Origin of the sequence: Alteromonas sp. 1_MG-2023 (assembly GCF_030547075.1) — a bacterium.
Classification (GTDB): domain Bacteria; phylum Pseudomonadota; class Gammaproteobacteria; order Enterobacterales; family Alteromonadaceae; genus Alteromonas.
On record NZ_JAUOQH010000014.1, the window covers coordinates 1 to 115343 of the forward strand.

General features: G+C 43.9%; 99 protein-coding genes and 1 pseudogene (1 of these 100 running past the window's edge). 44 read left to right on the plus strand and 56 right to left on the minus strand.

The genetic code is table 11. The annotated features are described in order from the left end of the window. The first annotated feature begins 136 nt into the window (after window positions 1-136). Window positions 137-1273, plus strand: a complete 1137-nt coding sequence (locus Q4561_RS14565; RefSeq protein WP_303461511.1) for a LysR family transcriptional regulator — start codon at window positions 137-139, stop codon at window positions 1271-1273. Window positions 1274-1396: 123 nt separating this feature from the next. On the opposite strand, the gene Q4561_RS14570 is transcribed toward Q4561_RS14565, so the two are convergent. From Q4561_RS14570 to ampD, 7 genes are all read right to left on the minus strand, one after another. After that, window positions 1397-1843: a hypothetical protein gene (locus Q4561_RS14570; protein WP_303461512.1), complete on the minus strand. Its 447-nt coding sequence runs from the start codon at window positions 1841-1843 to the stop codon at window positions 1397-1399. Window positions 1844-2009: 166 nt separating this feature from the next. Next, window positions 2010-3431, minus strand: a complete 1422-nt coding sequence (lpdA, locus tag Q4561_RS14575) for a dihydrolipoyl dehydrogenase (RefSeq protein ID WP_303461514.1) — start codon at window positions 3429-3431, stop codon at window positions 2010-2012. A gap of 128 nt (window positions 3432-3559) precedes the next feature. Then, window positions 3560-5593, minus strand: coding sequence for a pyruvate dehydrogenase complex dihydrolipoyllysine-residue acetyltransferase (aceF, locus tag Q4561_RS14580; RefSeq protein ID WP_303461516.1), 2034 nt, complete (start codon window positions 5591-5593; stop codon window positions 3560-3562). A 26-nt stretch (window positions 5594-5619) separates the two neighbouring features. Further along, complete coding sequence (gene aceE, locus Q4561_RS14585; RefSeq protein ID WP_303461517.1) at window positions 5620-8295, minus strand: pyruvate dehydrogenase (acetyl-transferring), homodimeric type; 2676 nt, start codon at window positions 8293-8295, stop codon at window positions 5620-5622. Between the two features lie 207 nt (window positions 8296-8502). Next, the gene (locus tag Q4561_RS14590) at window positions 8503-9249 is read right to left on the minus strand and encodes a GntR family transcriptional regulator (protein ID WP_303461519.1); all 747 of its coding nucleotides are present in this window, start codon (window positions 9247-9249) and stop codon (window positions 8503-8505) included. A gap of 332 nt (window positions 9250-9581) precedes the next feature. Next, window positions 9582-10451, minus strand: a complete 870-nt coding sequence (gene ampE, locus Q4561_RS14595) for a beta-lactamase regulator AmpE (protein WP_303461521.1) — start codon at window positions 10449-10451, stop codon at window positions 9582-9584. 50 nt (window positions 10452-10501) lie between these two features. Then, window positions 10502-11056: a 1,6-anhydro-N-acetylmuramyl-L-alanine amidase AmpD gene (gene ampD / locus Q4561_RS14600; protein ID WP_303461522.1), complete on the minus strand. Its 555-nt coding sequence runs from the start codon at window positions 11054-11056 to the stop codon at window positions 10502-10504. Window positions 11057-11743: 687 nt separating this feature from the next. Here ampD and Q4561_RS14605 point away from each other — a divergent pair. The 9 genes from Q4561_RS14605 to Q4561_RS14645 all read left to right on the plus strand — a co-directional run bounded on the left by Q4561_RS14605 (window position 11744) and on the right by Q4561_RS14645 (window position 19003). Beyond that, window positions 11744-12274, plus strand: a complete 531-nt coding sequence (locus Q4561_RS14605) for a TIGR02281 family clan AA aspartic protease (protein WP_303461523.1) — start codon at window positions 11744-11746, stop codon at window positions 12272-12274. A gap of 19 nt (window positions 12275-12293) precedes the next feature. Continuing rightward, window positions 12294-13148 (plus strand): carboxylating nicotinate-nucleotide diphosphorylase, encoded by an 855-nt coding sequence (nadC, locus tag Q4561_RS14610; RefSeq protein WP_303461525.1) that lies wholly within the window; start codon window positions 12294-12296, stop codon window positions 13146-13148. 370 nt (window positions 13149-13518) lie between these two features. Beyond that, window positions 13519-13935, plus strand: a complete 417-nt coding sequence (locus Q4561_RS14615; protein ID WP_303461527.1) for a prepilin-type N-terminal cleavage/methylation domain-containing protein — start codon at window positions 13519-13521, stop codon at window positions 13933-13935. 66 nt (window positions 13936-14001) lie between these two features. Continuing rightward, window positions 14002-15210: a type II secretion system F family protein gene (locus Q4561_RS14620; protein WP_303461528.1), complete on the plus strand. Its 1209-nt coding sequence runs from the start codon at window positions 14002-14004 to the stop codon at window positions 15208-15210. A gap of 110 nt (window positions 15211-15320) precedes the next feature. Next, the gene (locus tag Q4561_RS14625) at window positions 15321-16265 is read left to right on the plus strand and encodes an A24 family peptidase (protein WP_303461530.1); all 945 of its coding nucleotides are present in this window, start codon (window positions 15321-15323) and stop codon (window positions 16263-16265) included. A 51-nt stretch (window positions 16266-16316) separates the two neighbouring features. Continuing rightward, window positions 16317-16955 carry a dephospho-CoA kinase gene (gene coaE, locus Q4561_RS14630; RefSeq protein ID WP_303461532.1) on the plus strand — a complete coding sequence of 213 codons (639 nt, stop codon included), beginning with the start codon at window positions 16317-16319 and terminating at the stop codon, window positions 16953-16955. Window positions 16956-17083: 128 nt separating this feature from the next. Beyond that, window positions 17084-17836 (plus strand): cell division protein ZapD, encoded by a 753-nt coding sequence (zapD, locus tag Q4561_RS14635; RefSeq protein WP_303461534.1) that lies wholly within the window; start codon window positions 17084-17086, stop codon window positions 17834-17836. Between the two features lie 41 nt (window positions 17837-17877). Further along, window positions 17878-18105, plus strand: coding sequence for a DNA gyrase inhibitor YacG (yacG, locus tag Q4561_RS14640; RefSeq protein WP_303461535.1), 228 nt, complete (start codon window positions 17878-17880; stop codon window positions 18103-18105). A 10-nt stretch (window positions 18106-18115) separates the two neighbouring features. After that, window positions 18116-19003, plus strand: coding sequence for an aspartoacylase (locus Q4561_RS14645; protein WP_303461537.1), 888 nt, complete (start codon window positions 18116-18118; stop codon window positions 19001-19003). A 256-nt stretch (window positions 19004-19259) separates the two neighbouring features. Here Q4561_RS14645 and mutT read toward each other — a convergent pair whose 3' ends face one another. The 19 genes from mutT to mraZ all read right to left on the minus strand — a co-directional run bounded on the left by mutT (window position 19260) and on the right by mraZ (window position 42054). Then, window positions 19260-19655 carry an 8-oxo-dGTP diphosphatase MutT gene (mutT, locus tag Q4561_RS14650; RefSeq protein ID WP_303461539.1) on the minus strand — a complete coding sequence of 132 codons (396 nt, stop codon included), beginning with the start codon at window positions 19653-19655 and terminating at the stop codon, window positions 19260-19262. Then, a complete protein-coding gene (gene secA / locus Q4561_RS14655) occupies window positions 19655-22372 on the minus strand; it encodes a preprotein translocase subunit SecA (protein WP_303461541.1) in 2718 nt (905 codons plus the stop codon). The genes mutT and secA overlap by 1 nt, the downstream gene beginning before the upstream one ends. A 149-nt stretch (window positions 22373-22521) precedes the next feature. Then, window positions 22522-23400: a M23 family metallopeptidase gene (locus tag Q4561_RS14660; protein ID WP_303461543.1), complete on the minus strand. Its 879-nt coding sequence runs from the start codon at window positions 23398-23400 to the stop codon at window positions 22522-22524. A gap of 204 nt (window positions 23401-23604) precedes the next feature. Next, a complete protein-coding gene (gene lpxC, locus Q4561_RS14665; RefSeq protein ID WP_126873778.1) occupies window positions 23605-24516 on the minus strand; it encodes a UDP-3-O-acyl-N-acetylglucosamine deacetylase in 912 nt (303 codons plus the stop codon). A 236-nt stretch (window positions 24517-24752) separates the two neighbouring features. Next, a complete protein-coding gene (gene ftsZ / locus Q4561_RS14670) occupies window positions 24753-25922 on the minus strand; it encodes a cell division protein FtsZ (protein ID WP_303461546.1) in 1170 nt (389 codons plus the stop codon). Between the two features lie 103 nt (window positions 25923-26025). Further along, entirely contained in the window at window positions 26026-27255 is a 1230-nt protein-coding gene (gene ftsA / locus Q4561_RS14675) for a cell division protein FtsA (protein ID WP_013782941.1), read from the minus strand. Window positions 27256-27262: 7 nt separating this feature from the next. Then, entirely contained in the window at window positions 27263-28042 is a 780-nt protein-coding gene (locus tag Q4561_RS14680; protein ID WP_303461547.1) for a cell division protein FtsQ/DivIB, read from the minus strand. An 18-nt stretch (window positions 28043-28060) separates the two neighbouring features. Next, the gene (locus Q4561_RS14685) at window positions 28061-29029 is read right to left on the minus strand and encodes a D-alanine--D-alanine ligase (RefSeq protein ID WP_303461548.1); all 969 of its coding nucleotides are present in this window, start codon (window positions 29027-29029) and stop codon (window positions 28061-28063) included. After that, entirely contained in the window at window positions 29026-30474 is a 1449-nt protein-coding gene (murC, locus tag Q4561_RS14690) for a UDP-N-acetylmuramate--L-alanine ligase (RefSeq protein WP_303461550.1), read from the minus strand. The genes Q4561_RS14685 and murC overlap by 4 nt, the downstream gene beginning before the upstream one ends. After that, entirely contained in the window at window positions 30474-31562 is a 1089-nt protein-coding gene (gene murG / locus Q4561_RS14695) for an undecaprenyldiphospho-muramoylpentapeptide beta-N-acetylglucosaminyltransferase (RefSeq protein ID WP_303461552.1), read from the minus strand. The genes murC and murG overlap by 1 nt, the downstream gene beginning before the upstream one ends. After that, window positions 31555-33084 carry a cell division protein FtsW gene (ftsW, locus tag Q4561_RS14700; RefSeq protein WP_303461554.1) on the minus strand — a complete coding sequence of 510 codons (1530 nt, stop codon included), beginning with the start codon at window positions 33082-33084 and terminating at the stop codon, window positions 31555-31557. The genes murG and ftsW overlap by 8 nt, the downstream gene beginning before the upstream one ends. Beyond that, window positions 33081-34445 carry a UDP-N-acetylmuramoyl-L-alanine--D-glutamate ligase gene (gene murD / locus Q4561_RS14705; protein ID WP_303461555.1) on the minus strand — a complete coding sequence of 455 codons (1365 nt, stop codon included), beginning with the start codon at window positions 34443-34445 and terminating at the stop codon, window positions 33081-33083. The genes ftsW and murD overlap by 4 nt, the downstream gene beginning before the upstream one ends. Beyond that, a complete protein-coding gene (gene mraY / locus Q4561_RS14710) occupies window positions 34445-35527 on the minus strand; it encodes a phospho-N-acetylmuramoyl-pentapeptide-transferase (RefSeq protein ID WP_303461557.1) in 1083 nt (360 codons plus the stop codon). Before mraY ends, murD begins: the two co-directional genes overlap by 1 nt. Further along, window positions 35521-36951 carry a UDP-N-acetylmuramoyl-tripeptide--D-alanyl-D-alanine ligase gene (murF, locus tag Q4561_RS14715; protein WP_303461558.1) on the minus strand — a complete coding sequence of 477 codons (1431 nt, stop codon included), beginning with the start codon at window positions 36949-36951 and terminating at the stop codon, window positions 35521-35523. The genes mraY and murF overlap by 7 nt, the downstream gene beginning before the upstream one ends. Then, window positions 36948-38564 (minus strand): Mur ligase family protein, encoded by a 1617-nt coding sequence (locus Q4561_RS14720; RefSeq protein ID WP_303461560.1) that lies wholly within the window; start codon window positions 38562-38564, stop codon window positions 36948-36950. The genes murF and Q4561_RS14720 overlap by 4 nt, the downstream gene beginning before the upstream one ends. Further along, a complete protein-coding gene (locus Q4561_RS14725) occupies window positions 38554-40329 on the minus strand; it encodes a penicillin-binding transpeptidase domain-containing protein (protein ID WP_303461562.1) in 1776 nt (591 codons plus the stop codon). Before Q4561_RS14725 ends, Q4561_RS14720 begins: the two co-directional genes overlap by 11 nt. Next, window positions 40326-40661, minus strand: a complete 336-nt coding sequence (gene ftsL / locus Q4561_RS14730; RefSeq protein WP_013782930.1) for a cell division protein FtsL — start codon at window positions 40659-40661, stop codon at window positions 40326-40328. The genes Q4561_RS14725 and ftsL overlap by 4 nt, the downstream gene beginning before the upstream one ends. After that, window positions 40658-41599, minus strand: a complete 942-nt coding sequence (rsmH, locus tag Q4561_RS14735; RefSeq protein ID WP_062088014.1) for a 16S rRNA (cytosine(1402)-N(4))-methyltransferase RsmH — start codon at window positions 41597-41599, stop codon at window positions 40658-40660. Before rsmH ends, ftsL begins: the two co-directional genes overlap by 4 nt. Beyond that, a complete protein-coding gene (mraZ, locus tag Q4561_RS14740) occupies window positions 41596-42054 on the minus strand; it encodes a division/cell wall cluster transcriptional repressor MraZ (RefSeq protein ID WP_057789935.1) in 459 nt (152 codons plus the stop codon). Before mraZ ends, rsmH begins: the two co-directional genes overlap by 4 nt. A 713-nt stretch (window positions 42055-42767) precedes the next feature. Here mraZ and Q4561_RS14745 point away from each other — a divergent pair. Beyond that, the gene (locus Q4561_RS14745; RefSeq protein WP_303461564.1) at window positions 42768-43538 is read left to right on the plus strand and encodes a hypothetical protein; all 771 of its coding nucleotides are present in this window, start codon (window positions 42768-42770) and stop codon (window positions 43536-43538) included. Between the two features lie 94 nt (window positions 43539-43632). Here Q4561_RS14745 and Q4561_RS14750 read toward each other — a convergent pair whose 3' ends face one another. Beyond that, complete coding sequence (locus Q4561_RS14750) at window positions 43633-44400, minus strand: SapC family protein (protein WP_303461566.1); 768 nt, start codon at window positions 44398-44400, stop codon at window positions 43633-43635. A 364-nt stretch (window positions 44401-44764) separates the two neighbouring features. Here Q4561_RS14750 and Q4561_RS14755 point away from each other — a divergent pair, with 364 nt between their 5' ends. Continuing rightward, complete coding sequence (locus Q4561_RS14755; protein WP_303461567.1) at window positions 44765-45979, plus strand: dipeptidase; 1215 nt, start codon at window positions 44765-44767, stop codon at window positions 45977-45979. A gap of 246 nt (window positions 45980-46225) precedes the next feature. Here Q4561_RS14755 and Q4561_RS14760 read toward each other — a convergent pair whose 3' ends face one another. The 6 genes from Q4561_RS14760 to Q4561_RS14785 form a co-directional block, all read right to left on the minus strand. Beyond that, window positions 46226-49363: an efflux RND transporter permease subunit gene (locus Q4561_RS14760; protein ID WP_303461569.1), complete on the minus strand. Its 3138-nt coding sequence runs from the start codon at window positions 49361-49363 to the stop codon at window positions 46226-46228. After that, window positions 49356-50894: an efflux RND transporter periplasmic adaptor subunit gene (locus tag Q4561_RS14765; protein ID WP_303461570.1), complete on the minus strand. Its 1539-nt coding sequence runs from the start codon at window positions 50892-50894 to the stop codon at window positions 49356-49358. The genes Q4561_RS14760 and Q4561_RS14765 overlap by 8 nt, the downstream gene beginning before the upstream one ends. Beyond that, entirely contained in the window at window positions 50894-52651 is a 1758-nt protein-coding gene (locus tag Q4561_RS14770; protein WP_303461572.1) for a TolC family protein, read from the minus strand. The genes Q4561_RS14765 and Q4561_RS14770 overlap by 1 nt, the downstream gene beginning before the upstream one ends. Before the next feature lie 82 nt (window positions 52652-52733). Beyond that, complete coding sequence (locus Q4561_RS14775) at window positions 52734-53216, minus strand: hypothetical protein (RefSeq protein WP_303461574.1); 483 nt, start codon at window positions 53214-53216, stop codon at window positions 52734-52736. A 39-nt stretch (window positions 53217-53255) separates the two neighbouring features. Continuing rightward, the gene (locus Q4561_RS14780; RefSeq protein WP_303461576.1) at window positions 53256-54329 is read right to left on the minus strand and encodes a carboxylesterase; all 1074 of its coding nucleotides are present in this window, start codon (window positions 54327-54329) and stop codon (window positions 53256-53258) included. A 145-nt stretch (window positions 54330-54474) separates the two neighbouring features. Further along, window positions 54475-55215 (minus strand): glutathione peroxidase, encoded by a 741-nt coding sequence (locus Q4561_RS14785; RefSeq protein WP_303461578.1) that lies wholly within the window; start codon window positions 55213-55215, stop codon window positions 54475-54477. 455 nt (window positions 55216-55670) lie between these two features. On the opposite strand from Q4561_RS14785, the gene Q4561_RS14790 reads away from it, so the two are divergent. Together Q4561_RS14790 and Q4561_RS14795 are read left to right on the plus strand one after the other, a co-directional pair. After that, on the plus strand, window positions 55671-57824 hold the full coding sequence (locus Q4561_RS14790; RefSeq protein ID WP_303461579.1) for a GGDEF domain-containing protein: 2154 nt from the start codon (window positions 55671-55673) through the stop codon (window positions 57822-57824). An 11-nt stretch (window positions 57825-57835) separates the two neighbouring features. Further along, window positions 57836-58156: an ADP-ribosylglycohydrolase gene (locus Q4561_RS14795; RefSeq protein ID WP_303461581.1), complete on the plus strand. Its 321-nt coding sequence runs from the start codon at window positions 57836-57838 to the stop codon at window positions 58154-58156. 42 nt (window positions 58157-58198) lie between these two features. Here Q4561_RS14795 and prsR read toward each other — a convergent pair whose 3' ends face one another. From prsR to Q4561_RS14815, 4 genes are all read right to left on the minus strand, one after another. Beyond that, the gene (prsR, locus tag Q4561_RS14800) at window positions 58199-59560 is read right to left on the minus strand and encodes a PEP-CTERM-box response regulator transcription factor (protein WP_303461583.1); all 1362 of its coding nucleotides are present in this window, start codon (window positions 59558-59560) and stop codon (window positions 58199-58201) included. Between the two features lie 66 nt (window positions 59561-59626). Next, window positions 59627-61654 (minus strand): XrtA/PEP-CTERM system histidine kinase PrsK, encoded by a 2028-nt coding sequence (gene prsK / locus Q4561_RS14805; protein ID WP_303461585.1) that lies wholly within the window; start codon window positions 61652-61654, stop codon window positions 59627-59629. 96 nt (window positions 61655-61750) lie between these two features. Beyond that, window positions 61751-62875, minus strand: a complete 1125-nt coding sequence (locus Q4561_RS14810) for a beta-ketoacyl-ACP synthase III (protein WP_303461587.1) — start codon at window positions 62873-62875, stop codon at window positions 61751-61753. Window positions 62876-63303: 428 nt separating this feature from the next. Then, on the minus strand, window positions 63304-65115 hold the full coding sequence (locus Q4561_RS14815; protein WP_303461588.1) for a choice-of-anchor I family protein: 1812 nt from the start codon (window positions 65113-65115) through the stop codon (window positions 63304-63306). Window positions 65116-65438: 323 nt separating this feature from the next. Here Q4561_RS14815 and Q4561_RS14820 point away from each other — a divergent pair, with 323 nt between their 5' ends. Beyond that, entirely contained in the window at window positions 65439-66233 is a 795-nt protein-coding gene (locus Q4561_RS14820) for a M48 family metallopeptidase (RefSeq protein WP_303461590.1), read from the plus strand. Between the two features lie 83 nt (window positions 66234-66316). Here the strand turns inward: Q4561_RS14820 and Q4561_RS14825 are convergent, their stop codons facing one another. Next, on the minus strand, window positions 66317-67159 hold the full coding sequence (locus Q4561_RS14825) for a mechanosensitive ion channel family protein (protein WP_303461593.1): 843 nt from the start codon (window positions 67157-67159) through the stop codon (window positions 66317-66319). Between the two features lie 819 nt (window positions 67160-67978). Here Q4561_RS14825 and Q4561_RS14830 point away from each other — a divergent pair. The 4 genes from Q4561_RS14830 to ruvX all read left to right on the plus strand — a co-directional run bounded on the left by Q4561_RS14830 (window position 67979) and on the right by ruvX (window position 70909). After that, complete coding sequence (locus tag Q4561_RS14830) at window positions 67979-68707, plus strand: 16S rRNA (uracil(1498)-N(3))-methyltransferase (protein WP_303461595.1); 729 nt, start codon at window positions 67979-67981, stop codon at window positions 68705-68707. Window positions 68708-68917: 210 nt separating this feature from the next. After that, window positions 68918-69871 carry a glutathione synthase gene (gene gshB, locus Q4561_RS14835; RefSeq protein ID WP_303461596.1) on the plus strand — a complete coding sequence of 318 codons (954 nt, stop codon included), beginning with the start codon at window positions 68918-68920 and terminating at the stop codon, window positions 69869-69871. 44 nt (window positions 69872-69915) lie between these two features. Then, complete coding sequence (locus tag Q4561_RS14840) at window positions 69916-70482, plus strand: YqgE/AlgH family protein (RefSeq protein WP_303461598.1); 567 nt, start codon at window positions 69916-69918, stop codon at window positions 70480-70482. Beyond that, complete coding sequence (ruvX, locus tag Q4561_RS14845) at window positions 70475-70909, plus strand: Holliday junction resolvase RuvX (protein WP_303461600.1); 435 nt, start codon at window positions 70475-70477, stop codon at window positions 70907-70909. Before Q4561_RS14840 ends, ruvX begins: the two co-directional genes overlap by 8 nt. Window positions 70910-71150: 241 nt before the next feature. Here the strand turns inward: ruvX and Q4561_RS14850 are convergent, their stop codons facing one another. The 3 genes from Q4561_RS14850 to Q4561_RS14860 are packed head-to-tail and all read right to left on the minus strand — an operon-like array spanning window position 71151 to window position 73636. After that, window positions 71151-71465, minus strand: coding sequence for a DUF2007 domain-containing protein (locus Q4561_RS14850; RefSeq protein ID WP_303461602.1), 315 nt, complete (start codon window positions 71463-71465; stop codon window positions 71151-71153). A 5-nt stretch (window positions 71466-71470) separates the two neighbouring features. After that, window positions 71471-72583, minus strand: a complete 1113-nt coding sequence (locus tag Q4561_RS14855; RefSeq protein WP_303461604.1) for a PilT/PilU family type 4a pilus ATPase — start codon at window positions 72581-72583, stop codon at window positions 71471-71473. A gap of 9 nt (window positions 72584-72592) precedes the next feature. After that, the gene (locus tag Q4561_RS14860) at window positions 72593-73636 is read right to left on the minus strand and encodes a type IV pilus twitching motility protein PilT (RefSeq protein WP_303461606.1); all 1044 of its coding nucleotides are present in this window, start codon (window positions 73634-73636) and stop codon (window positions 72593-72595) included. Between the two features lie 24 nt (window positions 73637-73660). On the opposite strand from Q4561_RS14860, the gene Q4561_RS14865 reads away from it, so the two are divergent. The 6 genes from Q4561_RS14865 (at window position 73661) to Q4561_RS14890 (ending at window position 79860) form a co-directional block, all read left to right on the plus strand. Beyond that, window positions 73661-74347, plus strand: coding sequence for a YggS family pyridoxal phosphate-dependent enzyme (locus Q4561_RS14865; RefSeq protein WP_303461608.1), 687 nt, complete (start codon window positions 73661-73663; stop codon window positions 74345-74347). 54 nt (window positions 74348-74401) lie between these two features. Next, window positions 74402-75223, plus strand: a complete 822-nt coding sequence (gene proC, locus Q4561_RS14870) for a pyrroline-5-carboxylate reductase (protein ID WP_303461610.1) — start codon at window positions 74402-74404, stop codon at window positions 75221-75223. A gap of 21 nt (window positions 75224-75244) precedes the next feature. Next, a complete protein-coding gene (locus Q4561_RS14875; RefSeq protein WP_303461612.1) occupies window positions 75245-75784 on the plus strand; it encodes a YggT family protein in 540 nt (179 codons plus the stop codon). Between the two features lie 25 nt (window positions 75785-75809). Further along, window positions 75810-76250, plus strand: a complete 441-nt coding sequence (locus tag Q4561_RS14880) for a DUF4426 domain-containing protein (protein WP_303461613.1) — start codon at window positions 75810-75812, stop codon at window positions 76248-76250. Window positions 76251-76533: 283 nt separating this feature from the next. Further along, window positions 76534-77472, plus strand: a complete 939-nt coding sequence (locus tag Q4561_RS14885; protein ID WP_303461614.1) for a transposase — start codon at window positions 76534-76536, stop codon at window positions 77470-77472. Between the two features lie 366 nt (window positions 77473-77838). Further along, complete coding sequence (locus Q4561_RS14890) at window positions 77839-79860, plus strand: NADPH-dependent 2,4-dienoyl-CoA reductase (protein WP_303461615.1); 2022 nt, start codon at window positions 77839-77841, stop codon at window positions 79858-79860. 102 nt (window positions 79861-79962) lie between these two features. Here Q4561_RS14890 and Q4561_RS14895 read toward each other — a convergent pair whose 3' ends face one another. The 4 genes and pseudogenes from Q4561_RS14895 to yaaA all read right to left on the minus strand — a co-directional run bounded on the left by Q4561_RS14895 (window position 79963) and on the right by yaaA (window position 84265). Continuing rightward, on the minus strand, window positions 79963-80298 hold the full coding sequence (locus Q4561_RS14895) for a VOC family protein (protein ID WP_303461617.1): 336 nt from the start codon (window positions 80296-80298) through the stop codon (window positions 79963-79965). Between the two features lie 598 nt (window positions 80299-80896). Beyond that, window positions 80897-81847: pseudogene (locus Q4561_RS14900) on the minus strand (polysaccharide lyase family 7 protein); the annotation flags it as partial. 920 nt (window positions 81848-82767) lie between these two features. After that, window positions 82768-83412: a glutathione S-transferase family protein gene (locus tag Q4561_RS14905; RefSeq protein ID WP_303461619.1), complete on the minus strand. Its 645-nt coding sequence runs from the start codon at window positions 83410-83412 to the stop codon at window positions 82768-82770. A 76-nt stretch (window positions 83413-83488) separates the two neighbouring features. Further along, entirely contained in the window at window positions 83489-84265 is a 777-nt protein-coding gene (gene yaaA, locus Q4561_RS14910) for a peroxide stress protein YaaA (protein WP_303461620.1), read from the minus strand. 288 nt (window positions 84266-84553) lie between these two features. Here yaaA and tal point away from each other — a divergent pair, with 288 nt between their 5' ends. The 3 genes from tal to Q4561_RS14925 all read left to right on the plus strand — a co-directional run bounded on the left by tal (window position 84554) and on the right by Q4561_RS14925 (window position 87653). Beyond that, window positions 84554-85513 (plus strand): transaldolase, encoded by a 960-nt coding sequence (gene tal / locus Q4561_RS14915; RefSeq protein ID WP_303461621.1) that lies wholly within the window; start codon window positions 84554-84556, stop codon window positions 85511-85513. An 18-nt stretch (window positions 85514-85531) separates the two neighbouring features. Then, on the plus strand, window positions 85532-87181 hold the full coding sequence (gene pgi / locus Q4561_RS14920; protein WP_303461623.1) for a glucose-6-phosphate isomerase: 1650 nt from the start codon (window positions 85532-85534) through the stop codon (window positions 87179-87181). A 295-nt stretch (window positions 87182-87476) separates the two neighbouring features. Further along, the gene (locus tag Q4561_RS14925; protein WP_013782890.1) at window positions 87477-87653 is read left to right on the plus strand and encodes a DUF3545 family protein; all 177 of its coding nucleotides are present in this window, start codon (window positions 87477-87479) and stop codon (window positions 87651-87653) included. A 191-nt stretch (window positions 87654-87844) separates the two neighbouring features. On the opposite strand, the gene ung is transcribed toward Q4561_RS14925, so the two are convergent. The 5 genes from ung to Q4561_RS14950 all read right to left on the minus strand — a co-directional run bounded on the left by ung (window position 87845) and on the right by Q4561_RS14950 (window position 94586). Further along, the gene (ung, locus tag Q4561_RS14930; protein ID WP_303461624.1) at window positions 87845-88504 is read right to left on the minus strand and encodes a uracil-DNA glycosylase; all 660 of its coding nucleotides are present in this window, start codon (window positions 88502-88504) and stop codon (window positions 87845-87847) included. Beyond that, the gene (gene thrC / locus Q4561_RS14935; protein ID WP_303461626.1) at window positions 88501-89787 is read right to left on the minus strand and encodes a threonine synthase; all 1287 of its coding nucleotides are present in this window, start codon (window positions 89785-89787) and stop codon (window positions 88501-88503) included. The genes ung and thrC overlap by 4 nt, the downstream gene beginning before the upstream one ends. Before the next feature lie 53 nt (window positions 89788-89840). After that, entirely contained in the window at window positions 89841-90794 is a 954-nt protein-coding gene (gene thrB, locus Q4561_RS14940) for a homoserine kinase (RefSeq protein WP_303461628.1), read from the minus strand. Between the two features lie 62 nt (window positions 90795-90856). Further along, window positions 90857-93322: a bifunctional aspartate kinase/homoserine dehydrogenase I gene (gene thrA, locus Q4561_RS14945; RefSeq protein ID WP_303461630.1), complete on the minus strand. Its 2466-nt coding sequence runs from the start codon at window positions 93320-93322 to the stop codon at window positions 90857-90859. 388 nt (window positions 93323-93710) lie between these two features. Next, a complete protein-coding gene (locus Q4561_RS14950) occupies window positions 93711-94586 on the minus strand; it encodes a LysR substrate-binding domain-containing protein (RefSeq protein WP_303461632.1) in 876 nt (291 codons plus the stop codon). A 242-nt stretch (window positions 94587-94828) separates the two neighbouring features. On the opposite strand from Q4561_RS14950, the gene Q4561_RS14955 reads away from it, so the two are divergent. Continuing rightward, window positions 94829-95977, plus strand: coding sequence for an S-(hydroxymethyl)glutathione dehydrogenase/class III alcohol dehydrogenase (locus Q4561_RS14955; protein WP_303461634.1), 1149 nt, complete (start codon window positions 94829-94831; stop codon window positions 95975-95977). A gap of 277 nt (window positions 95978-96254) precedes the next feature. Here Q4561_RS14955 and Q4561_RS14960 read toward each other — a convergent pair whose 3' ends face one another. Next, window positions 96255-96941 (minus strand): DUF642 domain-containing protein, encoded by a 687-nt coding sequence (locus tag Q4561_RS14960; protein ID WP_303461636.1) that lies wholly within the window; start codon window positions 96939-96941, stop codon window positions 96255-96257. 225 nt (window positions 96942-97166) lie between these two features. Here Q4561_RS14960 and Q4561_RS14965 point away from each other — a divergent pair, with 225 nt between their 5' ends. The 5 genes from Q4561_RS14965 (at window position 97167) to arsB (ending at window position 100825) form a co-directional block, all read left to right on the plus strand. Next, the gene (locus Q4561_RS14965) at window positions 97167-97820 is read left to right on the plus strand and encodes a protein tyrosine phosphatase family protein (RefSeq protein WP_303461638.1); all 654 of its coding nucleotides are present in this window, start codon (window positions 97167-97169) and stop codon (window positions 97818-97820) included. Between the two features lie 267 nt (window positions 97821-98087). Then, window positions 98088-98441 carry a metalloregulator ArsR/SmtB family transcription factor gene (locus Q4561_RS14970; RefSeq protein WP_303461640.1) on the plus strand — a complete coding sequence of 118 codons (354 nt, stop codon included), beginning with the start codon at window positions 98088-98090 and terminating at the stop codon, window positions 98439-98441. Window positions 98442-98494: 53 nt separating this feature from the next. Next, window positions 98495-98965 carry an arsenate reductase ArsC gene (locus Q4561_RS14975; protein ID WP_303461641.1) on the plus strand — a complete coding sequence of 157 codons (471 nt, stop codon included), beginning with the start codon at window positions 98495-98497 and terminating at the stop codon, window positions 98963-98965. Continuing rightward, window positions 98965-99684 carry an arsenical resistance protein ArsH gene (gene arsH / locus Q4561_RS14980; protein ID WP_303461642.1) on the plus strand — a complete coding sequence of 240 codons (720 nt, stop codon included), beginning with the start codon at window positions 98965-98967 and terminating at the stop codon, window positions 99682-99684. The genes Q4561_RS14975 and arsH overlap by 1 nt, the downstream gene beginning before the upstream one ends. Window positions 99685-99811: 127 nt before the next feature. Continuing rightward, window positions 99812-100825, plus strand: coding sequence for an ACR3 family arsenite efflux transporter (arsB, locus tag Q4561_RS14985; protein WP_303461644.1), 1014 nt, complete (start codon window positions 99812-99814; stop codon window positions 100823-100825). 274 nt (window positions 100826-101099) lie between these two features. On the opposite strand, the gene Q4561_RS14990 is transcribed toward arsB, so the two are convergent. Further along, window positions 101100-101486, minus strand: a complete 387-nt coding sequence (locus Q4561_RS14990) for a response regulator (protein ID WP_303461646.1) — start codon at window positions 101484-101486, stop codon at window positions 101100-101102. A gap of 253 nt (window positions 101487-101739) precedes the next feature. Between Q4561_RS14990 and aceK the strand changes: the two genes are divergently transcribed. The 3 genes from aceK (at window position 101740) to Q4561_RS15005 (ending at window position 105666) form a co-directional block, all read left to right on the plus strand. After that, complete coding sequence (gene aceK, locus Q4561_RS14995) at window positions 101740-103470, plus strand: bifunctional isocitrate dehydrogenase kinase/phosphatase (RefSeq protein ID WP_303461647.1); 1731 nt, start codon at window positions 101740-101742, stop codon at window positions 103468-103470. Between the two features lie 67 nt (window positions 103471-103537). Then, the gene (locus tag Q4561_RS15000; RefSeq protein ID WP_057789835.1) at window positions 103538-104221 is read left to right on the plus strand and encodes a response regulator transcription factor; all 684 of its coding nucleotides are present in this window, start codon (window positions 103538-103540) and stop codon (window positions 104219-104221) included. Further along, window positions 104215-105666: a HAMP domain-containing sensor histidine kinase gene (locus Q4561_RS15005; protein WP_303461649.1), complete on the plus strand. Its 1452-nt coding sequence runs from the start codon at window positions 104215-104217 to the stop codon at window positions 105664-105666. The genes Q4561_RS15000 and Q4561_RS15005 overlap by 7 nt, the downstream gene beginning before the upstream one ends. Window positions 105667-105692: 26 nt before the next feature. Here Q4561_RS15005 and Q4561_RS15010 read toward each other — a convergent pair whose 3' ends face one another. Both Q4561_RS15010 and Q4561_RS15015 read right to left on the minus strand, forming a co-directional pair. Beyond that, a complete protein-coding gene (locus Q4561_RS15010; RefSeq protein ID WP_303461650.1) occupies window positions 105693-106241 on the minus strand; it encodes a DUF3833 domain-containing protein in 549 nt (182 codons plus the stop codon). 218 nt (window positions 106242-106459) lie between these two features. Then, window positions 106460-107014 carry a chalcone isomerase family protein gene (locus Q4561_RS15015; protein WP_303461652.1) on the minus strand — a complete coding sequence of 185 codons (555 nt, stop codon included), beginning with the start codon at window positions 107012-107014 and terminating at the stop codon, window positions 106460-106462. A 156-nt stretch (window positions 107015-107170) separates the two neighbouring features. Between Q4561_RS15015 and Q4561_RS15020 the strand changes: the two genes are divergently transcribed. The 4 genes from Q4561_RS15020 (at window position 107171) to nspC (ending at window position 111303) form a co-directional block, all read left to right on the plus strand. Further along, complete coding sequence (locus tag Q4561_RS15020) at window positions 107171-108232, plus strand: 1-aminocyclopropane-1-carboxylate deaminase/D-cysteine desulfhydrase (RefSeq protein WP_303461654.1); 1062 nt, start codon at window positions 107171-107173, stop codon at window positions 108230-108232. A 147-nt stretch (window positions 108233-108379) separates the two neighbouring features. After that, a complete protein-coding gene (locus Q4561_RS15025; protein ID WP_303461656.1) occupies window positions 108380-108790 on the plus strand; it encodes a hypothetical protein in 411 nt (136 codons plus the stop codon). Window positions 108791-108940: 150 nt separating this feature from the next. Then, window positions 108941-110143, plus strand: coding sequence for a saccharopine dehydrogenase family protein (locus tag Q4561_RS15030; protein ID WP_303461658.1), 1203 nt, complete (start codon window positions 108941-108943; stop codon window positions 110141-110143). 29 nt (window positions 110144-110172) lie between these two features. Beyond that, window positions 110173-111303 carry a carboxynorspermidine decarboxylase gene (gene nspC, locus Q4561_RS15035; protein WP_303461659.1) on the plus strand — a complete coding sequence of 377 codons (1131 nt, stop codon included), beginning with the start codon at window positions 110173-110175 and terminating at the stop codon, window positions 111301-111303. A 103-nt stretch (window positions 111304-111406) separates the two neighbouring features. On the opposite strand, the gene Q4561_RS15040 is transcribed toward nspC, so the two are convergent. Continuing rightward, complete coding sequence (locus tag Q4561_RS15040; protein ID WP_303461661.1) at window positions 111407-111670, minus strand: hypothetical protein; 264 nt, start codon at window positions 111668-111670, stop codon at window positions 111407-111409. A gap of 113 nt (window positions 111671-111783) precedes the next feature. Next, entirely contained in the window at window positions 111784-112626 is an 843-nt protein-coding gene (gene rsmI, locus Q4561_RS15045; protein WP_303461663.1) for a 16S rRNA (cytidine(1402)-2'-O)-methyltransferase, read from the minus strand. A 139-nt stretch (window positions 112627-112765) separates the two neighbouring features. On the opposite strand from rsmI, the gene Q4561_RS15050 reads away from it, so the two are divergent. The 3 genes from Q4561_RS15050 to Q4561_RS15060 form a co-directional block, all read left to right on the plus strand. Further along, window positions 112766-114733 carry a penicillin-binding protein activator gene (locus Q4561_RS15050; protein WP_303461665.1) on the plus strand — a complete coding sequence of 656 codons (1968 nt, stop codon included), beginning with the start codon at window positions 112766-112768 and terminating at the stop codon, window positions 114731-114733. A gap of 6 nt (window positions 114734-114739) precedes the next feature. Beyond that, on the plus strand, window positions 114740-115081 hold the full coding sequence (locus tag Q4561_RS15055; RefSeq protein ID WP_303461667.1) for a YraN family protein: 342 nt from the start codon (window positions 114740-114742) through the stop codon (window positions 115079-115081). 229 nt (window positions 115082-115310) lie between these two features. After that, window positions 115311-115343: the 5' end (the start) of a phosphoheptose isomerase gene (locus Q4561_RS15060; protein WP_211071625.1), read on the plus strand. The gene runs 564 nt beyond the window's last position; the window shows 33 of its 597 coding nt (coding positions 1-33); it begins with the start codon at window positions 115311-115313; its stop codon lies off the right edge, out of view.

Consider the following 115343-nt stretch of genomic DNA (forward strand, 5'->3'; position numbering starts at 1 on the left):
CGCATGGATGCGATTGCACAGCGCCCATGGATGGGTTCACCGCGTGTTTACGGAGTATTTCCTTTCCTCGGCCTCACCTTGGCCTGGAACCTTGGGCACAGAAGCCGAACTAATTTACGAATAACGGGAGAGACTGATGCGTCCACATGATTTAAATTTATTGATGATATTTGATGCCATCATGACAGAGGGTGCGATTACCCGTGCTGCTGATAGATTGTCGATGACCCAACCAGCGGTATCGAACGCCCTTTCTCGCATGCGTACCGCATGGAAAGACGAGTTATTCGTAAAGGATGGCCGTGGTATTCAACCTACCTCGTTTGCCACCAACTTGTGGAGCCAAATTCAAGGCCCATTGGGACAACTTGAAGTTGCTGTCAGCCCGGCGGAATTTGACCCTGCTACGGCTAAGCGTACCTTCCGTATATCAGCCACTGATAGCATTGTTGCCATGGTGTGGGGGCCGCTTCGCAAAGTCATTGAAAATGAAGCGCCAGGCATTAACATTCACGCAATTCCCAGTTACGATTTAGGTACTGATAAGGTTTTAAAAGACGCAGAAGCTGAGCTGACCTTTTCTAAATATCATCAACCAGATGCTGTGATACGTACCGAGCACGTGTTAGATCCTAGTTGGGTAGTAGTGATGCGTCCCGACCATCCGCTAGCTAAAGCACAGCTTACTCTTGAAGACTTTATTGCCGCAGATCACCTGTTAGTGTCGGTAACAGGCGATGTTACCGGCCCTACCGATCAGGTATTGGCTAACATGGGGTTGAAACGCCGTATTGCCATGTCGGTCAATCAGTTCTACAACGCCACGCCGCTGTTAAAAGAAAGTAACTTGATATGCGTTGCACCTTCACTGGTTGTCGAGAAGGAAATCTTCTCAGGTGAGCTTGCGGTATTTGAAACGCCGATTGAAATAAAGAGCCTGCCAATGTCGGTAATGTGGCACAAACGCCAAGACTTAGATGCAGGGTTACAATGGTTACGTAAACTTGTCGTGAAGTTTATTCGCGAACGTGTTGAGCGACATGAAATGCTGCTATCTCAATGTTGCCGTAAAGCTTACTGTGCTGAAACCGTTAAGCGATTCTTGGCGCAGCGTAATATGGATAGCAGTGACTTTACGCCTTCCCATACTCAAAAGAATATCGACCAAATCGATGCGCGAGAAAATGCGAACACTACTGATGAACCTGAAGTAGCGAAAGTAATCGGTGTAAATAAGGTAGTGAATGATGAGAATAACAAAGTAACTGCGTAAACCAGCAAATGAGTAGCGTTAAAGCCGTCTTAAGCTTGTATTAACCCAAAATAGCGCACTCCATATAGGCCGAGACAGGGCCTCGTTTAGAGGCCTTAGAGCGGCTTATTCGTATTAAGAGGCTTACTTGTATTTACACCCTTTAGAGGCTAGCCAAGCCACCCCTGCTTTTTCATCTTCACAGAAGAAGTAGTCGATTTCTGCCGCTATATAAACGCGCTCAAATTGGCTACGAACCAGTGCAGGAATGTCAGCTTTAGTTGCTACTAAGGCGCACGCAGACATACCGTAAAGTTTTCTAAGTTTAATTGATTCTATTAGGGTGGCTTCTGCCGCTGGGGTTAAAATACCGGTACCTAAAACAAAGCCTAAAAAGCCCCATTTTTGTCCCTTCAAACTTAAAACGATGTCTTTAACATCATTATGATAATGCTTTAAAATTTCTTCACTTACTACACCCCGGCCATCTACACGTAACACATTGCCAATAAGCTCAATATCATATTCCGCGTGTTTCGTTTGTGCGTGAGAGGTGTTCTTACCGGTAATGTTGATGTTACTTGGAGCCATACTATCTCGTCTAAAATTAACTTCTAATACCCTGGTTGAAGAGTAGTAGCTAAATCGCGATTTAGCCAAATTAGCGGGTTAAATCAGCATTTAATTTAGTTTAATTTATTTAAACAAACAAAAAACCCGCCATGTGGCGGGTTTCAACGTTAACTAAGTCGTTAACTTACTTCTTTTTCTTTGCCTTAGCGTTAGGCAAATCGGTAATACTACCTTCGAAGATTTCAGACGCTAGGCCGATTGACTCGTTTAGCGTTGGGTGAGCGTGAATAGTTAATGCAACATCTTCAGCGTCTGCGCCCATTTCAACAGCAAGACCAATTTCGCCAAGCATTTCGCCAGCGTTTGTACCTACCATTGCGCCACCAAGTACACGACCGGTGTCTTTTTCGAAAATCATTTTAGTCATACCGTTAGTTGCATCAGAGGCAATAGCGCGACCTGAAGCAGCCCATGGGAATACGGCTGTTTCGTAGCTTAAACCTTGCTCTTTCGCTTCTTTCTCGGTAACACCAACCCAGGCAACTTCCGGCTCAGTGTACGCTACTGAAGGAATACCACGTGGGTCGAAGTAATGTTTCTGTCCGGCAATAACTTCAGCAGCAACATGACCTTCGTGAACTGCTTTATGCGCAAGCATAGGCTGGCCAACTAAGTCACCGATAGCGAAGATATGTTCAACGTTAGTACGCATTTGCTTATCAACGTTAATAAAGCCACGGTCGTCAACGTTAACACCAGCAGTGTCTGCGCCAACCATCTTACCGTTTGGACGACGTCCAACAGCAACTAATACTTTGTCGTAGCGTACTTGCTCTGAAGGTGCATTTTTACCTTCAAACGTTACATACAAGCCGTCTTCTTTTGCTTCAACCGCAGTTACTTTGGTTTCAAGCATGATGTTGAATTTTTCTTTATAGTCTTTCATGAAGACTTTCATGATGTCTTTATCAGCAGCTGGAATAAGCTGATCTAAAAATTCAACAACATCAATTTTTGAACCTAATGCTTCGTACACTGTACCCATTTCAAGGCCAATGATACCGCCACCAAGTACTAACATTTTCTCTGGAATATCTTTCATTTCCAAAGCGCCAGTAGAATCGATAATACGATCGTCTTCTGGAATAAACGGCAAGCTTACTGGCTCAGAGCCCGCTGCAATAATCGCTTTCTCAAAAGTAATAGTAGTAACCTCGTCACCATTTTTTACTTCAAGGGTATTAGCACCGGTAAATTTACCGTAACCTTTGACGTGCTTGGTTTTACGCATTTTAGACATGCCGCCAAGACCGTTTGTTAGCTGTTTAACAACGCTGTCTTTGTATTCACGAATTTTGTCTAGGTCGATTTTTGGCTCACCAAAAGTCACACCATGGCTAGCCAAGTGCTTCGCTTCTTTCATTACTTTCGCTACGTGAAGCAATGCTTTTGAAGGAATACAACCAACGTTAAGACATACGCCGCCTAGCACTTCACGTGAATCAACAATAACGGTTTCTATACCTAAGTCGGCAGCACGGAATGCTGCAGAGTAACCGCCAGGGCCGCCGCCCAGTACCACTAATTGCGTTTTAATTTCGCTCATTGTGAACCTCAATCCTATTTTTTGTTAGCTATCACCTTGTGCGTAATAGCATAACCTAAATACTGCCCCAAGGGCTTATAAAATCATCGAGAATGTTCATGATATAACAAACATTCTCGTATTTTTATTTAAAGTATAATTCTGCGCAAATCTGTTAAGTTTGCTGCCACTTCAGTAGAGAACCTTGCACCTACCGCACCATCGATAACACGATGATCGTACGACAAGCTTAATGGAACCATTAGGCGAGGTTCGAACTCGCTACCATTCCACTTCGGTTTCATATCAGACTTAGACACACCTAAGATAGCAACCTCTGGCGCGTTAACAATTGGCGTAAACGCTGTTCCACCAATTCCGCCTAAGCTAGAAATAGTGAACGTGCCGCCTTGCATGTCTGAAGACTTCAGTTTTCCATCACGGGCTTTCTTAGATGTTTCAATCAGCTCTTGAGACAACTGCTCAATACCTTTCTTGTTTACATCTTTGATAACAGGAACCACCAAACCACCAGGCGTTTCAACCGCAATACCAATGTTGATGAATTTCTTGATGATCAAGCTTTCACCATCTTCAGAAAGCGAAGAGTTGAATATTTCGTATTTCTCTAGCGCTTTAGCAACGGCTTTCATGATGAACACAAGTGGCGTAATTTTAAGGCCAGACTTGGTTTTCGCATGATAAGCGTTTTGTTCTTTACGGAACGCTTCTACGTCGGTGATATCAGCCTCATCAAACTGTGTTACATGAGGGATAGTCGCCCAGTTACGATGTAAGAACGGGCCAGAAATTTTCTGAATACGCGACAGCTTAACTTCTTCAACTTCACCAAACTTGCTGTGATCGACAGGTTTAACCGGCACAATTTGAAGCACGTTATCGCCCGCTGGCGCAGTTGCACTAGCAGCACTACCTTTAGGCTTAGCAAGCTCTGCTTTCACATAAGCCTGAACGTCTTCTTTAAGAATACGATTCTTAGGACCTGTTCCGTTAACAAGGGTAAGGTCTACACCAAACTCTCTCGCTACGCGGCGCACTGAAGGTGAAGCGTGAGCTTTACCATTGCCTTTAGGCTCTGGCGCTTCTTGTGCTGGTACAGGTGACTTATTTTGCGCTGCTGGCTTTTCAGCCGCTTTTGGCTTTTCAGGCGCCGATTCCGCTTTCTTCGGCGCAGGGGCATCGCTACTTGCTGAACCGCCACTTCCGGCAGTTTCTAGCTTGATGACTAGCGTGCCTTGCTTAACTTTATCACCGGCTTTAATGAATACTTCTTTTACTGTACCCGCATGGGTAGAAGGCACATCCATTGTCGCTTTATCGGTTTCTAAGGTAATCAGACCATCTTCTTTCTCAATGGTGTCACCTACAGAAACTAATACGTCGATAACGTCTACTTCGCCGTCTTCGCCAATATCAGGTACTTCAACTTCTACTACATCACCGGCTGCTTTCTCTGAAGATTGCTCTGAAGCTGCTTCGTCAGAAGAAGAGTCAGCCGCAGGTGCCGCTTTTTCAGAACTTGATTCAGCAGGCGCATCGCTGCTAGCTGCTTCACCACTTCCAGCGGTTTCTAGTTTAATTACTAGCGTACCTTCTTTCACTTTGTCGCCCGTACTGATGAACACTTCTTTCACCGTACCTGCGTGAGTAGAAGGCACATCCATAGTGGCTTTATCAGTTTCTAGCGTAATAAGCCCATCTTCTTTCTCGATGGTATCGCCTACAGAAACCAATACGTCAATAACGTCTACTTCTCCGTCATCACCAATATCAGGAACCGCAACTTCTATCACTTCACCGCCACCAGATGATGCTGGTGCCGCTTCTGATTTGCTTTCTTCTTTTGGTGCTTCTTTCGGCTCTTCTGGTGCAGACGCTTCTTCAGCTGGCTCTTCTTTCTCTTGTGAAGCAGCTTCTTCGCCACCTGCTTTTTTCATTTCGCCGATAACATCGCCTTCTTTAATCTTGTCGCCAACAGCAACAGACAAGCTAACGATCTCACCTTCAAACGGTGCAGGAATGTCCATAGACGCTTTGTCACTTTCTACGGTAACAACGCCTTCATCTGCATCAATGGTGTCGCCTACGGCAACACATAGCTCGATAACTTCAACCTCGTCACCGCCTACATCGGGTACGATAATCTTTTGAATATCTGACATATGTAAAATACCTTATCTGCCTGCGGCTACGCGTAAAGTGGGTTTAGTTTTTCAACGTTAATATCAAAACGTTTAATCGCTTCGGCAACATCTTTCTTATCGAACTCACCGCGTTGCGCCAATTCGTACAATGAAGCCACTACAATGTATGCAGCATTAACTTCAAAGTGAGTACGCAAGTTTTCACGGCTATCACTTCTACCAAAGCCATCAGTACCTAGGCAGCGGTAATCAGTATCGATAAATGCACGAACCTGATCAGAGTAGTTCTTCACGTAATCGGTAGCAGAAATAGCAGGACCTGCATCTTTCGTGATTACCTGACCAACGTAAGCTGTTTTCTGATCGGCTTCTGGGTTTAACATGTTCCAGCGCGCCACTTCTTGACCTTCGCGAGCCAATTCGTTGAACGAGGTTACCGAGTAAACGTCTGAAGAAACGTTGTAATCGTCACAAAGAATTTGTGCCGCTTTACGTACTTCATTCAAGATAGTTCCCGAGCCCATTAACTGTACATTGGTCTTGGTCTTCTTGTTTTCAACTCGTTCAAGCTTATAAATACCTTTAATGATTTGATCTGCTACGTCATCACCTTCAGGCATAGCTGGGTGTTGGTAGTTCTCGTTCATCAATGTTAGGTAATAGAATACGTTTTCGTTATTGCCATACATGCGGCGTAAACCGTCTTGTACAATAACAGCCACTTCGTATCCGTAAGTTGGGTCGTAAGTTACACAGTTCGGAATAAGGTTCGCTTGAACATGTGAATGACCATCTTGGTGCTGTAGGCCTTCACCATTCAATGTGGTTCTACCTGCAGTAGCACCTAACAAGAACCCTCTTGCTTGGCTATCGCCTGCAGCCCATGCCAAATCGCCAACACGTTGGAAACCAAACATTGAGTAGTAGATGTAGAACGGAATAGTCGTAGCGTTACACGTTGAGTAAGACGTACCCGATGCAACCCACGATGCCATAGCACCTAATTCGTTAATCCCTTCCTGCAATACCTGGCCTTTCTTATCTTCACGATAGTAAGCTACTTGGTCTGCATCTTGTGGAACGTACTTTTGGCCTTCGTTAGCATAAATGCCCACTTGGCGGAAAAGCCCTTCCATACCGAAGGTACGTGCTTCATCAGGAATAATTGGCACAATACGCTTACCAATTTTCTTGTCTTTCAATAACGCGTTAAGTACACGAACAAAAGTCATAGTAGACGATACTGAACGATCGCCAGAACCTTTCAAGATTGCATCGAATGCTTTTAATTCAGGTACTTCAAGTTGCTCTTCAGCTTGTTCTCTACGAGAAGGTAAGTAACCACCTAATGACTCGCGACGCTCTCGCAAGTACTTCATTTCTTCACTGTCTTCAGGGAATTTGAAGTAAGGTAGTTCTTCAATTTTTTCATCAGCGATTGGAATGTTGAAACGATCGCGGAATACTTTAAGTGAATCTGCATCCATCTTCTTCACGTTATGCGCAATGTTCAAGGCTTCACCAGAAGCACCTAAACCAAAGCCTTTAACGGTTTTAGCAAGAATGACCGTTGGACGACCTTTGGTATCTTTCGCTTTTTGATAAGCAGCAAATACTTTAACTGGATCGTGTCCACCACGGTTCAAGCGCCAGATGTCATCATCAGACATGTTCGCTACAAGTGCAGCCGTTTCTGGGTACTTGTTGAAGAAGTTTTCGCGCGTGTATTTACCACCTTTCGCTTTACAGTTCTGGTATTCGCCGTCAACGGTTTCGCCCATTAACTGAATGAGTTTGCCTGATTTATCTCGGGCAAGGAGCTCATCCCAGTAACTGCCCCAAATAACTTTAACCACTTCCCAGCCTGCACCGCGGAATGTGCCTTCAAGTTCTTGGATAATTTTGCCGTTACCACGTACCGGGCCATCTAGGCGCTGTAGGTTACAGTTGATAACGAAAGTTAGGTTATCTAGGCCTTCACGTGACGCAAGACCGATAGCACCTAATGATTCAGGCTCATCACACTCACCGTCACCCATGTAGCAGTATACGCGCTGTTCAGAACAGTCTTTGATACCACGGTTCGTTAGGTACTTAAGGAAACGTGCAGTATAGATGGCTTGAAGTGGACCTAAGCCCATCGATACTGTTGGGAACTGCCAGTAATCTTTCATCAAATGGGGGTGTGGGTATGAAGACAAGCCTTCACCAGCACACTCTTGACGGAAGTTGTTTAGCTGATCTTCAGAAAGGTTACCTTCAATAAAAGAACGAGCATAAATACCTGGAGAGATATGGCCTTGAGCAAAAATAAAGTCGCCGCCAGCGTTTTCTGTAGGCGCTTTAAAGAAGTGGTTAAAACCAACATCATAGAGCATGGCCGATGATGCAAAACTACCAATGTGACCACCAAGCTCTAAGTCTTTCTTAGAAGCTCGTAATACAATCATCAATGCATTCCAACGAATGGCAGCACGGATACGTGCTTCAATCGTAAGGTCGCCAGGCATTTTTGGCTCTTGCGCTGAAGGAATTGTATTGATGTACGCTGTGGTGGCGTCGTACGGTAAATGCGCTCCGCTACGACGAGCCTTATCAATAAGTTTCTCGAGTAGATAATGGGCGCGTTCTACACCTTCCTCTTCTAAAACAGATTCAAGAGCGTCAATCCACTCTTTAGTTTCTTGAGGATCTACATCTTGGTGCATCATATCTGTCATGGTGCCATCCTATTTTTGCTTTATATATAGAGAATTCTTCCTTCGACTTATTTATCAAAAGAAGAAAGACCAAATTACGTTGTACTCGCTGTGACCCTTACTGGCTCACCTGTGCTTTCTTGCATGTCGCATACAGTAGCTAAAATTCTCTTTAAGCCTCTGCTTATATAAACACGCCTAATAAAACTGGGTAAATAAGTAGGCGTATTAAATTTCTAATCGTCGTAACGCACGCTGAACACGTGTGTCACGCTGATTTATAGTTAATAATGTTTTTTCAATAAACGCTAGATGCGTATTACATGCTTGCCGTGCTGCTTCAGGGTCGCGCGCAGCAATAGCTTCTACAATTTCTCGTCTTTGACGCGCAATATCGGCCACCGCTTCGGGATGTGCCGCTAACATGTCAAAGTTACGCTCTATGTTTTCCACCAACATGGTTTGCATGGTGCTCATTACATGTAGAAGCACCATGTTATGGGATGCTCTTGCCATAATAATGTAAAACTTTCCAAGCGCTTCAGCCTGCTCTCGCTTACTTTCTTCAGGTGCTGGCGTAGGTAATTCGTTTAGCGCACTTTTAAGGGCTTCGTAATCTTCAGGCTGCCCACGAAGCGCTGCGTAATACGCTGCCATTCCCTCTAGGGCATGACGAAATTCTAATAAGTCGAACTGGGTTTCAGGGCGCTTGCTTACTAATGCCATGAGTGGATCTTTTAACGCTGAGTTAAGGTTTCGGTTCACAAATGTGCCGCCACCTTGTTTACGCTCAACTAATCCTCGCGCCTGTAAATTACCAATAGCTTCTCGTAACGAAGGCCGCGACACTTCAAATTGAATCGCCAGTTCACGCTCTGGAGGCAATTTCTGCCCTGCCAATAAGCTACCGTCCAATATCATGGACTCAAGCTGCTCGGTGATAACATCGGCAAGTTTTTTTCGCTGCTGACGCATGCGTGACTATATTCCCTTTCGTTACTGATATGGCTACCTAGTTTTGCGACTATTTTGTAAACAAGTAAGGTCTACAGTCACAATTGGTAATACCATTTTACCTATACAGTTTAAGATAGATTGAAACCGAGGTAAATACTCTCAAGCATAGCAAACTTGTAAGGAGTTGCTGGTTGTTAAGCTTTATTGTTGAATTTGTTGCAAAAATTTAGCGAAGACCCACTGGTCTGATGAGGTGTAGTGTCGAGGTAATAAGACGTGAAACTGCTGATCTATAAATGAAAAATTTATAGACCAGGAGTGATTGGTCACTTTCTTGTTAATAAAAATGATTAGGCAAGGGTGCCAATAACGGTAAGTACAGAGGTGATAACAAGCAGAAAAATAACATTACGTTTTGCTAACTTGACCAGCACTTTAGGCTCTACAGCGGCGTTCTCTGACTGGGCTTCACGCTCTTCTGTGGTCAACATTTCAGCTTTAGAAGAAACGCGGGTTAATAAATCGTAGGCTGAAATATTTAAAGAAAGGCCATCTTTAAGCCATTCAGGCAATGCACGAGAGAAATGCCCCATCATTAACATGCCAAATGCGGTAATACGTACGGGTATAAAATCTAGTGCGTACATTAGTTTGCCCGCTGCCATCGCCAAAGGATGTTGCGATGCACAAAAGTGTTCGGTTGCACTTCTACTGAAACAGTAAAATACAGCGCCGGGGGCACCAAATGCAATAAACCACAACATTACCGCGGCATAATGCTGATAGTTAAGCCAAGTTAGGTGCTGACCAAAGCTTTTTCCTTCTGCCATGGCGGTACCGTCACTGGCTCGCTTACTGCCACAATGCCCTAGTTGGTCTGTGTACATGCTGCAAGCTTGTAAATCCCCTCGGTCTGCCGCATTTAAAAAGCATTTATAAGTGGCCCGCAATACAGGGCAACCTATACATAAAAACAGAATGATACTTTGCTCAATAAAGGTAAGAAAAGCGCCGAGCAGCCAATGTTCAACTAGCCCTATAATTAGCGCTGGTAGTAACATATATATATAGAAGGCAACTGATGAGGTATCTTCTTCTAGCCATTTGCGCTCAGAAAGCCAGTTTTGATAGGCAACGGCATAACGTTCGATGTGCCATACCGGTGTTTTAGTAATGAGCCGTTCAAGACTTAATACCAGCAGTAAACTCATTAGTATCATGTTTGTTTCCTAACGTTAATTTGCAGAGCTGCCATTCAGCTACTATCTAGCTACTTTTCGGCTACTATACCGCTCCCCTTTAGCGACTGTCTAAAGCGAGGCCAATCAAACGCTACGCCTGGGTCGGTTTTACGGCCTGGTGCAATATCGTTATGGCCTACTATGCGCCCAAGCGTAATATTTGGGTATTCTTGCAGTATAAACTGGCTCAATTGTGTGAGTTGTTTATATTGAGCATCAGTATATGGCAGCGTATCGGTACCTTCTAATTCAATACCAATAGTAAAGTCGTTGCAACGTGAGCGACCTTGAAACGACGATAACCCTGCATGCCACGCCCGCTTATTAAAGGGCACGAATTGTTCTACCTCGCCCGTGCGATAAATAACACAATGGGCAGACACTCTTATGCCTGCTATTTCTTTATAAAACGGATGCTCATCAGGGTTTAACGTACCGGTAAACAATTCGCGAATGCCAGATGTACCAAACTGTGAGGGGGGTAACGAAATATTGTGAATGACCAACACACTCACATCGGTTTCGTCGGGCCGGTCATCATAATGTGGGCAATCAATTAGCGTCGCGGGCTCGTATAACACCATATAATTTGAAAGTTCGTTACGTTGTTTTCGTTAATAACAGTGTGACACCAGCTGCCCACAGGCACAAGCTCGCAAGCGTACGATTCAGCATCGAGGGGGATAGCAGTAAGCCAGCATCCATTTAAAACACGCCGTAAACCCATCCATGGGGGCTCTGTGCAGCTCCCTGCTGCACAAGGTTTTAAATGGATGCGGGCTGACTGCTTTGACAAATGGCTATCTGATTAGGACTCATACTAACGTTTTGCGTGAAAGGTGAGTTTAGGGGTAAAGCACGCCGTGAATCCATCCATGGAGGCTCGGCTGCAGCATCCATGCTGCAGACGACTTTATCCACAAACTCACCTTACACTTAATAGATCGCTAATAATTTTGAAAATAGAAAAAAGTGCAGCTCTATGCTGCACAAGGTTTTAAATGGATACTGGCTGACTAATTTGAGGAGTGTCTAGTCGATTGGGACACATATCAATGTTTTGAAAGAAATCGCGCAGACTGCTTTCCCACTAAACTCATCTTACACTTATATAGATTGCTAGTATTTGTAGAAAACAGAAAGAAGTACTGCTCCCTGCTGCGCTAGGTTTAACTGGGTACGAACTTCATTAATTAGACCGATACATTTATATATGGTCAAAAAGTAGGTATAAGAAAGACGGTATAAAGAGAACGATAAAAAGAAGTGGGATGTTTTATATGAGTGAAGATGATTCTGTAGGCGAGAGTTCTGCGGGTAAGTATATGGTGGTGCTGGCGTGGATTTGCGGGTTTGGCCTGCTGGTTTATGTTTTTTCTGGCTTACTCGACAAACAAGTTAACCCTAACAGCGAACCTCAGTCACAACGTATTGGTTCGCAAACTGAAGTGCGGTTAAAGCAGAATCGGGCTGGGCACTATGTTACTTCTGGTTATATAAATGGCGAAGAAGTGGTGTTTTTGGTAGATACCGGTGCTACCGATGTTTCTATACCTGCCCATCTAGCCCAGCGACTTAAACTGCAAGCGGGTCGTAAAGCTTTCGCGAATACCGCTAATGGTACGGTTACTGTGGCTGAGTCTTCTATTAATACCCTTCGCATTGGCGACATTGTATTAAACAACGTTAGAGCAAACTTAAACCCCGGTATGCAAAGTGAGCATATCTTGCTTGGAATGAGTGTTTTACGGCAATTAGAGTTTACTCAGCGCGGAGATTGGTTAATATTGCGTACCCTTTAATGCTAAAACAGCGATCATCATGATATCACCAGACATTAACGCCATTCGCGAACAAGTTTCCCTTGCGCTTATTGAAGATTTAGGTGGCGAGCTTAACCCTAATAACGACATTACTGCGAACCTAATAGACGAAAGCGAAAGTGCGACCGCTATTATTATTACCCGCGAGCCTTGTGTTATATGCGGCGTAGCATGGGTTGAGCAAGCGTTTGGGTTAATTGATGATAGCGTGAAATTAGAATGGCACGTTAAAGATGGCGATACTGTGGCTGCAGATGCCAAACTGCTTACGTTAACAGGATCGGCTCGCGCTATTCTCACTGCCGAACGTGTAGCACTTAATTTTTTGCAAACCCTTTCTGCAACTGCCACCGTTACTGCAAGTTACGCAAAACTGTTAGCAGGCAGCAATACAAAAATTCTTGATACCCGCAAAACCCTACCTGGTCTTCGCATGGCACAAAAGTATGCAGTACATTGTGGCGGCGGGCAAAATCATCGTATCGGTTTGTTTGATGCGTTCTTAATAAAAGAAAATCACATATTCTCCTGTGGCAGTATCGAAAAAGCGATAACCCGAGCCAAAGCGATGAAGCCGGGCAAACCTGTTGAAGTAGAGGTTGAAAGCCTTGAAGAGTTGCAACAGGCCCTATCGGCTGGGGCTGACATTGTTATGTTGGATAACTTTACCAACGAACAGATCCAAAAGGCAGTAGCGCTTACCCAAGGGCAATGTAAACTAGAAGTGTCAGGTAACATTACCGATGAGCGGTTATCGTCGCTAGCAACACTGGGTGTAGATTATATTTCATCTGGTGCGTTAACCAAGAATGTAAAGGCTATTGATTTGTCGCTAAGAGTTAGTTTAGCGTAGATAAGTTGACGACGACTTTAATAGGTATTAAAAACTGTATTTAATGCGTATTGAATACAGTAATTAATAGTGGTGCAGCCTTAATTTCGTATAGACGTATTTTATCTACATTTATAATACTTAGTTTATTATACATACATAATGAGTTGCGATTTTATACCAAAGTTCAACAACATAGGTCTGCACAGAAGTGGTTGGACGTGTCATACTTAATAAAGTCAGACATAGGTATTTTTCTGCATACTTGTCACTGGCCGATTAATTTATATACTTAGATTCAAGTACCAGGGCGTTTAAGGACGACTCGGGTATAAACGTCAATTTTAATTACTTTTTAACTTTACGTGATATACACGTCCCGGAGAAAACCATGATGAACATGAAAAACAAAAACCAAAAAGGTTTCACCCTAATCGAACTAATGATCGTTGTTGCCATTATCGGTATCTTGGCTGCAATCGCATTACCTGCTTATCAGACTTATACTGTAAAATCTAAGTTTACTGAAGTAGTGATGGCTACAACTGCCTTCAAAACTGCTTATGAAGTAGGCGCTCAGACCGGAGAGTTTGCAACAAAAGCTGCAGCTGAGCCTGGTGTTGGTGGCTTACCACAAAATTTGGGAGCTAAAGGTAGAGTTGCTTCAGTTGAGATTAAAGGCGGCGTTATAACTGCGACAGGTACAACTGAAGTGGATGATTACACCTACATCCTAACTCCAGACGGTGTAGACGCTCCAATTCAGTGGACTAAATCCGGTACATGTGTAGCTGCAGGAGTGTGCTAACGAGCGATCGTTTCATCTAGGGGAAGTGCAGGTGCACTTCCCTTTTTTATTTAAGGAAGGATATCTGTGAAGGCTGTAATAGTTTACGAATGGCAAGGTAAAGATGGGCATGGTACTAGTCGCAAAGGTGAAATTTCAGCGACTAACCTTAAAGAAGCGAAAATGCAGCTTCGTAAACAAGGAGTTTCAGTCCGTAAAGTCAAAAAACAACAAAAATCGTTATTCGGTCGTGGCGGTCAAAAAATCACCGCTGCAGACATTTCAGTATTTTCTCGTCAAATTGCCACCATGTTAGCCGCCGGTGTTACCCTTATTCAATCCTTGGACATGATCTCCCAAGGTCATGCTAAAGCATCGATGCGAAAACTACTCGGCGAAATCACCAATGAAGTACGCTCAGGTAATCCGTTATCGAACTCATTGCGTAAACATCCAGATTATTTCGATGACTTATACTGCGACTTGGTTTATACCGGTGAGCAATCTGGTGCCCTTGAAACCATTTACGACCGTATCGCCACTTATAAAGAAAAAGCAGAAGCGCTAAAGTCAAAAATTAAAAAGGCGATGTTTTACCCTATTGCGGTAGTCGTGGTTGCATTCATTGTTACCACTATCTTGTTAGTATTCGTTGTTCCCCAATTCGAGGAGATTTTTAGTAGCTTTGGGGCTGAGTTACCGGCATTTACATTATTGGTACTTGCCATCTCAAACTTTGTACAAGGTTACGGTATTTATATTGGTATAGCCATGGCGGCGGCAGGTTATCTTTTTATGCGGGCTCACAAGAAAAGTCAGAGTTTTCGCGACAAAGTGGATAGGGCTGTGCTTAAAATTCCCGTTATTGGTGAAATTCTTAAAAAGGCCAGTATAGCGCGCTTTACTCGTACACTTGCTACTACCTTTGCCGCAGGTGTGCCCCTAATTGGTGCGCTCGAATCTTCAGCAGGCGCATCAGGAAATGCAGTGTATAGAGAAGCCATCATGTTTATGCGAAAAGAAGTAGCAGGCGGAACACCTATGAACACAGCAATGCGTGCTACTAATGTATTCCCTGACATGGTGACCCAAATGGTCGCTATTGGTGAGGAGTCAGGCTCTGTAGACGCAATGCTAAGTAAAATAGCCACCATATATGAATCAGAAGTTGACGATATGGTTGATGGCTTAACCAGTCTTTTAGAGCCTATGATAATGGCTGTGCTAGGTGTTGTTATTGGGGGGCTTATTATTGCTATGTACCTTCCCATATTCGAAATGGGTAATGTGGTATAAGCGATAAGCGTTAAAGAAACCTATATGTTCATGTACACATTATAATTAGGCTTGCCCCGTGCAGGCCTTTTTTGCATTATTAATTCAAAGAATAAAGAGAACACTATCTTATGGAAGCGATGTTGCTTACCGCCGAACTTTACCCTTGGCTATTCTACCTGTTTGTTTTTGTTATCAGTTTAATGGTGGGCAGCTTTCTTAATGTGGTGATTCATCGCTTGCCGATTATGATGGAAAACAGTTGGAAGCAAGAATACGCTAGTTATTTTGATGATACAGGCAGTGATAGTGGCAGCGAGACTGGCAACGATTCAGCACATACAACCAACCAAAATTCAGAATCTGTAGATAACCAGCATACTCAAGAAACCTTCAACTTAGCCAAGCCAGATAGCACCTGCCCTTGTTGCGGCCATAAAATTCGTGCGTGGGAAAACATTCCTATTATTAGTTATCTGTTTCTTCGCGGAAAGTGCTCGGGATGCAAAGCCCCTATTTCTATTCGCTACCCCTTAGTAGAGTTGTTTACTGCCCTTACTTGTACTTTCGCGGCCTATTATTTTGGCCCCACACCACAAGCAATTTGGGCGATAGTTTTTACCTATATTCTTATCGCGCTCATTTTTATCGATTTGGATAAAATGCTACTTCCGGATCAGCTTACCCTCCCCTTGCTATGGTTAGGTTTAATTCTTAGCACCCAATCTATTTTTGTAGGGCCTGTAGATGCCATTATTGGTGCGGCAGCGGGATATTTAAGTTTATGGTCGGTGTATTGGCTATTCAAAATAGTCACTGGCAAGGAAGGTATGGGCTATGGTGACTTTAAGATATTAGCGGCAATGGGGGCATTTACTGGCTGGCAAGGCTTACCGGTTATTATATTACTCTCTTCCGTTGTGGGTGCGATTGCAGGTGTTGCTTTGATGGTATTCCAAAACAAAGGAAAGTCACTGGCAATACCCTTTGGGCCTTATTTGGCTGTTGCAGGTTGGATAACCTTGTTTTATAAAGACACGATTATCTCCCACTATCTAGAATGGGCGCTGCATTAATTGCATTGGCGGTATTGATTGTATTAAATGCAGTAACAACAGGTGAAGGGCATGACGATTAAAAACAATAACACCAAAATCGTGGTTGGTCTTACTGGCGGAATAGGCAGCGGTAAGTCTGCCGCTACCGCCGAGTTTGCTAAGTTAGGTATCGATATTATCGATGCCGATGAAGTGGCAAGAGAAGTAGTTGTTCCTGGCAGCGAAGGGCTCACTAAAATAACCGAGCATTTTGGGCCAGCCATTTTATTAGAAAACGGCACATTAAACCGTGCAGCCTTGCGTGAACAAGTTTTCAATAATGGTGAAGCAAAGCAGTGGCTCAACCAATTGCTGCACCCGCTTATTCGCAAAACTATGCTTCAACAAATAGCGGACGCTACAAGCGGCTATTGCATTTTGTCGGTTCCATTATTAATAGAAGGCAACCTTGCTGAGCTTTGCGATTATATTATTGTGGTAGATTGCCCCGAATCCATGCAACTTGAACGGGCCATGCAGCGTGATGGCAGTAGCCAACAAATTATTGAAAGTATTATGGCCTCGCAAGCTACCCGAGCCGAAAGACTAGCCGCCGCCGATGATGTTATCGATAATAGTAAAACCCTTGAAAGCCTTAACGAGCAAGTACGTGCTCTAAACGGCAAGTACACCAGTAAATACACTGCAAAAATTGAAAATTCTGAGTAAATTCGCTTTTACTGCAACTTTTCCCCTCAAAACACGTCAAAAGTTTAATTGATTATTAAAGTAAGCTTGGCTTAGTGCGATTCATGCATTAGGCTTTAGGGTTAAGTCTATGTGTTTTAAGGATATCCATGAGCGAAGCTGTATTCGAATTTCCCCTAAAGGAAAAAGTGCGTAACTATCTGCGCGTAGAGCAGCTTCTTGGGCAGTTAAAAAGCACAGCGAAATCTGACAGTGTCCCCCTGCAAATGGTGTTCTTTGAGCAGCTATTTGAGCTGCTTGATTTAATTGAGCGGTTAGATTTGCGCTCAGACATGAATAAAGATTTAGACGCCCACGAAAAAAACCTTGTGTACTGGTCGCAACATCCCAAAATAGATAGTGCCGCATTAGAGCAAGCGTTAAAAACCATTGTAAACCTTAAGCAAAAACTTAAAACCGATCGCCGCTTTGGCAGTGCGCTAAAAGAAGATAAGTTGTTATCAGCAATTAGGCAACGCTTTGCTATTCCAGGTGGCGCTTGTAGCTTTGACTTGCCCAATCTCCATTTTTGGCTTCAACAACCTGCTGAGGTTCGCCAACAAGAAATTGGTCAATGGCTTGAAACCTTGAGTTTATTAGACGACACCATAGCGGTAAGTTTGTCGTTTATTCGTGAACGCGGGCAATTTAAAATGGTTACCGCAGACAATGGTTTTTACCAAGGTGCCGCTGAAGATAAAAACGAACTTATCCGCATAAAATGTCGCGTTGATGAAGGTTACTACCCTACCCTAAGTGGCAATAAATACCGCTATGCCCTGCGCTTTTTGTGGTTTTCTCCTGATGAAGGTCAAAACGCGTCTGTTGAATCTAATATTCAGTTTAAACTAGCAGCCTGTTAAACTACGCCTATCAAAAACCTAATCTGCCACTGGAGTAATTCATGGTTGTAAATTGCCCGATTTGTGCAAAATCGGTTACTTGGAATAGTGAAAGCGAATTCCGCCCTTTTTGCAGTAAAAAGTGCCAACTTATTGATTTAGGCGAATGGGCGTCGGAAGAGAGAAAAATTGCTGCAAAGCCGTCTGAACAACCTTCCGCTAAAGAAGTAGACATTGAAGAAATTGAAGCAATGCTAGCCAAACAGTCTGACGACTTTTTCAAACACTAATAGGAAAGTTATGATTAACAAAATTGCGTTGGTTGGTGGAACACATGGAAACGAAACCAGTGGTATTCAACTTATTCATAACTGGCAATCTTCAGGGTTTTCTGACGAGCTAGCATCGCGATTTTCATCATTAGATGTATCACTTACTATTGCAAACCCAGACGCCCTTAGCGCCCACGTACGGTTTGTAGAAGAAGACTTAAACCGTCAGTTCACCCTTGAAGGGTTGGATAAGCCGAGTAACGAGAGTACAGCCAAAGAAGCCAAGCTGGCCAAACAGCTTAACCAGAAATTTGGCCCAAAAGGTGATTCTGGCACCGACTTGGTAATAGATATTCACAACACCACCAGTAACATGGGTGCTACACTAATTATATTAGAGGCTGATGATTTTCATGTTCAGCTTGCTCGATTTGTTAAGCATAATATGCCTGAAGCGAATATTCTCTTGGAAGACGAAAAACCGTATTTAGAGCACGGTTATTTGTGTACCATGGGTAAGCGTGGAGTGATGATTGAAGTAGGCGGTCAACCTCAAGGTGTATTGCGAGAAGACGTTTATTTGCTTACCCAAACCATGGCTGAGGTGATCCTTGATTTTTGCCAAGCTTACAATACTGATAGTCTTGAGCAATATCCTGAGTGCGAAGTGTTCAGATTAGGGGAAAACATCAAATTCCCCCTTAATGAACAAGGTAAACGTACAGCGATGATCCACCATGCATTGCAAGATAACGATTTTGCCCCGCTTATTCCTGGCGCACCTATGTTTCGCACCTTTGATGGTAAAGATATTGAGTGGCAAGAAGCACAAGAAACCTATCCTCACTTCATTAACGAAGCGGCTTATCACAAGCTTGATGTGGCCTTCGCCACGGCGACTAGGATCATGCTTTAATAGTTCATGTTTTAATAGAGCGCGCTAATAGTTCACGCTGTAAGTCATACAATGTGCTCCACCAAACGGTTGCTTATAGATATTCACGCTGAGGGAATGCCAGCAGCAGGCAATATATCAAAGGCATAAAATGTACAAAAAAAGGGCGGTCTATTTAAATAGACTGCCCTTTGTGTTTTTGTTTGAAAGCTACTTTGCTAAGGCTTGTGCTTATGGCTCTTGATTTCCGCTTAAGACTCTTGATTTCCGCTTAAGACTACTTCGAATACTTTTTTCGAAGCGCATCGATAATAGCCACATTGGCTGCTGGAAATTCACTAGCTTCTAACGCAGTTATTTCAACCCAGCGAGTTTGTTGGTTTTCCTTACCTTCAGGTTCACCGTCAAACGCACTCACAGCATGCACATCAAGCTTAACTAGCTTATCGCCATAATCATGCTCTATTACCAGCAAAGGCTCGCTAGCTTGCGCTAGAATGCCAATTTCTTCCTGTAACTCTCGGCGCAATGCATCAAGTACGGTTTCGTTAGCTTCCACTTTACCGCCGGGAAATTCCCACTTGCCGCCTTGATGGGCGTTATCAGCCCGTAGGCTGATAAACACTTGTGTGCCGCGAAGTACTACCCCCACGGCAACATGCACAAGTTTCATTAGCTTAATTTACCGTGGCACTGTTTGTACTTTTTACCTGAACCACAAGGGCAAGGGTCATTACGGCCAACTTTAGGGCCATCACGCACTTCGGTACGTACCTTATCGCTTGCCGCTTCTGGTGGAGCAGATGCTTCTGCAGCGTCTTCATGCTCAAACTGCTTAGGCACGTTATCCGCTTGGCGACGTTGCTCTTCTACTTTCTCAACATCTTCTTCCGCTTGTACTTTCACACGTGAAAGAATGGTAATAACTTCAACTTTCAGCGCTTCTAACATTTGCGAGAACAAGGTAAACGATTCACGCTTATATTCTTGCTTCGGATTCTTCTGCGCATAGCTGCGTAGTCCAATACCTTGGCGAAGGTGATCCATTGCAGCCAAATGCTCTTTCCAATGGCTGTCTAGGTTTTGTAGCATGACTGCTTTTTCAAACTGACGCAGAACCTGCTCACCCACTACCGTTTCTTTTTCTTTATAACTAGCAACTACTTCACCGTGAATACGCTCACGTAGCTTTTCTTCATAAAGCTTATCGTCAGTCTCTAGCCAGTTTTGAATAGGCAAGTCTACGGCGAAGTCAGCGCGTAAACGCTCTTCTAATCCTTTAACGTCCCACATTTCTTCCAGTGACTGTGGTGGAATATATTCATCAACCACACCGCTTACTACGTCTTCACGGATAACCGCGATAGTTTCGCTAATGTCGCCTTCATCAAGCAACTCATTGCGTTGCTCGTAAATCACTTTACGTTGATCGTTTGCTACGTCATCGTATTCAAGTAGTTGCTTACGAATATCGAAGTTACGCCCTTCCACTTTACGCTGGGCATTCTCGATAGCCCGGGTTACCCAAGGGTGTTCAATGGCTTCGCCTTTTTCCATCCCTAAGCGCTTCATCATGTTGCCCATTTTTTCAGAGGCAAATATACGCATTAGGGCATCATCAAGTGACAAGTAAAAACGGCTTGAGCCTGGATCGCCCTGACGACCTGAACGACCGCGCAGCTGGTTATCGATACGACGAGATTCATGACGTTCAGTACCGATAATATGTAAGCCGCCTGATTCTAATACTGCATCGTGACGCACTTTCCACTCGGCTTTAATCTTATCGATTTGCGCTTGAGTAGGGTTTTCGATTTTTTCGATTTCTGCTTGCCAGTTACCACCAAGCACAATATCCGTACCACGACCAGCCATGTTAGTAGCAATAGTTACCGCACTAGGTTTACCGGCTTGAGCAACAATGTCAGCTTCGTGTTCGTGGAACTTAGCGTTAAGTACTTTATGAGGAATTTTGCTTTTCTTCAAAACACGAGACAGCAACTCAGAGTTTTCAATCGATACCGTACCTACCAAGGTAGGCTGGCCGCGCTCAACACACGCTTTGATATCTTCTACGATAGCATCGTATTTTTCTTCTGCCGTTAAATAGATAAGGTCGGCCTTATCTTTACGCTGCATAGGTTTGTTGGTTGGTAATACAACGGTTTCTAGGCTGTAGATATGCTGGAATTCAAACGCTTCAGTATCAGCAGTACCTGTCATACCCGATAATTTGTTGTACAAACGGAAATAGTTCTGGAAGGTAATAGACGCCAGAGTTTGGTTCTCGTTTTGAATCTTCACACCTTCTTTCGCTTCTACAGCTTGGTGTAAACCTTCAGACCAACGACGACCTTCCATTGTACGGCCGGTATGTTCATCAACAATAACAATTTGGTCTTCTTTAACGATGTAATCTACATCTTTCGAGAACAGTTTATGAGCACGAAGGGCAGCGTTAATGTGGTGAAGTAATGAAATATTACCCGCAGCAAATAATGATTCGCCTTCTGGTAATACGCCAGCACGATGCAAAATTTCTTCTACATGCCCCTGGCCACGTTCTGTTAAGTGAATCTGTTTCGCTTTAAGGTCGATAGTGTAATCACCGTCGCCCTCTTGACCTTCTTCATCTTCTTTTTCTTGCTGAACTAATTCAGGGATAACCAAGTTGATACGACGATAAAGCTCAGAACTATCTTCTGCTTGGCCTGAAATAATAAGCGGGGTACGGGCTTCGTCAATTAATATTGAATCTACTTCATCCACTACTGCAAAGTTAAGTGGGCGCTGTACGCGGTCTTGCGGGCTAAACGCCATGTTGTCACGCAAGTAATCGAAACCGAATTCGTTATTCGTGCCGTAGGTAACATCAGCTTGATAAGCGTCACGTTTTTGATCGTGTGCCATACCAGGTACGTTACAACCTACGCGCATACCAAGGAAAGTGAATAACTGGTTAGCCCATTCAGCATCACGTTTAGCAAGGTAATCGTTCACAGTAATAACGTGAACCCCTTTGCCCGACAACGCATTTAAATAGGTAGGTAAGGTAGCGGTAAGGGTTTTACCTTCACCGGTACGCATTTCTGAAATTTTGCCTTCGTGTAACACTTGGCCGCCCAGCATTTGCACGTCGAAATGGCGCATACCGTAAACACGTTTACTTGCCTCACGTACGGTAGCAAAAGCTTCGTACATGAGATCTTCAAGGCTTTCGCCTTTTTCAATTCGTTGTTTAAACTCAGCAGTCTTTGCTTTTAACGCCTCATCAGAAAGCTGTTCATACTCGGCTTCCAGCGCATTGATGGCATCTACATTTTTTTGTAATTTTTTTAATAGACGGTCGTTTCGGCTACCGAACATTTTTCTAAGGATGCTTGAAAACATTAGCTTGTTATTTCCACTACTTGTCGAGACGCCGCACGGTAAGAGCACAGCTGCGATTAAACGTAAAAGACACTATCGTTAACGATAATGCCAAGCGATTACTAATTGTTGCGTAAGCTGAATGCTTACTTACCTGGCTGCTGCCGTGTTTATTTTTTATAAACGTATGGCAGAGGATCGATTTGCTTACCGTTTCTTATTATTTCGTAGTGAACATGAACGCCCGTAGAGCGCCCTGTATTGCCCATTTTGGCGATAGGTTGACCTTTCGTCACCACATCACCTATTGATACAGATAACGTGTCGTTGTGCCCATAACGGGTAACGAAACCATCACCATGTTCAATTTCTACTAGATGCCCGTAACCGCTGCGCTCGCCCGCCCAGGTAACAATACCTGCAGCAGTAGCTAAAACGTCATTACCCGCTTTACCAGCGAAATCTAAGCCTTTATGCATGGCTGTTTCACCAGTGAAGGGGTCGGCGCGCATACCATAATAAGAAGACAACCATCCCGATGCTATCGGTTGACCAGATAATTGACTCTGCTCATGGATATGGTGACCCCTCACCAAACTTTCAAGCATAGAAAGCTGCTGAGATTTTACATCGAGAGATTGCTGGAGCTTATTAATCTCACTGAGTAAGGGATCATCTTGGAGGTTGTCCGGTATCGATACAGGTACAAAAGCGTCCAGGTCAGCCGCTGTCATACCTAATTCTGTTGCTATCTGCTTTCCTTTATCATCGAGCATAGACGCTTGTGCTGAAAGCTCGGCAATATGGGAAATCAGAGTTTGTAATTTAATGGTGGTCTGCTGTTTAAGTGCTTCAACGTCTTGTTGCGTTTCATTCACTTCAGATTGTGCAAGGCGAACCCTAGCCACATCTTCAGACACAGATTCTGTGGAACGACTAGACACTAACATAAATATCGACGACAACACGGTCGCGCTCACCAGTGTACGTACACTGATGCTATGACGATAGCGTTTGTTCTTGCCTGATAGCGTTATTGTTAGCTTCATACCACAAATAGGAAATTTCTGTCGTGCTCAGGGAACTCTCAATTGCTGTTTGCAAACAAACATAGGCGCGGCTGAAGCCGAACTGAAACGTAAAGGAGCTATGACACGCTAATTATAATTATATAGATTGCTTACTTTATCATTGTTTAGTCTAAAAGCTAAACGAAAAAAAGCCGCCATGTAGGCGGCTTTTCAGATACTGATTTACGCTAATACTGGTTGAGCGTAACGTATAGGTGCTTCGTCTTGAGAATCGTAAGTTATAAATTCCCAGCAGTCTTTTTGCGCAAGCACTGCATTCAATAATTTGTTATTCAGTCCATGGCCTGTTTTATACGCGCGCAATTCGCCAATAAGGCTATGCCCACCCAGGTACAAATCACCAATAGCATCTAGAATTTTATGTTTCAAAAATTCGTCGTCGTAGCGTAAGCCTTCAGGGTTTAATACGCGGAACTCATCAAGAGCAACCGCATTTTCCATGCTGCCACCTAATGCTAAGTTGTTAGCATTCATATATTCAAGGTCGCGCATAAAACCGAAAGTACGTGCACGGCTTACTTCGTTCACATAAGAACATGAATCGAAATCCATGGTCATATGTTGACGAGTTTGGCTGATAACTGGGTGATCGAAGTCAATTTGGAAGTCGACACGAAAGCCATCATAAGGCACTAATTCGGCCCACTTATCGCCATCTTCAACGCGAACGGTTTTCTTAATACGGATAAAGCGCTTAAGGGCGTTCAACTCTTCTATTCCTGCAGATTGAAGCAAGAATACGAAGGGGCTCGCACTACCATCCATAATAGGCAGCTCGTTGCTATCAACTTCAACAATGATGTTGTCGATACCAAGCCCTGCAAGCGCAGATGCCAAATGCTCAACGGTTTGAATAGTCACACCGTCTTCATTATTCAAACAGGTACACAGCATGGTATTACCCACCGCGTTTGCGCGCGACGGAATATCAACATGAGGTTCAAGGTCAACACGCCTAAACACAATTCCCGTGTTTGCAGGCGCAGGCCGGAGAGTCATTGTGACCTTTTCCCCTTTATGTAGCCCAATTCCGGTTTCTTGCACCGGGTGCTTGATTGTACGTTGTCTAATCATCTGCTTATGCTTTTACCTATAAAAAAAGCGGTCGCGAATTATAGTGACTTACCACTTGTTTGTCAAAAAATACGCAATTTGGACCATTCGCTAATCCAAAAATTTACGCGCAAGAAGCCATACTGTCGTTTTTGCCGGGAATAAACCGGCGCAAAAACTACCAGACAGATAGTACCCTTAATACCGTTCTGACAACGATATTTCAGAAAAATTCACTTCAATTTCAGCGAGGTGAATTAGTCTGCTTGCTTACGCAAAAACGCTGGAATATCTAGATACTCTAAATCATTACCAGGTTGCGCTTCATCTTCAGCTTTAAGTGCTTGGTTGCCTTCAGTACTGCCAACCGATGCTGAACGAGGTTCAGAAGCTGTAGAGCTACCGTACTCTTTCGCTGGCGTTGTTAAGCGCGAGCCTTCAGAGCTTACTAGCGAAATGTCAGGCTTGCGCTCTGCGCCGATACCAGTTGCAACAACCGTTACGCGAAGCTCATCTGTCATTTCCATATCGATAACCGTACCCACTACCACAGTCGCATTCTCAGAAGCGAAAGCTTTCACGGCGTTACCAACAGTTTCAAACTCATCGATAGCGAAATCTGGGCCAGCTGTGATATTCACAAGAATACCGCGAGCACCTGATAAATCGATATCTTCAAGTAACGGGCTAGCAATAGCTGATTCAGAGGCTTCTTCAGCACGATCTGGACCGCTTGCTGAACCACTGCCCATCATGGCTTTACCCATTTCAGACATTACTGTACGTACGTCGGCGAAATCCACGTTGATCAATCCAGGGCGAGTAATTAGCTCTGCAATACCCTGAACAGCGCCACGTAATACATCGTTCGCTGCACTGAATGCTTGAAGTAACGGCGTACCAGGACCCATCACTTTTAACAATTTCTCGTTAGGAATAGTGATAAGTGAATCTACGTTGTTAGCCAGTTCAACAATGCCCTGCTCTGCAAACGTAGTACGCTTTTTACCTTCAAATGGGAATGGCTTGGTAACAACAGCCACAGTAAGAATTCCCATTTCTCGAGCAATTTTTGCCACTTCAGGTGCTGCACCAGTACCTGTACCACCCCCCATACCTGCGGTGATGAAAACCATGTCTGCGCCGTCTAATGCTTGGCGAATGGTTTCTCTGTCTTCGTGTGCAGCATCACGTCCAATGTTAGGATCGGCGCCTGCGCCTAAACCTTTAGTAACACTTGAACCTATTTGTAAGGTAACGTCAGCATTTGAGCTGCGCAGTACCTGTGCGTCGGTGTTTATTGCGATAAACTCTACGCCTTCAATGCTTTGAGACACCATGTGCTCAACTGCATTTCCGCCGCCACCACCAACACCGATGACTTTGATTACGGCTTCTTCGCCATGACTATCCATTAATTCGAACATACTTACTCTCCGGTTGTACGTCTTCTATGCTTCGCTACGACACATTGTCGATTATCTGCATCCTGCTAATCGTGATGCCGTAACTATAGCGACCCCAAAAAAATTAAAATTCACCTTTAAACCAGCTTTGCACGCGATGAAATAAACTCTCACCCGGTTTTTGCTTACTGGACTTCTTATTATCTGCTTGCACTTTGCCGTATTGCAGAAGCCCTACGACGGTTGCAAATCCTGCATCATCAACGTATTCAGACAAGCCTTTAACGTTGATTGGGTTGCCTACTCTCACAGGCATCTGAAAAATTTCCTCGGCAAATTCAACCGCACCTTCCATTTTAGCGGTACCACCGGTTAGTACTAAACCGGCAGCAATTTGCTCTTCCAGACCACTGGCACGAATTTCATCATGTACCAGTTCAAAAAGTTCTTGGTAACGAGGCTCAATCACTTCAGCTAGCGTATGTCGCGACATGACTCGCGCGGCACGCCCGCCTACACTTGGCACCTCAATACTCTCTTCCATACTGACCATGTCTTTCAGCGCGCAGGCATAATTAACTTTAATTTCTTCTGCGTTGCTAATTGGCGTACGGAAAATCTTAGCAATGTCACTGGTAATTTGATTACCCGCAACAGGGATAACAGCGGTGTGCCTAATGGCACCGTCTGTGTAAATAACAATATCCATGGTGCCACCACCGATATCGACTACACACACACCCAATTCACGCTCATCATCCGTTAGCACGGCATAACTTGATGCCAATGCTGAAAATATCAATTGGTCGGCGTTTAGTTCACAGCGCTCAACACACTTCACTAAATTTTTCGCCATATCATCGGCACACGTAATGATGTGTGCGTCAGCTTCCATTCTTACGCCTGACATGCCAATTGGGTTCTTAATTCCTTCTTGCACATCGATAGTAAATTCTTGTGGTAAAACATGAAGTAACCTGCGTTCAGCTGCAATAGGAACACTACGTGCTGCATGGATAACGTTATCCACGTCTTCCTGCGTTACTTCTTGGTTGTTAATCGGCACCATACCGTTTTCGTTTTGGCATTTTACGTGACGGCCAGAAATAGACATGAATACTGAAGAAACACGGCAATCTGCCATTAGCTCCATTTCATTTACCGCACGTTGCACCGACTTAACCACAAGGTTTAAGTCGTTTACGCCGCCTTTATCCATGCCTTTTGCAGCATGCGTACCGACACCAACGATGCTGATTTGATCGTCGTCTAACAGCTCGCCCACAACAGCCTTTACCTGGCTAGTGCCTATATCTAAGCCTACAATCAAATTACGTTCAGCAGGTTTTGACATGGTTTCCTTAACTCTCTTTGTTTGTTGTGTCACTGCTGCTGTTTTCCCAGCCAACCGCGACACCCGTATCGTAACGAAGATCGATATATTTCACCGTCTTCTCTTGCTGCGCAAGTAAGGGATATACATCGATAAAGCGTTGTAACCTATCGATAAATTCCTTGCGCCCTAAATTCAATTCAATACCATTTGCAAGTTGAACTTGCCACGCGAAACGCTCGCTCAACGATAACTCTTTAATATCCATGGCAGTGGTGGCTAATAGCGAATGCATGGAATTATATCCTTCAAGCGCCGTTTTCTCGCTACCACCTGGGCCATAAAGCCTTGGTAAGGCTAAATCGTGCCCATCGGCATTAAACGTGTCGCCGTACGGGTTTAGCAGCAAATCTTCGTTCCACTTGGCAACGGGTTGCTGCTCAACCAAATATATCTTCAGCGTATTAGGCCACTTTTTGCGTACCGACGCGCGATACACCCAAGGCTGCGCTTCTACTAGCTCGAACACTTCATTCACATCTAAAGCAAAAAAACTGCCTGGCTGCGACTTTCTTATCAAGCGTTCTAGCCTGCTAATATTTACATGCTGGTAATCGCCAGAAAAATCGATTACCTGAACAGGCATTTGCTGTTCATCTTGCATATAGCCATTGGCCTTTACCGCGCCAAACACTAACGCCGCAATAACAAGCAATAAGAACGCTACACCGCCCCACAAAGACGCGTTGTCTTTGGCTGGTTTACTTTTCGCCGCGCTTGTTGCGCTTGCAGTGTTCGTCTTGCTCATCTCGCTACTCATTGTGCTTTACGCTCGGCTGTCAGGGTCAAAACTGGTGGCCAATACTGCCAACACCAATTCATCAAAGCTTAACCCTGCCACTTTCGCCGCTTTTGGCACTAAACTCTTTTCCGTCATGCCTGGCACTGTATTCGCTTCAAGCAAATAAAAATCGCCTTTGCCATCTTGCATCACATCAATACGCCCCCAGCCAGAACCAGAAATCGAATCAAAAGCCTGTGTCGATAGCTGAGCAAGGTGTGCCTCTTGTTCATCAGACAAACCACTTGGACAAAAATATTCGGTGGTATCGTCTTGGTACTTTGCAGCGTAATCGTAAAACGTATGCGGAGTAGACATGCGGATAGACGGCAATGCCTGCCCCTGAATTACAGAAACCGTAAACTCAGGGCCATTAATGTATTGCTCTAACAGAACCTGATTGTCATAGTTAAAGGCGTCCTGTACGGCATTTTCGAGTTGTTCAGCGCTTGTCACTCTTGCCATGCCAATACTCGACCCTTCTCGAGCCGGCTTGACCATGACTTCATTCCCCAATTTTTCCATTATAGCGCTGCACTTACCAGCTTCAAAGCGCCTTTTATCAGCAATTTCATATTTAGCGGTAGGTAAGCCAAGGCTTTGCCACACTTGCTTGGTGTGGATCTTGTCCATCGCCAATGCAGATCCTAAAACTGGCGTTCCGGTATAGGGAATTTTTAGCAGTTGAAGTGCCCCTTGCATCGAGCCATCTTCACCGCCTCTACCGTGCAACATGATAAGCACGCGGTCGACTTTTTCGCTGATTAAATCAGTAAGTGGACGCTTAGCTGGATCAAAAGCAATGGCATTCACATTTTGTCGTAAAAGTGCTGCAAGCACCGCGTTACCTGAGTTTAGCGATACTTCACGTTCGGCAGAATCGCCGCCAAACATCACTGCCACTTTGCCAAAGGCATCAGCATCATATTTTTTAATGTTGCTAAGAAGGCTCATACATCACCTTCTTGATGCAGCGCTTTTGGCTCCATCTCACGACCTGCGAGCAACTTAGCAATTTGACCAATGTTGCCGGCACCTTGCGTCATCACGATATCGCCCTCTACCAAAATATTGGCAAGAATAGCGGGAAGCGCTTCTTTGCCGCCCACATAAACAGGCTCAATTTGGCCTCGTTGACGGATAGAACGACACAAAGATTTACTGTCAGCGCCTTCAATCGGCTGTTCACTGGCCGGATATACGTCTAACAATAGCAATACATCTACCGTAGAAAGCACATTTACGAAGTCTTCGTATAAATCACGAGTACGGGTGAACCTGTGTGGTTGATACACCATCACTAAACGATTCTCGGGCCAATTAGCCCTTGCTGCCGCTATCGTGGCTTTCACTTCTGTAGGGTGGTGACCATAGTCGTCAACCAAGGTAACGTTACCCACACTGGTATTAAAATCGCCAAGTACTTCAAACCGACGACCTATACCACCAAAGCTTGCTAATGCAGCCACGATGGCGTCATCATCAATACCTTCGTCAGTCGCTACCGCAATGGCTGCTAATGCATTTAGCACATTATGGTTGCCAGTAAGGTTAAGTGTCACCCTCAACGGCTCAAGTTCTGGTCGTATTACAGTGAAACTAGCCTGCCCAAACGACAAGGTAATATCTTCAGCCCGCACGTCGTTATGGGCTTCAAAACCGTACGTGATAATACTTCGGCCAATACGAGGGCGAATCTCTTGAATGTTAGCGTCGTCGCCACACACGATTGCCTGCCCGTAAAATGGCAAATTACTTAAAAATTCCACAAAAGTGTCTTTTACTTTCGAGAAGTCGCCGCCATAGGTATCCATGTGGTCAGCTTCAATATTCGTAACTACCGATACCATAGGCTGCAAATGTAAAAACGATGCATCACTTTCATCAGCTTCAGCTATCAAATAACGGCTTCTGCCTAAGCGTGCGTTAGTACCTGCACTATTTAACAAGCCGCCAATGACAAACGTTGGATCGTACTGCGCTTGCGCAAAAATGGTAGAAATCAAACTGGTTGTAGTGGTTTTACCATGGGTTCCCGCGATAGCAATACCGTGACGAAAACGCATTAATTCAGCCAACATTTCCGCACGACGTATAATTGGAATACGTTCTTCTCTGGCGGTAATAATCTCTGGATTAGCTTCGTTAATGGCACTTGAAACCACAATCACGTCCATACCATCGACGTTTTCGGCTTTATGACCAATCTTTACATCTACGCCCAAATCGCTAAGACGCTGGGTCATTGGCCCTGAACTAATGTCAGAACCTGCAATCTCGTAACCTTCATTAAGCAGTACTTCAGCAATACCGCCCATACCCGCACCGCCAATGCCGATAAAAAATATTTTCTTCACCCTGCGCATTTGCGGGCTTTCAAATGGGGTTTTAAAAACCATTATTCCCCTACTCCTACTACTGCCATGCAATGGCTTACTACTTGTTCTGTGGCGTGAGTACTGGCATGTTGCCTTGCTACTGCACCCATTTTTAGGCAATCGCTAGGGTGTGTTACCCAGTGCCGAACTGCCTGCCGTAAATTTTCTTTTAGTACCGATTGCGCAATCATGATGGCTGCGCCATGCTTCACTAGCGACTGCGCATTTTTTGTTTGATGATCGTCTACCGCGTGTGGCAAAGGTACAAACAATGCCGCTCTGCCCGCTGCTGCTACTTCTGCTACTGTGAGTGCGCCTGCCCTACATATTACAAAGTCAGCCCATTCATAGGCAGCAGCCATGTCATCAATAAAATCACTGACTTCAACCTGATTTACACTGGCTTCATAGAGCGCTTCAACTGACGCTTGATTACCTTTCCCGCATTGATGACGAATAGATAGGCCCTCTAGCCCAGCACAGGTTTCGGGCACAGTATCATTAAGTACTTTGGCACCCAAACTTCCGCCAACAACGAGTAGATTGATTTTACCGCTTGTTGGCTCGTCTGAAACTGCTTCTTTAGGGTTAACTTCCCAAATCTCATCTCGTACGGGGTTACCCACGGTATGCACTTTAGACGCAACCTTGGCAAATTGTGGTTTAGCATCTTCAAATCCGAGTAATACCCGCGTGGCTACGTTGGCCAATAACTTATTCGTCATGCCGGCTGCGGCATTTTGCTCGTGAATAATGACGGGAATGCCTAAAGACTTAGCCGCAATACCGCCAGGTCCGCTAGCATACCCACCAAATCCAAGCACTAAATCGGGTTGCACGCGTTTAATAATACGGCGAGCCGAAAATAAACTTTTTATCAGTGCTATACCGCCAGATAACTTGGCTTTGAGGCCTTTTCCGCGAATACCTTTCACGGGAATAAAGTGAATGGGGATGCCATGTTTAGGTACCACATCGGCTTCCATTCGCTCAGCAGTACCAAGCCATTCTATTTCCCAGCCAGCGGATTGCAGCGCATGAGCCACGGCTAATCCGGGAAAAACATGCCCCCCAGTACCGCCCGCCATAATTAAGCAACGCTTACTCACTAGTGGCCTCCTTAGAAACTCGGGCTAAAATGGCTTTAATGCCCGCTTTGCCTTCGTCTTCTGGGGAGATTGCACTTGATGCTTTCTTTGCGCCAGTTGCATTTGGTTTAGCGTCTTTTGATTGTTCTTCTTTTGAAAGCGAATCTGGCATTTCTAAATCTGAGTCTGGCTCTTGGGCTTGAATATAATTAGCATTAGCATCAGCGTCAGCAAAAGGTTCAGCATTGGTATGCTTCGTTTTCACTGGCGACTTGGCTCCAGATTTAGCAGAAGGCTTTGCTCTAGATTTGCTGGCTTTCTTATTGTCGCCACGCCCTAGTGCTTGAACGCCTTCTACCCGTAATTCAAAATCTATACGTAACAACAAGGCAACTGCAACAGACATAACGATAAGCGATGAACCGCCGTAACTGACCAATGGCAGCGTTAACCCTTTGGTGGGCAGAATACCTGCACTTGCACCAATATTAACTGCCGTTTGAAAACTGAACCAAATACCTACGCTGTACGCCAAATAGCCTTCGAACGGACGTGACTTTAATAAAGCCTTGTTCCCTATTTGTAGCGCGCGTACCACCATCCATAAAATTAGACCGAGTACGGCAAGTACCCCTACAAAGCCAAGCTCTTCAGCTAAAATGGCCATTACAAAATCGGTATGAGCTTCGGGTAAAAACTCGAGCTTTTGTAAACTGTTTCCTAAACCTTGACCAAACCAATTGCCGCGGCCATAAGCCATTAGCGATTGCGTTAGCTGATATCCCGCGCCGAAAGGATCGGCCCAAGGATCGAGAAATGAGGTCACCCGTTTCATGCGGTATTCTTCAAATACGATAAGGGCAACAACCGCCAATACGCCCGCGAATACCAACGCAAAGAACTGCCACAAACGAGCGCCCGCTAGGAATAACAAACCAATGGTAGTGGCAAACATTACGACCACAGTACCTAAATCGGGTTGTAGCAACAGCAACATGGCTAATGCAAAGAACACCACTAAGGGCTTGATGAAACCTTTTAAATTTTCCGTTACTTCTTCATAGCGGCGAACCAAGTAGCCTGCCAAATACGTGAAGAAGAATAGTTTCGCAGGCTCTGCAGCTTGAATGGTGATGGGGCCTAGCGCCAACCAACGGGTACTACCGTTAACGGTACGTCCAATAAGCAGTACTGCGACCAACAACCCAATGGCCGCCAATAACAAATAAGGATTTGCCGTTCGCCAAAACTGCATAGGAAGTTCTAATACCACCATGGCAGCAATAATTGCCCCCACAATGTAAATGCCATGGCGGATGGCGAAGTAAAAAGGGTTATCGTGAATTCGTTCAGCAACCGGCATTGATGCTGATGTCACAATAATAATACCGATAGTCATTAGCGCTAACGCAACAATGATCAGACCGATATCGTAAGGGCTTTGTAGGCTTTTCTCGTCGTGACGGGCGGCAAACAGCGCACTTAATTTAGTGTCTGTCTGAGTTGTATTATTGTTCATAGAAGCATTGGTAGCAGTCGTCATGATAGCAAGCCTCCTGCTTCTTTCATCACGCCTGCGTCACTGGCAAATTTCACATTGGCCGTAATGTGAGTTACCGCATCGGTAAACACTTGGGCACGGTGCATATAGTTTTTAAACATGTCGATGCTTGCACAAGCAGGCGATAGTAAAACGATATCGCCGTTACGAGCATGTAAGTTAGCTGCCGACACCGCCATTTCCATTGATGCCACAACTCTGGTGTTATTAAAAATACCGCTAAATTTTTCTGCGTCTTTACCAAGGGCAATTACTTCGCTAACACTTTCATCAAGCGCGGGTTTTAACGCACTTAAATCAGCCCCTTTGCTATCACCACCGGCAATCAGAATAATCTTGCCATTAGAAGTAGGTGCAAGCCCTTGAATAGCGGCGATAGTGGCACCCACGTTGGTGGCCTTTGAATCATCTATCCACTTTACGCCATTGATATTGGCAATTTCTACGCAGCGATGCGGTGCTGAGGTAAAAGTAGCAACAGCAAGTGCCGCTGTTTGAAGTGATGCGCCAAACGCTTGGCATAACGCCAGTGATGTCATTAAGTTTAGCACATTGTGCATGCCCGCTAATCGAATATCGGCGGTGTTAAGCAATGCCTCACCGTTAAAGGTAATGATGCCGTCGTGTAAACCAAAACCGGTATCGCTGGCATCAAGGCCATAGGTTATGGTGTTTTCACAACTCGTAATTGGCGTTACTTGGTTGTCGGCGCGCCACACCACTGCCGTATCACAATGGTTAAAAATACGTTGTTTAGCGGCAGCATACTGCTGCATGTCGCCGTGTCTGTCTAAATGATCATCGCTAATATTTAAAATTGATGCAGCGTTTAGTTTTAAGCTGGTAGTTGTTTCAAGCTGAAAACTAGATAGTTCCAACACTATGGCATCTAAAGGAGCCGAAAGTGTTTCAAGCACAGGGCGGCCAACATTTCCCGCCTCACAAACCTCGTACCCACAAGCTTTAAGCATATGAGTGGTTAATAACGTAACGGTAGTTTTTCCGTTAGAACCGGTAATGCCTATGGTTGGCGTAGTGTTAAGACGTGCGAATAATTCCACATCACCAATCACTTCCACGCCACTGGCTTTTGCTTGTTTTACTTGTTTAATATTAAGAGGCAGACCTGGGCTAAGCACTAATGTATCCACACCGCTGAAGAAGTCGCTAGGTAATGCACCAGTGGTAACACTGATATTCAACGGCGCTGATACATTGAAAGTATCGCGGGTATCAAAGGCTTTTACCTTCGCACCTTGTTGTTTTAGAAAACGCACGCAAGCCTGACCTGTTACTCCCAGGCCACCTACCACATAAGAATGTACGCGTACGTTATATGTCATTACCTAAGCTTCAGCGTTGCTAGCCCAACAAGGACTAAAATGATAGAAATGATCCAGAAGCGCACTATGACGCGCGGCTCCGGCCAGCCTTTTAATTCGTAATGGTGGTGTATAGGTGCCATTCTAAAAATTCGCTGCCCACGCAATTTAAATGACCCCACTTGTAAAATGACCGATAAGGTTTCTACTACAAACACACCGCCCATAATTATCAGTACAATTTCTTGGCGAACTAACACGGCCAGTACGCCTAATGTGCCACCTAATGCCAATGAACCTACATCCCCCATGAATACTTGTGCTGGATAGGTGTTGAACCATAAAAATCCAAGCCCCGCGCCCACGATGGCGGTACACACAATTACCAATTCACTGGTAAGTGGGATGTGCGGAATATTTAAGTATTCCGCAAAGTTCGAATTACCGGTTACGTAAGCAAAAATAGCGAATGCACCGGCCACTAAAATGGTGGGTACAATGGCTAAGCCATCAAGGCCATCGGTTAGGTTTACCGCATTACTGGTACCTACAATAGCAAAGTACGTAATGATAATAAAAAACACACCAAGCTGTGGAAACACCTCTTTGAAAAAAGGAATTAACAGCGATGTTTCTGCACTTGAGGTAGCACTGCTATATAAGAAAAATGCCACCCCAATTGCCACTACCGACTGCCAAAAATACTTCCAGCGGGCAATCAAGCCTTTCGAATCTTTTCGAATAACTTTGCGGTAATCGTCAACAAAGCCAATAATGCCGTACGAAACCACTACCGCTAACGTTACTAACACATAGCGATTCGTTAAATCTGCCCACAGTAATACGCTTACTACAATAGCGGCCAGTATCAGAAGACCACCCATGGTGGGTGTACCAGATTTAGACAAATGACTCTGCGGTCCATCGTCGCGGATGGTTTGCCCTATCTGCATAGTTTGCAAATAACGAATCATTTTAGGGCCAATCAAAATAGCAATTAGAAGCGCCGTTAACGTACTTAAAATCGCTCTTAGGGTTAGGTATGAAAATACGTTAAACCCAGTATCAAATTGTGTCAGCCAGTCAGCTAGCCAAATTAACATGCAATGCGCTCCCGACGGCGTTCAAACTTTCCCAGCGAAGAGGCCTCTATCGCCTCTACCACGCGTTCCATACGAGAACTACGTGAGCCTTTTACTAAAATTGAAATATCTTGTTGTTCTACTTGTAAGTCTTGCTCTAACGCCTTCATCAAACTGTCGATGTCAGTAAAATGGCCGCTGCATTTTCCGGTTGCATTTTTTCCTGCAGCGTCGTCAAAAACAGCACTGGCAGACTGGCTCAGCACACCAAATGAATACAGGTAATCAATACCTTTACTTAACGCGTAGTTACCCACCTGTTCATGATAAAAGCGGGCTTTTTCACCCAACTCTTTCATGTCGCCTAGTATCAATACATTAACGCCAGAGAAGGTACTTAGGGTATCAATAGCCGCATTCACAGAAGCAACGTTGGCATTGTAGGTGTCGTCAAGTAAACGTACTCGGCTGCCTACTGTTTTAACGTTTAAACGCCCTTTAACCTGCTTCATAGCAAGCAAACCGTCACGCACGTTTTCAATAGTGGCACCTAATTGCATGGTAAGGGCCGCAGCTACTAGCGCATTCCCCACATTGTGGATACCTGGGATAGTTAATTGAATTGCAGCTTCGCCGTTATCACTGCATAGTTGAAATGCGGCGCAGCCATCAAGACCTACAATGATGTCTTCGGCCGTGAAGTCGGCTTCATTCTTTTGCGTTGGCGAGAAGGTTAAAACACGCTTTTGTTTAATCTTACCTTGCCAAAAGTCAGCAAACTGGCTGTCTACATTAACAATAGCGGTACCCGTATCACCTAAACCTTTAAAGATTTCACTTTTAGCGCGTGCTACCCCTAACAAACTTCCAAACCCTTCTAGGTGAGAAGCCGCAGCATTTACAATAGTGGCAACATCAGGCTTAACAAGGTCAGTGGTATAGGCAATTTCACCTAAGTGATTTGCTCCCAATTCCATTACCGCGTATTCATGCTGTTTTTCTAGACGAAGTAAGGTTAACGGGACCCCAATATCGTTATTGAAGTTACCGTTAGTCGCTAGCACTGAACCGCGACGCTCAAGTATGGCTGCACACATTTCTTTCACAGTGGTTTTACCGCTGCTTCCAGTAATGGCAATGGTTTTAGGTGCAACTTCACGTTTTACCGCTGCACCTAGCATACCTAGCGCTAGCTTAGTGTCTTCAACATAAACTACTGGAATAGAAACCGTTACAGGTTCGCTGGCAATAATAGCGCTTGCCCCTGCTTTTTCCGCGCTTTGCGCAAATGCGTGGCCGTTAAAATTTTCGCCTTTTAATGCTAAGTAAACAGAGCCCGAATCTAGGGTTCGTGTGTCTGTACTTACTGCATTGACTTCACAATCTTGTCCATCAAGTTTGCCGTCTATTTGGCTGGCTATCCACGACAGTGTTGTAGTTATCATTTTTTGTACTCCTGTTGTAGTCGAGCCACAACTGTACGTTCGTTATAGTCTGTCTGTTGGGTACCAATAATTTGGTAATCTTCATGGCCTTTACCGGCCACAATGATAATGTCGTCTTCGTTTGCCCGTGCTAAGCAGTAGCGAATAGCATTTTCTCTGTCTGCTTCTTCTACTGCATCGTTAGGGCGCTTTAACCCCGCCTTAATATCACTGGCAATGCTTTCAGGCGATTCACTGCGACTGTTATCCGTTGTGATCACAATTACGTCAGCATGTTGTTCCGCTGCAGCTCCCATCAAAGGACGCTTGCCTTTATCGCGGTCGCCGCCACAACCAAATACGCACCACACTTTACCCGTGGTATGTGTTCTAGCGCTTTTCAGCACTTGCTCTAACGCATCTGGCGTGTGGGCATAATCAACCACCATGCTGGCACTACCTTCAACCGGAAACACTTCCATTCGCCCTGGAACCGGCTGCAAATTATTGACTACCCTCACCACATTTTCGAAACGCTCGTTTTGCGCTAATAAACACCCTATGGCACTTAATGCGTTACTTACGTTGAACGAGCCAAACAATGCTAATTCAACGGGTGCTGTGCCCCATGAAGAAACCAGATCGAATCGAATTCCTGATGAATGGTATGAAACATTTGTGGCGAAACAATGGCGATCTTGTGGTTGTTTATGCGTGGATAAAACGTCACTAGAAGGTTCAAATCCTGTCCATACTCGGATAATTTCGGGCTTTCTTTCTATTTTTTTGATGCTATCAATGGCGCTGCTATCATTTTCTGCATTAGCATTTTCTGCTTTGGCATTAAGATACTGAGCCCAATGTAGACTTTCTTCATCGTTCACATTCAGCACAACGGCTTCAAGACCAGGCTGGTCTAATAAAAGTCGTTTTGCCTTCGCGTATTCTTCCATGGTGCCGTGATAATCTAAGTGATCACGGGTTAAGTTGGTGAACACGGCAATATCCGTTTTCACCTGGCTTAACCGGCCTTGCACTAGCGCATGCGAGCTAGCTTCAAAGGCGGTATGCCGCACCTCGCATTGCACAAAGTCTGCCAACACGTATTGCAGGCGAATTGCATCTGGGGTGGTATTAGCCGCAGCAGTGGTTACCCACTGAGTATTCTCACCTTCAAATACACTACTTCCTAAGGTTCCCACGCTAGCGCTACGTGTGCCTAGGGCATCTTTAAGCTGGGTAAGCAATTGAACTGTAGAGGTTTTTCCGTTAGTACCGGTTACCGCAACAGTAGTCATCTTCAAGGCTGGATAATCGTAAAACGCAGCCGCTAATGCCGATAACATGCTAGGTAATTGATATAGCGATATAATTACCGAATGGTCGCGCATTTCCATTTGCCCATGGGCCTGACTGTCGTCAGTTTGCGCCAGAATCACCCGGGCACCCAAGCTAATGGCTTGTGGTATAAAATCTCTTCCATCACGTTCGTGACCTTTAACCGCAATAAACGCGGTTTTAGTGTTCACTTCGCGACTGTCTAAAGTTAACCCTTCGATACGAATATCCGGGGCGTCTACGCCAAACTTTATTAGTAGCGCACGGGTGCTTTGAATAAAGGAATTAACTACCACTGTTGCCCCCTTTAAGCCATGCACCTGAAGTAACATGTTTATCATCTGGGGTCACATTTAGCATATGTAATGCGCCGCCCATAATTGATGAAAACACAGGCGCAGCCGTGTCACCGGCATGATACAAATCACCGCCAGGTTCATTAATAAGCACGATAGTGACAAGCCTTGGGTCGGAAACAGGGGCAATACCCGCAAAAATGTTTACATACTCTTCGCCATAGCCACCTGCTACTGCTTTACGGCTCGTACCGGTTTTACCCGCAACACGGTAGCCAGGAACAGCCGCTTTTTTCGCTGTACCGCCACGTTGAGTAACGCTTTCCATCATTTGCACTATCGCTTTCGCGTTTTCTTCACTTATCACCCGCTCAGGCTGAGTTTGCCAACCGGTTTGCTGTGGCGACTTAATGATGTTTAATGGTTGCTTAACGCCACCATTTGCAATTGTGGCGTATAACCTTCCTAGTTGTGCGGTAGTCACGGAAATACCGTATCCAAACGACAGTGTGGCCAGTTCGAATTCAGACCAGCGGCTACGATCGTAAAAAATACCGCTGCTTTCACCGGCCATATTTAATCCAGTGTCTGACATCAAACCAATATTGTAATATGTATCGAGTAAAAACTGCTTAGGCACAGAAAGGGCTAGTTTAGAGGTGCCCATGTTGCTTGAATGCTGAATAATTTCTTCAAGGGTAAGTTCACCATAATTTCTCGAATCTTTAACTAAGCTTCCACCAAGGCGCATCCAACCTGGGTTAGTGTCTATCACGTCTTCTGCTTCAACCTCTCCGAATTCCATGGCAGTTAATACTGCTAGAGGCTTTAATGCAGAACCGGGCTCGAATGCGTCGGTAATAACGCGGTTACGCATGCGGTGTGGTGAAATATTGCTACGATCGTTAGGGTTAAACGACGGCGCATTTACCATGGCCAGTACATCACCTGTTTTTACATCAATCACTACTGCTGATGCAGAGCTAGATTGATAGTAAATCATGGCTTCTTTGATTTCTTTGTAGGCTAACGCCTGAATACGTTGGTCGATAGTCAGTTGCAGGTTGCCCGCATCTTCACCAGAAGTGGTTTCTAAAATTTCTACCTGACGACCTTTGGCATCTCGGCGAATTTTGCGTGAGCCAGGCGTGCCGGTTAGCCACTCATCGTACATCCGCTCTAAGCCTTCAACACCGGTATCATCAACATCGGTCACACCAATTAACTGAGCAGACACTTCACCAGTAGGGTAATAACGGCGGCTTTCGCGGCGTAAGTAAATGCCTGGAATATCAAGTTTATCAACATACTCAGCCATAGCCGGAGATACTTGGCGCTGCAAATACACAAAGCGGCGTTTAGGATTGCTGACTTTTTCTTGTAAGCTATCTACCGACTGCCCTAATACATCGGCCAGTGCTTGCCAGCGACGAGGCTCGGCAAGACCATCGTTTTCATGAATAATTTTAGGATCGGCGTAAATGGCACGAACCGGCACACTTACCGCTAGTTCAACGCCGTTTCTGTCTGTCACTAACCCGCGATAGGTAGGCATGTTGCGCGTACGTAAAGTACGACTGTCGCCTTGTTGAATAAGCTCGTCAGGCTCAATAACTTGGATAAACGCCGCGCGGGCAGCCAGTGCTGCAAAAACCGAGATAACCACGATAAGCACAACCACAAAGCGCCAGTGCACCAAGCTTGGTGTGACATTTTGTTTTGCTCCGCTCGTTTTGCGGCTACGTTTAACGGTTTGCGTGGTCATTTAAGTCTCACCACCACTTCGTCATCGGCTGTTGGACGGTACATATCAAGTTGCTTTTCAACCAAGGTTTCAATGCGGTTATGTTCGGTAAGCGCACGTTGTTCAAGCACTAAATTGCGCCATTCAACATCAAGCTCATCTTTCTGTTGCATTAGGTCTTCAAGGGCAATAACTTGCTGGCGATTTTGGTGGCTACCAAGGATTACCGCCATGCCACTAAGCAGAACCGCTAAATACAACAAAACCCGCAACTTGTTGCGGGTTAAATCTGACACAATAATCAGCAGTAAACTGAAGTTTGTATTTGCCCTGTCAGGCTTACCTAACGTCATAGCTTTTCGGCCACCCTTAACACGGAACTGCGTGAGCGAACGTTGTTCGCAATCTCCAATTCAGAGGGTTTTATGGCCCGACTTAAGGCTTTTAAAACTTTGTCGGCATCTATTTCAGCTTGGGTTATGGGCAAATTATGCGGTACTGATTTGCCTTTGCTTTGATCTTTTATAAAGCGTTTTACTAATCGGTCTTCTAAAGAATGAAAAGAAATAACCGCCAAACGCCCTTCTTTTGCTAACACTTGAGTGGCTGCTTTTAGGCCTATTCGCAGCTGCTCTAGTTCAGCATTAATGTAAATTCGGATACCTTGAAATGCCCGCGTGGCAGGATGCTTAAACTTATCTTTTACTGGCACGGCTTCGTCAATAAGCGCGGCCAACTGAGCAGTACGCGTAATCGGTGTGGTTTCACGGGTATTTACAATGGCGTGCGCAATACGTTTGCCAAACTTCTCTTCACCAAATTCTTTGATAACTTGAGTAATGTCTTGTTCTTCAGCACGGGCTAACCAATCGGCTGCACTTTCACCACGAGAAGTGTCCATCCGCATATCTAGTGGACCGTCGCGAAGAAAACTAAATCCACGTTCGGCATCATCAAGCTGAGGCGAAGAAACACCCAAGTCCATTAATACGCCGTCAATCTTTCCGGTTAAACCAAGAGCTTCAATTTCTTCGGCCATGTCGCCAAAAGGAGAATGAATAATACGGAAACGGCTATCGTCGGCAAAACGCTTAGCCGCTTCTATGGCCTGTGGGTCGCGATCAAACGCGATTAGGCTACCATCGCTACCTAACGCATCAAGAATATGCGCAGAATGGCCTCCACGGCCGAATGTGGCATCAATATAAATACCGTTGGGTTTGATAGCCAGGGCTTCTATGCACTCGTCGAGTAACACGGAAACATGTTTGAATTCGTTAGATTGGCTCATAAAGAAAAGTCCTGTAAACGTTCGGTGAGTTCAAATTCGCCTTTGCGTTCGGTATCCATATCAAGCTCAACTTGTTCAGCCCATACTTCGGCATCCCAAATTTCAAACTTATTCAACTGACCAACTAACATGACTTCTTTTGATAGGTGAGCATGAAGGCGTAGAGGAGTAGGAAGCAGAATTCGTCCGCTTTTGTCCATTTCACCTTCTGTAGCATGACCCAGTAATAAACGCTGCATGCGTCTTTCCGCCGGAATCATGCTTGAGAACTTAATGAGTTTAAGCTCAATTTCTTCCCATTCGGGAAGTGGGTAAAGCAGCAAACAACTTTGCTGTGTATCGACCGTACAGACCAGCTGTCCATTACAATCATCCAGCAGCGACTGCCGATACTTTGTCGGTATCGCTAGTCTGCCTTTTGTGTCCAGATTGATTGCGTTAGCGCCGCGGAACATTCCCCTAGCCTTCTATATTTTGCTCTTGGTTTTCTTGTTTTTTTGAGTACTGATCTGCAAAACAATGATGGTTCGATCCACTATTCGCCACATTTACCCACTGATTGACAGTTTAGGTATCATTGATCCCCACTGTCAAGCTAAAAAGCACAGTGAAGGCCACGTATTTACTGGCTTTAAACTGTGGTTACATACAGTGTTTTGGCGAAGTAGTTGATAAAGCCGAGGAAAAACGAGGGTAAATAATTTCATTGCTAGTAGATTTTTCTTAGGACTATTTTCCTAGGGCCGTTTTCTAACAACCGTTTTATAAAAACATGAATGGATGAGCACAGACGGTAACAAACGTTATGTATGAATAACGGTATGTAATACTCCACAACATCTAACGTTGAAGCTGATTGTGAGCAACATGAGATAGGCGTTTGGAATAAGGCACTAAAAAACTGATCTACTCTACAGTTTACGGATTCAATGCATTTTGCCACATTAACACCGTGCAATTCGGCACAGTTTACAGGAATAAATATTATGTATGAATTATCAAACCAAGAAGTAGAAAGCGTTGCAGGCGGCCTTACAATTAGCTGCTGTAATTTCAACGTAGGATTTTTTGAGATTAGCTCCGATGTCTTTAGTTACAATTTGAATTTAAAACTAAACTACAGCAGCAGAATTAACGCCCCCTATAATCGCTTATAAGGTAAGTGAAAATGATTGCCCTGCTGAGTGTTATATTACTATCAACATCACTATTAGCCACCACAGTGCTATGCTTCAGGGCTATCATCCATCAAACTAGAAAAACAGGGATGATCGCGTTTTGGATTATCGCATTGTTTTTCTTTCTGGTTCTTATCATTAGCCCTTTAAGGACTTCAGCAGTATCTGTTTTGGAAGCTGGCAATATAAAAGCGTTTTTTTTTCGCGGCGTCTTTGAAGAATGCCTAAAAGGCTTTTGCGTTTTATTTTACTGCAGCCATCCGCTCACGTTGAACCAATTAAAAACCAATGGTTTTACTAATAATATCTTGTGGCCATTTGCTCTGTTTATTTCTATGTTGGAAAACTGGCAGATATTTTTAGAACCTATCATCAGTACAATACTGTACTTAAACCAGTTCTCGCAAAACCCCGAAGTCAGGGAACATCTTGAATTATGGTTAGCCCAAATTCCTGCGGTGCAATACTATTCAACGTCCGGCCTGTACCTGTTAGCCACTAGCGCATTTACTCGCATTTTAATTCACTTCGGCCTATTATGGTTTTTCGTTTATTTTTGGACCAGCCAGAAGAAAAGTTTGGCGCTTTGTATTTCTGCATTGCATGGTTTAATCAATTTTTTTATCGCTAATGTAAAAGTGTCTATTGAGTCGGTACATACAGAAACTATTACAATATCTGCGCTATATATTACTCTCGCATGTCTCTTCATATTTTGTATTAAACGCGTAAGAAAAAGTCCCTCTGAATTTAGCGAATAGATACAAAAAAGCCGATACGCGTTTCCTTGTATCGGCCTTTTATTCAATAATTATCAATTTAATAGTTATCAATCACCATAGATGGCGATTAAGCTTATGCGCTTGGCGCTTCAGCTTGTGCATCTTCAGGCTTAACAACTGTCAATTGCATGTTGCGAATTGGGTTGTCTGTGCCGTTTGATAGCTCAACTAAGCGGTTCAATTGACCTGCTGACATCATTACTGCGTACATAGCGCCTAAAAAACCTGACTTGTGTAGCTCAGTCACTTTCTCTTCTGGCAACTCAAGTACTTTCTTTTCGTTGATGTTTAGCATGCCAGTAACGTTACGTTGCTGACCGCTTTGGTATGTAAGACGAATTTGAATTGGGTCTAGCAAATCAAGTTCTACAACCTGTTGAACAAAACGCTGAGTCATCATTTCGCTGTTTGCAAGGTCAGCTAAAAATTGCTGACGGTTTTGCAAGAATTCCGTTGGCTCACCAGCATCAGTAAATAAAGGCTGGCCTTCATCACCGATTAATTCGCTGTTCTCATCAATGTATACACCTAACTTTTCACCATCAGGGCGAACATCAAAAGGGTAACGAAGAATGTTCATTGGTACATGCGGACCCTGCCACTTGTCGCCAGTAAGAAACAGGTTTTTGTTCTGTTCCATACCAAGCATTGCAACAACGTGGTGGCGCTTAGCGTTAGTATCTTCAATAAATACTAGCGGCATAGTTGCTGCTAATTGAGCAAACTCACGAATAGTAGCTGCTGCAAGGTGCGTATCTTTCGCAAATTTAAAGGTATTGCTAACCGCGACTTTCAAGTCTTTGTGTTTTTCTTTATCTAGCGGTACAAAATTAATAGCCATTTTCGTTCTCATACTTGTTTACTGTGGCCCCTATAAATTAACTGAGAAGTGAGGGGTGCCACGAAAAATTATGTAGGCCGCGTGGATGAACTCACTCTCATCCTTTTCGGCGACGCGCTCGGGAGTATCCCGCATTCGCGTTATGAAGTCACGCGCCAACACAATAACAAGTTTTAAATTTTTATTGCAATGTAAAATTAAAGTGAATGGTAGCAACCGCTCTAAAAATACACAATTTAGCCAAATTAACCCCGCTAAAAATCGAAAACAGCATAAATAAGATATTATGCCACTGTGGGGCATTGTAGCTAAGCAGCTTTTCTTTTAGTCTTTTGTATTACAACAATGATAAGGAAAAACTAAAATGAAAGGCTTCTTCCCGCTAAAATCTTGTGCACTCGCAATTTTCACTCTACTTTGCGCGTCGGCAATTGCTGCCGATACTCCTGCTTACACTGCCGGTGAAAAAGCGGTAAAAATTGCTCAAGAAACTATTATTGTTGATGGTCACATTGATGTGCCTTATCGCGTAAAAAATGCTTGGGTAGATGTGACAAAAGCCACTGAAGATGGCGACTTTGATTATCCTCGTGCAGTAAAAGGCGGCTTGAATGCGCCCTTTATGTCTATTTATGTGCCAGCGAGTTTAGATAATTCTCCAGAGTCTACCCAACTTGCGCATCTTCTTATCGATTCTGTAGAAGCCATTGTTGCTCGTGCTCCTGATAAATTTGCCATTGCAAAAAGCCCATCTGATGTAAAAGCACAATTTGAAAAAGGCATTATCTCTTTGCCTTTAGGTATGGAAAATGGTTCGCCTATTCAAGGTGATTTAGCAAACTTAGAAACCTTTTACGAGCGTGGCATTCGCTACATTACGTTAGCGCACAGTCAGTCGAACCATATCTCAGATTCATCTTACGATTTACGCCGGCAATGGAAAGGCTTAAGCCCTTTTGGTAAAACATTAGTTACTGAAATGAACAACATCGGTATTATGCTGGATATTTCGCACGTTTCTGACGATGCTTTTTATCAAGTGATTGAATTGACTAAGGTGCCTGTTATTGCATCTCACTCTTCGCTTCGCCGCTTCACGCCAGGTTTCGAGCGTAATATGAATGATGAAATGGTAAAAGCGCTGGGCGATAACGGCGGCGTTATCATGATTAACTTCGGTTCAAGCTTTGTGACAAAAGAAGCGGGCAAGTGGCGCGCTGGGCTTACTCAAGCTCGCAAGGCAGTGATTGAAGCTGAAGGTGAAGATAGCCCTAAACTCGAAAATTTCGAAGCAAATTACCGCAAAGAAGTTGCTTACCCGTATTCAACCCTTGATGAAGTGCTTGATCATATTGACCATGTTGTAGAGCTGGTTGGTATTGATCATGTGGGCATTGGTTCTGATTACGACGGTGTAGGTGATTCGCTACCTATTGGTTTAAAAGATGTCGCTAGCTTCCCTAACCTTGTTCAGGGCTTGCTAGATAGAAAATACAGCCGTACAGATATTGAAAAAATTCTGAGCGGGAATTTGTTACGTGTATGGACGCAAGTAGAAGAGTACGCTAGTAAGCATTGATTTTTATTCGCTGAGCGTTAATTCCAGATGCTTTGAACGTTAGTTTTAAAGGCGGTTACGAAGCAATTTGTAGAAAAATGAAGGGCAGTTAGCATCGTCTAACTGCCCTTTCTTTATGTACCTATGGGCTTTTGCTTATAGGTCTGTACTCATGAACCTGTTTCTGTTTTTTCATTTTTTATCTCAGACTTAACCTTTCCCTATAAGATTACTTCGGTCTAGTTTTAAACTAACCCTGCCCTAATACTAATTCCGATTTAACTGACGTACCTGTACCAAGTAAAACATAGTGGGTAACACAAGGAGTGTCAGCACGAGCGCACTGGCCATGCCGCCCACCATAGGTGCAGCAATACGCCGCATAATTTCAGCACCTGTGCCTGTTGCATACAACACCGGCATTAAACCAATGATGATTGAAAGTGCCGTCATCATTACTGGCCGCACTCGTCTAGTAGCACCTTCAACAATAGCCTGTTTAAGTTGCTGTTCAACGGTTTGGGTGTTCGTAGTTGCATATGAATTGCTAGCAAACCCTACAACCGCTTGATGTAAGTAAACCAGCATAATAACGCCTATTTCAACAGCCACTCCCGCCAAGGCGATAAGTCCCACACCAACGGCCACCGAAAAATTAAACTTCAGCGCGTACAACAACCAATAGCTTCCAATCAATGCTAACGGCAAGGTAGCCATAATAAGCGCAACGTCAGTAATTCGCCTGAAACTTAAATACAGCAGTAACACGATCACCGCTAAGGTTAACGGCACCACTACACTGAGCCGCGCTTTGGCCCTTTCTAGGTATTCAAACTGCCCAGCCCAGGTTAATGAATACCCTGCCGGCAATGTCACGGTATTGGCAATATGCTGTTTGGCACTTTCTACATAACTACCAAGGTCGCCATTTTCAATATCAATAAATACCCAGCCGTTTAAACGAGCATTTTCGCTTTTTATTGCAGCAGGACCATCATCAACGGCAATGATAGCTACATCACCTAACGCAATATTAGCGCCGCTTGTTAATATGATCGGTAGTTGCCTAAGCGCTTCTGGGGAATCCCTGTAGTGCTGTGGATACCGCATGCTAATAGGAAATCGCTGCCTACCCTCTACTGTTTTCCCCAGAGTGCGACCGCCTATCGCCGTATTAATCACCTGTTGGATATCCGCAATGTTGAGCCCGTATCGGGCAGCCTTTTCAAGATTAATATCAATAGTGATATAGCGCCCACTTGCTACTTTCTCTGCAAATACCGAAGCGGTATTCCCAGAGTTTTGTAACGCAGTTTCTATCTGTTTACCCACTTGTTGAATACCAATCAACTCGGGGCCTGCTATTTTGATACCCACCGGCGTTTTGATACCGGTAGCAAGCATGTCGATACGGGTTTTAATCGGCATAACCCACGCATTAGATACGCCAGGGAATTGCACCTTGCGGTTTAAGATTTCCTTTAGTTTTGATGTCGTCATGCCTGCACGCCATTGCGATTTTGGCTTTAATTGCACAAAGGTTTCTATCATAGTTAAAGGAGCGGGGTCGGTGGCCGTATCTGCCCTGCCTACTTTCCCAAATACACTTTGCACTTCAGGTATGGTGGAAATTAGCTTATCGGTTTGTTGTAACAACTCTCTAGCCTTGCCCACTGATATACCGGGATAAGTAGTGGGCATGTAAAGCAAGTCGCCTTCATCTAAGGCTGGCATGAACTCACTGCCGATATTTTGCATTGGCCATGCTACAGAAGCTAAAGCAACTAAGGCGCTGAACAGCACCTTTCGAGGGTGATTCAGCGAAGTCGTTAGCGCTTTGACATACCATTTAGAGATTGCACTGTTTAACGGGTTGCGATGTTCAGCTTTAAGATTACCTCTAACAAAATACCCTGCTAACACGGGCACTAATGTTATTGCCAATGCAGCAGCGGCGGCCATGGCATAAGTTTTCGTAAAGGCGAGAGGGGCAAACATTCGCCCCTCTTGAGCTTCCAAGGTGAAAACAGGAATAAAAGACACTGTAATTATCAATAATGAAAAGAACAATGCAGGGCCCACTTCGGTAGCCGACTTCACCACCAGCGCCCAACGCGCCTCTCCACCTACAGGCTTTCCTTGCGCTTTGGCCTGCTCAATATGCTTGTGCAGATTTTCAACCAACACAATAGCGCCATCCACCATGGCACCAATGGCAATTGCAATACCCCCCAAAGACATAATATTTGCGTTTAGACCTTGGAATTTCATTACAATAAAAGCCATTAATATGCCAATGGGCAAAGTGATTATGGCAACCAGTGATGAGCGCACATGAAAAAGAAACACCAAGCATACTGCCCCCACGACAAGCAGTTCTTCAACAAGCTTGCTCCATAGGGTTTCCACTGCATTATCAATAAGCGTAGAGCGGTCGTACACAGACACTATGTTTACGCCCTCAGGTAAACTGGCTTTTAACGTTTTAAGACGCGCTTTTACCTTATCGATTGTTGCCTTAGCATTCTCGCCGTAGCGCATCACCACAATACCACCGACTACTTCACCATTTCCGTTTAGCTCTGCGATGCCTCTTCGCATAAGCGGGGCTTCAACCACTGTCGCTACCTGACCTATCGTTAAGGCTACGCCATTATGGGCCGTACCCAAGGGAATGCTAGCGATGTCGTCGGTGTTCGAAAGATAAGACGAAGACGTCACCATATACTCAGCTTCAGCCATTTCAATCACTGAGGCTCCAGTTGCATTGTTCCCTCGCGCTAGAGCTGTTTCAATATGACTTAATGGCACGTTATAAGCCTGCAACTTTTGTGGATTAAGTTGCAATAAATATTGTTTAACCATACCGCCCACAGAAGCAACTTCCGACACCCCTTGCACACTTTGTAATTCGTATTTCAAGAACCAATCTTGCAGCGCCCGTAATTCGCCAGCGTCATGATTATTCAACTCATCAACAAGGGCATACATGTACACCCAACCTACCCCTGTTGCATCTGGCCCTAGCTTTGGTACTACGCCATCAGGCAACGTAATTTGGCTTAAGTATTCCAGCACTCGGCTGCGAGCCCAATACATGTCTGTACTATCATCAAAAATGACGTATACATAGGAATCACCAAAAAATGAAAAACCTCGAACTGTTGTTGCCCCCGGCACCGACATTAAGGCTGTAGTGAGCGGATAGGTTACTTGGTCTTCCACCACTTGTGGCGATTGCCCTGCATAACTGGTTTTGACTATCACCTGTACGTCGGATAAATCCGGTATAGCGTCGATAGGCGTGTGTTTTACCGCTATCACCCCACCTATTGAAATAAACAAAGCACCCAGTAGCACCAATATCCGATTCGTCACTGACCAGCGTATTATGGCTTCAATCATGATGCATGCCCTCGTGGTGCATGTCTTTCTTGTGCATGTCGTTCTGGCGCATGTCCTTGGAGTTTTCAGCGTCGGAGTTCATAGGCATTTGGTGTGCAGATTTATGATCCGCAGGCATGTTATGTTTAGACATGCCATGCTCTGCTTTGTCATGTCCGGCTTCGGCATGCTCTGCTTTGTAATGAGCCCCCTTCTCATGCCCCAACGTTTGATACTCGGTATAGCTCTGCATACGTTTGAAATCCGAGGTTTTAGACGATTCTGAATCAATCAAAAACTGCGCCGACACCACTACTTTGTCCCCCTCTTTTAAACCCTTTGTTACCTCGATGAATGCACCCGATTTACGCCCAATATCTACGGCAATAGATTTAAAGCTATTATCAAGCTTAACAACCACTCGATGTTGCCCCTTGTCGTTAGCTGAGGATTTTGGCTGAGCTTGTGACTGAGCTGGGACTTGTGGCTGAGCTATGGCGTGAAAATCAGACGAAGTTTGAATCACACTTTGATAGGGCACATAAAGCACAGGCTGTTCGGTTTGCTTCGAGAAAGTGACACTGGCAAACATATTGGGTTTTATTTCACCCTTGTCATTAGCCAAGGTTATCCTCACCTTTAAGGTTCGTGTTTCGGCATTAAGTACTGGGTAGATAAAATCTACTTTTCCACTAAATGCCTTACTAGGCAGATAGTCAAAATTAATGTCTACCTGTTGACCTAGAGCTACGTTCGGCACATCGTGCTCAAATACACGGGCTTCAATCCATACGCTATCTAAACCTGCAATACTGAGCACTGTAGTGCCTGGTTGAACGTAATAACCTTCTCGAACACCTAAATGCTCAACCACACCGTTTTGTGGCGCGAAGAAAGTAACGGTTTGAGCGACTTCACGTTTTTTTTCAAGCTCAGTTATAAATTCATCTGATAAATGCAGTGCTTTAAGTCGTTGTTTAGCGCCTGCGGCTAAGTGTGTATCTCCCCGCTTTAGTGCTATTACGAATTCCTCCTGCGCAGTCACTAGAGCAGGTGAATATAGCGTATACAACTTTTGCCCTTTGCTTACCGCCTCACCTTCCGTTTTGATATACAAAGTATCTATCCAACCTTCTACTCTAGGATGAATGTGCACTAAGTAATCTTCGTTATAAGAAACATTTCCCACGGTGTTAAAGGTTAAATCGAGCTTACCTCGCTTAACCGTCGTGAACTTAACCCCCATATTTTGTTGAACTTGAGGCAAAATAGACACTTCGCCCAAATTGCCATCGTCACTGTTATTTCCGTCACGGCTTTCACCATAAACTGGTACTAAATCCATGCCCATTGGCGACTTACCTGGTTTGTCTCGCCGGTAACTGTCATCCATAGGCGCTACCCAATACAGAGGCTGGGTGTCACCTCGACTGTCAGCATTACTTCTAGTTACACTTTGCGCAAAGTGCTCGTTCATCATGCTTGAACTCCACAGGAACACGGCTGCGGCGCCACCGATTAACCCAACAAAAAGTATGAATAGTGATTTCATTATTTTGTTACTCCTAAGATACTGATTGTGTGGGTGTCCAGATTGCTCGCTAATGTGTGTATTGTGTGGGTGTCCACTTTAGTTTCTTTAGTTTCGTTAGTTGGAGCTAAATCTGCTGCTGTTTGTGGGTGTCCAACATTTTCTGAATGTGTGTGTCTATAGCTTGTTTTCAACAGAGTGTTAGATGTTCCTTCATCACTTTCTTCAGTGCCCAACAAGTGGTTTGAAGTGTGGGTGTCCACTTTATCTCGGGGGAGAGATAAACCGTATTTTTCATATACATCAACAGGTTCGAATTTATTCTGTGTTGGAGTAAAAAGGTGGGTGTCTTCAACGGAGTGTTCAACAGAGAGTTGTTCAAGGTTGACCTCTCCATGAACTAATGGGTAATACAGGTATGCAAGTTCAGTTAAGGTTTTTGCTATATCAACGTGAAGCTTAAGGGCGTCTAGTTGCGCTTTTATAGTAAAAATTCGGGCACGGATTACATCATCAAATTGCCCTTGATCTTGCATGTACGCATTCAATGCTGATTCAGCGAGATCTTGGGTTTGTGCTATCAAAGTCGTATCAAACAGTTTCTGCCTGGCTATTAAACTTGCAAGTTCAGCTTCTTTTGCCTCAGCTAAGGCAGCCAATCTTCGAACTTCCAATCTACGCTGGGTGGCCGTTGCTCCTAATCGAGCAGCCGATGCCGATACATTAGCATCTTGCCTCTTGGTGCTAAACAAAGGTAAATCTACTTGGACACCCACACTAATGAAGTCGGCTTGGCTCATTCCGTTTTGCGCATCTTGCCGATAGCCATAGCTAGCTTCAAACGCCCATTTAGGTTTGGTTTGCTCTTTCGCGAGAGTGAGCTTTTTAGTTGCTATATGCTCATCTTGGGCAAGCAACTGAACGAAAGGATGGGCGCTGATAACATCAAATAGCTCACTTTGTTTAACCTGTCTCCCCAATGACAATTTGAAAGGAAAAACATCCTTGGGTTTTAACGTATTAGGCACGCTAAAATTAGACTCTCTTGGTAAATCGAACCACCTCGAGAGCTGCGCTAACGCTATCGATGCGTTTTGCTGCTCTTGCAAATGTGTATCTTCTAACCGCAAGCGCTCAAGTCGAATCTTGATAATATCGTGTTGCTGAGTATCCCCCATCCCGCTTTGATAAGACGATTGAACAATCTCAAGCAGTCGTGAAAGATTCTGAGATTCCTGCCGTAATAGCACAACGGTTTGTTCAGCTTGATACCAAGTAAGCCAGTCCATCGATACTTCTCGCATTAACCAGGCTCGTCTTGCTGCCCGCTCTATGGGTTCTTTTCCGGCTTGCTCGATGGCAATATTGCGGGCTATTTCATCAGAACGCCCCCTTGGCATGGCTTGTTGAATGCCCACTTTCAATTGTGTCATGGGTTCTTGATTAAGAGAGAAACCGTCTGTAGGCACACTTTGAAGGGTCGTTGTGATTGTCGGGTTATCCCAACTATCTGCCGCTTCGCTATCGTGCATAAAAGCCGCTTCTTGCAGTTCACTGCCCTTGAAGTAAGGATCGTGGATTAGCGCACGTTGCTGCGCATCCTTTAAGCTAAGCGCTGTAGCACAAGACTGAAACCCCACACAAAAGAGTAAAATGCCTATACACGTAATAATATGCCGAGCACGAGCCGTCTTACACCCAGCATGTATAGAATGAGCACGTTTAGAATGAACAGGTATAAACGCAATTGAGACTGAACCTACATTAAAATTAACCATGAGAAAACCACATTGAGCCTCCCCCATTTTTTAAGGGGATTTAACGAAACACATGGGTGCTATTAGCCCCCGCTAGATACAATTATCCTGCGAAAGCGAATTTTGGAGGGCGAAACTGGCCGCTAAAAATGGTATGAGGGGCTTGGGGGTGTACAAAAGTAATCAAAGACGTCGAAGTTACATGAGTTACTGGCATTTCATTGTTTAACAACGCATAGATGTTGGCGCACATGCCTGCAGGGCACTGACACTGGGTGCCACAGCAAGAGTCAGCTGCGTTATTCTGTATAGCGTCTTTCTCTACAGCGTTGCTCTCTACAGCGTTGTTATCTACAGCATTTTTTTGCATAGAACTTACATGTTCAGCAAGGGGTTGAGAGTGACTACTTGAATGGCAGTCACTTGCACTGTTTTGCTCATCTTCCATGGAAGCTATGTCGAGGACAACTGAATGCTGCATTTGCATAGGCATGGCCATTCCTGGCGACAATTTAGTCACCAAAGAAATAGCCATAATCAGCATAACGACATAACCACGTCGCCGCATTTTCAATTCGTCTCTCATAAACTAAAGCTTAATCGCATTTGCTAGCGCTGTAAAACGCTAGAACTGTTGAATATACGATTTTAGCATTAATGACATGGTGGAAAATAAGGGATTGGCTTTTGGTACGGCACATTCTTCCTCTTCATTCACCATAACCTTATTAAACTTTATATCATGCAGCATGGTCGTGTTTACCACTAGATCGGCGTGGCATAGTTCATAAGATGCATCAATAACGAAAAACGTATTCGGCCCCGCGCTGTTTTCCATCACATGTTCTACACCATGAATGGGGGTCGTGGCATCTGCTTGGGAATGCGCGGCAAAAAGCGGTATTTCAATACGTTTACCGTTTTCAAAGTCATCGCGGATTTTATCGATGATATCCATTAATTCTAACCCTGCAAAACCTGCAACATTAGGGTACTTAAATGGATTAGGGCCATGGGTGATATAACTGCCATCAACAAGTTTAGCTACCCACTTAATGCCCCATATACGTGACATACTCTCGGCGTTTTCTGATAACGCTAAGGCGCCAGAAAATAGCATAAGGCCGTCGATGTTATCGGATGCATCCAAATATTGGTCTACCGCTAATGCCCCTCCCGTAGAGAAGCCACCCACAATTAAGGTGTCGCCCATGTCATCGGCTAAGGCAATAACGTCATCGACGTGGGCTTGCCAACGCTCGGCTAAATCGCTATCGGCCATAGCGCCATCGGCATCACGTAAACCGTGCCCAGGTAATAAAGGAACAATAACATCGTACCCTTCATTAAATAGAATATTCGCAATTTCGCGCATAAAGAAGGGAGAGTCACTGAGTCCGTGTATTAATACGGCCACTTTTTTCGAAGGCGTATCGTGTTGAAGCATAAAAGGCGCATTGCCTTCGTTGCGAAGTAAGTTGGCACACACCGTGTAGCGATGCAATTTCGAAGACTTACATCGCTGTGTTCCACCCCACTCTTGGGAATAAAACTCAGCAAACCGTGCTTGCGTACTTTGCGTTTCTGGCACGCTTGTATTTGCGGCATTTGCAGTACTTACCAGCAACGCACTCGCTAGTACAGAAAATAATACAACAGGTAATATGGATAGTTTTGCTAAAGCAAACTTTGAATGCACGTATATTCTCCAAAGGCATTACGTTTGACTAATAGTAACAAAATAAGGCCATTAAATAATGGCCTTACTATGATCAGAATGGCTTTAAACATTGGCTATGCGGGATGTGAATTAGCTCTACATCACCAACTAGGCATGTTTATCGTTAGTTGAAATACAACGCTAGGTCGTCTGAACCACCAATATGCTTGCCGCCTATAAATACTTGAGGAACGGTTTCGCGCCCAGTAACGGCGGTTAAGCTGGTCAATGATGCATCTTTACCTAGTACAATTTCCTCGAAGTCATACCCTTTTTCAGTAAGTAATGCTTTCGCTTTGGAACAGAACGGGCAATTAGGCTTGGTAAAAACAGACACAGGTGCCTTTTTCTCAGCCCCAGGTGCTATATAGGCTAGCATAGTATCCGCATCTGATACTTCAAATGGGTCGCCTGGTACATCAGGCTCGATAAACATTTTTTCTACTGTGCCGTTTTTAACCAACATAGAATAACGCCAGCTGCGCTTTCCAAAGCCTAGGTCTGCTTTATCTACTAGCAATCCCATACCATCGGTAAATTCACCGTTGCCATCAGGTATAACAGTAACGTTCTCGGCTTCTTGATCTGCAGCCCATGCGTTCATAACAAACGTATCGTTTACTGAAATACAAAGAATGTCGTCAACACCATGTTGTTTGAATACCTTCGCAAGCGCGTTGTAACGTGGCAAGTGGGTAGATGAACATGTCGGCGTGAATGCGCCTGGAAGTGAAAAAACCACTACTGTCTTGTTACTAAACAATTCTTCAGTAGTTTTGGTTGCCCACGTTTCGCCATCGCGAACAGGAATGGAAACAGAAGGTACTTGCTGACCTTCTTTTGAAATAAAGCGGCTTTCTGACATGGTGTTCTCGCTACGCGCTGTTGAATGAAGTTGCTAGAATAGAGAAATTCATGAAAAAAGAACAGCCTCGGTTCTGCTTAAACGCATAAAGGTATAAGTTTGCATGCGTTAAGACTAATATTCATGTTTAAAAAAACAACAAGCTTAATTATTCTTTTCACTAAATTAGGCACAGATGAGCCGCCTGATAGTTAAATTAAACTGCGAAATCTTAAATAATTCGCGGGATAAAAACGCAAATATAGGTAAATCAACCTATTAAAAGTGTAAAAGCCGATAGGAAAAGGTACTCTCCGTGAAATCTATACTTTAGTCTAACGTGAAATACGTTACTTCTTTAGGTTATTCACCATAATAGTAGGGCTAGAAATTTACTCTCCCAACGTTAATTGGTGCTACAGATTTGCTCGGAAAACCTCCGTTCTTCTTCTTGTTTATCAGAAGGAGCTCAACCCATGCATAGTCGTAAGGAAACTTCTATAATGCCTAGACAGTCGGCTCGGCTTTTTGCCAACAGCATTGTCATTTTTTCGCTACTTTGGACGTTGGTGAGTTATTCTGCGAGCGCAGAAACCTCCTCTAGCACGCTCACTGAAACGGTTCAAAAATTTTTACAAACTGGGGCTGTTGAAGATGCTGAGCGCCACACTTTATTGGCAATCGAACAAGCCCACCAATACGGTATTTTATCGGCAAGCACCTTTTTCGACGTGGGCGTACTGCTTCAAAATGCATCTAGGTTCAATGTAGCGAACGATGCACTGTATGTTGCATTAGATGGTTATACTCGACACGGCCAGCTTGTTGAAATGGCAAACACCCTACACCACCTTGGAACGGCGCAACGTTTTCTAGGCAACTACGACCAATCAATTGGCTACCTGCGCCGGGCACAATCTATTGCGCAAACGCAAAACATTGTTTCATTGAATGCTAAAATTCAGATGGAACTTGGACTGGTTCAAATGGCGCAAGGTCAAGTTCAAGCAGCCCTTTATACCTTAAAAAAAGCATTAAACCTCTTCAGAGCGCAGCGAGATACTAAGAGTACTGCAGAAGGCCTTGCAACCATCGGCGATATCTTTGTTACATTAGGTCAGCTTTCAGAAGCCAACACTTACTATCAAGATGCACTGCAAATCGCTAAATCCAATAACGATAAAGCGCTTGAAGCTGAAACATTGGGTAAGTTTGGTGCACTGTTACTACTTGAAGGTAAAACAACTGAAGCTTCGAAAACCTTAAAACAAGCAATAAGCCTGCTAAAAGCGCAAGGCATTACGAGCGAAATATCCACTACTCAAGCATGGTTAGGCGAAGCGTTGGTGAAAACCGGTGAAACACAAGAAGGACTAGCGCTGCTAGAGGGTTCTCTTGCTTTTGCTAAATCCACCGGCCGTAAAAAACTGCTTCAACAATCTCGCCTTGCTCTTGCTAATGCCATGTTGTCCTTACAGCAGTTTGACGATGCATTAGCGTATGCTAAAAATGGCATTATTGATGCCAGACAGAGCACAGATTTACGTAGCCAAATGGATTTTCTTTCCATTCAGGTCAAAGCGTTGGCTGCGAAAGGTGAATTTAAGCGCGCATTAGATATTCAATCTGTATTACAAAGTATAAAAGAAGAAGTACTTAGTTCTGGAAGCGAAGTAGCTATTGCGCAGTTACAGGCAGGGATAGAAATTGAACGGCAAGCGCAGTCCATTCAAGTGCTGCAAAAAACCAAACAACTAGCCTTGGCGGAAGCCGAACAAACCAACCTTCGCACCACGCTATTTTGGAGCACCCTAATAGCAGGTTTGTTAACTCTTTTTCTTGTTTGGAGCCGCCTAACACAGCGCCAGCAAAACATTAGGCTTCGCCGCGAAGTTAAGCAGCGTACCAAAGAGCTAGAGCAAAAGAACTCCGAATTAGAAACCGCCTATAAAACCCTTGAGCAAGTCAGCCTACATGACTCATTAACCGGGTTGTATAACCGCCATTATCTAGAGTCCCAATTACCAGGTGAACTTAAGCGTAGCTCCCATGCCAACAAACACCAGCAGGGCAACAACGAGCGTAATCAAGATTTACTCTGCTTCTTGGTCGATATCGATCATTTCAAGCGTATTAATGACGAACATGGCCACTTAGCTGGCGATAAAGTGCTGAGTCAATTTGCTGATGTACTGCGGGATGTATTTAGACAAACTGATTTGCTGATACGCTGGGGTGGCGAAGAGTTTTTAGTCATATGCCGCCATTCAATGCGAGATGACCTTCCTCAACTTGCCGAACGGTGTCGTACTGCCGTAAGTGAAAACGTGTTTCACATTGATGGTGATAAGTCGCTTCGAGTTACCTGTAGTATTGGCTTTAGTATCCTTCCTCCAGTTGAACATTTGTCGTTTGAAGAAAGCTGGAAGAGTACGTTTGCGGTGGTAGATTACTGCCTTTATGCCACTAAGATGTCTGGCCGAAATGGTTGGATTGGGGTAATTGATACGAATAGAGCCCATGTTGGCGATGCACAACAAACCCCGCTAGATAAGAAATTTCATTTTAAACAGTCTTACATATCCACCTCGTTTAACACACTGTCGAGTATTCATTGGCCCGAAGAGTAGGAGCGTACATTATGTACAAAGGTAGATGCCACTGTCAGGCAGTACAATATGAATTGTCTGAATGTAGCGAAGATGAATTAGATGTAGAAACCTTATCTTGTGGCGACACGCTTCACTTAACCATTGCAGAAGCGCGCAAACATTTAGTGATAGATTGTGCGCCTTCTACTCTAGGCGAATTACAGTTGTCGCCAAACCAGAAACAGTTTTTCTGTAACGCGTGCTCAACACCTATTTATACCAGCGATCAACATGGCAATATTGCATTGCATGTCGCTTTTTACGGGCATGATCTATTGGCTAAGCATCATAGCCAGTTTCACATCCCGTAATAATTAGCAGTGTCAGGCAACAGCCTTATGGCTAGTTACCTACTACGACGAGCTCTTCAAATCATCCAAGTGGTACTTATCGATAAGCGAGTATAAGGTAGGCCGGGTGACACCCAATAGCTCAGCTGTCTTCGACATATTTTTATCTGCTTGATGATAGGCTCTACGAATAGCCCTACTTTCGGCAACCTCTCGTACTTCCCGAAGATTTAACGTCTCCGACTCTCCGCTGCCATCAACCGCAAATAAACCTAAGTCGTCAGGCTGTATTACCGTGCCCTCAGCCATAATAACGGCTGACTTCAGCTTGTTTTGCATCTCTCGAATATTACCAGGCCATTTATGGGCCAACATGGAATTAATCGCAGACTCAGAGAAGCTCTTTGCTTTAGCATTAAACTCTTCGCGATAAATATTAAGGAAAGTTCGCGCTAACAAGATGATATCTTGATCTCTATCTCGTAGCGGCGGGATCATGATTGGGATCTCGCCAATACGGTAATATAAATCTTCCCTAAAACGTTCGTCGGCTACCATGGCCTGCAAGTCTCTATGAGTAGCACAAATAACCCGAATATCCACAGGGATTTCGGCGCGCCCACCCACTCGCTCTATTATACGTTCTTGCAGGAAACGAAGCATTTTAGCTTGTAAGCCAATGGGCATGTCACCAATTTCATCAAGAAACAGGGTGCCACCTTGTGCGGTTTCAATTTTTCCAATGGTGGTTTTATTTGCCCCAGTAAACGCCCCTTTCTCATAACCGAAGAGCTCACTTTCTAGCAGGTTTTCTGGAATAGACGCACAGTTAATGGCTACGAATGGCTTGTCTTTGCGAGGGCTGTGTTCGTGAATACTGCGCGCAAACACCTCTTTACCGGTACCACTTTCCCCAAGCAACAGGGTACTTACATCAGTATTCGCTATTTTTTCAGCTTTGCGTACTACTGTTTGAATAGACTCACTATTACCAATAATACGGCTCATTCCAGAGCGCACTTTGGTTAATATACTGTTTTCTAACTCTAACTTGGCCAAGTTAAGGGCACGGAATACAAGTAGCTTTATAGTGTCGGAATCGATAGGTTTCTGGTAAAAATCGTAGGCACCAAAATTTATCGCCTTCAGCGCATTTTCTTTATCGTTATTGCCCGTTACCACAATGACTTTGGTTCTAGGCGCTAAGGAAATAATATCCTGTAGAATTCTTAAACCTTCTGATGCGTTAGCTGGGTCTGGCGGTAAGCCTAAGTCTAACGTGACTACTTTAGGCTCGTACCTACGCAATTGTGCAATTGCCGACGTATGATCGTCAGCAAAAACTACATCGTAGTCGGTTAAACTCCACTTTAATTGCTTTTGAATACCTAAATCGTCATCTACCACTAAAACGGTATCAGTCATTAGTCTGTTCCTGTGTTACTTCGTCCGTATCAACATAGGTTGGTTGTAAACGCATCTCTGCCTTGCTCAACTGAGCGTGAAGGCTAGCGTAAAACAACTTCCTTTCCCTGGTTCACTTTGAACGCTTATCTTACCACCAATAGATTCAATGTACGTTTTTGCATCATAAGCACCAATACCCATTCCGGCATTACCTTTCGTTGTATCGAAAGGTTTAAACAACCGATTTTCAATAAATTCTTGATCCATGCCCGTCCCCGAATCTTCAATCATTACGTACTGTATATGGTTTTGGGGGTCGTGAGTAAATACAATATCTATAACGCCACTATCTTCCGTTGCCTGCTGTGCATTGCTTATTAGGTGATAGAAAACATTTGCGACTTTTTCTTTATCAATTAAAACTTTTTCTTCACTACTGCAATGAACTTTTGGAGTGGGGAATAGACCCATACATCGGTTTTCCACTACATCAGTAATGATGTGCGATAACAAACATGAGGTATGCGCCCCATCGTCGTTCACTTTCTTATCGGTTAACTGTTTCAACATTTTATCCATACGGGCTTTCGTATGTTTTAATGTTTCGAACGTATCTTCAATAAACTCTGGGTTATGTTTATGTTGCTGTGCGTTCGCAAGAATTAAATCAACTTGCGCCATCACGTTTTTTAAATCGTGTACAACAAACGCAGACATTCTATTAAACGCAGCGAATTGTGCGTTTTCTGCTACCAGCTTTGACGCCTCGTGATGGAAAACAAACATACTCACCTGCTCGGTGATAGCGTTTAAATAATCTCTTACTTCCCAGTTTAAACTTAGCCGCTCTTTGTCCCCTGCTGCTAGTACAGCAAACCCCCAAATTTCGTCATTTTTATAAAATGGCAGATACAGCTGGTAACCCCAGGCTTTCAAAGCCTCTCCGTCAATTTGTAAGCCTTTATAATGAAAAGGCTTCGCCCGGTATTCATGAACATCTACCAACCAAGTATTCGACTTACAGTACTCGGTTAAATCACGAATTATCGTTGCGTCTTCTTCAGTGGTCGCTAGAGGGTTTACTTGCGCCAACTGTTCAAAATCATTGTTAACCCGTTTATATAACTTACCAGAATCATACTCGATAGCTTCCAATATGCCTCGTAATGCACTCTCATGGACAGTATTGGGTACATCCATAGAACTAGAAAGTGTTTTGGTTAACTTTATCCACTCTACACGGTAGTCAAACTGGTTGGCAAAAAAATGTTTGGTGATAAAAACCTTACACTTTGTTCTAAACGAATTAGACAGAAAAACGGTTACCAATAGCGCTAAAGACAGCACCACCAGTATGGTTTGCACCATGGCCCCCCAACTTCCACCTACATAACTAATAGCATACCCAATGATAGCCATAATGAAGAGGTAGGCGCCCGCCACCAACAATAACGAACTATGCAGTACGACATCTCTGGAAATAAAAATATCGACGCCCCAGTGCTTTATACGTCGAATGGCAATGATTAAAAATGGGATAAGCAGGAAATAAATATAACCCCGAGCGGCAATATAACTAACCTCAACCTGGTTCACCATGGTGGCATTCGCGTAGGTTACAAAATCGAAAAGGTGGGTAGCGCCTAGATACAAAATTAACGGTTTATATGCCCATTGGTCGGCATCCGCTTGACGATATATAACTTCCAACAATATCAGTACTTCAAGCGCTAAAATAATCAGCATCAAGTAACGCCAAGAAGCGTCAATCCACAATACATGAGGAAGCACTAAGGCTATGCAACCGGGCAATAAAATGAAAAGGGTTGTTGGACGGCGCAGCACATCAAACAGGTTGGTAAAATTATCTTTCAGACATCCAGCGAGAAACAGCAACCAAGCCACCTGCCTGAGCGCATCGATTGTGAGCAACCAAGAAAGGCTAATAGGGCCAAACAACACAGTAATCATACTGGTAGACCAAAACAGCGTAGTCGCTGTGGCCAGTACCAGCAAATGATTGGCTAACCCAGGCTTTCGTACTGCAAAAAGTAATAGCATTAACAGCAAGTAAGCCAAACTGTTAAGGGCATAGCCTATATCTGAAATCATCCTTTTTTTCTCACCCAGCTTTTTATTATTTTTGAGGTTCTGGTTTTATTAAGTGGTGCAGGCAGCCTAGTTTCGCTGCCTGCCTAAGCTAATGAATTAGCGTTTTTTCAGCAATAATGAACCAATTGAATAACCTGCTCCAAAGGAACATAAAACACCTACATCACCGGTCACCAAGTCTTCGTGGTTTAAACCGAAGGCAATAACCGAGCCAGCTGACGCCGTATTTGCGTATTCATCCAACACTATAGGCGCTTCATCAGCAGTAGCATCGCGACCTAACAAGCGCTTGATAATAAGCGTATTCATGTTGATATTTGCTTGATGCAACCACCAACGTCTTACATCCGTTGCCGTCAGCTCATGTCTATTTAAGTGGCTTTCTATATGACTAGCAGCCATTGGGCACACTTCTTTAAATACTTTACGTCCTGCTTGATGGAAAAGTTTATCGGCGCCGTAAGGGTCTACATCTTCTGCACGAGTAACATAACCAAAGTTAGAACGAATCGTGTTCGAAAACTTAGTTACCGCATTTGTACTTAGTACATCGTAACTATGTTGACTGCTCACTGTGGCGGCAGTTTCTAACACCGTGGCGGTGGCTACATCACCAAAAATAAAGTGACTGTCTCTGTCGGTATAGTTTATCTGCGGTGACACCAACTCGGGGTTAATCACTAATACACACTTGGCATTGCCAGCACTTAGCATTTCATAAGCGCGGTGCATACCAAACGTGGCAGCAGAACATGCCACTAGCATGTCGAAACCAAAGCCTTCAATGCCTAGCGCTTCTTGCACTTCAATCGCAATAGCTGGGTAAGCACGCTGGGTATAAGCACAAGAAACAATGACAGCGTCAACATCTTGAGCTGTTTTATTTGCAGATGCTAAGGCTAACTTAGCTGCTTCTACCGCAATTTCAGCTTGATGAGATAGCACTTCATCTTCGCGAGCCTCAATTTTTGGCTTCATGCGCGTAATGTCGAGCGCGCCTTCTTTTTGGTAAATATATCGGCTTTTTATCCCTGAAGCCTTTTCAATAAACTCAGCACTAGAGTAAGGTTTTGCAGTAACCTGCTGAGCTTCTATTTCCGCTTTATGTTGTTCGTTGAACATATCAACATAGGCGTTATAACTGTCTACTAGTTCCTGATTTGAAATACTGCTTTCGGGGTGCCAAACACCCACACCGCTCACTACGATCTGTTGAGACATCTGCATTCTCTTTTTCTATTATTTCAGTTTAAGCCCTACGGCCATGACATAACGACGAAATAGGATAAGTGAAATAAGACAGACTGTTAGCAGGCAACCACAATCTATACTCAATATATTCAGGCGCTGATGCCCTGCACTTATCGTTTCGATGTTAATACGTATACTGATAGCTTAACTCAAACCATGACGTATGTAATCACTGCTCAACGATTTCAGCGAAGTACACATTGAAACGGGTTTTCTTAAGACATAAAAAACGGCGCCATCGGCGCCGTTTTATTAAGGTATTTTTAACTGTTACATTAAGCCCAAGCTTTAAACTGGTAATTCACTTAGTATGTTGTACCTAGTTTTTTCCTACTTGGCTTTTGGGCTTAGCTTTGAGGCCTAGCCTTCTAAAACCTTCTGTAGCCAGCTATTTCCACTTAGTTTTGCGTAATTTGCCATACTGTGACAGTACCGCTCACTTCGTTACCCACGAGTAATAAAGGAACACCACTGGCGCTCTCATCAGCACTAACAAATACAAGACTTTCAGGGGCTAAATCGCCAATAACGTCCGTCGCCTCTAGGCCTTCTGTTAAATCACGGTTGATAATATAATCAGCAAACTGAACATCATAAGGGTTAGTTACGTCATACACGAATATGCCGCCCATACGCTCAGTACCTACAAACGCGTATGTTCTGTCGCCGATAACGCCTACCGTTAATGCTTCAGGCTCTGGACCTTTATTCTCAGAGCGTGAATCACCTTCATTGGCATCGTCACCATTATTAAACAACGCACCATGCACTGACGCGGTAATGCGCTCGAAGTCATCCCCTGAGTCGTAAACAGCTAAACCATTTTGATCCCAAATGGTGAAAGAGCGTGAACCATAAGCATACGCTGCATCATACTCACCGTTACCATCTTCATCACCCATGCCAATGGTCACAAGCAAATCATCGGCTTCACCAGTGGCTTGTAAGTCGGCAAGTTCAGAATTCGCTTCTGCTGTTAAGTCTTCAACCTTAATTTCATCAAGGTAAGCTAAACAGCCATCTTCCTCGTCAAATTCCAATCCACCGTCGCTTAAACACGTTGCTTCATCAGCAGAGTCAAAGAAGTATTCGCGAGCATCACCTTCATTCGCAGTTACAATGAAAGTGGCATCTTTCCACGAAAAGTTAGCAATGGTATCTGGTTGGTACACACCATATAGGCCGTCGTACTGACCAAAGCTAACACTGCTATCTTCTTGAATATCGATATTCAATCCTGACCAACTTTTTACGCCTAAGCCAACCACTTCAACCGTTAGTTCTTCAAGATCAACAATGGCTAAACCATTATTTTCTTGCAAGCTAACGTAAGCTACATCATTGGTGCTAGTAATATATTCAGGCTCTAAATCCTGAGCTACAGTAGTAGCAATCTCAACGCCTTTAATTGTACGACCACTAGGATTAGGGAACATCATGCCCTGTGCAACTAAGTCTTCTTGGGTGCCGTTAAAACCAGTGAAGCTCACTGAAGTCGCCGTTTCTTCAGGCTCGCCACTGGCTAGAATATTAATGACCGAAATAGAACCTTCAGGGTCAACGGTATAATCATCAGACGGCTCACCTTCGTTAGCCACCAATACTTTTCCGCCATCTGGCGTGAACGTCACCATGTCAGGTAAAGCGCCTACAACGACTGAATCAAGAAATACTGGTGCAGAGCTATCTAGGCCGTTATAGAAAAGAATGTAACCATTATCGGTCTTCACGTCTGCAGGCACTGCTACCGCCATCAAATCGCCGCTAATAGCAATACTGGTTAGGCTACCTAATGCAACGCCGTCAATGTCGGCAGGCAGTGAAATATTTGTCACGGTAAGGTTAGTAGTATTGATTGGATCGCTCATTGCGGTCGTACCTACGGTATCCGCAGCAATAACTGCAATGGCGTTAGTGGCACCATTAGTGGCGTAAATAGTTTGGGTTGCCGCATGATACTGCACAATTTCTGCAGACGTTAAGTTGCCTAAAAATGCGCGGGCAACAACGTCAAGGGAAACACCTAATGAAGCATCGCTACCATCAACACCATCACTGCCGTCAGAACCCGCTTCACCTTGTTCCCCCTGAGGACCTTGAGCACCTGTTTCGCCCTGTTCACCATCATCGCCATCTAGACCACAACCAGAAAGGGCTGCTGAGATAAGAAGCGCTAAAACGCCGTATTTGAATTTTGACTGCGCAGACATTTGATTTCCTTTTTATCATGTTGTTACGCCAAACCTCAGCTTGCCGACAGGGTTGCTTAGCCCTCGCTTCTACAGCGTGAACGAACCTATGACATACAATGTAGATTTAGCTATTATTTTAATTACATCTGTATATAAGCTAGAGCCAGTGTATGACACAAATATTAATTTGGCAAAAGGGTAAATTTACAAATGAATAACACCACGATTTGTAGTATTAATAGAAGCTAATATTGGTCTGCTCTAGCGCCCTATGCGTAAGCATTAACACACGCCGCAACTCACTAATATTTCTCTATTTCGCGAAAAACAAGGATTACAATATGAAGTTGAGGTTTACCGCATCTATCGCCGCCGTAGCGCTTGCGTTGTCAGCTTGTGCCACATCCCCCACAGGTCGCAATCAAGTGCTGTTGTACTCTGAATCTGAATTGGAGGAAATGGGTGACCAAGCATTTAGCGGAATGAAAGAAGAGCTTAAAATCTCGAACAAGGCTGTTCAAAATAGTTATGTTGAGTGCGTGGCTAATGCGATTACCGCCAAAGTGCCCACCAACGTGTTTGACGGGGTTTGGGAAGTCGTGGTTTTTGATGACGAACAAGTAAACGCATTCGCGTTACCTGGGGGCAAAATTGGCGTTTATACCGGTCTATTGAATGTAGCGGAAAATCAGCATCAGTTAGCCGCGGTAATTGGCCATGAAGTAGGCCATGTAATAGCCGAACATGGTAATGAGCGTATGTCACAATCAACACTTATCAATATGGGCACGCAAGCTGCCGGGGCTGCACTAGCCATGAATGAAGTGTCTCAAAGTGCCCCCATTATGGCTGCCATCGGTTTAGGGTTACAGGTTGGTGTTCAACTACCGTTTAGCCGTACACATGAATCTGAAGCCGATATTATTGGTCTGCAGTTGATGGCAATGTCGGGCTTCGATCCGCGCCAGTCGGTAAATCTATGGCAAAATATGGATGCGGCAAGCAACGGCGAACAACCTTTAGAACTGTTATCTACTCACCCTGCTCCGCAAACCCGAATCAGTAACTTGCAAGCTAATATGAATGCGGCCTATGCCGATTATCAGGCATCGCCGAGTAGGCCTAACTGCGGATAGTTTTTTAACTATTCAGCCACATGAAATTTTAGCCAAAAAAAACGCCACATTAATGTGGCGTTTTTGTATCAGAAAATAAAAACTTATTCGCTGTCGTTCTTGTGAAGATGCACATCCATTTGTGGGAATGGAATTGAAATACCTTCTTGGTCGAAACGAAGTTTAACTTGCTCAGTGAAGTCAAACTTAACGCCCCAGAAGTCAGACGCTTTACACCATGGACGAACCACGAAGTTAACGCTGCTATCAGCTAATTCAGAAACGGCAACCGTAGGGGCTGGTTCGCTAAGAATACGCTCATCCGCACGCACCATTTCGTTAAGAATTTCTTTCGCTTTACGCAAGTCAGCGTCGTAACCAATACCAACAACCATATCAACACGACGGGTTTCTTTCGCCGAGTAGTTGGTGATGTTATTGCTATAAATACCGCCGTTAGGAACAATAATTTCTTTATTATCTGGCGTAGTCATAGTAGTAGTAAAGATACCAATCTTGTTAATAGTACCTGCTGTACCGCCCGCCTCAACAAAATCACCTGATTTAAACGGCTTAAATACTAATAGCATTACACCGGCAGCAAAGTTTTTAAGTGAATCTTGTAGTGACAAACCAATGGCTAAACCTGCCGCACCTAATATGGCAACAAGTGATGTAGTATCGACACCTAGCTGGTTTAACGACGCCACGATAACAAACAACATCAAAATAGCGCTAATGATGGCTTCTAAGAAATCCACCAACATTGCATCATACTTTGATTTTGCCATTAAACGGCGGAAAATAGATAAAATGAATCCTACAACGATTCGACCGATAACGTAGATGACAATCGCCATGGCAATGTTAATGCCCCATGGAATTGCATAGTCGTTAATATAGCGTTCTACATCACTCGATGAGAATAATGATAAGTTTTCTTCCATAATTTTGTCCTTGTTTTATCAAACGTTGTTCAAGCGAATGTAAGTTAGCAGGCTTTTAGATTAAGGCCAATAACTTTAGGGCTTTAAGGGCAATTTTTGGTCAAAAGTCTAACGCTTACGCGCCTTGAAACGCTAAAATGTTAGCCTAAAGTCGACTTTTTAACTGATTATTTTTTCTTCAATATAACTTTCGAGCTAAATCTGTGTTTTGTCGTAATTTCGTCATTAGGATGTCATTTAAAGATGACAATCTTGAAATTGCTTCGCAGTAGTTTACCGCTAAGTAGTGAGTCGGCCTCAAAGGACTAATGAAAAAAAACTTACGAGAATTGATGATTTTTTAGACCAATTGGTGTAATGTTTTTTGTCAAATAAGCAGGATGCTTTAAATAGTCTGCATAGCGCTGAAAATACATTCTAAAAAGAATGTGAACCGGTTATGACATTAGTCTGTATTTCTATTGTCATTTTTGTACAGCTTAGCAAATAGAATAAAAGGAATAATCTATGTTTTACTTTATATTACTGGCAATTATCGTAGCAGCATTGTTCTTATATTCATTAAGAACAGATAAAGGCGAACATACCAAATATGCTCGAAAAGACGGGCAAGCTTTACCTCCTCAGAGAAACGAAACACAAAACACATCTTCAACACCTTCGGCTGCGTAAATAACTAAAGTTTTTTCCACGCAGGCAAAAATGATGAAAAAAGTAGTATTTTATAACGCATTGTAGCGGTTTTCCGCTGCGATGCGTTGCATCAACTTGCCCTAGCCACGTATCATATCCAGATTATCCGCCATTATTAGTTATCCAATGCGCATACCAAGAATTTACTACCCCAACCCTATTCCACTGGAAGAAGAGTTTCAGTTAACCGAAGATGCTGGGCATCACATTGCAAGCGTGCTTCGGCTGAAAGCAAATCGCCCTATCGTACTTTTTAACGGTGACGGTAACGAGTACAGTGCACAAATTATTAATGTACAGCGGAAAAAGGTTTTTGTTGAAGCCGATGCGTGTCTATCTTTATCAAAAGAGTCGCCACTAAGTATTCATTTAGGCCAAGGGGTGTCTAAAGGTGACAGAATGGATACTGTTCTGCAAAAGAGTGTAGAACTCGGTGTATCTGAGATCACGCCTATTTTGACAGAGCGATGTACGGTTAAGTTAGATGAAGATAGGTGGGACAAAAAGCTGCAGCAATGGCAAAAGATTATCATTGGTGCGTGTGAACAAAGTGGCAGAAATACCTTACCAACACTTAATCCCCCTGTTGCGTTAAATAAATGGTTATCTGAATCCACAGCGAGCACGCGATTGGTATTAGCGCCTGGCGCAGAAAAGCCGCTAGCGAGACAGCCATATAATACCCAAGGTTTTCGACTATTAATTGGTCCTGAAGGTGGACTTTCTGAAAGTGAAATTCATCAAGCTAACGAGAGTGGTTTTACGTCGTGTAGCCTAGGCCCTCGAATATTACGTACTGAAACGGCAGCAATTAGTAGTATTAGTATATTGCAAGCCCAGCACGGCGATTTATAGTTCGTGTGGTTAGTGGTTTTTACAGGTTAAGTATTGGAAACTTTGCGTATTCCAATACTTGAACTAAATACTGAGTGCCCCCACTTACGTTTTAACGGTTTATATACTAAAACCAGCTTCAACTTTTATATGCGCCAACAGTAAAATAGCACCAACACTGCGTAGACCTGTTGCCTACTTATCTACCTATATCAAAGAGTGAGAACATACATGCACTACACCCTTGGCGTGATTATGGATCCTATCGCGGTGATCAAACCGCATAAAGACACCAGCCTAGCAATGATGCTTGAAGCCCAGCGCCGTGGCGCAACCGTACTGTACTTCGAACTCAAAGATATCTATATAAATAACGGTAAGCCAATGGGGTTGGCTAGAACGATAACTGTTCGAGATCAAGCCACAGACTTTTATACACTAGGTGAAGAACATACGGTTTCACTTGGTGATATTGATGTATTGCTTATGCGTAAAGATCCTCCTTTCGACAGCGAGTTCTTATATGCTACCCATATTTTGTCGCTTGCCCAAGATGAAGGCGCCTTAGTTGTTAATAACCCGCAAGCCCTGCGTGACTATAACGAAAAACTATTTACGTCGTTGTTTCCTGACCATATCCCTAATACGCTGGTAACGAATAACCAAAAACTTATTCGTGAGTTTCACGCTAAACACCAAGATATTATTTGTAAGCCACTTGATGGGATGGGCGGCACATCAATTTTCAGAGTGAAGCCAGATGGGAATAATTTGGGTGTTATCATTGAAACGTTAACCAACCTGGGCAAACGTTACATGATGGTGCAAGAATATTTGCCACAGATTAAAGACGGCGATAAGCGTATTCTTATTGTTGATGGCGAAGTCATTCCTTATTGCTTAGCCCGATTACCCACCAAAGGGGAAACTCGTGGTAATTTGGCTGCTGGCGGAACCGGTAGACCTCAAGAGATTTCAGAAACCGACCGCGCGTTAGCTGAAGCAGTTGCACCGACGTTACGAGACAATAATATTTTATTTGTTGGACTAGACGTTATTGGCGAAAAAATTACAGAAATAAACATTACTAGCCCAACCTGCGTAAGAGAAATAGAAGGTCATTATAATATTAATATTATGGCCTCGTTATTCGACGCAATTGAGAAACGCCTTTCAAACAAATAGCGTTTTGGGCACTAAAAGTATGTGAGTGAGAAGTTGAGGAAAAAATGACAGAACTGAAAAGCTTACAAAACCACTTTCTAGTAGCGATGCCGTCGCTGGATGATCCTTATTTTTCTCGCTCTCTCACTTATATTTGTGAACACAATAAAGACGGTGCCATGGGGTTGGTGATAAATCAGCCTTCCACCATGAACTTGAAAGAGTTGCTTGAGCAAACCGACAAAGATTTAACTGTTGCAGAAGATAAAGCCGAGCAAATTATTCTGGCTGGCGGACCGGTAAGCCAAGAGCGAGGTTTTGTACTGCATTCCAATCAAAGTGGTTGGGACTCTACATTAACGCTATCGCCAGAGGTTTCAATTACTACGTCAAAAGATATTTTATCTGCGATTGGCACCAATACTGGCCCTGACTCATCAATTATTGCATTAGGTTATGCTGGCTGGACTGCAGGGCAACTTGAACAGGAAATGCAAGATAACTCATGGCTAACTATAGAAGCCGACGAGGATATTCTATTTAACACGCCTATCCATAAAAAATGGCAGGCAGCGGTTAATAAATTAGGTGTAGATGTGTGGCAACTTGCCCCTGGGATTGGACATGCCTGATATCGGTAGCAGAACTATACTCGCGTTCGATTTCGGCACTAGAAGTATTGGTGTGGCGGTTGGACAAGAAATTACTGGAACAGCCTCACCGCTTGCAGCACTCAAAGCCCGAGATGGTATTCCAGATTGGAATGTAATTGAGAAGCTTTATGAAGAGTGGCAACCGCATCTTATTGTAGTTGGTTTACCTCTAAATATGGACGGTACAGAGCAGGAAGTGACACAGCGTGCCAAAAAATTCGCTAACCGCTTACACGGCAGATTCAAAGTGTCGGTAGATTTATGTGACGAAAGACTCACCACAACAGACGCAAAGTCTATGCTTTTCGAACTTGGCGGCTATAAAAAGCTAACCAAGGAAAAAATAGACAGCGTGTCTGCCTGCGTAATTTTCACCAGCTGGGTAGAAAACCAATACGGCGACTAGCTATCGCCATTTCTTGGACACCCACCTTTTTAATCCCCAAAAACGCCTTTTAATTAAGCCTCTTTCTCAGTATCGACAATTGGACAGCCACAGTTAATAGCAACAACGCAATTCCCTGCGTTGGAGGCTGCTCCATTTCTTGTGCATTTATTGGAGACCCATTGTAGATAGTTGGACACACACAATTATCTTTTCTTGGACACCCATCGCAATAACTATTTAAAACTAATCAGATGTACCTTTAGGGCCTACTCTCTCCACATTGCCAGCACATATCAAAAGCAGCACCGTTAGGTTCATTACAACCTGAGCATACCCAAGGAAATTGCTGAGGTGCTTGATGGCTGTCCATAAGCGAACTCACCACTTTATTCGCTCGAACAGACCAAGACTCGTCAACCAACCAAAGTTCAGGTTGTGATTCTTGCCATGGCAACTCACCCATAGCCCCTCCAGCAAATTCATTTTTGACTAAATAAGGGATGGAGAGCGCATCTAATTCGCTCTTAACCGACTGAATCAGAAAGGGGTCTGGTGAGGTAAACAGCTTGATCAATAGCTTTAGTCATCCATATCTATTGAGACATTAGACAAAGTTCCAAGGCTTGAACCTTCACTGGAATCGAGCTTTATCATTAACCGGAGATCGTTAGGGGAATCAGCATGATGTAATGCCTGGTCTAAATCGATTTCTCCTTCTCGATATAAGTCATAAAGCGCCATATCGAAGCTTTGCATACCCAATTCTTTGCCCTTTTTCATAGCTTCTTTCAAGCTACCAATTTCATTGCGCTGAATTAAGTCTCGTACCAACGGAGAATTTAAAAGAATTTCAATTGCCGCAACCCTTCCCTTGCCATCTTTTGTAGGAAGAAGTTGTTGGGCTACAATCGCTCTAATGTTTTGGCTTAAGTCAAAACGTAGTTTGTCGTGTTGATCTTTTGGAGCCAAATGCATAATACGTTCAATTGCTTGGTTAGCGTTGTTTGCGTGAAGTGTCGCTACGCACAAATGCCCCGTATCGGCGAAAGACATGGCATATTCCATGGTCTCCATCGAACGTATTTCACCTATAAGAATAACGTCTGGTGCCTGTCGCAATGAGCTTTTCAATGCATCGTCAAATGAGTGGGTGTCTATACCCACCTCACGCTGTGTTATTACACAAGACTTATGTTCGTGCACAAATTCAATGGGATCTTCTATAGTGAGTATGTGCCCATAAGAATTACTGTTTCTATGGCCTATCAGTGCCGCTAAAGACGTTGATTTACCTGTGCCTGTACCACCTACAAAAAGCACTAAACCTCGTTTTGACATAATGATGTCTTTTAATACTGAGGGTAAACCTAAATCATCCACTTTAGGGATTTCGGTTACAATTCGACGTATTACCATGCCGGCCTGGTCTCGTTGCCAAAATGCCGAGCAACGAAAACGCCCTAATCCTTCCCTTACGATGGCAAAGTTGCATTCTTTGGACGAGTGAAAGGCTTCTTTTTGCTTATCATTCATCGCTTCATGAACAAGCGCTAACGCTTCTTCATCGTTAAATTTGTTTTCAGAGACTGGCGTTAGTTTACCGTGAACTTTGGCGCTAACAGGGAAACCTGCGGTAACGAATAAATCGGAAGCAGACTTCTCTACCATTTTTTCTAAAAAGCTATCTAGCATTGTTCGTCCTTAGAAATTGCTCATAGATTGTTTATCTTTCGATTTAGCCGCGGCATCTTCTTTGGTAATTGCCCCCAACGCCAATAAACGTTGTAGGCACTGATCCATAGTTTGCATGCCCGTAGCTTGCCCTGTCTGAATAACAGAGTACATCTGCGGAACTTTATCTTCACGAATAAGATTTCGAATTGCAGGAATACCCACCATAATTTCGTGGGCCGCTATTCGCCCTCCCCCTACTTTTTTCAGTAGTGTTTGAGAAATTACTGCCCGAAGTGATTCTGACAACATAGAACGCACCATCGCTTTTTCTTCAGCGGGGAATACATCAATAATACGGTCAATGGTTTTAGGGGCCGAGTTGGTGTGCAAGGTGCCAAATACAAGGTGGCCAGTTTCAGCCGCTGAAATGGCTAAGCGAATGGTTTCCAAATCCCGTAATTCACCAACAAGGATAACATCTGGATCTTCACGTAATGCAGAGCGAAGTGCGTTACTAAAAGAGTGGGTGTCTCGATGTACTTCCCGCTGGTTTATCAAGCTCATTTTATTTTCATGCACGAATTCGATAGGATCTTCAATGGTAAGAATATGCTCTCGTTTATGCGAGTTTATATGATCGACCATAGCAGCAAGCGTCGTACTCTTACCTGAACCCGTGGCGCCAGTAACCAGAACAATGCCAGTAGGTTGGTTTATTATCTCTTTGAATATTTCAGGCGCACCTAGATCATCAAGCGTGAGTACGGTGTTAGGGATAGTACGAAGAACCGCTGCCGCCCCGCGATTTTGCACAAAAGCATTGACACGAAAGCGCGACAAGCCGCTAATTTCGAATGAGAAATCGGTTTCCAAGTTCTCTTCATACTCTTTGCGTTGCATGTCGTTCATTATTTCATAAATAAGTGCATGTACTTGTTTATGATCTAAGGCGGGTACATTAAGCTTACGCATTTCTCCGTCTACGCGGATTAGAGGCGGCAGACCCGCTGATAAGTGCAAATCTGACGCGTTATTTTTAACGCTGAAAGCCAAAAGTTCGGTAATATCCACAACAACTCCTTTAAAAGGTGAACAATGCAAACAATAGCAGAAAGACTCAATAGTGCACGACAGGATGTGCGCCTAGCCACTGCCAACGCTAATCGTCCACCAAATTCAGTTAAATTGCTAGCCGTGAGTAAAACAAAACCGGTATCGGATATTATGGCAGCGTATGAAGATGGACAACGTACATTCGGTGAAAACTATATACAAGAAGGCGTTGATAAAATACAACACCTATCGGAATTTAACGATATTGAATGGCATATGATTGGCCCTGTTCAATCAAACAAGACTAAAATAGTTGCTGAGCATTTTGATTGGGTGCAGTCGGTTGATAGAGAAAAGATAGCTCGCCGCTTGAATGAGCAACGCCCGGAAAGCTTGCCGCCACTTAATGTTTGCATTCAGGTTAATATTGACGATGAAGCGAGCAAGTCTGGCGCAAAGCCAGAGGAAATTGATGAACTGGTTAAATTTATCAGCCAACAAGACAAACTTTGTTTACGTGGACTTATGGCAATCCCTAAAGCCAATCCGGACAACCATGAACAAGCGAAAAGCTTAAGCGCTCTAAAGGAATTGTTCGACCGATACCATACAAACTTGACCAATTTTGATACCCTGTCCGTAGGAATGAGCAGTGATATGCAAAGCGCCATCGCTCACGGTTCAACTATGGTGAGAATTGGCACTGCAATATTCGGTTCACGCAACTAATTTAAACGTTATTCACTTAACGCGGTTAGTTTTTCAACGTACAAGAGGATTCATATGCAACAAAAGAAATTGGCATTTATAGGCGCAGGAAACATGAGCCGCAGTATCATCAGCGGTTTAATTCAATCCGGCTATGATAAGACACGCATCTTAGCCAGTAACCCGTCTACGCCTAAACTTGACAAGTTAAAAGAAGATTTCGGTATTCAAATTACCCAATCAAATGATGAAGCTTGTCAGTTTGCCGATGCTATTGTGCTAGCCGTGAAACCCCAATTAATGGGTGATATGTGCGCTGAACTTCAAAAGAAAAACGATTTATCTGACAAGCTTTTCCTAAGTATTGCAGCTGGCCTACCTGTTTCTCGGTTACAGGAAATGCTTGGAGGGGATTACCCTGTAGTGCGTATTATGCCGAATACGCCGAGTTTACTCGGTAAAGGTATGTCGGGCATGTATGCCGATAGTACCGTGTCAGAAGATAACAGAACTTACGTTGATGATGTAATGAACAGCGTAGGGGAAACGGTATGGGTTGAAGAGGAAGATGGTATTAACGGCGTTATTGCTGCAGCGGGCAGTAGCCCTGCTTATTTCTTCTTGTTTTTACAAGCTATGCAGGAAGAAGCCATCAATATGGGCTTCGACAAAGCGCAGTCTCGCTTAATGGTGCAACAAGCCATGTTGGGTGCCGCAGAAATGGTTTGTCACAATCCTGACCTTGAATTAAGTGAACTTCGGGCCCAAGTTACCTCTAAGGGCGGAACGACTGCAGCGGCAGTCAATACGCTTATTGACGAAGGTTTAAATGATACCGTAAGTAAAGCGATGCGCGCTGCGGTAGCTCGCGCTGAAGAAATGGCAAAACAGCTTTAACGTTTTTAGGAACATCAAAACATGAATGCAACGGTTTTTCTGGTAGATACACTATTTGGTTTGTATTTAATGGTGGTTATCTTACGCCTGTGGTTGCAATTGGTTAGGGCTGATTTTTACAACCCTATGAGCCAATTTATTGTAAAGGCCACACACCCAATTGTGGGGCCGTTGCGCAGAATAATCCCTTCTATTGGACGCTTCGACACCGCTACTTTCGTGCTAGCTTTAGTTGTTGCTGCGTTAAAAATAATTACTCTGTCACTTATGGCTGGCGGGACGTTAAACCCGCTAGGCATTGCAATCTTTGCGCTGATAGAAGTGGTAAAAGAAACTCTTTCCATCATGTTCTGGGTGCTCATTCTACGGGCTATTTTAAGCTGGGTTTCGCAAGGGCAAACGCCTATCGACTACCTACTCTACCAATTAACTGAACCTTTCTTGGCTCCCATTAGGAAAGTTATCCCACCTTTGGGTGGGTTAGATTTGTCGGTGCTCATTGCCATTATTGGGCTGCAATTTTTGCAGTTACTCCTTCAAGATACGTTCAGGTTCTTTTAAAAACCTGATCCAGTAAGGTAATGATATGAAAAAAGTTAGCGCAATAATATTTGGTTTGATTGGAAGCTTAGTGCTAAGCATAGGCAATTTAGCGCATGCCGAACAAAAACAGCAACTAGGCGAGTGGGATGTACATTACATGGTAGTAAGTACTCCCTTTCTTACGCCCGATGTTGCTGCATCTTATGGCATAGTGAGAAGTAAGTTTAATGCTTTGGTTAATATTTCTGTGCTAGATGCTGTAACAGGTACGGCTCAACGAGTATCAGTTTCTGGTACCGCCAAAAATTTAATAGGCACAACTAAGACACTCACTTTTAAGAAAGTAGAAGAAGGTGACGCTATTTATTACCTAGCAGTGCTACCTTTTAGAGACAGAGAAAACTACCGATTTAGTATCGATGTACAACGTGGAAATACGTCGCACACCTTAAATTTCAAGCAAGAAATGTTTGTTGATGATTAAGACGCAAGTCAGTAAGTCTTCGATGTGATTTTTCAAAAATGATGAACGGCGAGTGTATGCTCGCCTTTTTTGTGTCTGCCCCAAAAGCTGGACACCCACATAATATAGAATTAGATATAGCAAACGTTCGACACTTTATATAACTTGTCACTATCGAACTTATAGAACTGGACACTCACAGATTCACCAAATAGAATTTTCCCTCAAACTATCCCCTAGTCCAGTATATTTAGCTTATTGATTAACTCATTATCTCAACATCTACTTTAGGTTGAGTACCCATATGCCGCGCCCAAGAAAGTCTTTAATTTGTCTACAAAATACGCCTTATTATCACTGTGTATCCCGGTGCGTGAGACGAGCATTTCTATGCGGCGCAGACCATTACTCAGGAAAGAGTTATGAGCACCGGCGTAAGTGGGTAGAAGACAGGCTGATGAAATTGGCAAGCATATTTTCAATTGATGTATGCGCCTATGCCGTGATGAGCAACCATACTCACCTTGTATTGCATGTGGATAGAAATGAAGCGTTATCGTGGACAACCGAAGAAGTATTAACTCGTTGGCATTCATTGCATAAGGGGACTGTACTGACCCAACAATTTATGCAAACTTCACAACGTGTAGCTCTTACGGAAGCCCAGATAAGTACGGTCATCTCAATGGCAAACATTTATCGACAAAGGTTGTACGATATTAGTTGGTTCATGAGGCTACTTAATGAACACATTGCTCGTGAAGCTAACAAGGAAGATGAATGTACTGGACGCTTCTGGGAAGGTCGATTTAAATCTCAAGCATTGCTTGATGAAGCCGCGCTGGCGGCATGTATGGCCTATGTTGATTTAAACCCGCTTCGAGTAGGCCTGGCGGATACACCAGAGTCATCTGAATTTACTAGCATAAAACGCAGAGTGAACGCTGCTCAAGTTGGAAAGCAACCAAAGTTCTTATACCCTTTCGTGGGAAGCTCATATCAAAGCACAAAAGGAATACCTTTTAATTTAGAGGACTATCTGACCTTAGTTGATGAGACAGGTCGAGTTATTAGCGCGAATAAATCTGGTGGTGTAGTTCAAAGTACATCCACTATATTGCAACGTACAGGTTTATTCCAGATAGATTGGAACAACATGGTCACCGGAATTGAGAAAAAGTTTTCAACCTCTATTGGCCTTTCAATAGCGAAGCGAAGGCTCACCCACCTCCAAGCTGGATGATTTTACTCAATTTCGTTTTCTCCCTTCCTTTTCAACCGGGCAGAGATAGTAGATTACTGCTGTGGGTAGCTGCGCGTTCGAATACCTCTTTCCAAAAGATTTTTGTCGAAACTACCTATATAGAATTGCATTAACTCGCCAAATTAAGCTTTCAATTTTTATACTTCAAGCCTCGTTGTTCACCTAATGTTGTAATAAAATACGCATTCAAAACTGTGAGTGTCCCAATATTTTCTTCTATTTTTGCTGTATCAATCCTTTACCCCCAAAGCATACTGGTAAATAATCTTAAGATACTGGTCGGGCAAGTTTGTGGCTGTCCGAATAAAACTAGTTGTCCGAATAAAAATTATAACGAGAATAACCATGACCAACGCATATCCCCACCTACTTGAACCATTAGATCTCGGCTTTACCACGTTAAAAAATCGCACTTTAATGGGCTCGATGCACTTAGGCCTTGAAGAAGAGAAAGGTGGCTTTGACAAGCTTGCAGCCTTTTATGCAGAGCGAGCTAAAGGTGGTGTGGCACTTATCGTAACGGGTGGGATCAGCCCTAACATTTCTGGCTGGGTAGCCCCTTTTGCAGGAAGAATGACAGCCAAGCGTCATGCTAAAAAACATAAAGTGATTACTGAGGCTGTACATGCAGAAGGCGGTAAAATTTGTATGCAAATTTTGCACTCGGGTCGTTACGGATATCACCCTCTAGCAGTATCAGCTTCCCCAATGAAGTCGCCAATTACCCCTTTTAAACCAAGAGCTCTATCCTCAAAAGCTGTGACAGGCACAATTAAGGACTACGTAAATTGTGCTGCTCTTGCTAAGGAAGCTGGGTACGATGGTGTGGAAGTGATGGGCTCTGAAGGTTATTTAATTAACCAGTTTTTAGTAAAGCGAACTAACCATAGAGACGATGAGTGGGGTGGGTGTCTAGAAAACAGGGTCAAAATCGCGGTCGATATTGTCAAAGGTATCCGTGAAAAGGTAGGCACTGATTTCATCATTATTTATCGCCTATCAATGCTGGATTTGGTTGAAGGTGGCGCAAAATGGAATGATGTTGTTTATCTTGCAAAAGAGATAGAAAAAGCCGGTGCTACGCTGATCAATACAGGTATTGGTTGGCATGAAGCTCGCGTACCAACTATCTCTACTTCTGTGCCACGCGCAGCGTTCACGTGGATAACACAGCGGATGAAAAAGGAAGTATCGATACCGCTTGTTACCACTAATCGAATTAATACACCTGAAGTGGCGGAAAGCGTCTTAGCCGATGGTCATGCTGACATGGTGTCAATGGCGCGGCCATTTCTAGCCGATTCTCAATTTGTAGCCAAAGCGATGCGCAATGAGTCTCAGCTAATTAATACCTGTATTGCATGCAACCAAGCATGTTTAGACCATGCATTTGAACAAAAACGTGCTAGCTGTTTAGTCAACCCTCAGGCCTGCTACGAAACAGAACTCACCTTTACTCCGGTAACGCATAGTAAACAGATTGCAGTGGTGGGAGCTGGCCCTGCAGGTCTTGCATTCGCTATGTACGCTGCAGATAGAGGGCATAAAGTCACCCTATTCGACAAAGCAAGTGAGCTTGGTGGGCAATTCAACTATGCGAAACAAGTACCTGGAAAAGAAGAGTTTTACGAGACTATTCGCTACTTTAGCAATCAACTTGAGCGCACCGGCGTTACAGTAACACTTAATACCGACGTGACCTGTGAACTTCTCACTGAAAGTGGTTTTGATGAGGTTGTCTTAGCTACGGGTATTAACCCTAGAAAGCTAACTATCGATGGTGCAGACCATCCAAAAGTCATGAGTTATATCGATGTGTTACGCGACCACAAGCCTGTGGGGCAAAAAGTAGCTATCGTTGGGGCGGGTGGCATCGGGTTCGATGTAGCCGAGTATTTAGTTGAAGACAAAGAACTATCGCTCAACACTGATAAGTGGCTGTCTCATTGGGGAATTGATAAGAACTATACCAATGAAGGCGCGCTTACTGAGAAAAAATATACTCCATCAAGTCGAGAGGTATTCTTACTGCAGCGCAAGACGTCTAAAGTTGGTAAGGGCTTAGGCAAAACGACTGGCTGGATCCACCGCCAATCATTGAAGCTTCATAATGTGCAAATGGTAAATGGTGTAAGTTACGAAAAGGTTGATGATGAAGGTTTGCATGTACTAATTAATGACAAACCTAAATGCTTAGCTGTAGACAACGTTATCGTGTGTGCGGGACAAGAACCGTTCAAGCCTTTGCAGGCGCCGCTGGAGGCTGCCGGTGTGAGTGTCCACATTATAGGTGGAGCCGATGTCGCCGCTGAATTAGACGCAAAGCGAGCTATTCGCCAAGGTGCTGAGCTAGCCGCTAAAATCTAAAGGTGAAAACTTTAAGGTGGGTGTCTCAGTTTAGTTTTATAAAAAAGAAGGGAAGCTAATTAGCTTCCCTTCTCTATATTTCTCATATTTCTTATATATTTACTAAAATTGGTCGAACATAATAGTGTTCCCATCAGGATCTTTCACGACGCAATGCCCTGGCCCTTCTTCGCCTTTAACTGGCACATCTATTTCAATGCCTTTGTCCATTAAGCGCTGCTCGAGTTCGCGCACGTCAGCGGGGTTGAAGGTTAAAATATTGCCTTCAAACATGCCCTCGAACAAACCAATCATGGTTTGCCCACTTTTCATGATAACCCACTTTTCTTCCACCGAACCGCATGACGGCATTGCCTCAAAGCCAAGTGTTTCATAAAACGTTTTCGAGGTGGCTATATCACTGACTGCTAAACTTAACGAAAAAAGCCCAGGTTGCACTGTGTTCTCCTAAGAACCTAACAGAATGAATTACATACTGTAGATAAGTGCACGAGCAAGATCACGGCAATTGGTCGCAAAGCGTTCAATTATTCTACAATAATTAGTGCTGCCACTCTTTTGTTAACACAACCGCTTCACCGTCCTCTACCTTCACTTCTTTACGCGACTCTTTACCTTGACTGTCCACAGCATAGAACTCATATACGGTTACTCCGGTGCCATGCTGAATACTCTCAATAATGCGTTTGGCTTCGAAATCAGGTGAAGATTTTTTTAATGCCCCACTAACATTTTCAGGCAACTGCGACCACTCAAGGTCTCTTTGTACTTCTACTACTTTCCATTCGTCAGCCACTTGTAGCATATCGAACTCAATTTCTCTACCATCGGCTAATACGCCTTCAACATCAAGATAAGTCTTGCCATGCTTTAGCTCTTTTTCCACTTCATTTACTGTGAAAGATGGCTCAATAGCTTTGATAGCGGTTAATGCATTGGCTGGAACCTCACTAATACTCATACTTACTTTTTCGTTTAGCGTGGCACCAATTTTAGCTTGCTCACCGTGATTAGCTTTTGGCGCAACGCTCTCCCCTACTTCCAATCGCGTAAACGTCACACTGGCGTAATCACCGTTAGCTTTATCTTCTTCCCAGTTGCCTGTTCCTAAACACGCCGGATACCAGAAACCTGGATCGTCTTTAGTGCTACATTGGTTATAGGCACCCGCTTTAAAGTAATTCCAATCTAGAGTGTAACCGTATGGATGGTCGTGTTCATCAAGGTTACCGTAAGCGTCTACAGCATTGGCGAGGTTGATTTTGTATTCAACGGTTTCGTGACCTTCAGCTTCGAAGGTTAAATACATCACATCACCGTGCACATTCACTACGTAGCTCAGTGCTTCGCCCAACGCTAGTCCAGCTTCACCCGGATCTTCAGGGTTTGTCCATAAGTTGCCCCACACTGGGTAAGCTATATCTCTTCGATTAGCATCATCTTTTGGAAGGTTTCTTTCGTAAGTCCAAAATACCGAGCCTTTTTCATGGTTAGGCCATTTTTTAAAATAAATTTTAAGCGGTTCGTTACCCCAACCAAAACCTTGTACCTTTTTTTCCCATTTACTGGCATGTATCTGACCAATAACCACGGAATAAGCAGGCGCTTTTTCAGGGTATTTCGCACGAAGGGCTACATGATTCACTTTTAACGTAGCTTCCATCTTGCCGCCTATTCGTCCGAATCGTTTCGCTATAGGGTTGCTCGCTACAGTGAAATTGTTCTTAGGAGACTTAGTTTTAATTCGTGTACTTTTTCCACGTAACATGTGGCGCAGTTCACTTCGCGTATTACTTGAATTCGCGGTTGTCAGCGCTTTGTTTGGAGACGTGAACACCATACCGCCATTTTCGTCTACGTAGAAAAAGTCAGGATGGGAAAAATCTTGGATGTCTTTAACTGACACACTATCCGGCTTTCCATCGTTATTTTCATCAGTCGGCAACGTAATGTTCCACTCACTCAAATCGAATTTATCAGCTGGAACATCATCGGCAATTGCCCCCACACTAAACACTGAAAATAAGAGCATTATAGCCGCATTACTATGGGTTGCTCGTTGAGGAAAAACTCTCATAAAAAACCTCTGCATTTATATTTAAAGCTTAATTTTAGTGTGGTATCTGCGCGATACGGTATTTGTAGCTTTTAAAACTGCAACTAATGGCATTACCAAAATACCATTAAATTTTAGTTGTTGCGCACAAACCAAGAACCACAAAACATTACCAACACTTAAAAAATGTAATACCAATTTAACATTTAAACAATTTAATTACAAAATACTTTCATTTAGTTTATCTGATTGTTTAACTTACAAACCCAAGGTGGCTGGTTCATGTTTGTGTCACTCGACATATAAAATTGCGAGCCGGTGCTCTGAGCTCAATGGTGGGTGTCCATGTTTAAGACGGTTAAGATCTCTAGATATTGTCCATAGACCGGCTCTGTAACGAAAGTTTAGTTTGTCAAAATTTCAGCAACTCATTGGGTGTGAAAGTGTGGGTGTCCATGTTTAAGGAGTGAGCAGGCTTTTATCGTGAAGAGGGTGTTCTGTTAGTCAGCTCAGACCAGCCTGTGCCCAACGGTGCAAAGTTGGGCTAGTTAAGCCGCTAGAAACTAGGCTCTACCAACTAGGCTTTCCCAACTATCAACTAACTTAAGCATCGAATACCTAGGTCTGCACAAAATAAGCACTCGACGCACTCAATGCTTGACTGACTAAGGTAATCAACAAAAGTAAATAATAGATATAATTAACAAAGCCTACCAACAACGTTCTTCAATGTGCTTGAAGGCATCGCGTGCTTCGAGGTAGAAATAAGGCGCGAGTTAACGTCAATTAACTCAAATTAAAAAAGTGTATTCCCGACAAGTCACCTTGCAACTCAACCAGCCTGTTCTACGTCAACCAGCCTGCTCTGTGCTCGACAGGTGGGCCATTTCATTGCGCCATGCCTTTTCGTAAGCGGGGCGTGACAAAACCCGTTCAGCGTATGACTTTACGTTGTCAAATTTAAGGTCAAGGTCACTGCTTTTTGCCCACAACAACACTTGCCCTGATACAACGTCCGCCATAGTAAACAAACTGCCGCATACGTATTCTTTATCGTCTAGGTAATGTGAGAATGCTGTAAGCGCCCGTTCAAACTCCCAGTCCGCGGTTTGCTGCATTTGCGCTATACGATGCTGCTTTGGTAAAGCAAAGTCGTGCTTTACCTTACTCCAAAGTGGTTGCTCTAATTCAGTAACGGCAAATATCATCATTTGCTCATACAGCCCACGTTCAAAAGTACCTGATGCAGGAATAAATTCGTGCATTGCATGCTTTTCGGCTAAGAATGTAACAATGGCAGCTGACTCACAGAGCGCGCCTTCGTCCGATACCAACACCGGTATTTTAGTTGCAGGGTTAAGTGCTTGGAATACAGCGTTAAGATGTTCACCAGCTTTTAAATTGACTACCTTATATTCATAAGGCAAGCCAATTTCTTCCAGTGCCCACGCAACCCTAACCGACCGAGTTTTAGGGAATCCATAAAGTGTATACATTGGTTGCTCCGCGTTTTGCATGTTTCAATTTAACAGTCTATGGCCAAATAGAAACTAAAACGCGGTACACACATTTTTAGGTATCTTGGCGACGTAAAAACACTATTTCTGTAGCTGTGCTTTGTGACTCACTATAAACATAACCTTCACTATCGAAAGCTTCCAACCCTTTCACATCACTCACTTCATGCTCAAGAATATATCTCGCCATTAGTCCACGGGCTTTTTTAGCAAAGAAGCTAATAATCTTGTACTGATCATTCTTGTAATCTTTAAAAATAGGCGTTACCACCATACCTTCAAGTTCTTTTTTCTTAACGGCTTTGAAGTACTCATTAGAAGCAAGGTTAACCAACACGTTGTCACCTTGCGCTTTCATGGCGTCGTTTAGAATCTGTGTAATGCGGCTACCCCAAAACGCATAAAGATCTTTACCTTCAGGGTTAGCTAGCTTGGTACCCATTTCTAAACGGTATGCTTGCATTAAATCTAATGGCCGTAACAAACCATACAGTCCTGACAAAATTCGTAAGTGATCTTGCGCATAGCTCACCGCTTTATTGCTTAGCGTGTTAGCGTCTAGCCCTGTGTATACATCGCCATTGAATGCGTACATAGCTTGGCGTGCATTATCAGTAGTGAATGGGGTAGAAAACTCAGCAAATCGATTAGCATTAAGCGTGGCTAACTTATCGCTTATTTTCATTAACGAAGAAAGGTCAGCAGGTGAAAGCGTACGGCACACTTCCATCAAGCGCTCAGTGTCTTGAAGCATGGTAGGCTGCGTGAAATCATCCACCTTAATGGGGGTTTCAAAATCTAGGTTCTTCGCTGGGGATACTACAACTAACATCTTCGACTCCTTATCTTTTTCAGGCTTTATTGTACCACTGTGAAAAAGTTGAGGTTGAATTTACCGTTAAAAACCCATAAATCAAGGTAACAGAGAAATCCGATTAGCCAGTATTTCCCGTGTCTGCGCTATAAATTGTCACACGGGTTTGGTATAACTATACCCAAATACGCAAATGTTTGAACCTATCAAACAATTAAGCCCTACATACGCAAAAGCGAACCGCTTTACACGACTTGCCTTTCATGCAATTCGTCCGAGTTTTTTAATTTAAGATTAGAGAGAATTATGAGCAATCAGCTAGCATCGTTACGTGAGATTACCACGGTCGTTGCCGACACCGGCGATATTGACGCAATCAAAAAGTACCAGCCTGTAGACGCAACAACAAACCCTTCTTTGTTGTTAAAAGCCGCCAGCTTGCCTCAGTATGCCAGCCTAATCGACGACTCAGTAGCATGGGCTAAACTACAATCATCAGATAGCGACCAACAACTTATCGATGCATCTGACAAACTTGCCGTTGCTATTGGTAAAGAGATTTCAGACTCTATTCCAGGTCGTATTTCTACCGAAGTAGATGCCCGTTTGTCTTTCGATAAAAACGCCACCGTTGAAAAAGCGGAACGTCTTGTACAGCTTTATCAAGATGCTGGCATCGATAAGTCACGTATTCTTATTAAAATGGCGTCAACATGGGAAGGCATTCAGGCAGCTGAAATACTTGAGAAAAAAGGTATTCAGTGCAACTTAACGTTGTTATTTAGTTTTGCCCAAGCGCGAGCTTGTGCCGAAGCAGGCGCATACCTAATTTCACCGTTTGTAGGCCGTATTCTTGATTGGTACAAAAAAGCCACCGGTAAAACTGAATACGCTGCCGATGAAGATCCAGGTGTAGTATCGGTAACCAGCATCTACAACTACTACAAAGAACATGGCTACAACACGGTAGTGATGGGCGCAAGCTTCCGCAACATTGGTGAAATTCAATCGCTAGCGGGCTGTGACCGCCTAACGATCAGCCCAGCGTTATTAGAAGAGCTTGCCAATGAACCTGGCGATCTCACTGTGAAGCTTAAAGACAACGGCGCAACTAAAACACCAGGTGATCGTTTGACTGAGTCTGAATTCCGCTGGGAAATGAATCAAGATGCCATGGCAACTGAAAAGCTTTCGGAAGGTATCCGCAACTTCGCAGCAGACCAAGATAAGCTTGAAGTGTTACTTCGTGAAAAGTTAAGTGCATAAACCATAAGGAATGAATAAATGAGTACATTGACATCATTGCCACAATGGCAAGCACTTAATCAAATTGCAGCTTCGATGAAAGATGCACACATGCGTGATTGGTTTAAGGCTGATCCCAAGCGTGCTGAAAAAATGCAGTTAGAAGCGTGCGGCATTTTTCTTGATTACTCTAAGAACCGCGTAAACGAGCACGCGTTAGGTGCACTTTTCGATTTAGCCCGCGCGTGTAAGTTAGACGACGCTCGCGACGCCATGTTTAACGGAGAGCAAATCAACAGCACTGAAGGTCGTGCGGTTCTTCACACGGCACTACGTAACTTCTCTGATTCACCTGTCATGGTTGATGGTGAAGACGTAATGCCCGAAGTACGGGCCACTCTTGATAAAATTCGTGACTTCACCACACTAGTTCACAGTGGCGAGCATAAAGGCTACACAGGCAAATCTGTGAAGCATATTGTTGCTATTGGTATTGGTGGCTCTTTCCTTGGCCCCAAAATTATGACCGAAGCCTTAAAACCTCATACAGTTGAGACGATTAAGGTGCATTTTGTAGCGAACGTTGACGGCTGCCATATTCATGATGTGTTAACTAAACTCGATCATGAAGAAACCCTTGTTGTGATGTCTTCTAAGTCATTCACTACGCAAGAAACCTTGCAGAATACGCTTTCTACCAAGGCTTGGTTCTTGAAATCTGGCGGTACACAAGAAGATATCGCGAAACACTTTGTTGCCGTGTCTTCAAACGTAAAAGCAGCCACTGAATTCGGAATAGCAGAAGATAACATTTTCCCTATGTGGGATTGGGTTGGCGGTCGCTACTCTTTGTGGTCAGCAATTGGTTTACCTATTTCATTAGCTTTAGGTTTTGATAACTTTAAAGGCTTGCTTGAAGGCGCGTTCGATATGGACACGCACTTTAAAACAGCACCTTTAGAGCAAAACCTACCTGTTTTACTTGGCCTATTAGGCGTGTGGTATCGCAATTTCTTTGATGCGCAATCTCAAGTACTTCTTCCCTATTATCACTACCTTCGTGGCTTGCCAGCTTACGTACAGCAGCTTGATATGGAAAGTAATGGTAAACAAGTCACTCAAGGCGGCGAAGCGGTAGATTACGCTACAGGCCCTATCATTTGGGGTAGTGAAGGAACTAACGGTCAACACAGCTTCCATCAGCTTATTCACCAAGGCTCTGGGGTTATTCCGGCCGACTTTATGTTGCCATTGAATGTGCCTAACCAAGATGACACACATCACGCGATGTTGGCGTCTAACTGTTTTGGCCAAGCGCAAGCACTCATGCAAGGTAAAACCTTCGACGAATGTTATGCCGACCTTGATGGTAAAGGCCTAGATGACGCTGAGCGTAAGCGTTTAGCTGCACACAAAACCATGCCAGGCAATAAGCCTAGTAATACTTTAATGTTCGATAGCCTTACGCCTAAGACACTTGGCGCACTAGTTGCAATGTATGAACATAAGGTATTCGTTCAGGGTGTTATCTGGAACCTTAACTCATTCGACCAATGGGGCGTAGAGTTAGGGAAAGTACTGGGCAACCAAGTACTGGCAGGCATTCAGGGAAATGCAGAAGAAGAAAGTTTTGATGCATCTACCCAACAATTGATTGACCGTTTCAGAGCAGCGAATGCACCAAAATAAGGAAGTACGAGTGATGTAGTCACTCAAATTTGGTGCAAATAATAACTGAACGGCCGGCTTACCCCCGGCCGTTTTTATTGGCAGAAAATAAGCATTAGCAAGTTATAAAAAAATCTACCAACTGTTTTGCTGAACACGCTGACGATATCTACCAGTGTCATCACACTGTCACAAATTGTTAATAAAAAGTAAATTAACTTGTTTTATTTTAATTGTGGCTGTGATACAAAATTATACAGAGGGAATAAAAACCAAACTCTGTATTGTTGTAGTGGTAATAAAAAGGAGAATCCCAGTGGACAAGTCAGACTTATTTGCCATGCTAGATATTGAAGCAAGCCCAGCGAAAACAAAAAGTAAAAAACGCAAGTGGAGAGAGATTGAAGCGCTTCAAGATCGCTTCAAACTGGAAAAGGAGCTCTCTGAACTCGATTGTGGTTTCGAATACGAGTTAGAAACACTGGAAAGATAATATAAAGGCCGTCTGCTAATAACAGACGGCCTTTTTACTTTCTGGTTTCTTGCTTTTAAAGCTGCGTTCACAAATGTGGAAGCACGGTGAAAAACCGGCAAAAGAACAGCGAATGCACTACGGCTTACGCTGGATTTTAGCCACTCGTTGTGCTTTCCAGAGGCAATAACTGTGAGAGACTACGTCAGGTGCTATACCTGCCAGAGAATGGGTGAAAGCCCTTTGCTTGTTAGGTAGGCATTGGTGTCGCTAAAATGGTGACAGCCAAAGAAGCCTCTGTAAGCTGATAATGGTGACGGATGCGGCGCATGTAGCACACAATGCTTAGCGCGGTTGATATGCTTGCCTTTCTTTTGTGCGTGACTGCCCCACAACAAAAATACCACGTTTTCCGCGTGCGTGTTAACAGCCTCTATTACTGCATCGGTATAGGTTTCCCAACCCCACTTAGCATGACTGTGCGCCTTGCCCTGCTCTACCGTTAATACTGTATTAAGCAGTAGAACACCTTGTTCTGCCCAAGGGGTAAGCGTGCCGTGGTTAGGAATTGAGAAGCCGCTAATATCAATGGCTAATTCTTTATAAATATTATCCAGCGAGGGGGGTGTTTTAATGTTTGGTAGTACCGAGAAGCATAAGCCGTGGGCTTGATGTGGCCCGTGATAAGGATCCTGCCCTAATATCACTACTTTTACTTTTTCTAGCGGTGTGATCGTCAGTGCGTTGAATACGTCGTCTGAAGGCGGGTAAATAATTTTACCCGCTTCACGTTCAGATGCTACTTTTTGCATTAGGGCTTTGAAGTAGGGTTTGTCTTCTTCACCGCCCAATGCTTGTGCCCATGTGGTCACGCTTTTAGTAAATCCAACATATGCTGTTTCAACGCATCGTAAGAGGCAGGTAAATCAACGGCTAAGCTGTCTTCACCGGCAACATCTGCTAACGGCTTAGGTAAGCTAATAGGTGTACCCAGCACGTTTTCTACCGTTTCACGGAATTTCGCAGGATGCGCAGTACCTAAGAAAAGACCAATTTCGCCGTCTTCTAGGTCATGGCTTACTGCACGGTAAGCAATAGCCGCATGAGGCTCACTGGTGTAGCCTAGCTGCGCTAATTGACGCATGGCTAACTGAGTGTACTCTTCATCTACCATTTCGCCTTTCAAGCAGCTTTTATCTACATAGCCTTGCTCAATTAAAGCTTCAATGCGCGGCCAGTTGTTAGGTTGGCTAACATCCATGGCATTCGACATGGTCGCGACTGTCTTTTTCGGTGCCCACTCGCCGGTTTTCAAATAACGCGGCACAGTGTCGTTGGCGTTAGTTGCAGCAATAAAGCGTTTTATCGGCAAGCCCATTGATTTAGCAATCATACCGGCAGTTAGGTTACCAAAGTTACCACTTGGTACCGAGATAACCAGTTGGTCACGCTTTTCTTTAGGTAACTGACTTACCGCTTCAAAGTAATAGCACACTTGAGCTAGCAAACGACTGATATTAATTGAATTAGCCGAGTTAAGGTGTAAACCTTCACGAATATCTGGGTCGTCGAATGAGGCCTTCACCAGCGACTGACATTCATCAAAGTCAGATTCAACCGCGACTGTGTGAATGTTACCACCAAGGGTAGTAAACAGCTTTTCTTGCAATGCACTAATTTTCCCTTTAGGGAACAAAATAACCACATTGATATTATCAATACCGTGGAACGCATGCGCTACTGCAGCCCCTGTGTCTCCAGAAGTAGCGGTAAGAATAGTGACCGGTTTACCTTCACTAATTCTTGATAAGGTTTGCGCCATGAAGCGGCCACCAAAATCTTTAAACGCTAAAGTGGGCCCGTGGAAAAGCTCCAAGGTATAGATATTGTCGCTAACCTGCTCTACCGGCGCACCGAAAGCAAACGCAGTAGTAACGATTTCTTCTAATTCACCGTTGTTAAGCTCATCACCAATAATGGCGCGAAGTACTGCTATGCTGCGTTCTACAAACGGCATTTCTAGCAGTTCATCAATGTTTTCTAGCTTCGGGATATGAGTTGGGAAATACAAACCCTGTTGTTTACCCAACCCTCTTTTAACTGCTTCAGAGAATGAGGCAGTGTCCTGTGCATCTTTTAAATTAACCAATTCCACGTCTTAATACCTTTTTTCGTTGTGCCGTAACATCTAGCTGCTGTATCACTTCATTAAGCGATAGGGCCAACCGTGGTTCCCTGCTCAGGGATTTGGCACACATGGCTAAAGCCATCTTCATTTTGAATATAATGTTCGTCTAAATAGGCAACAATACGCTGCGCTTTTTCTTTACTGTCACATACGGCAAATACCGTAGGACCTGAACCTGAAATACCGAAGGCTAACGCGCCTTCTTGCTCGCTGAAAGCTCTTGCATCATCGAAACCCGGTAATAACTGTTTACGATAGGGTTCTGCAATCACATCTTTCATCACCGATGCTGCTAGCTCATTTTTACCCGCATGCAATGCGTGTACAAACACTCCTAACTGGCGACCAAACGTTAGCGCTGTGGCCATATCAACCTGTTTAGGCAATATGTCTCGGGCAGCCGCAGTAGATACGCTAATACCAGAATAACAAATAGCATAATACCAGTCTTTCACTAAAGGTAATGACAAGGTAACTGGCGACGTAGCACCTGTCATTAATGTCATGCCGCCAACAAAACAAGGCGCTACGTTATCGTAGTGAATACTGCCACTGATTTGCCCTTCTAGTTCACCCATCATGGTCAATAAAGTGTCTTCATCGAAGGGATAATCAAAAAAAGCATTTAGCGCAACAAAGGCAGCAACAATAGAACTTGCGCTCGACCCCAATCCGCTGCCGATCGGCAGGTTTTTCGATAAGGTCATCGCCACAGGAGAAGTCGCTTTCCCTACTTTCTCCATTTGCGCGCAGAAGTAATGATAGCATTGGGTAACAATATTACTGTCGGCATCATCAGGCAATTTATGCGCAAAAGCCCCAACGGTTTTCAAAGAAAATGTATCAGCACGTTCAATATCAACTTCATCGCCCAAACGTGTGCCATCAATAGGAGCAAGCGCTGCACCTAGTACATCAAATCCTAAACTTACGTTGCCAATAGATGCTGGCGCATATGCTCGTAATGCTTTCATAATACTTATCTTCAATTACTCTTTTAACTTCAGTGGTTCTTTTGTTTTATAAAAAGACCCAATTAGTGTGCCATTTGCTTCCAAGGCATAGTACGTAATATATCAGCAAATACACCCGCAGCCGTTACCGTACCACCGGCCCCATAACCTCGAATAACGTAAGGAATAGGCTGGTAATAATCACTGTTGATGGCCAACGCGTTTTCGCCGTCTTTAACTTGCGATAACGGGTTAGACGCAGGTACTGCCTCAATAGTTACTTTACACTTATCGCCTTCAATGCTGCCAATATAGCGAAGTACTTTTCCTTCGGCTTTTGCAGCATCAACACGCTTGGCAAATTCAGCATCAAGTTCAGGTAACTGTGTCATGAATTCGTCAATTGAACAGTCTTCTGCAAAACCGGCAGGTAATACTGATTCAATCTCAATATCGGAAAGCTCAAGCTCTAAATCTGCTTCGCGGGCCATAATAAGGAGTTTGCGCGCTACGTCCATACCACTTAAGTCGTCACGAGGATCTGGCTCTGTGTAACCGTTGTCTTTAGCAGAGCCTGTGGCTTGCGACAACGACATACCTTCTTCTAACTTACCAAATACGTAAGATAAGCTGCCTGACAATATACCTTCGAAGCGGTGTAACACATCACCGGCGCTAAATAGCTTTTGCAGGTTGTCGATGACTGGCAAGCCTGCGCCTACCGTAGTTTCGTACAAGTATTGACGATTGGTAGAAAGCGCCGTCTTTTTCAACTTGCGATAATACGCAAGGGAACTTGTGTTGGCTTTCTTATTTGGTGTCACTACGTGGAAACCATTTTCCATCATATCTACATATTGCTGAGCAATAGCATCGTGACTGGTGCAATCCACAATCACTGGGTTCACTAAGCTGTTGTCATTAGCAAACTGATGTAAACGTTCAACAGACAGTCCTTCACTGGCAGCATCTAGTGCAGGCTTCCAGTCTTGGTTTAGGTCAATACCTTGGCTGTTTAGTAACAACTTACGGCTATTCGCAATACCGTACACGCGCACTTGGATATTACGATTAAGTAAAGCTGGCTGCTGTTTTGCAATTTGGCTTAAAAGCTCGGTACCCACGTTGCCGCACCCTACCAAAAACACATCAATGGTATGGCGGTCTGAGAAAAAATTCTGGTGAATAACCTTAACGGCTTTTTTCGCTCGTTTATTTTCAATAACGGTAGAGATAGAACGCTCTGAAGACCCTTGGGCAATTGCCACATTATTAACACGAGCTTGCGCCAACGAGTTAAAGAAGCGCGCTGCTAAGCCTTTCGCATGACGCATACCGTCACCCACTAAGGTAACAATCGCTAAGTCGTGACGCACTTCGATAGGGTCTAACAATTGGTTTTGCAGCTCTAACGCAAAGGCATCTTCTAACAAGCTTAACGCGCGATCAGCGTCTTTACTTTGAATACAGAAGCTTATTGAGTATTCAGAAGACGACTGAGTGATTAGGCTTATAGAAATATTCGCATTCGACATTACTTCAAACACACGGCTCGCCATGCCAACCATGCCTTTAAGACCCGGGCCTGCCACGTTGAACATAGTGACGTTTTCAAGCTGCGATATACCTTTAACCGAGGTCCATTTCTCGCTGGCTTCGTTACTGATTAACGTGCCAGGAGCCGCTGGGTTAAGCGTATTACGAATTAGGCAAGGAATATGATGCTGTGCAATTGGCCCAATGGTTTTAGGGTGAAGTACTTTGGCACCAAAGTAAGATAGCTCCATGGCTTCTTGATAAGTAAGTTTATCAAGCAGCACTGCGCCTTCAACCTGGTTCGGATCGGCGTTATAAACACCGTCTACATCTGTCCAGATTTCACAACAACTTGCGTCGATACAAGCTGCTAAGATAGCTGCAGAGTAGTCCGAACCATTACGACCAAGTGTTACTTTTTCGCCAGCTTCATTTGCCGCAACAAAACCAGGCATTATCAATAGTTCGCTGCCATCGATAGGCACATCAGTAAAACGGGCTTTACTTAATGAAACATCAGCAATGCTGTCTAAGTACTCACCTTCTGCAAGGATGTAAGTCACAGGGTCGATAATACGGTTTTTTACGCCTTTAGCCGTTAAGATACCGCTAAATAACGTTACCGAAATGTACTCACCAATACTTAATATACCGGCTGCAATATTGTCAGGTGCTACACCTAATAATTTAATGCCATCGAGGTGCTGATTAAGTACACGCAGTTGCGCATTGATAAAATCAATAACGTGGGCATGAGCGAAACCACTGAGCTCTTCGTTTAGTGCATCAGCAATACCGGTCACGGTAGACGTTAATTTTTCAAATAGAGGGTGGAAATCTTCGCCAGCGGCTGCTTGCTCACATAAAAGTGACAATGCATTCGTTACCCCTTTAGGGGCAGAAAGTACCACTGCAGCGCCATCGGTTTGGTGGGTGGCCGTGCTTATGTCGTTCACGCGCAGGTAGCGCGGTGCGTCGGCAAGTGATGAGCCCCCAAACTTTAAGACTTTCATGTGCTGCTCCTATATCGGTTACGCCAGGTTACTGCTTTAAATCGGTTACTATGACGTGAGTAAAAAAAAGCCCGCTCTCTGTGAGGGCGGGCTTTCGTTGTCTTATGCTTACTTGCACTAGCCAGCGACCGCCCGTTTTAAGGTGGTAATCATAATGCCGGTGGTGCCAATAAGAAGAATCGTTTTCATAGGGTCAATTTGCCGTATAGACGTCTATCTGTCAACCGCAGTTTTCACCATACTGTATTGCATAAAATGAAACACAAACCATTTCACGTTTCGATTTCAGCGATAATCAGCCTGAGCCTGTGGTTGAGATGTATAATTAGCTTCAGTGAAAAGAAGTTTTTCATCGCACTTCTTGCCTACAGATTTTTCCTAAAATTAACTATTTATCGTCTAACAAATGCGCGGACAGAAAATCCACCAACAAACGGATTTTCGGTACCAAGTGTCTATTCGATGGAAACAATGCCCATACCGCTTCTCGCTTGTCTCGATATGGCGATAACACTTCAATTAATTTACCCGCTGCTAATGAGTCGCGCACGTAAAACCCTGGCAATTGTACTAAACCCAGCCCCGCTAATGCGGCATGATGCAACGCATTGCCGCTGTTGTACTTCACACGCCCTTTTACCCGGACTGTTTGCACTTGCCCATTATAATGAAAACGCCAATGTGGCTGCGATCCTACTAAGCACTGATGTTCGCTGAGCATATCGGTACTTTCAAGTGCTGGGTAGGCATTCAAGTATTCGGGGCTAGCGCATACATATAGCTGCCGGGTAGCTAGCTTTTTGGCTACCATGGTCGAGTCTTCTAAATTGCCAATGCGAATAGCAAGGTCGAAGCCCTCGTCGATAATATCCATGGTGTCGTTGGTAAATCGGCACTCTACTTCTATGCCTTCATACTTTTTCAAAAACTGGTTAATCAGCGGTGCAATAAAGGCCTCGCCAAAGGCGACTGGCACAGTGAGCTTAATAAGGCCTTGTGGCACTTTTTGAAGTTGGCTCACGTTCAGTTCAGCTTCTTCTAAAGCTTTCAGTGCGGGTTGGCATTGCTCAAAATAAACATACCCTGCTTGAGTAAGTGACACGCTTCGGGTGGTACGGTTGAACAACTTAACCCCTAAACGCTTTTCCACGTTGGCGACTTTTCTACTTATTTGTGCGCCAGATGTGTCTAACTTGGTCGCCGCGGCGGTGAAACTGCCGGTACTGGCCACTGCACAAAATTCTACAACCCCTTCCCATGTCATGGCGTTTACCTTTGTTGAACCTCGTTTTTCTAGTACGACGCCATGCTTAGTAATAGTTATTAAAAAGGCGCCATTTAGCTAGCCATTAAACATCAACACATTATTACACACAAGTAATAATGAATTACCAAATCTGTATTTATAAAAACATACCTCAGGTCTATAATCTGTTCCATATCGTAGACATTACAGGTAGCGGCATCGTGCTGTTTACCCACGTTGTATTATATTAGGAGCATGCCATGACATTAGCATTGAAAGAAGGTCAGACTCATATTAAGTCTAAAGCAGCCGTTGCTTGGGGCCCAGGCGAAGCATTAAAAATGGAAGAGCTAGACGTAGAGCTTCCGAAAAAAGGCGAAGTGCTAGTACGTATTGTTGCCACTGGCGTATGTCATACCGATGCATTTACCCTTTCAGGTGACGATCCAGAAGGTGTTTTCCCATCAGTACTTGGCCATGAAGGTGGCGGTATTGTTGAAATGGTCGGTGAAGGTGTGACTTCTGTTGAAGTCGGTGACCATGTTATTCCTTTATACACGGCAGAATGCGGTGAATGTAAATTCTGTACGTCTGGCAAAACTAACTTATGCCAAGCAGTGCGTGAAACCCAAGGTAAAGGCTTAATGCCAGATGGTACCAGCCGTTTCTCGAAAGACGGTGAGCCAATTTACCATTATATGGGTTGCTCTACTTTTTCTGAGTACACTGTTTTACCTGAAATTTCCTTGGCGAAAGTAAATAAATCTGCGCCCCTTGAAGAAGTCTGCTTGTTAGGCTGCGGTGTTACTACCGGTATGGGTGCAGTACTTAACACTGCCAAAGTGAAAGAAGGCGATACCGTTGCTATCTTCGGATTAGGCGGCATTGGGCTTTCAGCCATCATTGGTGCACGTATGGCTGGCGCTAGCCGTATTATCGGTATTGATATTAACGAAAGTAAGTTTGATCTGGCCAAACAACTCGGTGCCACTGATCTTGTAAACCCAAAGCATTTCGACAAGCCTATTCAGGAAGTTATTGTTGAAATGACTGACGGCGGTGTTGATTACTCATTTGAATGTATCGGCAACGTAAATGTGATGCGTTCAGCGTTAGAATGCTGTCATAAAGGCTGGGGAGAATCAGTAATCATTGGTGTAGCTGGTGCCGGTCAAGAAATCTCTACTCGCCCTTTCCAGCTGGTAACTGGCCGAGTATGGCGCGGGTCAGCGTTCGGCGGTGTGAAAGGTCGTTCTGAGCTACCAGGCATTGTTGAGCGTTATCTAGATGGCGAGTTCGGATTACAAGAATTCATCACTCACACAATGGGGCTTGATGAAATTAACGAGGCGTTCGAATTAATGCACAACGGTGAAAGTATTCGCTCTGTTGTCCACATGGATAAATAAAACAGCGAAGAGAACGCGCGTTAACAAAAATATGTGTGGAAGATAAAAAAAGGCCCGTGATGAATAGCATCGAGGGCCTTTTTATAATTAATAATCAGTTCAAAAAAAGCGCTCTTAATTCCTTGATAGATTTCGTTTTACTATCAGAGGGCTTTTATATCAGGGCACTTTTATACTAGGGCACTTCTATATCAGGCGCTGTTTTTCTACCAGAAGGCTTTTTCTACAATACGCTCTTCTATCACCGCACGTTCAAACAGGTCAAACTGGCCTATTATTATTTGCTTTTTACCTTTCTTCTCAACACTAGACAACCTGCTACGAAGGCCATCAATACACCTGTAGTAGGCTCAGAAACTGACACTGCAGACGTTAGCGCCAAAGTAGGTGTGGTAGAAGTAGTTGTAAACGCTGATGCTAGGGTTAACACTGCGGGAGCGCTGGTAACCGTAAGTGCGTCAACTAAGTTACCCACGGTGCCACTAGTGATAGTGGTGAACCTAAACTCAGTGGTATCAGATAAAGCAACAAAGCTCGTTTCAAATACACTCCACGTCTTAACGGTATGGTCATCAATAATTTGACTAAATACGGTATCGTTGCTTCCATCTATCACTTCAAATAGAAAGCTCTCATTATTCTTGCTTCTCGCCGCATACGCGAAAGAAACATCATACACATCACCCTGCGTAGTCGTTATCGACTGAAAAATAGAGTAAGCGCCATTAACCCCATGAGCATTTAGCTCGATATATTGGTCACCATCATATGCTGCGAACTTCTTAAAGTTGTCCCAAAGTTCCATGTTAGTGCCATCCCAACCTGAAACTGTGCCTGCTGAAAAGGCCTTGTAGCTATTGGCGCGAATATTGTTATCTTCGAAACTACCGTTAACTATTAAACTTGCTTGGGTAACGCCGCTTACTAAAAGTAGTGCCAGCGCGAAAAATTTTGATTTAAGCATGTACATCGTCCTCAAGCTTAGAAATCACTGTGAATGTGTGATGAGGAGTATATTGTATAATTGGCTGTTTGATTATTAGCCTTTTGAGGGATTTTTAATCATGTGTTTTACGTAAGTTTAAGCGCATATAAACCGACTAGACATTTGAATTAATCTGTCATTTAGCGCAATCTTTACTTTAGCACTATTCCACTTGTAGCTTTTTTATTTATTAATGTGAACATTATGAAATATAACCTTATACGTACCCTCTCTGCACTCGCTGTTATAACCATGCAGCTATCTACTATAAATTCGGCATGGGCGCTAAATGCATCAGCGGTAAAAGGCGCCAGTACAAGTGCAAGTGCGAAGACAGCGGAAAATGCTGAAGATGTAACACTTGCAACACTCACCAATTACCAAGTGAACAGCCAAAGCATGGTGAGTTCCGGTCTCCCTGCTGCTGAACATTTTCAACTATTGAAAGACGATGGTGTAACCATGGTTATTGATTTGATACCCGGCGATCGGTTACCAGAGCAACAAATTGTAGAGGCCCTATCGCTCAACTACCACAACATTCAAGTTGAATGGGAGCAACCTACCCTTGCTAATTTCAAGCAATATACGGGCTTCATGAACCAGGCGAATATAGATGATGACAAAGTACTTACTCACTGTAAGTTAAATTGGCGTGGTGCTGTATTCACCTATTTGTATCGCATTACCGCATTAGGTGAATCAGAACTATCGGCAAAAAAAGACCTTCTTGCTATTTGGCAGCCTAACCAAACTTGGTTTGCGTTCATGAATATGGTTATCGCTGACTTCAATGAGGGTAATAACACACACGTTGCCACTACCGTCACTCCACAAATAGAGCCTGTCCCTCAATAACCCGTCTATTTATTGTACTTTTATTCAGTCTTTTTAAGAGCGTAATAATCCGCTTAGTCATATAGCGGCCTAATAGCTTGTTGCTTGTTGCTTAGCACATTAAATGCCTAGTTCTTCAAGTACTCTGCGCTTTGGCCGCCTAGCTAAATCGTTTTTTCTCGAGCACTCTTTTACTCTTTTACTCATCTACTCACTTTTGCATTTGACACATACGAAAAAACATATACGATATGCAACATATATGATTTAACGTATTTGAGATAAGTGATGACTTCAGTAGCATCTTCAACATGTGTATCGCTTTCACCGCTTTCATTATTTAAATGTTTAGCGGAAGAAACTCGGCTAAAAACCTTGTTAATGCTTTGTGTAAAAGACGAGCTTTGCGTGTGCGATCTCACCGAAGCCCTTAACCTTAGCCAACCTAAAATTTCTCGTCATCTGGCCGATTTACGCAAGTGCGAATTAGTGGCTGACGAGCGTCGTGGCAAATGGGTTTATTACCGTTTAAATCCTAGCCTTCCAGCATGGGCAAAAGAGGTTATTCATTTATCTGCCACCAACAATGCTGATTACATCGAAGGCGCACTGAACAATCTCAAATGTGACGCGGGCTGTTAAACACCCTTCTTATTTTATTCAATTATGTGACGTAAACCACCAGGATTTTTGTAATGAAATTATTGTATATCTGTACGCACAACCGTTGCCGTAGCATCCTTTGCGAAGCCATTACTAATGCTTCAAGCCGTTTATCGTTAGAAGCGCGCAGCGCGGGAAGCCAACCTGTGGGTGAAGTACATCCTTTGTCAGTAAAGTACCTTGCCGAGCGAGGCTATAGTACTGACGGTCTTAAAAGCCAATCTTGGGATGATTTTGAAGATTACCAACCAGATATCGTTATCACCGTTTGTGATTCAGCGGCCGGTGAAGCCTGCCCTGTGTACTTCGGCAATTCGCTAAAACTGCACTGGGGTCTTGAAGATCCGTCAAAAATAGAAGGCAGCGATGAAGAGAAAGCGCAGGCGTTCTACAACACCATCGATATTATCGAAAAACGTGTTGCCGTTCTTGCCGATATTGTTTCTCGTAAACTTCCAATCGAAGATGTTAAAAAAGCATTGCAAGAAAAGGGAGCACAATAATGTCAGCACAAAGTTCTCCCTCAAGTAACTTAGCTACAAGCGTTGCGCCTGCGCCAACAGCAGGCGACTTCGCTAAAACATATTCTGAGCACAAACCGCGCATCTTGTTGCTTTACGGATCGTTAAGGGAGCGCTCTTTTAGTCGACTCGTGATTGAAGAAAGCGCCCGATTACTTGAATACTATGGTTGTGAAGCCAAAATTTTCGACCCAACAGGCTTACCTCAACCGGATACCGAAGATGAAAATCATCCAAAAGTAAAAGAGCTTCGTGAATTAATGATGTGGTCTGAAGGGCAAATTTGGTGCTCACCTGAACGTCACGGCAGTATGACAGGCATTATCAAAAGCATTATCGATTGGGTGCCATTAAGTATTGGCGCGGTTCGCCCAACCCAAGGAAAAACCCTTGCGGTAATGCAAGTAAGCGGGGGCTCACAGTCATTCAATGCAGTGAACCAAATGCGAGTGCTCGGTCGCTGGATGCGCATGCTGACTATTCCAAACCAGTCGTCGGTGGCAAAAGCCTTTCTAGAATTTGATGACGATGGTCGTATGAAGCCGTCTTCTTACTACAACCGCATTGTTGATGTTGTGGAAGAATTGGTGAAATTCACCCTGCTGACTCGCGACAACAAAGATCACCTTGTTAATCGCTACTCTGAGCGTGTTGAAAGCGCAGAGGAATTAAGCAAACGAGTTAACCAGAAAACGATTTAATTCTACTTTTGCAAACATTGTGGACAAGTATTCTGATGAGCACTCAGGCAAGCATGCCGTGAACCCTTGTAATGCTAACCCGCAATGTTAACCCGAACGATGTTTACGTAATTAAGGACACTGTCTCATGGGATTTTTTGAACGATACCTCTCGGTATGGGTAGGGCTTTGTATTATAGCAGGTGTAGCCGTTGGGAGCCTTTTCCCCGACTTTTTTGCGCTTGTTGCAAGCCTTGAGTACGCCCACGTAAATTTAGTAATCGCGGTACTGATTTGGCTCATGATTTACCCCATGATGATTCAAATCGATTTTTCCTCTATTAAAGATGTGGGAAAAAAACCGAAAGGCTTAGTGCTCACATTGGTAGTAAACTGGCTTATCAAGCCTTTCACTATGGCGTTGCTTGGCTGGTTGTTCTTTAAAGGTATTTTTGCCGACTGGGTAGACCCACAAACAGCCACAGAATACATCGCAGGTATGATCTTACTTGGTGTAGCGCCCTGTACTGCCATGGTATTTGTATGGAGCCATTTAACTAAGGGCGATGCAAACTACACCTTGGTGCAAGTATCCATCAACGATTTAATCATGGTCATCTTGTTTGCCCCTATTACTGCGATGTTGCTGGGTGTTACCGATATCACAGTGCCGTGGAATACCTTAATTCTTTCCGTTGTACTTTATGTGGTACTGCCATTAATTGCAGGGGTGGTTACCCGTAAGAAGATTGAGAACAAGGGCGAGCAAGCTGTTACGGCTATTATTGAGCGCTTTAAACCATTCTCGATACTTGGGCTGTTAATTACCATTATATTGTTGTTTGGCTTTCAAGCAGAAACGATTTTAGCCCAACCTCAAGACATCGTACTTATCGCGATCCCGCTTCTTATTCAAACCTACGGAATTTTTGCGATAGCGTATTTTGCGGCGAAAAAAATGAAGCTACCACACAATGTTGCCGCGCCTGCTTGTATGATTGGTACGTCTAACTTTTTCGAACTGGCCGTGGCTGTCGCCATTTCATTATTCGGCTTACACAGTGGTGCTGCATTAGCGACCGTAGTTGGTGTATTAGTTGAAGTGCCTGTGATGTTATCGTTGGTGTGGTTTGCTAATAGAACTCGTCATTGGTTTGACTAAGCTATAGGTTGAACTAAGCGATTGGTTTAAATGCCATGTTGACTATAATAGCCATTGGTTGAAATAAGCCATAAGCAGTTTAGTTCAGTAAACAGCAATGTTTTATAAACATGCCAATAAGCAGTCAAACAGACTAAAAAAGGAGCTCATCTGAGCTCCTTTTTGATCATTTGTAGCTAAATTTTTTACCCACTATGCCGAATATGCGTGCTATGCCTTATAAACGGCTCCGCTATATATACGGCTCCGCTATGCCGCTAATCGACGTAGCTTCTTAGCAAGCAACGGTCTCTGGCAGAATAAATCCATAGCGTTTCAATGTTGTCTCTAAAGGCAAACGCTTCAATGGCTTTTCAATGAACGCGAGCGCGCCTAATTCCATCACACGATTTTGCATCACAGGTTGAATGTCGCCTGAAATCACCACCACGAACACCTCCACTTTTCTACGCTTTATTTCTTCTAGCACCCCTATCCCATCAAGAATAGGCATGGTCAAATCTAGCAGAACCAAATCGATACGATGATGCCCCAATATTTCTAGCGCATCCACACCATTAGAGGCTTCATATATTTCGCTCGCTAATCCTTCAGGTAAATTACGGCGCGCCATTTTCCTTGCTAGCGCCGAATCGTCACAAATCAGAATGTTAAAGCTCATGGTCTACTCTTAGTAATCTACAAGTACATCTATCACCATTCGCAATTGGTAACAAAGGTCAAATTGTTGAAAATGTGAATAAGGAAAGTAAGTTAAAGACTATATTAAACTAAAGTATAAAAATACACTTTTAGTCTACTTTTCCAGTAGCTTATCGTAAACATTTGTTACTTTAGTTACATATATGCAGCCCAAATTAAAAACTAAGAACACGGCGGCACACCGAAATTCACTTATTGTTAAAGGCTAAATTATGCTGGATGTCACCCTTTCTAAGAAAGTCGCTTATCAAGTTCTTTCTCATTTTGATAAGAGCTACCGCTGGTTCACTCGTATAACCCGAGGTGCCCAATCACGGTTTGAACAAGGCCAATGGAAAGACATACAACTGGCATCAAAAGAGCGCATCACTATTTATGAACAAAGCCTTTCCGATGCCGTTGCCGATGTTTATCACCTTACAGAAGTGCATAAGAAAAACGATGAATTTTGGCAAGACTTGAAAAAGACCTTCGCGCGGCAACTCGAAGGCCACCCGCAATTTGAACTCGCCGAAACCTTTTATAATTCTGTGATCGGACGCTTGTTTAAGCACCGTAAGATAGATGACAGCATGATGTTTGTGTTGCCAAGTCGCTGTTTTCTTCCCGGCCAAGATAGAAATAAAGTGGTTCATAGTTTCGATACCACCACAACAGTGCGTGAAATGTATGAATCCATTTTTAAAATTTATCGCTATGGCATTCCTTTCGAAGACTACGAACGTGATATGCAAAACTTAGAAGAAGCTCTTAGAAAGCGCTTATCTACAAAGCAACTGGCCAATGTGCATACCGTCGAGCTTTTGAAACCCACATTCTTTAGGGGAAAATCGGCATATCTGATTGGCAGAATTTGCATGCCAGACGAAACCTTGCCGTTTGTTATTTCTTTGCAACGTAGTGATGAGCATATGCTTTTCGTGGATGCCCTACTCACAGACAGAAGCGACTTAAGCGTGATTTTCGGTTTTGCCCGAAGTTACTTTATGGCAGATACGCAAAACCCCGCCGAAGTCGCTGCATTCTTACAAGAACTACTGCCCAACAAAAAGCACTTCGAACTTTATATGGCCCTTGGGCACTACAAACATGGGAAGACGGTATTTTACCGCAATTTCCTCGAACATATGGATACCACTGACGATAGGTTCGAGGCAGCGCCTGGCATAAGAGGCTTGGTGATGATGGTTTTCCATCTGCCATCTTATGGTGTAGTGTTTAAAATTATCAAAGATGAATTTGCCGAGAGTAAAAAAGTCACCCGTGAGCATGTTAAAGACTGCTACCGGTTAGTGAAAATGTCAGATCGTGTAGGCCGAATGGCCGATACCCACGAATATATGAACTTTCGCTTCCCGCTGTCTCGCATCGATCCTCTTTTAATAGAAGAACTTAAAGAAACCTGCGCATCTAGCCTAGAATTTACTGAAGACGAACTGGTCATCAAGCATTTATACATAGAACGTAAAATGACGCCGCTTAACTTGTACCTTCAACAAGAAGAAGATGAAGATAAAGTGCGAAGCGCGTTAAACGAACTCGGGCTTTGTATTAAGCAAATTGCTATGGCGAATATTTTCCCTGGCGACATGCTGCATAAAAACTTCGGTATTACCCGTCATGGCAGAGTTATCTTTTACGACTATGATGAAATATGTTTAATGAACGAGCGTCATTTTAGGGCGCTACCCAAATCAGATGACCCTTACGCCATGGATATGTTGTCGGTTGGGCCAACCGATGTTTTCCCCGAGCAGTTTGAGCATTTTATTGTTGGAAAACGGAAACTTAAGGACATTTCAAAGACACTTCATGGCGACCTTATGACCCCAGAATATTGGCATGAAGTACAAAAGAAATGTGCCCGTGGGGACATTCAACATTTTACGCCATATAACGCCAATGTCCGTTTTAATAGGGGTGCTGATAGCATCTCAAAGTGATCGCAACACGATAGATTGTATGTATAAACCTTGATATTTAACTCCATTAATTAGAAGTAACAAAATCATGAATGTGCTACTTGTTGAAGATGATCCCAAGGTTGCCGCTCACATTGAAAAAGGATTTATTGGTGAAGGGCACAGCTGCGTTGCAGCGCGTGATGGCGAAAGAGGCTTAGCTGAAGCCTTGTCCGATGATGTAGATGTTATTGTACTAGATGTAATGCTTCCCTTATTAGATGGCTTTACTATCTTGGAGCGTTTACGCAATGACAACGTGCTTACCCCAGTGCTACTGCTTAGTGCGAAAAGCCAAGTAGAGGATAAAGTGCGAGGCTTACGTTCAGGCGCCAACGATTATTTAACCAAACCTTTTGCTTTTGAAGAGCTTCTTGCCCGTGTAGAAGGGTTAGCGGGAAGAGAACGCGAAAGCGGCGATAAAACGCTTATCAAAGTGGGCGATCTCACTCTTGACCTTGTGAACAGAAAGGTACAACGCGGCGATACCGAAATAGACTTACAGTCTAAAGAGTTTCAGTTGCTAGAGTGCCTATTGCGCCATCAAGGGAAAGTCGTTACACGTAGCATGCTGCTGGAGCAAGTCTGGAATTATCACTTCGATCCACAAACCAATGTTATCGATGTGCATATTAGCCGTTTGCGTCAGAAAGTAGACAAAGCATTTAACGTCCCTCTGATTGAAACCGTAAGAGGCACGGGATATAGAATTGCGGACCCTGTTGTGTGTTAGCAATAGGCAACTTCACCCGAAGTTCTAGTTTCCGTGTTGGGGTATTACTTGCTTCATTAGCGCTTGTTGCTATTTTATTTATCGTCTACTTCTGGCGTCTTGCCAGTAGTGACGTATTTATTCGTGAGGCAAGCGCTGCGGTTGATGCAGAAACGTATGCGTTTACCCTACTACATGAACAAGCAGGCATTGAAGCCGTAATTAGCAATATTAAGAAAAGAACCTCACCAAGTCTTTCGCCAAATTCTAACGAAACCGACACCTCCCACTCCTTTACGCCATCTCGATTGATTGTGGTACTTCGCGACAGCGAAAACCAGATAGTAGCAGGCAATTATCCAACGTGGCCCATTGCCATGGGTACAAGTGTTGACTCTGGCACTTCCTCCACTAGCATTATTAACTTACCAGAGTTCACTGATGGGAAAGGTAGCACTGCGCAAGACAGCAACAGCTATTCGTTTTCTAACTCCACCAACAGCATTCTTTACGAAGAAGTAAACCTTGCGGGTTATTCGTTGTTTGTTGGCCGGAATATCGATGATTTATACAGTGCACAGTGGTTAGGAAAAACGTTTGGTTGGATAATTATTGCCTTGCTATGTGTATTGGGCGCCATAAGCTTTGCGGTCGCACTTTATGTGGTTAAACGCATAAACCGTATGGCACAAACTGCTGATTACATTATTCGTACCGGTAATTTGGAAGAACGATTGGAAATAGACAGCAGTTGGGATGACTTAAGTCGACTAGCAGTTGTGTTCAATCATATGCTCGATACCATTGAAAGTGCAGTAAATAATATAAAATCAGTGAGCGACAGTATCGCCCACGATTTGCGTACACCACTAGCTCGCTTGCGTAATAATCTCGAACATATTGGTGATGAAAAGCTTCGTCACGACACCACCTACGAAGCCGACAAACTACTGAATATGTTTAATAGCCTTTTGCGTATTAGCAAATTAGAAACGGTAAATCAAAAAGAAGGCTTTTGTGATACTGAACTAAGCGACATGGTGACTGACGTGGTGGATTTGTATCAACCTCTGGCTGAAGATCAAGACATTAAACTCGTTAGCCAAGTATCTAAAATACAGGTTTATGGCGACCCGAACTTGCTCTTCCAAGCAGTGGCTAATGTGCTAGATAACGCCATAAAATACACCCCTGACGGTGGCACAGTAATGCTACAACTTACTGCTACATCCTCACATGTTGTTATCAGTGTAAACGATAATGGCAAAGGGGTTGATGAACATGAACTCGATAATTTAGAACGTCGATTCTTCCAAGCTGATAAAAGCAGAAACTGTGAAGGGAACGGATTGGGGTTATCGCTTGTTTCGGCAATTGTTAAGCTGCACAAAGGTAAGCTTTGGTTCGTACACGACCCACTAATGCAAGGCCACGGGTTGGGTGTGGTATTCACCTTTCCCCGTTAGTCATTTAATAAAGAGCCAAGCAAATACTAATTCTGCTTCTGCATGAAAATAGTCACCTCTGCCATCACCACACCGAACTTTCTAATGTATGAGCGGTTCATCATGGCGCTATCGTCAAATGCCCAAAACCAATCATCGAAAGTAACGGCGTAGGTTGTATCATCAACCGGTAAGTCCATGTTGTAATGGAAGTTGAACGCATTGCCGTATGAAGTGCCTGTTGCAGGGCCATCAATATCACCCGCGTTGCCCACGTACGTGCCATCAGCCTGTTTCACAATTTTCCACGTGCGGCTTTTCGGCCCCTCGCCTACGCCATAACTGAAGGTTTCGTCTAACGTTAATGTGCCATCCTTGTTTGTACCTTCAATATTTACCACAAAGCGCTGAACCACTTCGCCGGAACGATTCTGCACTATTCCCCATGCTCGAACATTGCCGGCAAAAAACGCTTCAATATTAAAGGCAGGAGATACTTGTTCGTACGTTTCGCCATCTACTGATGTAGAGCACCCATTTAAAAGAGTAAGGCAAGATAGCAGCCCAACTATCACTGTGCGTTTAATGAATTTCATGTTCGCCTCGTTTTTGATTGATGTGACTGTCAACTTAGTACGCATATAGCGCACTGATTTATATGACGGTCCACTTAGTAGCCACTAAGTAAGCACTTAGTACGTCTAGTTCCCGCTTAGCAACGTCTACTTTTCAATATGTATTTGTTCAAAGCGGGCCATTCACTGCGCTTGTTAATGCGCTTAGATTCGCTGCCCACAATTTAAAAAAATTGTGCTCATTGATTTTTTAACAGGGCCTTACGTAATTTGGGCTCAGAGGTATTTTCTGATAACCAAATATCGAAAAACGCCTGGGTAAAGTCAGTATCCTCAATCGAGCCAGCCAACTCTCCGTTGATATAAAACTCGCTAGTATGGCTAGCGGTAGCCACACCGGTAATGACATCACCATCTTCTACATCGGGGAAAATAGCGATCATTTTATCTTCCCACTCACTTAACTTTTCTTCGTCGCTAATACCTTGCTTGCGCATTTCGTCCACTGAACGCTGCGCGATTTTTTTACCGTCCAAATCTCTTTGATAATCTAGTTTTAATGCAAATGGCGCTTCAGGCTGCCACTTTCCTTGTGGGGCATACAAGGTGGCGTCATACACATCCCAAAACAAATAGGTAAACATAGCGATTCCTACTACTTGCGCGTCTGGCACTTTTTTCATTACATAATCGGGCACGCTTTGCGCGAAGGCATTTTTCGAAAGAACCAAAAGTGAAATTGCCAAGGCAATGACAAGGTTTAAAGCGGTATAACGGCGTTGAAACATTTTCATGTACATTCTCCATATCGCATTTAAAAACTAGGCCACCGCGCTATTGCGCAGTTATGCCTCAGAAATTCTAAGCAAAAAAGCGATACATTTTTTATTTTGTTGTGTGCTCTAGTTATACTGTTGAGATTGCCACATTGATCATTTGAAAGCCCCATTTTGAACTTCAAAAATTTTGACAGCTTTTCCGACTTTGAGAATTTCGCTGCCAGTTTGCTATTGCCCTCACCGCTTGAGCCCTTTACGCCAGATTGGGAAGGTGCAGAGCATGTATCTATGTATGTAAAACGGGACGATAGCATTCATCCTGTTATTTCAGGCAACAAGTGGCGGAAGTTGAAGTATGCTTTCGATATCGCAACTTCTCATGAAATAAATTTAGGGTCAGGTTCAGGTAAAAATACCGATTTAAGTATAAAGCGCCCTTCCTCAGTAGTCAGTTTTGGCGGTGGATTTTCTAATCATTTGCACGCATTAGGTTATTTGTGTAATCAGCTGAATATTCCTTTTCACGCTATTATTCGCGGTGATTACACAAAACACCCCAGCCCGATGATTCGGGATTTAGTGCAATGGGGCACTCTAATTCACTACGTGAATAAAATTACCTACCAGCAAAGGGATGACCCTAATTATTTAGCCAGCCTACGAACACAGTTTCCTGATGCGTTGATTATTCCTGAAGGCGGTAGTCAAATGGCGGCGCTAAAAGGCGTTCAAGAAGTCGTAGATGAAATAGATATCCCTTTCGACCGTATTATTGCCCCTGTGGCTAGTGGCGCTACGTTGGCAGGGTTAACTTCGGCCCTGTCACCGCACCAATGCGCTATTGGTATTGGTGTTTTAAAAGGAGAGGGATATTTGGAGGGGCTCGTAGAACAGTTTCTTACACCAGCTGATTCACCCGTTCGGTCATCTGTCGCGTGCGCTGGCAAAAAAAAACAATTCAGCATAAACCATGACTATCATTGTGGTGGCTACGGGAAAGTTCCACCGTACCTGCAAACGTTCTGTGAAGATTTCAATCGCACTATGCCTTTTGACATTGAAGGGGTGTACTCAGGTAAAGTATTTTGGGCACTCAAAAACTTGCTAGCAACTCACGCCTGCCAAAACCGTGCTGGTAGTGACTCCCCGAATACATCATCGACAGCCTTTGAAAAAGGACACACTCTTATTATTGTTCACACTGGCGGTATTCAAGGCGCCAGAAAAAATTAAAACCTCTGATCTTATAGACCCACACATTCGTTTAACCTAATATCAAGGCTGTGTAAGTATTTTTATCGAAAGTCACAGCTTGGTTGTATCTAGCTTCGCGTTACTCATAGCTATTGCTCAAACGCAAAATTCGTTAGGAGATGCACCATGATAAAAGGAACAAATAGCTTACCCCCCCCTTTATGCATACTTGTGTCTAGAGCACTTGAGTTATGCGAATTGGTTTTATCTACAAGTCCCGTATTTTATCCTTTTGCCGCCATTTATGAAGATGGGAAAGTAGACTGCTTATTTAGCGAAGAAACCCATTATCGCATCGACGAAGGTCAACTCATCGAATGTTTACAGTGGCGAATAATCGACACCACTACAGATTCTGACAGCTATAGTATTCTGGTTTATGCCGCGACTGTAGAAACGCAAAAGCATACTCGCTTAGATGCCATTGCCATTAATACGGCTTGCCCTAACGATGAGGAACAGCTTTTGCTTTACCCTTATTATCGCGTAGGGGAAAAAATTGTGGTTTCCCCTCCCATCAATACAATGCCAGAATAGGCGTTATCGCGTATAAATTGTGCTTATTCGTTTTCCTTGTGTTTACGATGACTATTTTTTGTCGAACCTCGGCTGTCTTTGCTTGCCAATTTGGTATCGTCTGCTAGCATTCAGCCCAAAATTCATTAGCTTATTTAGGGATTAATTATTATGTCTCGCGTTTTAATTATTGGTGCTGGCGGTGTTGCCTCAGTAACCGTAAAAAAGTGTGCACGTTTACCACAGCACTTTGACGAAATCTTTCTTGCCAGCCGCACAGTGTCTAAATGTGAAGCTTTGCAACAAGAAGTAGGTGTAGACCGCGTTAAAGGTGTATTTGCCCTTGATGCCGATAACGCCAAAGAAGTAGAAGCGCTTATTAACGATGTTAAGCCTGACCTAGTAATTAACCTTGCGTTGCCTTACCAAGACTTGCCTATTATGGATGCGTGTTTAGCAACTAACACCGACTACTTAGACACCGCAAACTACGAGCCAAAAGACGAAGCTAAGTTCGAATACTCTTGGCAGTGGGCTTACCAGCAGAAATTTAAAGACGCAGGCATCATGGCCTTGTTAGGCAGTGGTTTCGATCCAGGTGTAACCAACGTGTACACCGCGTACGCGGCTAAACACTATTTCGACGAAATTCACTATTTAGATATTGTTGATTGTAACGGTGGTGATCACGGTCAAGCATTTGCGACCAACTTCAACCCTGAAATCAATATCCGTGAAATTACTCAACGTGGTCGTTTCTGGGAAAATGGCGAGTGGAAAGAAACCGACCCGCTAAGCGTGCGTGAAGATTTAGATTACCAAAACATTGGTGTACGTGCGTCTTACCTCATGTTCCATGAAGAATTGGAATCTTTGGTGAAGCATTTCCCTACCCTTAAACGTGCTCGTTTTTGGATGACCTTCGGTGATGAATACCTTACACACCTTCGCGTACTAGAAGGCGTAGGCATGACCAGTATTGAACCGGTTGATTTCCAAGGCCAAAAAGTAGTGCCTCTAGAATTCTTAAAAGCAGTTCTGCCTAACCCAGGTTCACTGGCTGAAGGCTATACCGGCATGACCTGTATTGGTACTTACATTACGGGCATGAAAGATGGCAAAGAAAAAACCATCTTCATCTACAACAACTGTGAACATGCTAAATGTAATGATGAAGTGGGTGCACAAGCGGTATCTTACACCACAGGTGTTCCGGCCATGATTGGTGCAGCGCTAATGCTAAACGGCACGTGGAAAGAAAACGGTGTTTGGAATATGGAACAATTTGATCCAGATCCATTCATGGACATGCTAAACGAGCACGGCCTACCTTGGCACGTACTCGAATGTGATAGCAGCCCATTCACCAAGTAATATAATACTGTAACTGGAGCAAATAAAGGTTGGCAGACTTAACGCAACGAACAGATATTCCTTCTCCTTGCTATGTGCTGGAAGAAGAAAAACTCATCCGAAATCTTGAGTTGATGAAGCATGTACAAGATGAGTCAGGCGTTAGAATTATTCTGGCTTTAAAAGGTTTTTCAATGTGGTCGAGCTTCGACATCATTAACCCTTATTTACATGGCGCAACAGCAAGTTCGGTATGGGAAGCCAAATTAGCCGCTGAAATGGGTAAAGAAGTACATGCCTATTCTCCAGCTTATAAAAAGGCGGATATAGAAGAGCTAGCTACGCTGGTGAATCACTTGTCGTTTAATAGTCTGTCACAGTGGCAAGCTCACAAAGACGCGCTTGCGGGCGTGTCTTTAGGTTTGCGTATTAATCCAGAGCATCAAGAAGCAGATACCCCACTTTACGACCCTGCTGCACCTGGCTCGCGTCTAGGGCTTAGGGTAAGTGAATTAGAAGGCGTAGATTTATCAGGCATTGATGGCTTTCATTGTCATAACCTGTGTGAGTGTGACTCGTTTGCAACCGAACGTACGCTTAAAGCAATAGAGGCAAGCTTTGGCGATTACCTAGGACAGCTGAAATGGCTAAACTTAGGTGGCGGCCACTTGATGACTAGCGAAGGTTACGATGTAGAACATCTAATCAAAACCCTTAGCGATTTCAAACAACGTTACCCGCACTTAGACGTTATTCTCGAGCCCGGCTCTGCAGTAGCGTGGCAGACAGGACCGTTGATTGCTGAAGTGGTGGATGTGGTAAACAACGATGGTGATATTGCCATTTTAGATATTTCAGCCACGGCACACATGCCAGATGTGCTTGAAATGCCCTATCGACCTACGATTTTAAACGCATCCTTACCTGGTGAAAAAGCCTACGACTATCGCTTAGGTGGAAACTCCTGCTTAGCGGGCGATGTTATTGATACTTACTCTTTCGATGCGCCATTAAAAGCTGGTGACCGCGTACAGTTTGAAGACATGATGCACTACACCATGGTGAAAACGTCATTTTTCAACGGCGTTGAACACCCTGCCATTGGTATTTTGCGTAAAAATGGTGAGTTCGAAATTGTTCGCCAGTTTACTTACGAAGACTTTAAAGGCCGCTTGTCTTAAACAATAGATAGCGACTTTCACAAAAAAATGCCCGCAGCGTTAAACGTTAGCGGGCATTTTTATTGGTGACGTTTGAATAAAGCGTAGCTAATAAATACCTACTTTATAAAACGCCAGTACCGTTAAGGTTTTGGCTTTTATCTACCGTACCTTCAGCGATAACCGTATCATCAAGATAAATGGCAAATGGCGTACCTTCAGGGCCTGTTAAATTGTATCGAAATCCATGCATTTCATCGGCTAAAGCTAACTTCACCTGAGTTTTAGGATGAATTAAATCGTACTCACCTGAATCGCCGGATTTATCAAAAATATCGACGACCCATTTGCCCTCTGGCATCTCAATTCTTAAGAGTTGCTGACTCATAACTATCCTCCAACCTTACACTTAACGTTATAAGCAATAGTGCAAAATGCAATAAGCCTACCTCGTGTTAACTATATTGTTTAGATAGGTACCCTCAACCCATGGGTCTGAGATCAATCAGTCTCTTTTGCTTCCAGCCCAGCTTGGTACAAGGCATTCTTTTTCAGGTCGTAGTGATCGGCCACAACGGCTGCCGCTTTTTTCAATGGCATGTGATCACATAACGTAGTTAAAAGCGACATCGCCTCAGCCGATATTTCAGATAAATTCACTTGGGCTGGCGACACCATCACCACGAACTCACCTTTTTGGTGAGCGGCTTCGGCTTCCAAGTAATCAATAACATCGCTTGGGGTGCCACTAATATAAGTTTCAAAGGTTTTGCTAAGCTCTTTCGCAACTACAATGTGCCTATCACCTAGTACACGGGCAATGTCTTTGACCGTGGCTAAAATACGACGTGGGGCTTCGTAAAATACGCTTGTGCAGGTCCGCTCTTTTAATTCAGCAAGTTGGTTGTCTTTGGCTTGAGTTTTTACCGGTAGAAAACCTTCAAAAATAAATCGGTCTGTTGGTAGCCCTGAAGCACTCAGCGCGGTAATAGCGGCACATGGGCCTGGCAATGCGGTAACAGGAATGCCTTCTTCTCGGCAGCGCCTCACAAATACAAAACCTGGATCGCTAATTAACGGCGTACCCGCATCACTAATTAACGCCACCGATTCACCGTCTTTTAGGCGCTGCACCAGCATTGCGGTACGTTTATCTTCATTGTGATCATGCAGCGACAAGGTACGGGTAGAAATACTGAAGTGCTGTAACAACCGCGAGCTGTGTCGTGTATCTTCCGCAGCAATCCAATTAACCTGTTTTAATACCTCGATAGCTCTGGCGCTAATATCATCAAGGTTGCCGATAGGTGTAGGAACGATATACAAGGTGGCGAAATTGGTCATATAAACAATAAAAATAACGAATAATGTAGAAAGTGTACCACGCCATTGGACTAGTTTACGTCGGCAAACGTAGATTTTCATCGTGGTTAGGATAAACTTGCCGCTACTTGCCGTTAAACGAAGTGAAAGGAAACAGACTGTGGGTCACATTGGACATTTTACAAAGCGCATTACCTTTGCAATGGCGACAGCCACCAGCGTGCTATATTTAGCAGGCTGCGGGAGCACACCTGAACCCACCTCGGCACCTAAAGTTGCCACTACTGAGCCTGTGAAAGCGCAAGTAGAACAGAACATCACGCCAGAACATAAATTGGTAGAAGCAAAAAAAGTATGGCTTCAAACCCGAGACAAAGTTAAGCGAGACACATTACTGCTAGATGCAGTGGGCCTTTATATTGCTCAAGGCGATAGGATATTAGCGCAACAAATTTTGTTTGAAATGAAGCAGGACGGTGTCGCCACCTCGTTGCAGGATAGCTACGCCATTCATGTGGCAATGGCTTATCAAAACGACCCATCTTCGTCGCCAGCACAACTTACGACAATGCTAGAAGATGTAAACAGTAGCCCTGCACTTACTGCTAAATTGGCAGAGCTTCAAGCAGATCTCTATGCCAAACAAGGGTTATGGGCAAAGGCGGCAAATAGCGTTTTGTCTACCGAGCTAGAAGATGAGCAAAAAGTGGCGCAGGTGTGGACATTTTTGAACCAAATACCTGCCGATGAACTCACAAAAAGTGAAAATCAGTACCCTAAATTGCAACCCTTCTTTGCCCTTCGTCAGTTAACTATCGAAAATGCAAGAAACCCGCAGCAGTTAAAGCAATCAATTGGGCAATATAAACAAGTTTATGCTGGCCATATGTTGTCCCAGCATTTACCTAAAGACGTCGCGATAGCGGAAGAACTCGCCGCCCCTCAAATTCGTGAGTTGGTAGTATTATTGCCACTAAGTGGTAGGCTCGCGGCGACTGGCGAAACAGTTAAAGATGGCATTATGGCAGGCTACTATCAGCAGCTTCAACAAACCAGTAATCCAAATAGCTTACCTGCCATTCGGTTTGTAGATACTACCAATGCCGATACTGAAACTATGATTGCAGCTATTGGCGACGCTAAATTTATAGTGGGCCCACTATTAAAAGAAACCGTTGAGAAATTAATACCAGCGTTACCGCCTGGCGTGAACATGCTAGCGTTAAACCGCCCAGACGAAATGCCGATAATGTTAGATAGCTCAGCCTCAGTAAACTCAGAGCCTTTAAGCCCAGAAGCGGTTAACACTGAATCTGAGATGCCTTCCAGCGCCGCGCCAGCCGTTAATTATTTCGCCCTTGCGCCGGAAGATGAGGCAAATCAGCTTGCAGAGTTTATTTATAGCAAAGGCTTTAGAGCGCCTATTGTTATTGCGGCACAGAGCAACTTGTATCAGCGAATGAACGATGCGTTTAAAACCCGTTGGAACACATTGCATGAACAAGAAGTTCAAGCGCGACGTGCGAATATAACCTCTGTTACGTTCAATGATAGTGAATCGTTGCGAGAAGGTATTACGCAAGCCTTAGACGTAGCACAAAGTAATCAGCGTATTAATCAAATTGAATACATGACCAATGAAGAAGTGTATAACATGCCCCGTAGCAGACGAGACATCGATGCTATTGTCGCTTTCGCTTCACCACAAGATACCCAGCTTTTAAACCCAATTATCGAAGCTAGCTTAAACCCGTACGATGGAAAACAAGTGCCAGTTTATGCGACCTCTCGCTCAATGGACTACAACAGCGGCAAGAACCAATGGCGTGATTTACAAAACGTACGCTTTATCGATATGCCTTGGATGATGCCAGATCATAAATGGCAGCAACTTGCTCAAGAAACTAAGCAAACCTGGCCTGATCGCAGCACTTTGCAAAATAGATTATTCGCCTTCGGTGTAGATGCATATGAATTACTCCCTCAATTAGGGATGCTAAATACCTTGTCGTACATCACATTCGACGGGTTGACCGGCACGCTAACACTAAATGAAAACAGTGAAGTAGAACGAAACTTACCTCAAGCCGTTATACGTAACGAGCGTGTGCAAATGCTAATGGAGTAAATAACATTGTCCGTATTGCAAGGGAATGCAGCAGAAAACAAGGCCGTTGATTACTTAGAGGAACAAGGGCTTACATTACGTTGTCGTAATTACCGAACTAAACGTGGTGAACTTGATATTGTTATGCAAGATGGCGACACCATTGTTTGCGTAGAAGTGAAGTTTCGCAAAAAATCGCAGTATGGTCACGCTGCCGAATTTGTCACCATGAAGAAACTTCAACGAATTCAGGCTGCGTTTGCGTTCTATTTGTTAGATAATAAGCTTAATCCCGCGTCTACCCCATTACGCATAGACGTTATCGCCATTGATGGAAGCGACCTTCAATGGCTTAAAAATATCGGATAAACCGCGCGTAGTTGTTAGGTATGCTGGTGAATAGGTGTAGGTAGTACTTAGGCTGTAGTAAACCCTCCGCCGCATGGATGCGGGGGCGGAGCTACCATGGATGGGTTCACAGCGTGTTTACGGAAGCCTAAGTACTGCCTGCGCCAGATTCTCAAGCCCTACACCCTAAAGCGTGTTATGCACTCAATATTGAGACTGCTTGATATCCTGAAATACAGAGAAAAGAAGTATGATTGAACAAATTAAAGCGAACTTTACTGAA

What these genes read in the sequence shown, in the direction of transcription:
- Q4561_RS14565 (WP_303461511.1), top strand. Translation starts at nt 137, where the DNA reads ATGCGTCCACATGATTTAAATTTATTGATGATATTTGATGCCATCATG.
- Q4561_RS14570 (WP_303461512.1), bottom strand. Translation starts at nt 1,843, where the DNA reads ATGGCTCCAAGTAACATCAACATTACCGGTAAGAACACCTCTCACGCA.
- lpdA (WP_303461514.1), bottom strand. Translation starts at nt 3,431, where the DNA reads ATGAGCGAAATTAAAACGCAATTAGTGGTACTGGGCGGCGGCCCTGGC.
- aceF (WP_303461516.1), bottom strand. Translation starts at nt 5,593, where the DNA reads ATGTCAGATATTCAAAAGATTATCGTACCCGATGTAGGCGGTGACGAG.
- aceE (WP_303461517.1), bottom strand. Translation starts at nt 8,295, where the DNA reads ATGACAGATATGATGCACCAAGATGTAGATCCTCAAGAAACTAAAGAG.
- Q4561_RS14590 (WP_303461519.1), bottom strand. Translation starts at nt 9,249, where the DNA reads ATGCGTCAGCAGCGAAAAAAACTTGCCGATGTTATCACCGAGCAGCTT.
- ampE (WP_303461521.1), bottom strand. Translation starts at nt 10,451, where the DNA reads ATGATACTAATGAGTTTACTGCTGGTATTAAGTCTTGAACGGCTCATT.
- ampD (WP_303461522.1), bottom strand. Translation starts at nt 11,056, where the DNA reads ATGGTGTTATACGAGCCCGCGACGCTAATTGATTGCCCACATTATGAT.
- Q4561_RS14605 (WP_303461523.1), top strand. Translation starts at nt 11,744, where the DNA reads ATGTTTTATATGAGTGAAGATGATTCTGTAGGCGAGAGTTCTGCGGGT.
- nadC (WP_303461525.1), top strand. Translation starts at nt 12,294, where the DNA reads ATGATATCACCAGACATTAACGCCATTCGCGAACAAGTTTCCCTTGCG.
- Q4561_RS14615 (WP_303461527.1), top strand. Translation starts at nt 13,519, where the DNA reads ATGATGAACATGAAAAACAAAAACCAAAAAGGTTTCACCCTAATCGAA.
- Q4561_RS14625 (WP_303461530.1), top strand. Translation starts at nt 15,321, where the DNA reads ATGGAAGCGATGTTGCTTACCGCCGAACTTTACCCTTGGCTATTCTAC.
- coaE (WP_303461532.1), top strand. Translation starts at nt 16,317, where the DNA reads ATGACGATTAAAAACAATAACACCAAAATCGTGGTTGGTCTTACTGGC.
- zapD (WP_303461534.1), top strand. Translation starts at nt 17,084, where the DNA reads ATGAGCGAAGCTGTATTCGAATTTCCCCTAAAGGAAAAAGTGCGTAAC.
- yacG (WP_303461535.1), top strand. Translation starts at nt 17,878, where the DNA reads ATGGTTGTAAATTGCCCGATTTGTGCAAAATCGGTTACTTGGAATAGT.
- Q4561_RS14645 (WP_303461537.1), top strand. Translation starts at nt 18,116, where the DNA reads ATGATTAACAAAATTGCGTTGGTTGGTGGAACACATGGAAACGAAACC.
- mutT (WP_303461539.1), bottom strand. Translation starts at nt 19,655, where the DNA reads ATGAAACTTGTGCATGTTGCCGTGGGGGTAGTACTTCGCGGCACACAA.
- secA (WP_303461541.1), bottom strand. Translation starts at nt 22,372, where the DNA reads ATGTTTTCAAGCATCCTTAGAAAAATGTTCGGTAGCCGAAACGACCGT.
- Q4561_RS14660 (WP_303461543.1), bottom strand. Translation starts at nt 23,400, where the DNA reads ATGAAGCTAACAATAACGCTATCAGGCAAGAACAAACGCTATCGTCAT.
- lpxC (WP_126873778.1), bottom strand. Translation starts at nt 24,516, where the DNA reads ATGATTAGACAACGTACAATCAAGCACCCGGTGCAAGAAACCGGAATT.
- ftsZ (WP_303461546.1), bottom strand. Translation starts at nt 25,922, where the DNA reads ATGTTCGAATTAATGGATAGTCATGGCGAAGAAGCCGTAATCAAAGTC.
- ftsA (WP_013782941.1), bottom strand. Translation starts at nt 27,255, where the DNA reads ATGTCAAAACCTGCTGAACGTAATTTGATTGTAGGCTTAGATATAGGC.
- Q4561_RS14680 (WP_303461547.1), bottom strand. Translation starts at nt 28,042, where the DNA reads ATGAGCAAGACGAACACTGCAAGCGCAACAAGCGCGGCGAAAAGTAAA.
- Q4561_RS14685 (WP_303461548.1), bottom strand. Translation starts at nt 29,029, where the DNA reads ATGAGCCTTCTTAGCAACATTAAAAAATATGATGCTGATGCCTTTGGC.
- murC (WP_303461550.1), bottom strand. Translation starts at nt 30,474, where the DNA reads ATGGTTTTTAAAACCCCATTTGAAAGCCCGCAAATGCGCAGGGTGAAG.
- ftsW (WP_303461554.1), bottom strand. Translation starts at nt 33,084, where the DNA reads ATGACGACTGCTACCAATGCTTCTATGAACAATAATACAACTCAGACA.
- murD (WP_303461555.1), bottom strand. Translation starts at nt 34,445, where the DNA reads ATGACATATAACGTACGCGTACATTCTTATGTGGTAGGTGGCCTGGGA.
- mraY (WP_303461557.1), bottom strand. Translation starts at nt 35,527, where the DNA reads ATGTTAATTTGGCTAGCTGACTGGCTGACACAATTTGATACTGGGTTT.
- murF (WP_303461558.1), bottom strand. Translation starts at nt 36,951, where the DNA reads ATGATAACTACAACACTGTCGTGGATAGCCAGCCAAATAGACGGCAAA.
- Q4561_RS14725 (WP_303461562.1), bottom strand. Translation starts at nt 40,329, where the DNA reads ATGACCACGCAAACCGTTAAACGTAGCCGCAAAACGAGCGGAGCAAAA.
- ftsL (WP_013782930.1), bottom strand. Translation starts at nt 40,661, where the DNA reads ATGACGTTAGGTAAGCCTGACAGGGCAAATACAAACTTCAGTTTACTG.
- rsmH (WP_062088014.1), bottom strand. Translation starts at nt 41,599, where the DNA reads ATGAGCCAATCTAACGAATTCAAACATGTTTCCGTGTTACTCGACGAG.
- mraZ (WP_057789935.1), bottom strand. Translation starts at nt 42,054, where the DNA reads ATGTTCCGCGGCGCTAACGCAATCAATCTGGACACAAAAGGCAGACTA.
- Q4561_RS14745 (WP_303461564.1), top strand. Translation starts at nt 42,768, where the DNA reads ATGATTGCCCTGCTGAGTGTTATATTACTATCAACATCACTATTAGCC.
- Q4561_RS14750 (WP_303461566.1), bottom strand. Translation starts at nt 44,400, where the DNA reads ATGGCTATTAATTTTGTACCGCTAGATAAAGAAAAACACAAAGACTTG.
- Q4561_RS14755 (WP_303461567.1), top strand. Translation starts at nt 44,765, where the DNA reads ATGAAAGGCTTCTTCCCGCTAAAATCTTGTGCACTCGCAATTTTCACT.
- Q4561_RS14760 (WP_303461569.1), bottom strand. Translation starts at nt 49,363, where the DNA reads ATGATTGAAGCCATAATACGCTGGTCAGTGACGAATCGGATATTGGTG.
- Q4561_RS14765 (WP_303461570.1), bottom strand. Translation starts at nt 50,894, where the DNA reads ATGAAATCACTATTCATACTTTTTGTTGGGTTAATCGGTGGCGCCGCA.
- Q4561_RS14770 (WP_303461572.1), bottom strand. Translation starts at nt 52,651, where the DNA reads ATGGTTAATTTTAATGTAGGTTCAGTCTCAATTGCGTTTATACCTGTT.
- Q4561_RS14775 (WP_303461574.1), bottom strand. Translation starts at nt 53,216, where the DNA reads ATGAGAGACGAATTGAAAATGCGGCGACGTGGTTATGTCGTTATGCTG.
- Q4561_RS14785 (WP_303461578.1), bottom strand. Translation starts at nt 55,215, where the DNA reads ATGTCAGAAAGCCGCTTTATTTCAAAAGAAGGTCAGCAAGTACCTTCT.
- Q4561_RS14790 (WP_303461579.1), top strand. Translation starts at nt 55,671, where the DNA reads ATGCATAGTCGTAAGGAAACTTCTATAATGCCTAGACAGTCGGCTCGG.
- Q4561_RS14795 (WP_303461581.1), top strand. Translation starts at nt 57,836, where the DNA reads ATGTACAAAGGTAGATGCCACTGTCAGGCAGTACAATATGAATTGTCT.
- prsR (WP_303461583.1), bottom strand. Translation starts at nt 59,560, where the DNA reads ATGACTGATACCGTTTTAGTGGTAGATGACGATTTAGGTATTCAAAAG.
- prsK (WP_303461585.1), bottom strand. Translation starts at nt 61,654, where the DNA reads ATGATTTCAGATATAGGCTATGCCCTTAACAGTTTGGCTTACTTGCTG.
- Q4561_RS14810 (WP_303461587.1), bottom strand. Translation starts at nt 62,875, where the DNA reads ATGTCTCAACAGATCGTAGTGAGCGGTGTGGGTGTTTGGCACCCCGAA.
- Q4561_RS14815 (WP_303461588.1), bottom strand. Translation starts at nt 65,115, where the DNA reads ATGTCTGCGCAGTCAAAATTCAAATACGGCGTTTTAGCGCTTCTTATC.
- Q4561_RS14820 (WP_303461590.1), top strand. Translation starts at nt 65,439, where the DNA reads ATGAAGTTGAGGTTTACCGCATCTATCGCCGCCGTAGCGCTTGCGTTG.
- Q4561_RS14825 (WP_303461593.1), bottom strand. Translation starts at nt 67,159, where the DNA reads ATGGAAGAAAACTTATCATTATTCTCATCGAGTGATGTAGAACGCTAT.
- Q4561_RS14830 (WP_303461595.1), top strand. Translation starts at nt 67,979, where the DNA reads ATGCGCATACCAAGAATTTACTACCCCAACCCTATTCCACTGGAAGAA.
- gshB (WP_303461596.1), top strand. Translation starts at nt 68,918, where the DNA reads ATGCACTACACCCTTGGCGTGATTATGGATCCTATCGCGGTGATCAAA.
- Q4561_RS14840 (WP_303461598.1), top strand. Translation starts at nt 69,916, where the DNA reads ATGACAGAACTGAAAAGCTTACAAAACCACTTTCTAGTAGCGATGCCG.
- ruvX (WP_303461600.1), top strand. Translation starts at nt 70,475, where the DNA reads ATGCCTGATATCGGTAGCAGAACTATACTCGCGTTCGATTTCGGCACT.
- Q4561_RS14855 (WP_303461604.1), bottom strand. Translation starts at nt 72,583, where the DNA reads ATGCTAGATAGCTTTTTAGAAAAAATGGTAGAGAAGTCTGCTTCCGAT.
- Q4561_RS14865 (WP_303461608.1), top strand. Translation starts at nt 73,661, where the DNA reads ATGCAAACAATAGCAGAAAGACTCAATAGTGCACGACAGGATGTGCGC.
- proC (WP_303461610.1), top strand. Translation starts at nt 74,402, where the DNA reads ATGCAACAAAAGAAATTGGCATTTATAGGCGCAGGAAACATGAGCCGC.
- Q4561_RS14875 (WP_303461612.1), top strand. Translation starts at nt 75,245, where the DNA reads ATGAATGCAACGGTTTTTCTGGTAGATACACTATTTGGTTTGTATTTA.
- Q4561_RS14880 (WP_303461613.1), top strand. Translation starts at nt 75,810, where the DNA reads ATGAAAAAAGTTAGCGCAATAATATTTGGTTTGATTGGAAGCTTAGTG.
- Q4561_RS14885 (WP_303461614.1), top strand. Translation starts at nt 76,534, where the DNA reads ATGCCGCGCCCAAGAAAGTCTTTAATTTGTCTACAAAATACGCCTTAT.
- Q4561_RS14890 (WP_303461615.1), top strand. Translation starts at nt 77,839, where the DNA reads ATGACCAACGCATATCCCCACCTACTTGAACCATTAGATCTCGGCTTT.
- Q4561_RS14905 (WP_303461619.1), bottom strand. Translation starts at nt 83,412, where the DNA reads ATGTATACACTTTATGGATTCCCTAAAACTCGGTCGGTTAGGGTTGCG.
- yaaA (WP_303461620.1), bottom strand. Translation starts at nt 84,265, where the DNA reads ATGTTAGTTGTAGTATCCCCAGCGAAGAACCTAGATTTTGAAACCCCC.
- tal (WP_303461621.1), top strand. Translation starts at nt 84,554, where the DNA reads ATGAGCAATCAGCTAGCATCGTTACGTGAGATTACCACGGTCGTTGCC.
- pgi (WP_303461623.1), top strand. Translation starts at nt 85,532, where the DNA reads ATGAGTACATTGACATCATTGCCACAATGGCAAGCACTTAATCAAATT.
- thrB (WP_303461628.1), bottom strand. Translation starts at nt 90,794, where the DNA reads ATGAAAGCATTACGAGCATATGCGCCAGCATCTATTGGCAACGTAAGT.
- thrA (WP_303461630.1), bottom strand. Translation starts at nt 93,322, where the DNA reads ATGAAAGTCTTAAAGTTTGGGGGCTCATCACTTGCCGACGCACCGCGC.
- Q4561_RS14950 (WP_303461632.1), bottom strand. Translation starts at nt 94,586, where the DNA reads ATGACATGGGAAGGGGTTGTAGAATTTTGTGCAGTGGCCAGTACCGGC.
- Q4561_RS14955 (WP_303461634.1), top strand. Translation starts at nt 94,829, where the DNA reads ATGACATTAGCATTGAAAGAAGGTCAGACTCATATTAAGTCTAAAGCA.
- Q4561_RS14960 (WP_303461636.1), bottom strand. Translation starts at nt 96,941, where the DNA reads ATGCTTAAATCAAAATTTTTCGCGCTGGCACTACTTTTAGTAAGCGGC.
- Q4561_RS14965 (WP_303461638.1), top strand. Translation starts at nt 97,167, where the DNA reads ATGAAATATAACCTTATACGTACCCTCTCTGCACTCGCTGTTATAACC.
- Q4561_RS14970 (WP_303461640.1), top strand. Translation starts at nt 98,088, where the DNA reads ATGACTTCAGTAGCATCTTCAACATGTGTATCGCTTTCACCGCTTTCA.
- Q4561_RS14975 (WP_303461641.1), top strand. Translation starts at nt 98,495, where the DNA reads ATGAAATTATTGTATATCTGTACGCACAACCGTTGCCGTAGCATCCTT.
- arsH (WP_303461642.1), top strand. Translation starts at nt 98,965, where the DNA reads ATGTCAGCACAAAGTTCTCCCTCAAGTAACTTAGCTACAAGCGTTGCG.
- arsB (WP_303461644.1), top strand. Translation starts at nt 99,812, where the DNA reads ATGGGATTTTTTGAACGATACCTCTCGGTATGGGTAGGGCTTTGTATT.
- Q4561_RS14990 (WP_303461646.1), bottom strand. Translation starts at nt 101,486, where the DNA reads ATGAGCTTTAACATTCTGATTTGTGACGATTCGGCGCTAGCAAGGAAA.
- aceK (WP_303461647.1), top strand. Translation starts at nt 101,740, where the DNA reads ATGCTGGATGTCACCCTTTCTAAGAAAGTCGCTTATCAAGTTCTTTCT.
- Q4561_RS15000 (WP_057789835.1), top strand. Translation starts at nt 103,538, where the DNA reads ATGAATGTGCTACTTGTTGAAGATGATCCCAAGGTTGCCGCTCACATT.
- Q4561_RS15010 (WP_303461650.1), bottom strand. Translation starts at nt 106,241, where the DNA reads ATGAAATTCATTAAACGCACAGTGATAGTTGGGCTGCTATCTTGCCTT.
- Q4561_RS15015 (WP_303461652.1), bottom strand. Translation starts at nt 107,014, where the DNA reads ATGAAAATGTTTCAACGCCGTTATACCGCTTTAAACCTTGTCATTGCC.
- Q4561_RS15025 (WP_303461656.1), top strand. Translation starts at nt 108,380, where the DNA reads ATGATAAAAGGAACAAATAGCTTACCCCCCCCTTTATGCATACTTGTG.
- Q4561_RS15030 (WP_303461658.1), top strand. Translation starts at nt 108,941, where the DNA reads ATGTCTCGCGTTTTAATTATTGGTGCTGGCGGTGTTGCCTCAGTAACC.
- Q4561_RS15040 (WP_303461661.1), bottom strand. Translation starts at nt 111,670, where the DNA reads ATGAGTCAGCAACTCTTAAGAATTGAGATGCCAGAGGGCAAATGGGTC.
- rsmI (WP_303461663.1), bottom strand. Translation starts at nt 112,626, where the DNA reads ATGACCAATTTCGCCACCTTGTATATCGTTCCTACACCTATCGGCAAC.